At 68.5% G+C, this 86,217-nt stretch carries 79 protein-coding genes and 3 pseudogenes; 30 read left to right on the top strand and 52 right to left on the bottom strand.

All coding sequences use genetic code 11. From position 1 onward, the window contains the following. A partial coding sequence (locus GQ57_RS43865) for a hypothetical protein (RefSeq protein ID WP_235215132.1) occupies positions 1–248 on the top strand: 248 nt, incomplete at its 5' end. A 567-nt stretch (positions 249–815) separates the two neighbouring features. On the opposite strand, the gene GQ57_RS42095 is transcribed toward GQ57_RS43865, so the two are convergent. The 9 genes from GQ57_RS42095 to GQ57_RS25910 form a co-directional block, all read right to left on the bottom strand. After that, entirely contained in the window at positions 816–1,154 is a 339-nt protein-coding gene (locus GQ57_RS42095) for a hypothetical protein (RefSeq protein WP_152603354.1), read from the bottom strand. 260 nt (positions 1,155–1,414) lie between these two features. Further along, positions 1,415–1,849, bottom strand: coding sequence for a lysozyme inhibitor LprI family protein (locus GQ57_RS40205; protein ID WP_081896773.1), 435 nt, complete (start codon positions 1,847–1,849; stop codon positions 1,415–1,417). 169 nt (positions 1,850–2,018) lie between these two features. Further along, complete coding sequence (locus GQ57_RS25940) at positions 2,019–3,464, bottom strand: NAD-dependent succinate-semialdehyde dehydrogenase (protein ID WP_034199419.1); 1,446 nt, start codon at positions 3,462–3,464, stop codon at positions 2,019–2,021. 151 nt (positions 3,465–3,615) lie between these two features. Then, positions 3,616–4,914 (bottom strand): c-type cytochrome, encoded by a 1,299-nt coding sequence (locus GQ57_RS25935; RefSeq protein WP_034199418.1) that lies wholly within the window; start codon positions 4,912–4,914, stop codon positions 3,616–3,618. 14 nt (positions 4,915–4,928) lie between these two features. Continuing rightward, a complete protein-coding gene (locus GQ57_RS25930) occupies positions 4,929–7,148 on the bottom strand; it encodes a xanthine dehydrogenase family protein molybdopterin-binding subunit (protein ID WP_034199417.1) in 2,220 nt (739 codons plus the stop codon). 84 nt (positions 7,149–7,232) lie between these two features. Next, positions 7,233–7,688, bottom strand: coding sequence for a (2Fe-2S)-binding protein (locus GQ57_RS25925; RefSeq protein WP_034199416.1), 456 nt, complete (start codon positions 7,686–7,688; stop codon positions 7,233–7,235). 141 nt (positions 7,689–7,829) lie between these two features. Next, complete coding sequence (locus GQ57_RS25920; RefSeq protein WP_031397475.1) at positions 7,830–8,129, bottom strand: putative quinol monooxygenase; 300 nt, start codon at positions 8,127–8,129, stop codon at positions 7,830–7,832. 98 nt (positions 8,130–8,227) lie between these two features. Further along, positions 8,228–9,271: an NADP-dependent oxidoreductase gene (locus GQ57_RS25915; protein ID WP_034199429.1), complete on the bottom strand. Its 1,044-nt coding sequence runs from the start codon at positions 9,269–9,271 to the stop codon at positions 8,228–8,230. A gap of 231 nt (positions 9,272–9,502) precedes the next feature. Then, on the bottom strand, positions 9,503–10,123 hold the full coding sequence (locus tag GQ57_RS25910) for a TetR/AcrR family transcriptional regulator (RefSeq protein ID WP_031397473.1): 621 nt from the start codon (positions 10,121–10,123) through the stop codon (positions 9,503–9,505). Between the two features lie 308 nt (positions 10,124–10,431). Here GQ57_RS25910 and GQ57_RS25905 point away from each other — a divergent pair, with 308 nt between their 5' ends. Further along, the gene (locus GQ57_RS25905) at positions 10,432–12,003 is read left to right on the top strand and encodes a hypothetical protein (RefSeq protein WP_034199415.1); all 1,572 of its coding nucleotides are present in this window, start codon (positions 10,432–10,434) and stop codon (positions 12,001–12,003) included. Positions 12,004–12,088: 85 nt separating this feature from the next. Here GQ57_RS25905 and GQ57_RS25900 read toward each other — a convergent pair whose 3' ends face one another. The 3 genes from GQ57_RS25900 to GQ57_RS25890 all read right to left on the bottom strand — a co-directional run bounded on the left by GQ57_RS25900 (position 12,089) and on the right by GQ57_RS25890 (position 14,638). Next, complete coding sequence (locus tag GQ57_RS25900) at positions 12,089–13,108, bottom strand: DNA-binding protein (protein ID WP_034199414.1); 1,020 nt, start codon at positions 13,106–13,108, stop codon at positions 12,089–12,091. 388 nt (positions 13,109–13,496) lie between these two features. Next, the gene (locus GQ57_RS44285) at positions 13,497–13,931 is read right to left on the bottom strand and encodes a hypothetical protein (protein WP_326929191.1); all 435 of its coding nucleotides are present in this window, start codon (positions 13,929–13,931) and stop codon (positions 13,497–13,499) included. A gap of 113 nt (positions 13,932–14,044) precedes the next feature. Then, entirely contained in the window at positions 14,045–14,638 is a 594-nt protein-coding gene (locus GQ57_RS25890) for a TetR/AcrR family transcriptional regulator (RefSeq protein WP_031397469.1), read from the bottom strand. Between the two features lie 444 nt (positions 14,639–15,082). Between GQ57_RS25890 and GQ57_RS25885 the strand changes: the two genes are divergently transcribed. Both GQ57_RS25885 and GQ57_RS25880 read left to right on the top strand, forming a co-directional pair. Next, complete coding sequence (locus GQ57_RS25885) at positions 15,083–15,628, top strand: sigma-70 family RNA polymerase sigma factor (protein WP_034199428.1); 546 nt, start codon at positions 15,083–15,085, stop codon at positions 15,626–15,628. Continuing rightward, positions 15,625–16,320 carry a DUF1109 domain-containing protein gene (locus tag GQ57_RS25880; protein ID WP_081896772.1) on the top strand — a complete coding sequence of 232 codons (696 nt, stop codon included), beginning with the start codon at positions 15,625–15,627 and terminating at the stop codon, positions 16,318–16,320. Before GQ57_RS25885 ends, GQ57_RS25880 begins: the two co-directional genes overlap by 4 nt. Here the strand turns inward: GQ57_RS25880 and GQ57_RS25875 are convergent. The 6 genes and pseudogenes from GQ57_RS25875 to GQ57_RS43860 form a co-directional block, all read right to left on the bottom strand. Further along, positions 16,230–16,853: pseudogene (locus GQ57_RS25875) on the bottom strand (DUF1109 domain-containing protein); the annotation flags it as partial. The gene GQ57_RS25880 and the pseudogene GQ57_RS25875 overlap by 91 nt on opposite strands. A 90-nt stretch (positions 16,854–16,943) precedes the next feature. After that, on the bottom strand, positions 16,944–17,447 hold the full coding sequence (locus GQ57_RS25870; protein ID WP_031397465.1) for a DoxX family protein: 504 nt from the start codon (positions 17,445–17,447) through the stop codon (positions 16,944–16,946). Positions 17,448–17,452: 5 nt separating this feature from the next. Further along, a complete protein-coding gene (locus GQ57_RS25865) occupies positions 17,453–18,232 on the bottom strand; it encodes an HvfC/BufC N-terminal domain-containing protein (protein ID WP_034199411.1) in 780 nt (259 codons plus the stop codon). Next, positions 18,222–19,115, bottom strand: coding sequence for an MNIO family bufferin maturase (gene bufB, locus GQ57_RS25860; protein WP_081896771.1), 894 nt, complete (start codon positions 19,113–19,115; stop codon positions 18,222–18,224). The genes GQ57_RS25865 and bufB overlap by 11 nt, the downstream gene beginning before the upstream one ends. A gap of 51 nt (positions 19,116–19,166) precedes the next feature. Then, positions 19,167–19,478, bottom strand: a complete 312-nt coding sequence (locus GQ57_RS25855) for a BufA1 family periplasmic bufferin-type metallophore (RefSeq protein WP_031397462.1) — start codon at positions 19,476–19,478, stop codon at positions 19,167–19,169. 447 nt (positions 19,479–19,925) lie between these two features. Then, positions 19,926–20,594, bottom strand: coding sequence for a hypothetical protein (locus GQ57_RS43860; protein WP_235215131.1), 669 nt, complete (start codon positions 20,592–20,594; stop codon positions 19,926–19,928). 484 nt (positions 20,595–21,078) lie between these two features. On the opposite strand from GQ57_RS43860, the gene GQ57_RS25845 reads away from it, so the two are divergent. The 4 genes from GQ57_RS25845 to GQ57_RS42090 all read left to right on the top strand — a co-directional run bounded on the left by GQ57_RS25845 (position 21,079) and on the right by GQ57_RS42090 (position 24,012). After that, positions 21,079–22,536, top strand: coding sequence for a sensor histidine kinase (locus GQ57_RS25845; protein ID WP_034199425.1), 1,458 nt, complete (start codon positions 21,079–21,081; stop codon positions 22,534–22,536). Continuing rightward, positions 22,533–23,180 carry a response regulator gene (locus GQ57_RS25840; protein ID WP_031397459.1) on the top strand — a complete coding sequence of 216 codons (648 nt, stop codon included), beginning with the start codon at positions 22,533–22,535 and terminating at the stop codon, positions 23,178–23,180. The genes GQ57_RS25845 and GQ57_RS25840 overlap by 4 nt, the downstream gene beginning before the upstream one ends. A gap of 227 nt (positions 23,181–23,407) precedes the next feature. Beyond that, complete coding sequence (locus tag GQ57_RS25835) at positions 23,408–23,779, top strand: DUF4156 domain-containing protein (protein ID WP_031397458.1); 372 nt, start codon at positions 23,408–23,410, stop codon at positions 23,777–23,779. A gap of 2 nt (positions 23,780–23,781) precedes the next feature. Next, a complete protein-coding gene (locus tag GQ57_RS42090; RefSeq protein ID WP_031397457.1) occupies positions 23,782–24,012 on the top strand; it encodes a hypothetical protein in 231 nt (76 codons plus the stop codon). Between the two features lie 16 nt (positions 24,013–24,028). On the opposite strand, the gene GQ57_RS25825 is transcribed toward GQ57_RS42090, so the two are convergent. The 4 genes from GQ57_RS25825 to GQ57_RS25810 form a co-directional block, all read right to left on the bottom strand. Further along, positions 24,029–25,357 carry an MFS transporter gene (locus GQ57_RS25825; protein WP_052001481.1) on the bottom strand — a complete coding sequence of 443 codons (1,329 nt, stop codon included), beginning with the start codon at positions 25,355–25,357 and terminating at the stop codon, positions 24,029–24,031. A gap of 79 nt (positions 25,358–25,436) precedes the next feature. Continuing rightward, a complete protein-coding gene (locus tag GQ57_RS25820; RefSeq protein ID WP_034199408.1) occupies positions 25,437–26,324 on the bottom strand; it encodes an isocitrate lyase/PEP mutase family protein in 888 nt (295 codons plus the stop codon). 8 nt (positions 26,325–26,332) lie between these two features. Further along, entirely contained in the window at positions 26,333–27,223 is an 891-nt protein-coding gene (locus tag GQ57_RS25815) for an amidohydrolase family protein (protein ID WP_034199407.1), read from the bottom strand. Positions 27,224–27,287: 64 nt separating this feature from the next. Next, the gene (locus GQ57_RS25810) at positions 27,288–28,568 is read right to left on the bottom strand and encodes an MFS transporter (RefSeq protein WP_034199406.1); all 1,281 of its coding nucleotides are present in this window, start codon (positions 28,566–28,568) and stop codon (positions 27,288–27,290) included. A gap of 123 nt (positions 28,569–28,691) precedes the next feature. Between GQ57_RS25810 and GQ57_RS25805 the strand changes: the two genes are divergently transcribed. Together GQ57_RS25805 and GQ57_RS25800 are read left to right on the top strand one after the other, a co-directional pair. After that, entirely contained in the window at positions 28,692–29,588 is an 897-nt protein-coding gene (locus GQ57_RS25805) for a LysR family transcriptional regulator (protein ID WP_031397452.1), read from the top strand. A 92-nt stretch (positions 29,589–29,680) separates the two neighbouring features. Next, positions 29,681–30,346 carry a cation diffusion facilitator family transporter gene (locus GQ57_RS25800; RefSeq protein ID WP_034199405.1) on the top strand — a complete coding sequence of 222 codons (666 nt, stop codon included), beginning with the start codon at positions 29,681–29,683 and terminating at the stop codon, positions 30,344–30,346. Between the two features lie 42 nt (positions 30,347–30,388). Here the strand turns inward: GQ57_RS25800 and GQ57_RS43855 are convergent. Beyond that, positions 30,389–31,024: pseudogene (locus GQ57_RS43855) on the bottom strand (helix-turn-helix transcriptional regulator); the annotation flags it as partial. 57 nt (positions 31,025–31,081) lie between these two features. Here GQ57_RS43855 and GQ57_RS25795 point away from each other — a divergent pair. Together GQ57_RS25795 and GQ57_RS25790 are read left to right on the top strand one after the other, a co-directional pair. Beyond that, positions 31,082–31,510 carry a helix-turn-helix domain-containing protein gene (locus tag GQ57_RS25795; protein ID WP_034199404.1) on the top strand — a complete coding sequence of 143 codons (429 nt, stop codon included), beginning with the start codon at positions 31,082–31,084 and terminating at the stop codon, positions 31,508–31,510. A gap of 2 nt (positions 31,511–31,512) precedes the next feature. Next, entirely contained in the window at positions 31,513–32,847 is a 1,335-nt protein-coding gene (locus GQ57_RS25790) for a type II toxin-antitoxin system HipA family toxin (protein ID WP_034199403.1), read from the top strand. A 25-nt stretch (positions 32,848–32,872) separates the two neighbouring features. On the opposite strand, the gene GQ57_RS25785 is transcribed toward GQ57_RS25790, so the two are convergent. After that, on the bottom strand, positions 32,873–34,090 hold the full coding sequence (locus tag GQ57_RS25785) for a DUF2252 family protein (RefSeq protein ID WP_031397448.1): 1,218 nt from the start codon (positions 34,088–34,090) through the stop codon (positions 32,873–32,875). A gap of 213 nt (positions 34,091–34,303) precedes the next feature. Next, entirely contained in the window at positions 34,304–35,431 is a 1,128-nt protein-coding gene (locus GQ57_RS25780) for a 4-hydroxyphenylpyruvate dioxygenase family protein (RefSeq protein ID WP_034199402.1), read from the bottom strand. Between the two features lie 357 nt (positions 35,432–35,788). Between GQ57_RS25780 and shiA the strand changes: the two genes are divergently transcribed. Together shiA and GQ57_RS25770 are read left to right on the top strand one after the other, a co-directional pair. Then, on the top strand, positions 35,789–37,096 hold the full coding sequence (gene shiA, locus GQ57_RS25775; RefSeq protein ID WP_034199401.1) for a shikimate transporter: 1,308 nt from the start codon (positions 35,789–35,791) through the stop codon (positions 37,094–37,096). A gap of 219 nt (positions 37,097–37,315) precedes the next feature. Further along, positions 37,316–38,617, top strand: coding sequence for a UDP-N-acetylglucosamine 1-carboxyvinyltransferase (locus GQ57_RS25770; protein ID WP_031397445.1), 1,302 nt, complete (start codon positions 37,316–37,318; stop codon positions 38,615–38,617). A 78-nt stretch (positions 38,618–38,695) separates the two neighbouring features. Here the strand turns inward: GQ57_RS25770 and GQ57_RS25765 are convergent, their stop codons facing one another. Further along, the gene (locus GQ57_RS25765) at positions 38,696–39,307 is read right to left on the bottom strand and encodes a hypothetical protein (protein WP_034199400.1); all 612 of its coding nucleotides are present in this window, start codon (positions 39,305–39,307) and stop codon (positions 38,696–38,698) included. A gap of 116 nt (positions 39,308–39,423) precedes the next feature. Between GQ57_RS25765 and GQ57_RS25760 the strand changes: the two genes are divergently transcribed. Further along, a complete protein-coding gene (locus tag GQ57_RS25760; RefSeq protein WP_034199399.1) occupies positions 39,424–40,194 on the top strand; it encodes an IclR family transcriptional regulator domain-containing protein in 771 nt (256 codons plus the stop codon). Positions 40,195–40,288: 94 nt separating this feature from the next. Here the strand turns inward: GQ57_RS25760 and GQ57_RS25755 are convergent, their stop codons facing one another. From GQ57_RS25755 to GQ57_RS25745, 3 genes are all read right to left on the bottom strand, one after another. Continuing rightward, on the bottom strand, positions 40,289–42,589 hold the full coding sequence (locus GQ57_RS25755; RefSeq protein ID WP_034199398.1) for an ATP-dependent DNA helicase: 2,301 nt from the start codon (positions 42,587–42,589) through the stop codon (positions 40,289–40,291). Beyond that, on the bottom strand, positions 42,586–44,280 hold the full coding sequence (locus GQ57_RS25750) for a VRR-NUC domain-containing protein (protein ID WP_034199397.1): 1,695 nt from the start codon (positions 44,278–44,280) through the stop codon (positions 42,586–42,588). Before GQ57_RS25750 ends, GQ57_RS25755 begins: the two co-directional genes overlap by 4 nt. 96 nt (positions 44,281–44,376) lie before the next feature. Then, entirely contained in the window at positions 44,377–45,255 is an 879-nt protein-coding gene (locus tag GQ57_RS25745; protein WP_031397440.1) for a MipA/OmpV family protein, read from the bottom strand. A gap of 350 nt (positions 45,256–45,605) precedes the next feature. Between GQ57_RS25745 and GQ57_RS25740 the strand changes: the two genes are divergently transcribed. Further along, a complete protein-coding gene (locus GQ57_RS25740; protein WP_031397439.1) occupies positions 45,606–45,854 on the top strand; it encodes a hypothetical protein in 249 nt (82 codons plus the stop codon). A 64-nt stretch (positions 45,855–45,918) separates the two neighbouring features. Here GQ57_RS25740 and GQ57_RS25735 read toward each other — a convergent pair whose 3' ends face one another. Beyond that, entirely contained in the window at positions 45,919–47,718 is a 1,800-nt protein-coding gene (locus tag GQ57_RS25735) for a methyl-accepting chemotaxis protein (protein WP_031397438.1), read from the bottom strand. A 339-nt stretch (positions 47,719–48,057) separates the two neighbouring features. Next, positions 48,058–48,312: a DUF3562 domain-containing protein gene (locus GQ57_RS25730; protein WP_031397437.1), complete on the bottom strand. Its 255-nt coding sequence runs from the start codon at positions 48,310–48,312 to the stop codon at positions 48,058–48,060. Between GQ57_RS25730 and GQ57_RS42085 the strand changes: the two genes are divergently transcribed. After that, a complete protein-coding gene (locus GQ57_RS42085) occupies positions 48,305–48,577 on the top strand; it encodes a hypothetical protein (protein WP_152603353.1) in 273 nt (90 codons plus the stop codon). The two genes, GQ57_RS25730 and GQ57_RS42085, sit on opposite strands and share 8 nt — an antisense overlap. Before the next feature lie 273 nt (positions 48,578–48,850). Next, entirely contained in the window at positions 48,851–49,285 is a 435-nt protein-coding gene (locus GQ57_RS25725; protein WP_034199423.1) for a hypothetical protein, read from the top strand. Between the two features lie 447 nt (positions 49,286–49,732). Here GQ57_RS25725 and GQ57_RS25720 read toward each other — a convergent pair whose 3' ends face one another. From GQ57_RS25720 to GQ57_RS25695, 6 genes are all read right to left on the bottom strand, one after another. Next, entirely contained in the window at positions 49,733–50,668 is a 936-nt protein-coding gene (locus tag GQ57_RS25720) for a universal stress protein (RefSeq protein WP_031397435.1), read from the bottom strand. 193 nt (positions 50,669–50,861) lie between these two features. After that, positions 50,862–52,244 carry an amino acid permease gene (locus tag GQ57_RS25715; protein ID WP_031397434.1) on the bottom strand — a complete coding sequence of 461 codons (1,383 nt, stop codon included), beginning with the start codon at positions 52,242–52,244 and terminating at the stop codon, positions 50,862–50,864. A 524-nt stretch (positions 52,245–52,768) separates the two neighbouring features. Then, entirely contained in the window at positions 52,769–54,268 is a 1,500-nt protein-coding gene (locus GQ57_RS25710; RefSeq protein WP_034199396.1) for a tetratricopeptide repeat protein, read from the bottom strand. A gap of 673 nt (positions 54,269–54,941) precedes the next feature. Then, the gene (locus tag GQ57_RS25705; protein ID WP_031397432.1) at positions 54,942–55,967 is read right to left on the bottom strand and encodes a DedA family protein/thiosulfate sulfurtransferase GlpE; all 1,026 of its coding nucleotides are present in this window, start codon (positions 55,965–55,967) and stop codon (positions 54,942–54,944) included. Positions 55,968–56,153: 186 nt separating this feature from the next. Further along, positions 56,154–56,660, bottom strand: coding sequence for a cupin domain-containing protein (locus tag GQ57_RS25700; RefSeq protein ID WP_034199395.1), 507 nt, complete (start codon positions 56,658–56,660; stop codon positions 56,154–56,156). A 359-nt stretch (positions 56,661–57,019) separates the two neighbouring features. Next, entirely contained in the window at positions 57,020–57,490 is a 471-nt protein-coding gene (locus tag GQ57_RS25695) for a universal stress protein (protein ID WP_031397430.1), read from the bottom strand. 322 nt (positions 57,491–57,812) lie between these two features. On the opposite strand from GQ57_RS25695, the gene GQ57_RS25690 reads away from it, so the two are divergent. Then, a complete protein-coding gene (locus GQ57_RS25690) occupies positions 57,813–59,924 on the top strand; it encodes a PAS domain S-box protein (RefSeq protein ID WP_034199394.1) in 2,112 nt (703 codons plus the stop codon). Beyond that, entirely contained in the window at positions 59,921–60,568 is a 648-nt protein-coding gene (locus GQ57_RS25685) for a response regulator (protein WP_006483707.1), read from the top strand. Before GQ57_RS25690 ends, GQ57_RS25685 begins: the two co-directional genes overlap by 4 nt. 39 nt (positions 60,569–60,607) lie before the next feature. Here GQ57_RS25685 and GQ57_RS25680 read toward each other — a convergent pair whose 3' ends face one another. Beyond that, on the bottom strand, positions 60,608–61,012 hold the full coding sequence (locus tag GQ57_RS25680; RefSeq protein ID WP_031397428.1) for a lysozyme inhibitor LprI family protein: 405 nt from the start codon (positions 61,010–61,012) through the stop codon (positions 60,608–60,610). Positions 61,013–61,353: 341 nt separating this feature from the next. Between GQ57_RS25680 and GQ57_RS25675 the strand changes: the two genes are divergently transcribed. Genes GQ57_RS25675 through GQ57_RS25665 form a run of 3 tightly spaced genes read left to right on the top strand, consistent with a single transcriptional unit; the run spans position 61,354 to position 63,665 of the window. Then, positions 61,354–61,956, top strand: a complete 603-nt coding sequence (locus tag GQ57_RS25675) for a DUF1326 domain-containing protein (protein WP_031397427.1) — start codon at positions 61,354–61,356, stop codon at positions 61,954–61,956. A gap of 24 nt (positions 61,957–61,980) precedes the next feature. Further along, a complete protein-coding gene (locus GQ57_RS25670; RefSeq protein WP_034199393.1) occupies positions 61,981–62,763 on the top strand; it encodes a DUF2182 domain-containing protein in 783 nt (260 codons plus the stop codon). An 8-nt stretch (positions 62,764–62,771) separates the two neighbouring features. Further along, complete coding sequence (locus tag GQ57_RS25665) at positions 62,772–63,665, top strand: DMT family transporter (RefSeq protein WP_052001480.1); 894 nt, start codon at positions 62,772–62,774, stop codon at positions 63,663–63,665. Between the two features lie 123 nt (positions 63,666–63,788). Here the strand turns inward: GQ57_RS25665 and GQ57_RS25660 are convergent, their stop codons facing one another. The 6 genes from GQ57_RS25660 to GQ57_RS25635 form a co-directional block, all read right to left on the bottom strand. Then, complete coding sequence (locus GQ57_RS25660) at positions 63,789–64,118, bottom strand: DUF4148 domain-containing protein (RefSeq protein ID WP_034199392.1); 330 nt, start codon at positions 64,116–64,118, stop codon at positions 63,789–63,791. Positions 64,119–64,342: 224 nt separating this feature from the next. Then, positions 64,343–65,215, bottom strand: a complete 873-nt coding sequence (locus GQ57_RS25655) for a PilZ domain-containing protein (RefSeq protein ID WP_031397423.1) — start codon at positions 65,213–65,215, stop codon at positions 64,343–64,345. Positions 65,216–65,294: 79 nt separating this feature from the next. After that, a complete protein-coding gene (locus GQ57_RS25650) occupies positions 65,295–67,874 on the bottom strand; it encodes a penicillin-binding protein 1A (RefSeq protein WP_034199391.1) in 2,580 nt (859 codons plus the stop codon). Positions 67,875–68,045: 171 nt separating this feature from the next. Then, the gene (gene lhpH / locus GQ57_RS25645) at positions 68,046–69,053 is read right to left on the bottom strand and encodes a trans-3-hydroxy-L-proline dehydratase (protein ID WP_031397421.1); all 1,008 of its coding nucleotides are present in this window, start codon (positions 69,051–69,053) and stop codon (positions 68,046–68,048) included. 67 nt (positions 69,054–69,120) lie between these two features. Beyond that, positions 69,121–70,242 (bottom strand): branched-chain amino acid ABC transporter substrate-binding protein, encoded by a 1,122-nt coding sequence (locus GQ57_RS25640; RefSeq protein ID WP_031397420.1) that lies wholly within the window; start codon positions 70,240–70,242, stop codon positions 69,121–69,123. 121 nt (positions 70,243–70,363) lie between these two features. Further along, a complete protein-coding gene (locus tag GQ57_RS25635) occupies positions 70,364–71,101 on the bottom strand; it encodes a FadR/GntR family transcriptional regulator (RefSeq protein WP_034199390.1) in 738 nt (245 codons plus the stop codon). Between the two features lie 263 nt (positions 71,102–71,364). On the opposite strand from GQ57_RS25635, the gene lhpI reads away from it, so the two are divergent. The 3 genes from lhpI (at position 71,365) to GQ57_RS25620 (ending at position 73,687) form a co-directional block, all read left to right on the top strand. After that, positions 71,365–72,300, top strand: a complete 936-nt coding sequence (gene lhpI, locus GQ57_RS25630; RefSeq protein ID WP_034199421.1) for a bifunctional Delta(1)-pyrroline-2-carboxylate/Delta(1)-piperideine-2-carboxylate reductase — start codon at positions 71,365–71,367, stop codon at positions 72,298–72,300. 168 nt (positions 72,301–72,468) lie between these two features. Further along, positions 72,469–72,873, top strand: a complete 405-nt coding sequence (locus tag GQ57_RS25625) for a response regulator transcription factor (protein WP_034199389.1) — start codon at positions 72,469–72,471, stop codon at positions 72,871–72,873. A 16-nt stretch (positions 72,874–72,889) separates the two neighbouring features. Next, the gene (locus tag GQ57_RS25620; protein ID WP_034199388.1) at positions 72,890–73,687 is read left to right on the top strand and encodes a helix-turn-helix domain-containing protein; all 798 of its coding nucleotides are present in this window, start codon (positions 72,890–72,892) and stop codon (positions 73,685–73,687) included. A 41-nt stretch (positions 73,688–73,728) separates the two neighbouring features. On the opposite strand, the gene GQ57_RS25615 is transcribed toward GQ57_RS25620, so the two are convergent. The 6 genes from GQ57_RS25615 to GQ57_RS25590 all read right to left on the bottom strand — a co-directional run bounded on the left by GQ57_RS25615 (position 73,729) and on the right by GQ57_RS25590 (position 78,111). After that, positions 73,729–74,079, bottom strand: coding sequence for a hypothetical protein (locus GQ57_RS25615; RefSeq protein WP_031397415.1), 351 nt, complete (start codon positions 74,077–74,079; stop codon positions 73,729–73,731). Positions 74,080–74,234: 155 nt separating this feature from the next. Further along, positions 74,235–74,474, bottom strand: coding sequence for a hypothetical protein (locus GQ57_RS25610; protein ID WP_006479066.1), 240 nt, complete (start codon positions 74,472–74,474; stop codon positions 74,235–74,237). A gap of 16 nt (positions 74,475–74,490) precedes the next feature. Beyond that, entirely contained in the window at positions 74,491–74,781 is a 291-nt protein-coding gene (locus GQ57_RS25605; RefSeq protein WP_031397414.1) for a DUF1488 domain-containing protein, read from the bottom strand. A gap of 136 nt (positions 74,782–74,917) precedes the next feature. Further along, a complete protein-coding gene (locus tag GQ57_RS25600) occupies positions 74,918–75,316 on the bottom strand; it encodes a DUF488 domain-containing protein (protein ID WP_031397413.1) in 399 nt (132 codons plus the stop codon). 161 nt (positions 75,317–75,477) lie between these two features. Beyond that, the gene (locus GQ57_RS25595) at positions 75,478–76,680 is read right to left on the bottom strand and encodes an amino acid aminotransferase (RefSeq protein WP_031397412.1); all 1,203 of its coding nucleotides are present in this window, start codon (positions 76,678–76,680) and stop codon (positions 75,478–75,480) included. A gap of 45 nt (positions 76,681–76,725) precedes the next feature. Continuing rightward, positions 76,726–78,111: an amino acid permease gene (locus GQ57_RS25590; protein ID WP_031397411.1), complete on the bottom strand. Its 1,386-nt coding sequence runs from the start codon at positions 78,109–78,111 to the stop codon at positions 76,726–76,728. A 317-nt stretch (positions 78,112–78,428) separates the two neighbouring features. On the opposite strand from GQ57_RS25590, the gene GQ57_RS25585 reads away from it, so the two are divergent. Further along, positions 78,429–78,902, top strand: coding sequence for an Lrp/AsnC family transcriptional regulator (locus GQ57_RS25585; RefSeq protein ID WP_031397410.1), 474 nt, complete (start codon positions 78,429–78,431; stop codon positions 78,900–78,902). A gap of 33 nt (positions 78,903–78,935) precedes the next feature. On the opposite strand, the gene GQ57_RS25580 is transcribed toward GQ57_RS25585, so the two are convergent. After that, positions 78,936–79,847 (bottom strand): EamA family transporter, encoded by a 912-nt coding sequence (locus GQ57_RS25580; protein ID WP_081896770.1) that lies wholly within the window; start codon positions 79,845–79,847, stop codon positions 78,936–78,938. A 348-nt stretch (positions 79,848–80,195) separates the two neighbouring features. Between GQ57_RS25580 and GQ57_RS25575 the strand changes: the two genes are divergently transcribed. The 3 genes and pseudogenes from GQ57_RS25575 to GQ57_RS25565 all read left to right on the top strand — a co-directional run. Next, positions 80,196–81,875 carry a phospholipase C gene (locus GQ57_RS25575; protein WP_031397408.1) on the top strand — a complete coding sequence of 560 codons (1,680 nt, stop codon included), beginning with the start codon at positions 80,196–80,198 and terminating at the stop codon, positions 81,873–81,875. 93 nt (positions 81,876–81,968) lie between these two features. Next, entirely contained in the window at positions 81,969–83,387 is a 1,419-nt protein-coding gene (locus tag GQ57_RS25570) for a cytochrome-c peroxidase (RefSeq protein WP_031397407.1), read from the top strand. A gap of 309 nt (positions 83,388–83,696) precedes the next feature. Next, positions 83,697–84,335, top strand: a pseudogene (locus GQ57_RS25565) (MFS transporter); the annotation flags it as partial. Between the two features lie 53 nt (positions 84,336–84,388). Here GQ57_RS25565 and GQ57_RS25560 read toward each other — a convergent pair. Beyond that, entirely contained in the window at positions 84,389–85,711 is a 1,323-nt protein-coding gene (locus GQ57_RS25560) for a TIGR00366 family protein (protein WP_034199386.1), read from the bottom strand. Positions 85,712–86,217 lie beyond the last annotated feature (506 nt).

The following is an 86,217-nucleotide window of genomic DNA, read 5'->3' as shown; positions in this document are numbered from 1 at the left end:
CCCTTGCGCCAGCGCTCCCACATGACCGCTTTCTGACTGTCTGTATAGTAGATCCGCCGCCTCTGTTTCATTGCAACACTCCTCGCTGCTATGCAGCTTCAAGTGTGTTGCATCGACGGGTTGAATCCGCACACGAAAGCGGACATTTCTATGTAGCCAAAAGCGGACATTTCAATCTAGCTGCTACAACCAAAATTGTCGATAATTCACGTTATGTCAAATCAAAAAGACAACCTTCGGAAACTTGATCGACGGTCCAGCGGCTACCGAAATCGCCTCCGCTTGCACTGCTGCATTGGTATTGTACGTAACGACCTTGCCGTGAACTCCCCGGCCTTTGGCTGAAATGCTCCGCCTGCTCGCGCTTGAAGTGCTGGATCGACGGCAAACCGACCGCGAACCTCATCTGCGGAATTCGAAGCAAATTCTTTTCGGGAAATCAAACAATGCGTCGCCTGTCAGGAACGATTGGATTTGCTTTCGCTGGGCTTGTCAGCATCGTCGCATGGTCAGCGGTCGATAGTCGTCTATGCACGGTGATCGAGCATTGGTGTACGCCACCGGCCGGAACGTGTGGCGGCGGCGTCGACGCATGCCCTGCAACAACATACGCCACAATCGAGCTGTTCGGATACTTGTTTGGGCCGCCCATCCTGTTCGCCGTGCTCGGATTCTTTTTGTTTTCTCGTCGCAGACCAACCCAAATCGTATTCGCATACCTTGTCGGTGCCGCTGCCGCTCAATGGATTCTCTGGTTTCTCGGGATACGCGTTCTCCACATTTGACGTGTCTAGATCGAAACATGACCGGACATGTCAGCTATCCGCAGACATTTCGAGCAGGGGGTTGAGTATTTGCAGGACCTCGGCAACGCCTACAGTCCTTGAACCCTCGGCTACTTCAACACGTCGACCGATCCAAAACGTGTGTGGATACGCCTCGGGAGACAAAAGCCAGACCTCCGCCTTACGTTGCTGCCCCGTACAGATGCCAGTTGCATCCATGAATTCATGATGTGTGGATGACCAGTAGTCATCACGCACCTTGTAGATTGGGCGATAGCCCGAGATGACCTTTTTCAATGAGCCATCTGATCTACGTGCCTTCAGGGAGAAATTTACGATCAGATCCGGTGGGCTGGACGGACGCGTCATATCGTTACCTGCGGATAGCCGGGTGCCTAGGTTCCCGATTGTCACCAACTTTGCTCGTCGCGTCGAATGTCTGCAACTGGCCGACTCTGTTGCCGCCCTTCTCCGTGCGGCAAGACCAGCGGTCAGGGAGTTTTTCCACACTATCGGCCGCCACCGGCCTCCCGATAACGGGCCGCGTCAAAGACAGAAGCAAGACCCTTCCCGTTCGCAGCGGCCGAAGCTACAAGGTTTCGTAGCATGGCTGGTTGCGAGATACTGCGCTAATCGCGGCCCACTTGCTTAAGCCACGCATTTAATTCACGCGTACGATCACGCGTTCTGTCTGTTTCGCATGTCAGCAGATCAAGATTGCGATCTGCGCCTGCCTCGTTTATCAGATACCAAGCGGTACACTCGTTGACGAGAAAACGGACCCATTGCCGCTGAGCCTCGACAAATTTCACCTTGAGTTCCGGATAGTTGACGTACTCATCTCGTGGCCGAGACATCGACTTCAAAACCTTTTGGTACGTGCGGTTCAATTCGTTGTCTGCTTGCTGATATTCATCCTGGCTACGCTGCAGCAAGCACTCGGGCGCAACGCTGTCAGGTGTGCAACTCTGCGCTTGCGCAGCGGGGAACCACGAAAATGTCAGCGCCATGGCGACGCCGAGCGCTGCGCGACGCGGGCTGGACGTCGACACGTGGATATGCATTCTTGCTCCCGTTCCTGTTTTTTCCGTTCATATGGCGATCCGGGCAAATCCGGTATGCCGTTCGACCACCCGGCAACCTGAAAAAAACAGCACGCACCAGGCAAGCACCCACCCCACCCCCGATCGCGCACGGCACCCCAACCGAGCACCGCGCGCGACCGGTCGACCATCAGACCGCCATCACCGTCACCGACTTCGTGACGAGATACGGCTCGAGCGCTTCCGGCCCGCCTTCCGACCCGTAGCCCGAATCCTTCACGCCGCCGAACGGCATTTCCGGCCACGGCGTCGCCGGCTGGTTGATCCACAGCATCCCGACTTCGAGGCGCTGCGTCAGCAGGTGCACGTTCGCGAACGAGCGCGTGAACGCATAACCGGCCAGACCGAACGGCAGGCGGTTCGCTTCCGCGATCGCCTCCTCGAGCTTGTCGAAGCCCCGAATGGCCGCGACCGGGCCGAACGGTTCGTTGTTGAACACGTCGGCGTCGAGCGGCACGTCCGCGATCACGGTCGGCGCGAAGAAGTTGCCTTCCGAGCCGATCCGCTCGCCGCCCGTCTCGATCCGCGCACCGACCTTGCGTGCGTTGTCGACCACCGACGCCATCGCGGTCAGCCGGCGCGGGTTCGCGAGCGCGCCCAGCGTCGTGCCTTCCTCGAGACCGTTGCCGACCTTCAGCCCCTCCGCATGCTTGACCAGCGCACGCGTGAATTCGTCGCGGATGCTGTTGTGCACGAGGAAGCGCGTCGGCGAAATGCAGACCTGCCCGGCGTTGCGGAACTTCGCACCGCCGGCTGCCTTCACCGCGAGCGCGACGTCGGCATCCTCGGCGACGATCACCGGCGCGTGGCCGCCCAGCTCCATCGTCGCGCGCTTCATGTGCAGGCCGGCCATCGCGGCGAGCTGCTTGCCGACCGGCGTCGAACCGGTAAACGTGACCTTGCGGATCACCGGGTGCGGAATCAGGTACGACGAGATCTCAGCGGGATCGCCGTACACGAGGCCGATCACGCCGGCCGGCACGCCTGCGTCGACGAACGCGCGCAGCAGCGCGGCCGGCGATGCGGGGGTCTCTTCCGGCGCCTTCACGAGGAACGAGCAGCCGGTCGCGAGCGCGGCGCTCAGCTTGCGCACGACCTGGTTGACCGGGAAATTCCACGGCGTGAACGCGGCGACCGGGCCGACCGGCTCTTTCACGACCGTCTGCTGCGCGCCAAGGTTGCGCGGCGGCACGATGCGGCCGTACACGCGGCGGCCTTCGTCCGCGAACCATTCGATGATGTCCGCGGCCGACAGCACTTCGACGCGCGCTTCGGTGAGCGGCTTGCCCTGCTCCTGCGTCATCAGTTGCGCGATCGCGTCGGCGCGTTCGCGCACCAGCGCGGCCGCCTTGCGCATCGTGGCCGCGCGCTCGTGCGCGGGCACCTTGCGCCACGCCTCGAAGCCGCGTTGCGCGGCGGCGAGCGCACGGTCGAGATCGGCGATGCCCGCGTGGGCCACCTTGCCGATCGGCTTGCCGGTCGCCGGGTTCACGACGTCGATCGTCTTGCCGCTCGCGGCGTCGACCCACTCGCCGTCGATCAGCAGTTGCGTATCCGTATAAGTCACGTTAGCCATCCAGACACCCCTACATTGCGTCGATAAAACGCGCGCTGCCGCGAACGGCCGCGCGCGGGTTGACAAAAAACCAGGCCGCCGGGGCAGGCGCGCCCCCGGCGGTACTGACGGCCGGCACACGGGCCTGCCGTCGTTCCGCATGAGGCCGCGCTCAGCGCGCGGCCGCCATCGCCTTGCGGAGTTTCGCGACGTCCGCCGGCTGCACGGCCGGCGCACCGTTGTTCCAGCCGGCGCGCATGAACGTCAGCACGTCGGCGATCTGCCGGTCGTTCAGCTGGTTCGAAAACGCCGGCATCGGATACGCGGACGGCACGCCGTCGATCACGAGCGTGTCGCTGCCGTTCAGCGTCACGTTGATCAGCGACGCGGCATCGGCCTCGAGCACGTTCGGGTTGCCCGCGAGCGGCGCGAGCAGCGGCGCGTAGCCGCGCCCGTCCACGCCATGGCAATGCAGGCAGTAAGCGTTATACACCTTCGCGCCCGGATCGGTTGCCGGCCGGCCCAGCGCAGCCTGCGTCGCCTTCGGATCATAGCGGTAAGGCGGTGCGCCTGTCCCTCCGGCGGCCGGCAGCGTTTTCAGGTAGCGGGAAATCGCCGCCAGATCGTCGTCGGTCAATGCCTGCGTGCTGTGGTTGATCACGCTCACCATCGAGCCGAACGCGGTGGCGTGGCGGTTCGCGCCGGTCTTCAGGAACTGCGAGACGTCGGCCTCGTTCCAGCGGCCGAGCCCCGTGTTGTACTCGCCGGTCAGGTTCGACGCAAACCAGTTGTCGATCGGCGCGCCGGACAGGAACACGCTGCCGCCCTCGTCGAGCGCCTTCTCCTGGAAGCCGACGCCGCGCGGCGTGTGGCACGACCCGCAGTGTCCGAGCCCCTGCACGAGATAGGCGCCGCGATTCCACAACGCGTCCCGGGCCGGCTTGTCGGCATAAGGCGTCGTGTCGAGGAATACCGCATTCCACAACGCGAGCGGCCAGCGCATGTTGAGCGGCCACGGGATGTCGGACGGCCGGTTCGCCTGCTTCACCGGTTCGACGCCGTGCATGAAGTACGCGTACAGCGCCTTCACGTCGTCGTCCTTCAGCTTTGCGTACGACGGATACGGCATCGCCGGATACAGGTGATGGCCGTCCTTCGCGACGCCGGCGCGCAGCGCGCTCGCGAACTCGGCTTCCGTATAGCCGCCGATGCCCGTGTCCGGGTCGGGCGTGATGTTGGTCGTGTAGATCGCGCCCATCGGCGTGACCATCTTCAGGCCGCCGGCGAACGGCGTGCCGCGCGGCGCGGTGTGGCACGCGACGCAGTCGCCGGCTTTCGCGAGATACGCGCCGCGCGCGACGAGCGCGCTGTCGGCCAGCGCCGTTTGCGCGGCATGCGCGGCGGTGCCGGCCGACACCGCCGACAGCGCGAGCAGCGACGCGCCGAGCACGTTCAGGGTGAGGTTTCGCATGATCGTCCCTCCCCTCATGCCGTCTTCAACTGGTCGCCGACCGGCAGCTTGCGCAGCCGTGTGCCGGTGGCCGCGAAGATCGCGTTGGACAGGGCCGCCGCCGTCGCGGCGGTGCCCGGTTCGCCGATTCCGCCCGGTGCCTCGCCGCTCTTCACCAGATGAACCTCGATGGGCGGCGTCTCGTTGATGCGCAGCATCCGGTAGTCGGTGAAATTGGTCTGCACGACGCGGCCGTCCTCGATCGTGATCTCGCCGTACAGCGCGCCCGTGATCCCGAAGATGATGCCGCCCTGCACTTGCGCCTCGATCGTGTCCGGATTGACGACCATCCCGCAATCGACCGCGCAGACGACGCGCTTCACCTGCACCTCGCCGTTGTCCACCGCGACGTCGACGACGATCGAGAAGAAGCTGCCGAACGCGTGCATGACCGATACGCCGCGCCCTTGCCCCTTCGGCAGCGACGGGCCCCAGCCGGCCGCCTTCGTCGCGACGTCGAGCACGTTGAGCGCGCGCGGCGTCTTGCCGAGTAGCGCGCGACGGTATTGCACGGGGTCGGTCCTGGTCTGTGTGGCCAGTTCGTCGATGAAGCTCTCGACGACGAACGTGCTGCGCGTCGGCCCGACGCCGCGCCAGAACGCGGTCGGCACATGGCGCGGCTCCTGCCGCACGTAGTCGATCAGCTGGTTCGGCAGGTCGTACGGCAGATCGGCGGCGACCTCGACCGCGTCGGGATCGACGCCGTCCTTGAACGCCGGCGGGGCGAAGCGCGCGAGGATCGACGAGCCGACGATCCGGTGCTGCCACGCGATCGGCTTGCCGTTCGCGTCGAGGCCGGCCGAGATCCGGTCGTAGTAGTACGGCCGGTACATGTCGTGCTGGATGTCCTCCTCGCGGGTCCACACCACCTTCACGGGCGCGTTGACCTGCTTGGCGATCTTCACGGCCTGCGCGATCATGTCCGTCTCGAGCCGCCGGCCGAAGCCGCCGCCGAGCAGATGGTTGTGCACGACGATCCGCTCCGGCGCGAGGCCCGTAAGCTGTTGCACGGTATCGCGCGCCCGCGTCGGCACCTGCGTGCCGACCCAGATCTCGCAGCCGTCGCTACGCACCTGCACCGTGCAGTTCACCGGCTCCATCGTCGCGTGCGCGAGGAGCGGCTGCTCGTACACGGCGTCGATGCGCGTCTTCGCATTCGAGAAACCCTTGGCGACGTCACCGTCCTTGCGCGCGACCGCGCCCTTGCCGTTTGTCGCGGCCTGCGCGAGATCCGCGACGATGTCCTTCGTCGACACCTTCGCGCCCGCGCCTTCGTTCCACTTCACGACCAGCGCCGACGCGCCCCGCTTCGCGGCCCACGTGTGATCGCCGACCACCGCGACCGCGTTGTCCGCGCGGACGACCTGGCGCACGCCGGGAATCTTCTTCGCGGCGGTGTCGTCGACGCCGGCGACCGTGCCGCCGAACACCGGGCTGTTCACGATCACCGCGTACAGCATGCCGGGCAGCCGCACGTCGAGCCCGAACTGCGCGGTGCCGTCGACCTTCTCCGGCGAATCGAGCCGCTTCGCGGGCGTGCCGATCAGCTTGAAATCCGCGGGTTTCTTCAGCACGACATCCTTCGGCACCGGCAGCTTCGCCGCCGCATCGGCGAGCTGGCCGTACGAGGCGCGCCGGCCGCTCGGCGGATGCTGCACTTCGCCGTTCGCGGCGCGGCAGGCGGCCGGATCGACCTTCCACTGCTTCGCCGCCGCCGCGACCAGCAGCGTGCGCGCCGTCGCACCCGCGCGGCGCAGCGGTTCCCACGCGTAGCGTATCGACGTCGAGCCGCCGGTGAGCTGGCCGCCGAGCAGCGGGTCGAGGAACAGCTTCTCGTTCGGCGGCGCATGGTCGAGCGTCACGCTCGACAGCGGCACTTCGAGTTCCTCGGCGATCAGCATCGGCAGCGCCGTATAGACGCCCTGCCCCATCTCGACCTTCGGCATCACCAGCGTGACCTTGCCGGCGCGATCGATCTGCACGAACGCGTTCGGCGCGAATACGCCGGCCTGCGCGGGTTCGGCCGCGTCGCCGCCGATCACCGAGCGCCGCGCATCGTCCCCCGCCGCCGGCAGGCTGAAGCCGAGCAGCAGGCCGCCGCCGGCCGCCGCGCCGAGCGACATGCCGAGTTTCAGAAACGACCGGCGCGAGACGCCCGCACCGGCCCGACCTGCTTCGATCAGTCCGCGCGACATGTCGGCCTCCGCAACGTGGATTCAACAAGGCTGACCGCTCCCGCGGCGGGCAGCGCACCAGGCGAGCATGAGAACAGGTTCATCTCAGGCCCCCTGCGCGGCTTGCTTGACCGCCGCGCGAATCCGGTTGTACGTGCCGCAGCGGCAGATGTTGCCGGCCATGGCCGCGTCGATGTCGGCGTCGGTCGGGTTCGGGTTCGACGCGATCAGCGCGGTGGCGGCCATCACCTGCCCCGACTGGCAGTAGCCGCACTGGACGACGTCGAGCTCACGCCACGCCTGCTGGACCTTGTGGCCGGCCGGCGTCGCGCCGACGGCCTCGATCGTCGTGATCCTGCGGCCCGCGACGGCCGCGACCGGCAGCACGCACGAGCGTGCGGCGACGCCGTCGAGATGGACGGTGCACGCACCGCATTGCGCGATCCCGCAACCGAACTTCGTGCCGGTGAGGCCGACGACGTCGCGCAGCACCCAGAGCAGGGGCATGTCATCGGGGACGTCGACCGGGTGGGTTGCGCCGTTGATGGTGAGGGTAATCATTCAGCCTCCGGGGCCGGTATTGGGGGAATCGGCGCGATGGACGCGCCGTGCGGTGTTGTCGTTGTTGTTGTCGTCGCGCCGGGCGCGACGGGTGCCGCGCGGCCCCCGGGAGAAGCGGGCCGTCGCGGTGTTCCTGCGCGGTTATCCGGCCACGTCGAGGTTCGACAGCACCCGGATGACCGGCGGCGCGGTGAACCAGTCCGCCGATTTCTCGCTGAATTCGCCGAAGTGCGGGCTCGCGAGATGCGCATCGAAGGCGGCCTGGTCGTCGTAGATCTCGTACAGATGCAGATCAGGCGCACCGTCCTGCGCGCGGAACAGGTCGTAGCGCCGGTTGCCCGGCTCGGCGCGCGTCCTGGCGACCAAGTTGCGCAGTTCGGCCTCGGCGGCCTGTGCATGCTCGGGCTTCACGAACAGGGAAGCAATCACGTGAAGGGCCATCTTGTCACTCCTTTCCGGACGGAATCGGGAAAACCGCCGGCCGGCGTCTGGCGATGCCGGCGGGCGGCCGTTTGTTGCTGCGAACCGTTACCGTCGTGTCAGGCCAGTTCGTCCGGGCCCACGCGCACGACAACCTTGCCGAAGTTCCGGCCGGCGAGCAAGCCGATCAGCGCTTGCGGCGCATCGGCGAGATCGGGGACGACGTCCTCGCGCGTCTTCACCTTGCCCTGCGCGACCCATTCGCGCATGTCCTTCATGAACGATGCAAGGCCGGTGGCATAGTGATCGCGGATGATGAAACCCTGCATGCGGATGCGCTTGCGCAGGATCGTGCCGATCAGCGCCGCCACGCGGTCCTGGCCGGTCGGCAGCGCGGTGTCGTTGTAATGCGCGACGATCCCGCAGACGGGCACCCGCGCGTGATCGTTGAGCAACGGCCACACCGCATCGAACACGGCCCCGCCGACGTTCTCGAAATAGACGTCGATGCCGTTCGGGCATGCGTCCTTCAGCTTCGCGGCCAACGCGGGATCGCGATGGTCGACGCACGCGTCGAAGCCGAGCGTGCCGGTCACGTAGGCGCACTTGTCGGCGCCGCCGGCAATGCCGACCACGCGGCAGCCCTTCAGCTTCGCGATCTGGCCGACCACCGAGCCGACCGCGCCGCTCGCCGCCGCGACGACCACGGTTTCGCCGGCCTTCGGCTCGCCGATCGTCAACAGCCCCGTATAGGCGGTGAAGCCGGGCATGCCGAGCACGCCAAGCGCGTACGACGGATGCGCGAAGTCGCGGCCGAGCGGAATCAGGTCGCGGCCGTCGGACAGCGCGTAGTCCTGCCACCCCGCTCCCGCGACCACCAGGTCGCCTTCGCGGAACGCGGGCAGGTTCGACGCCACGACCTGGCTAACCGTGCCGCCGACCATCACGCCGCCGAGTTCGACCGGTGCCGCATAGGACGGCGCGTCGCTCATCCGGCCGCGCATGTACGGGTCGAGCGACAGCCAGACCGTGCGCAGCAGCACCTGGCCGGCGCCGGGCGTCGGCACGTCAGCGGATTCGGCGCGAAAGTTGCCCGGCGTCGGCGCGCCGACCGGGCGCGAATTCAAAACGATCTGGCGGTTTGCGGTCTTGCTTTGCGGCATGTATGCCTCCGTCAACAGGAATGGGCGTGCCTCGCGGGCACGATCGGATCAGCGGTGTAGCAGCGGAAGGTGCACGCGGGCATCGGCAGCGGCGGCCGCGTCGCGGTTGCTCGGGTGCGGGGGGATCGTCGGAGCAGCGTAACGCGGCACGGTACGTTCGTCATGCAAGAATCAAGTAGACCAGTCGTCTAGAATAAGGGTAAAAACAAGGCGCGCCCATGCGCGCCCGTCTTACGGCTGTCCGTCGTCGAGCGCGGCCGGCGGCAGGTTCAGCATGCGCCGCGTCTCGACCATCGCCCTTTCGAGCGGCTTGCGGTTGCGATGAATCTTCTCCAGCAGCGTCGCGCCCAGCCACAGCTCGTACAGGATCGCGGCCGTGTGCGGCGGATCGTCGACTGCGCTCAGCGAGCCGTCCGCCAGCCCCGCCTCGATGCCGCCGGCGAGCCGCTCGATGATCTGGCTCGTGCCCTGCCGCAGCACCGCGCGCATCGCCTCCGACAGGTCCGACACTTCCGCGCCGAGCTTCACCGCGAGGCACTTGCCTTCCGGATCGTCCGCGCACTGCGTGTGCAGCCAGTTGCCCCAGTACGTCATCAGGCGCTCGGCGCCCGTGCCGGCCTGGCGCTTGAGCAGGTTGTCGAGATGCGCGAGATAGCCTTCGAAATACGACTCGAGCAGCGCCTCGCCAAATGCCTCTTTCGAACCGAAGTAATGGTAGAACGAGCCCTTCGGGATCCCCGCCGCAGCGAGAATCTCGTTCAGGCCGACGGCCGAAAACCCCTTGTGGAGCATGATCGGCTTGGCGATATTCAGGATGTGCTGGCGGACTTCCGCGCCTGAAGATGCATTCATGATGGCGTATGTTAGCAACGATTAGACCGGTCGTCTAGTAACGTCGAACCGGCATGTTGAGCGGCACTTTACCCGATCCCCGCCGGGCGCCCAATGCCCGGCGGCGTCCGTTCCGGCCTGCCCGCGCATGGCGGCGTGCGCGCCGTCACATCAGCGACTTGGTTTCGTCGCGGGCGTTTCATCGATTTCCCGGATAAATACGCGCGGCGCATGTGCCGGCAGGTGCCGTATCCCGGCCGGCATTGCACACGTGTGCAATGCGCCGGATCGTCGTTGCCTCCTCTCGAACCCGTGACCAGGAACGCCCCATGACCGCTTCGAAACCCGAACGCCCGTCCGCGCCGAATCGCCGGCGCTTCATCCAGCGCGGCGCCGCGCTGACCCTGTCGCCGCTCGTTGGCTCGCTGGCTGCCTGCGGCGGCGACGGCAGCCCGGCATCCGCATCGTCGTTCGCCGCCGCCGGCGCGGCCAACGCGTCCACGCGCAGCTACGGCATCGCCGACCGCTCGATCACGATCAACGTCGTCAACGCGATTCCGTCGTCGACGCTCGCCTTCGGCAGCGCGGCGAGCCAGAGCGGTTCGATACCGCAGGCGTCGCAGGCGCAGATCGCGACCGGACAATCGACCGCCGTGAGTGCGTCGAACAGCTGGGGCGACTGCACGGGGTCCTTCGGCCTGGCCGGCGGCGACGCGTCGTTCGCGATCTCGTACACGCACCCGTTCGGATCTCAGCCGACCACCGTCAGCGTCACGCCGTCGGCCGGCTATGTGTCCGGTGCGGACGCCGCCACGTTTCCCGGACACGACTCGGTCGCCAATCTCACGCTGTATCGCGGCGTCCCGACCGCGAACGGCGCCTGGGTCGTTCCGCTTGCGCAGCTCGCGACGCCGCCGGCCAACAACTGCCAGGATTTCGCGAACAGCATGTTCGGCGCCAACGTGCGCACGGCCGCGGCGATCCAGTCCGCTTACCAGGGCACGGGGCCGCTCGGTTACGTGCCGCCCGCCGATTTCACCGGCGGCCAGCTCGCGGGGTTCGTCGCGCAATGGGTGCAGCGCTGGCAGAGCGGCGCCGCGTACGGCGTGCTGCCAGCGACCGACGCGCAGCTCATCGACGCGCTGAAACAATACGTGTCCAGCGCATCGAGCACCGGCCCGCTGACGATGTGGGTGCCGCAGATCGCATGGCAGGCCGGCTCCGATCCGGCCGTCTTCGCGCTGACGGGCTACCGGGCGTTTCCGTTCGTCGATGCGCAGGGCAACTGGATCGCAGGCACGCTGTCCGCGTTCCTGACGCTGCTGGCGGCCGGCTCGCACATCGTCGCGATCAGCGCGACGAGCGACCTCCCCGCAGGCGTCACGATGCAGGCGTTCGACAGCTTCATGGGTGCAAGCGGGCTGACGACGTCGACGGATATCGGCAACTCGCACTACGCATCGGTGCTGAATACGACCGGCCGTTACTACCTGAGCGTCGGCAGCGATTTCGCGCCGGCGAACTGCGGCCTGATCCTGTCGTTCCTGTACGGGCGCACGGTCAACAACCTGCTCGCGGGCGCCGGCACGTACAACACGTTCATTCAGCTCGAAGGCTGGCAGGCCGGCGGCTCGCGCCACAACGCCGACTACGCGACGTATCAGCAGACGCTGTGGAATATCTCGACGTACGGCGCGTCCGCATACAGCGAGAAGCGCGCGACGTCGATCTTCCTCGCGCCGGCGGGCTGGACGCCGCAGGTCTATCAGACGACGCGGATGATGCCGTACGTCGGCGCCTATGCGCAGTCGAACGGCACGCCGCAGAGTTGGCTGAACACGTCGCTCGTCACGATTCCGGCGGATGCGCCGCCGCTGCCTTCCAGGTACGTGCTGAGCTGAGTCGAAGCGGCAGCCGGACAGGCGGTCGGTCGGGCGGGTGGCATCCCGCCGGCTTCGCCCGTTCGGTTGCCGGCCGGCTTCGGCGTCAGCGCGATGCGTCGCCGGCGCGCTGCCTCGTGCGCGCCCGTCGATCGCTCCGTTGCGCGGCCGGAGCCGTCTTGACGCCGCGCGCCGGCGCCCGTCTCGCGAGCACGGCCATCTCCCGTCGCAGATCCTCGAGTTCCTTGCCGCGCGCCGCGTCGGTGGCCAGCGCGCCGTCGAGCTGCCCCTGGAGCACGCCGCATCGATGCAGCGCGTCGCCGAGCTGCGCCTGCAACGCGGCCGTGTCGTTCCGGTTCCGGGCGTCGCGCTGCTCGGCGCGCGATGCCATGGCGTCGAGTTCCTTTTGCAGCCGGGCGGCCGCGAGCCGCTCGCGATCGATCTCCTGAAGCGCCCGCTTCTCCGATGCGCGCAAGCGCTCCTCGGCGCGACCGGCGTCGTCGCGCAGGCGGTCGAGCTGAGTGGTGAAGTCGGCGCGCGCCTGCGCAAGGGCGCGATCGCCTTCCGCGTTGTCGGCCTTCAGGCGCGCCAGATCCGCCTGCAGCGCTTGCCGCGACGCATCGTCCGCCGCCCTCGCCTGCTCCAGTTCCTGGATACGCACCTGTGCGGCCAGCAACGCGGCCGTGCGTTGCTCCAGTGCCGTTTCGGTGCGCGCGAGTTCGGCCCGCAGCTTCGCTACTTCCGCGTGCGCTGCCGTCCGCTCGGCTTCGACGTCCGTACGCAGCGCGTCGAGCGCGGCGGCAGCGTCGGCGCTCGAGCGATTCCATAGCGTCGCGACCAGTTCGCCGGCCGCCGCCTGCAAATCGACCGGCAGATCGGGGTGCTCGATACGCACGCGACTCTTTTCCCGCAGCTCGGCCCAGAACTCGCCGAGGACGGCCGTCGGCGTGCTCATGCTGCCCTTGCGGACGAGCTGATACAGACGGTTCGCGGTGGGCGTGATGCCGAAGCGGAAGAACAGCAGCGCGCAGGCTTCGCGGTACAGCTCGCGGGTTTTGGGGAAGTCGGCCTTGAGGCGCTCGATTTCGGCGGTCAGGCGGGATTCGTCGGCGGCGAGATCGGACATGGTGGGGTTCACGGATGATTTGATGAATAATATAACGTAAACCAGTAAATATCTAATCATTCGCCCTCTGAATTTTGACATTATTTCTATAATGTCGAGATTGTGTGGTTCGGTGCCGTGTATGGAATGCGAGCTGTTTGTTTGTGCCGCTTTGCAGCCCTCGCATCTGCCGTCAGACTGGATTCAGCGCCCCAACCCTTGCCCAGAAGGGTCCGGCAGCTTCGCTGAGATACTCGAAGACGCGTCGCTTGCATCTGGAACATGGCATCGCCTGTTCGGCAACCGGCGCTGCGCTTTGTGGAAATGTATAACCGGACTCGGAGAGTGACGGGATGCCCTGCCCGTGCGGGCGCCGCAGGCACCGAATTCCGTACACCAGGTACGATGCCTACTCACCCTCGGAGAGCATGTGACGCCCTTGCGCTTGTACGTGGACACGGAGTTCACGGATTTTCTGGATTGCGATCTGATCAGCATCGCAATCGTGTCTGCCGACGGGCGGGAGTTTTACGGGGAGCGCTCCGATTTCGATCTCCGGAGCTGCAGCGAATTTGTGCGTGCGGCCATCCTGCCGCAACTGGGACAATTCCCCGACCGAGTGTTCCCTCGAGAGGAATTGCGCGATGCGTTGCTCGCGTGGCTCGATCAGTTCTCGGGCGAATCCAGGCCACGGATGCTGTGCTTTGATTACGGCGGAGACTGGGAACTGCTGGTTGATCTGCTGGAAGACATACCGGTGGGTTGGCAGGCGTGCCATCTCGGTGGCGCAGCGCTGGATCCCCACAAGATGGAAGCGTATTACCGCCAACACGGCGGACGGCATCACGCACTCCATGACGCCCGGGCAAATTGCTGCGCGGCGCTCGTGGATGTCTCCGGCCCGGATACCTGGCAGGCCGGCGCCACCGCCGGGCCTCTCCTTGCCACTACCGCCTGTCAGTCCGCACCGCCGTCGAGCAGCGCGAGCGCCGGCCGCGCCAGCCCTTCGAGCAATGCGCGCTCCGGCCGCGTGCGCGCAAGTACGCGAATGCCCAGGTGCACCCCGAGCAGCAGGTTCGCCAGATCGTCGGCCGAGCGGTCGGCCGGGATGTCCCCCGACAACTGGCCGGCGGCGATCTGGTTCCGGAAGAACGCCTGCACCCTGTCCAGCACGCCGGCGATCATCGTGCGGAATTCCGGGTCGTGCGGCGCGACCTCGAGCGCCGAATTGACCAGCAGGCACCCTTTTCGATCCTCATCGTCGACCGAACGGTCGATGATCTCGCGAAAGAAGCCCTTGATGATCTCGCGCGGCGGCAGCGTCGCCTCGAGCCGCGATTGGCGGTCGCCAAAGCTGCGTTCGACATAGTGCGAAAGCGCGCGCCGAAACAGCGAGCGTTTGTCGCCGAACGCGTTGTAGAGGCTCGCGCCCGTGATGCCCATGTCCTGCGCGAGCTCGCGCACCGACGTCGCCTCGTAGCCGTGGACCCAGAAGCGGTAGACCGCGGCGTCGAGCGCAGCCGATTCGTCGAATTCCCGTGGGCGGGCCATGATCGTGTTCCTCCTTGCCGGGCGCTCGTAACGCCCCGCATTGCAATGGGCCGGGTACCGCGATATTCTAGATCGGTCGATCTAAAATTGCTTGGTGCATCAAGATGGCATACCGGCGGAGCACCGGGCGCCCTGGATTGCGATCGGCCATTTCCCGGCATGGGAGATCGAATGAATCGCGCCGCGCGGTTTCGTCGCCGCAGGCGCTTACGGTATCCGGCCGATGCATCGGCCCGGGCGGAACGTCGAATCGAACAAGGAACCGCGGCATGGACATCGGGAACGGGCGAGTAGCCGGCGCAGACGGATCGAACCAGGTCGATCGCGGGCTTGCGCTCCGGACGCACGCGCCGGCGCAAGCGGCACGCCGCAGAGGCCCCGGCGCGCCAGACGTCGCGCGGCCGCGGCAAGCCGATTCGGCGCGATAGCGCCGGAGGCCCGATCTTGCATTCCGTGGAATCCCGCCTGAGAGCGCTGTTCGTCAGCGGCCTCGCCGGCAATGCGCCGGATTACCGGTCGTTCCTGTCGGAACTGACCCGTCACTTGCGCGGCTTTCTCCGCAAGCGGATCCCGCAATTCGACGCGGACATCGAGGATCTCGTGCAGGAGATCCTGCTCGCCGTTCATAATGCACGTCATACGTATCGCGCGGACGAACCGCTGACCGCATGGGTGCATGCGATCGCGCGCTACAAGCTGATGGATTTCTTCCGGACGCGCGCCCGCCGCGAAGCGCTGCACGATCCGCTCGACGATCACACGGAAATCTTTTCCGAACCCGACGACGAGGCGTCCGACGCGCATCGCGACATCGGCCAGTTGCTCGATCATCTGCCGGACAAGCAGCGGCTGTCGATCCTGCATGTGAAACTGCAGGGATTGTCGGTTGCCGAGGCGGCGCAACTGATCGGCGCGTCCGAATCCGTCGTCAAGGTCAGCATCCACAGGGGACTGAAGGCACTCGCGGCGCGCGTGCGAGGAGTGATATGAAAACGGACGATTTCATCGACATGCTGGCGGCGGGCGTCACCCCCGTCGAGCGCGGCGCACCGGCCAGGCGTCTGGCCGGCGCGCTCGCGATCGCCGCGGCGGGCGCCGTGCTGTTGATGACGATCGCGTTCGGCGTGCGCCCCGACCTGTCGGCCGTGATGCGCACCCCGCTCTTCTGGGCGAAGCTCGCATTCCCGCTGTGCGTGGCCGCGGGCGCGATCGTGGCGGCCGTGCGGCTCGCCCGCCCCGGCGCGGCCGTCGGCGCCGGCTGGCCGATCGTCGGCGCCGGCATCGCGGCGGTCTGGATCGCGGGCCTTTATGTGGTCGCGACGGCGGAACCCGGCGACCGGCTCGCGGTCGTGCTCGGTCAGACGTGGCGCGTATGCCCGTTCAACATCGTTTTGCTGTCGGTGCCCGGTTTCGTCGCGATGTTCGTCGCGATCCGCGGGCTGGCGCCGACGCGGCTGCGTTCCGCCGGCGCCGCGGCGGGACTCGCCACGAGCGCGATCGCGACGATCGCCTACTCCTTCCACTGCCCGGAAATGAGCCCGGCATTCTGGAGCGTCTGGTATCTGCTCGGGATGGTGTTGCCGGCTGCGTTCGGCGCACTCGTCGCGCCGAGGGCCACCGTCAACATGAGCGACAGCACGTACCAGACACCCCAGAACGGTATCGACATCTCGGCGCAATAGAGCGAATAGACGATCAGCGCCTGTGCGCCCGCCAGGAGGCCGGCGCCCGCGCCAGCGAGCACGAGACGCGTCGGCGCGAGCCGCTTCATCGCATGCAGCGCGGCGGCGAGCGGCGGCAATGACAGCAGCACGACGTCCGCGACGGTGGTCCGCCATGTCGTGCCGAGTACCAGTTGCAGCCGGTAGCCGGACGGCGTCGCGATCAGCACGCCGCCCGTGGCGAGCAGCATCGCGGCCACCGGCAGCGCGGTCGCGAGCCCGGCGGGGCTCAGTTGCGCGCCGGGGCGGCCGAGGCGTTCGGCGAGCCGCGTCGCCGAGAAGACGACGGCGAGCGGGAACGCGAGCCGTGCCCAGAACATCGTCGTCAGGATCAGTTGCGGCATGTCGCTGCGGATGCCGTACAGCGCAACGAGCAGCGCGGTGCTGCCGGAGAAGCCGACAACCAGCGCGCGGTAAAGCCGCTGCGAAACCGCGCCGGGTTCGACCGGCTTCAGATCCGCTGCCAGCCGCGTGACCAGGTCTCGGGTTTTCATCGTGAAGAGGCGAAGATCGGGCTGCGTTCCGGGCCGGCGCGGCGGCGCGTGAATCCGCCGCGCTCCGCCGGGTCGCGAAGCCCCGCCGGCTCAATCGCGCGGTGCGCGATCGCCGAGCAGATGGTCGATCGAGAGGCGGCCCGGGCCCCACGCCGCGATGCCGAGCGCCATCGCGGCCCACGTCAGGTGGATCGGCCAGCCGTCCGGCACCGTCAGTTCGACGACGCAGGTCATCACGAACAGGCCGGCCGCCGCGAATCGCGTCCCGAGGCCGAGCACCAGCAGCACCGGGAACAGCACTTCCCCGCAGCCGGACAGGAAGGCGAACACGGCCGGTGCGGGGAACGGGTACGGGCCGCCCGGCAGATGCAGCTGGAATTCGCTCGTGAACAAATCGATCGCGGTGTCGTTGAGGCGCAGGAAACCGTCCCACTTGAGGATGCCGGATTTCCAGAACGGCACCGCGAGCGCAAGCCGCAGCGCGAGTTGCGCGAGCCACGGGCGGGCAAGCCACTGGATGCCGTGCCGCGCGCGGCTGACGAGCATTGCGAGCGCCTGCAGCGGCGAGCGTTCGGCGGTATGTAGATCGGACATGGCGGTCAGGCTCCGGAATGGACGGTGGTAAACACGCCGGCTTCGATCATGCCGTGCAAGCCGGCCGCGAGATCGAAGGCGGGATTGTCTTCGAGGGCGATCGCGACCGCGTCGCCGAGCGAGGCGCCGTCGATCAGGCTGATCAGGAATGCCGCGCCGCCGGGCGGGAGCCGGGACACGATCACGTCATGCGCCGGGCGCGTGACGAGTGCGTCCTCGGCTTCGCTGGAACACAGCGGCGTGACGGGGCCGTCGGCCCGGTTCATCGCGAAGATCGCGACGGCCGGATACGGCGAGCGCACGATGCGGGTGGCCGGATGGGGAACGAGACGCACCGCAGCCAGCGCATCCGGCGCGATCGCCGCGAACGCATCGGCGGTGAGTATCGGCAGATCGGCCGCGTGATACGCGTCGAGCCACGCGCGCTCGATACGGGCGGTATCCGCGAGCCACGGCATCGAGCGCGCATAGTCGTATTTGGCGATGAAGTCCGGGAAATCGCGCCCGTATTCGAACAGCAGCGGCGACACGGGCGGCGTTTCGCGCACGTGGAAGCGCGCCATCGCGCGAAAAAACTCCACGCCGACGATACGCTGCACCGACGGATACACCGCGGCGAGCGCGTCGATCAGGCTGACCGTCACGTTGTTGCGGTAGACGTCGTAGCGGCGGGTGACGCGCTTGCCCCCGTAGGCGATCGCGTCGTCCGGCGCGTCGATCGCCGGATTCGTGAGGCCCGGCGCGAACGCGCACGCGTAATCGGTCGGGTTGGCATCAGCACGCATGATCGGCCATCTCCTCGGACGATGCGGCGGAAGCGGCCATGATCCGGCGGGCCTCGAGCGCCTGCTCGCGCAACACGGGCCAGTCGGGAAGCTGGCTGTCCCATTCGACGAGCGTCGGCACCGGGCCGGTACGCGCGATCACGCCTGCGTACAGCGCCCACACCGGGCCGGCGACCGGGCGATCGTGGCTGTCGATGAGGAGCGGTTCGTCCTCGTCGTCGCGTTGTTCGCTGTGTCCGGCCAGATGGATCTCGCCGACCCGTTCGAGCGGCAGGGCCGCGAGATAGTCGGCGGCGGAGCCCCCGTGATTGGTCGCCGACACGAACGCATTGTTGATGTCGAGCAGCAATCCGCACCCGGTACGCCGGACGACCGCCGAGATGAAGTCGGTTTCGCTCATCGTGGACGACGCGAATCCGACGTAGGTCGACGGATTCTCGAGCAGCAGCGGGCGCCCGATCGCCGCCTGAACCTCGTCGACGTGCGCGCAGACCCGATCGAGCGTCGAACGCGTGTACGGCAGCGGCAGCAAGTCGTTGTAGAAGGCGCCCCCGTGCGACGACCACGCGAGATGCTCGGAAACGAGCACGGGCTCGTAACGCGCGACCACGTCGCGGAAGCGCGCGAGGTGATGCGGATCGAGCGGCGACGGCCCGCCGATCGACAGGCACACGCCGTGCACGGAAACCGGGTAGGTTTCGCGCAACGCGCGCAGCGCCCGGTGCGGCGGCCCGCCCTCGCCCATGTAGTTTTCCGCATGCACCTCGAAGAAACCGTCCTGAAGCCCGTCGCGAAGGATGTCCTCGAGGTGGCGAGGCTTGAAGCTCGTGCCGACGAGCGGCGGCACGCGGCGGAGGCGGTCATGGCCGGATTGCTTCGTCATGCTGATTGAATGGTTCACGATCGCCTCCCGATTTCCTCTTGCCGACGTGCGTTACGACTTGATCGGCGTGAGCGAGCCGTGATTGCCACCCGGCACCTGGATGCTGGTGCACGTGCCGCCCTGAACGAACTTCCACGAGTTGCCCTGGAAGTCGACGGTCGAGGTGCCCTGGCAGGTGGTGCCGGGGCCGGCCGCGCAGTCGTTCTGTCCCTTCAGCGCGACGCCGAAACACTTCTCCTTGTGGGCGGCGACGGCGGCGTCGGCCTCGGCTTTCGTGAGCGGTGCGGCATGCGCAACCGAGGCGACGAGGCTGGCGACGGCGCCGACGAGCAGCGCGGTTTGGAGCGAGAGTTTTGCCGACATGGTGTTCTCCGATGATTGAGCTGGAAGGTACCCGTCGTGGGTACGCAAGTTAATTCGTGCGATCGGCGCGGCCGGTTACAGCGGGTGAAAAATATTTTCTTGCCGGTGGGTCCGGGCGGCCGAAGCCCGCTACAAGCGACAGCGCCGCCGGCGAGTCGCCGAGATGCGGGCCGTGCGCTCCTTCGCGGCTACCCGTCGCTGCGTCGGCGGCTTGATCGGAGGTCAATCGGGGGCACGGAGAGGCCGCGTGCGCGGGCGAAGCCGGCACCCGGCAGGTTCATTGATCCATTGAAGTCGGCATCGCGATTGTCCGGGCGGACGTTTTCACGCGAAAACTGCGCGATGCGTTGCGCGACGGGGCTTCGTCGGCGTTCCTGCGGGCGTGGCCATGGACGCGGCGTCTCGATGACGCCGGAGACTGCGGTGGAACCTCGACGGGCATCGCCCTCAGGGCATTGCGCCCTGAAGTACCGCCTGGAACAGCGCGTCGTCGCGCGTGACCAGGAACAAATGCGGCGTGCCTGCTCCAAGCACGTGCAGCGGCGCCAGCTTGACGACCTGTTCCCAGAATGCATCCGTGTCCCTGTCATCGACGTCGAGCGGACTGAAGCCGACGCGATTCACGAAGTTGGCGTGCGGCTCGCCCCTGCCCGGCGTGTCGTACACGTACCACTCGTCAAAACCGGGCATCGGAAGCCGCGACGGCGTTTCGACCGGGGGACTCAACGCGAGACTGCCGATTCTTGACCAACCCGCCGCGAATTCCCCGTCGGTTGGCGTGTACGAGCCGCTGTCGCAACTCGCGATTGCCACATACCGTCCGACGACGAGTTCGGGGCAGCGCAGAACCAGGTTCTCGAGATCCCCGTCCGTTCCGTCGTTCCATTCGACGATCCGATAGCCGGCGCGTTCGCCTGTTCGCATGCCGCTGTCCCAGCCGTTCGAGTCCGGCAGGTTGTCGATGACCCATTCCAGATAGGTGCGCGCGAATGCTTCCGCTTCTTCGCGCGTGCCCTCGAAGTCCAGCCGGTAGGCCCCGTTTCCGAATCGGAGTTGGCTTGCCTGTTGCACGACTTCGTAGCCGAGTATGAATGTCCCGTCGTGACGCTGATACACGTGAAACCCGACATCGTACGCAAGGCCTTCCGCATGCCGTCGGACATGCCGAAACGTCAGGTCGTAGCCGGCTTGAAGCTTCATCCGATGTTCTCCATTCGACTGCGACCGGGACCAGGACCGGCAATCCGGGGCATTGGGGCGCTTCCGTGCCGAAGACGCAGGACACGGCAAGGACGATCCACGCGCCGCCGGGCCGCATGCCCCTGACCGAGAGCCGCATGGAACGCGTCATCATACGGCGCGGTTCATTGGCGCACAAACGAACCCGGCGTCGCGCCGTCGACCCGCCCGCACGCATTCCCGCCGGCATGCCGGCTGCCGGTTCCTCCGCCCGGGCCATCCCGCCCGTCCGAACGAAACGCCTCTGCAACCGCCGCAAAAAACCGTCAAGATGGCGCGACCGAAGCCTGCCGCCCTGCTTCGCCACGCCGTCGGCGCCCATCCGGCGCGCCGGTGGAAAACGAAAAACCAGGAGCCCGCGTTGCGCCTGTTCCGGATCCGCTTCCGTGGCCTGTTCGTCAAGCTCGTGCCGACCTTCATCGTCGTGGGGTTCGTGGCGATGGTGCTGTCGTCGGTGCTGACGAGCGTGCTGTGGCGCACCCACGCCGAAAGCGACATCCGCCGTTTTCTCGGCAACCTCGACCGCCCCGCACTGGCCGCATCGGCCGGCGCCGTCGACCTGCGCGAGCCAGTCGCATGCCGTGCCGCGGCCGACGCGATGTTCTGGCAAATCGCACGGGACGGCACGCGCGACGTGATGGATTTCGCGCCGATGATGAGCTTCTTCGGCACCGGCCGGTTGCAGGTGCGCATTGCGCGCCCGGATGGCGGCGGATGCGCCACCGCGCCGGCCGCGTCGCCGCTGCTGTCCGACGCGTTCGCATCCGCAGCGGTCGCGCCGGCCGCGTCCGACCCGATGCTGCGCCGCGACGGAGACTGGGCCATCGTCACGCGCGTCCCGCTGGCCGGCGGCGCGATCGCGTGGATCGGCGTCCATTACTGGCCGGGCTGGCAGCTTCACTACGAAATCGCGGACGATGCATCGGCGTACGACCTGATGCGCACCGTGCTCTATCTCGGCGCGATGGGCGCAAGCTTCGCGGGGCTGCTGGTCTGGTTGCTGGTGCGGCGCGTGCGGCGGATGACGGCCGCGGCCGACCGCTGGGCGGCCGGCGATCTGTCGGCCCGGATCGCCGATGCGTCGGGCGACGAACTCGGCGCGCTGGCCGCGCATTTCAACCGGATGGCCGATGCGCTCGCGCGTGCGTTCGGGATGCAGAAAGCGCTCGCCGTATCGGTCGAACGCACGCGGATCGCGCGCGACCTGCACGACACCGCGAAGCAGCGCAGCTTCGTGCTCGGCCTCAAGCTGACCGAGCTGGAATACGAGGCGCAACGGCATCCGGACCTGTTGCCGACCGTTGGTGCGGCGCGACGCCTCGCCGATCATCTCCAGCAGGATCTCGACAACGTGGTGACCGGCTTCAGCCTGCCGGCCATCGCAGAGGACGGCCTGCGCGCGGCCGTGTCGCATGCGGTGCGCGACCTGCTGGCCGGCTCGGGCATCGACTGGTCGCTCGACCTGCCCGAAGGCGCGGCGTACGCGCTCGATGCGCATCCGGCGGCCGCGCACGAACTGCTGATGATCACCCACGAGGCGGCGGCGAATGCGCTGCGCCACAGCGGCTGCCGCCGGATCGGCATCGCATGCGAAACGGACGGCGCCGGACACGCGCCGCCCGGTGCGCCGCCGTCGCGCTGGCGCTGGATCGTGCGCGACGACGGCAGCGGCTTCGATCCGGCGGCGGTGCCGGTCGGCATGGGGCTCGCCAACCTGCGCTGGCGCGCCGACGCGCTGCCCGGCGGCATGCTCGACATCGCGTCGGGCGCGGACGGCACGCGCGTGACCGTCCATTTCGACCCAATGGAGACGGCATGACCACCATTCTCATCGCCGACGACCACGCGGTCGTGCGCGAAGGCATCCGCGGGCTGTTGCGGCTCGATACGTCGTTCACGATCGTCGCGGAAACCGACGACGGCGACTCGACGATCGAGCAGGTGCGCGCGCATCGTCCCGACGTGCTGCTGCTCGACCTGATGATGCCCGGCATGGGGCACGCCGGCGTGCCCGCCGCGATCCGCGCGATTCGGGACGCCAGTCGCGCCACACACATCATGGTGCTGACGTCGTCGGACAGCGATGCGCTCGCACTCGCCGCGCTCGATGCCGGCGCCGATTCGTTCCTGCTGAAATCGATACGCGGCGAGCGGCTGCTGCAGGCGATCCATGCAGCCGTCCACGGCGAGCCGACCCTGCATCCCGGCATCGCGCAGCGCATGATCGGCGCATTGCGCAAGCCGCCGCACAGCCCGTTCGCCGCGTTGACCACGCGTGAACTGGAAGTGCTGCGCTGCCTGGCCGAAGGCGGCAGCAATGCACGCATCGCCGCGACGCTCGGCATCACGGAAAAGACCGTCAAGACGCATCTCGGCAACGTGATGTCGAAGCTGCACCTGTCGGATCGCACGCAGGCCGTCGCGCTCGCCTGGCGGGAAGGCCTGATGGCGCCGAAGCCCTGAGCACCGGGCTCGGCCGCTCGCGGCCAGCGTACCGGCCGCCCGTCCGGCGCCCTGCCCCGCAAGCCGCAGCGCGCGCCCATCCGCCTGCTCGGCGGGTTGCGTCTGCGACTTTGGTCGTACGCTTTTCCGCCCGGGCGCACAACCTTCGCCCGATGTGCCGTTTGGCCGCCGTCCGTAGAGTGACGCTGTCGCGCGATCACGCGCATTCCATTCGATACGGCGGAAACATGAGACCTGTCTGGCTGCTGTTCCTCCCTGCCGCGCTGGCGGCATGCGCGCCGCTCGCGCTGTCTTCCGCGGGCCGCGAAGTGCGCGTCGTCACGACCGACCCGGGTGCCGCGTGCCGCTATCTCGGCGACGTGACCGGCAGCCAGGGCAATTTCCTGACCGGCGGCTTCATCCCGGACACGTCGCTCGAGACGGGAGCGCGTCACGACCTGAAGAACCGCGCCGCCGCGCTGGGCGGCAACCTGGTGGTGCTGTTGACGCAGCGCGCCGCGCAGAGCGGCAGTTTCGACGGCACCGACGGCGGTTTCCTGCGACAGACCGGCGTCACGTTGACCGGCAGCGTGTACCGCTGCCCGGGCAACGGAGCGTGACGATGCGGCTGTTCGCGACCCTGATATGGAGCCTCGGCGTGTCCGGCTGGCTGCCGGGCTGCGGCCGTGACCGCGCCGAACCCGTGATGACGGGCGGCTTGCCGGCGCCGCCGCCCGGGATGCAGTGCGCCGCGTCGTGGCCGGGCGTCGCGCCGCGAGACGGCGCGGCCCGCAGCGCGACGCCCGTGACGCCACTCGCGGCGCAGCAGGCGCAACAGAAACAGACCCGGTAACGCCGCCGGCGCCGGTTCAGCGCGGCGCCGGCGCCCCGACCGGAGCCACGGCCTCGGGCTCGCGCTTCGCCGGGTGCGTCTCCGGCATCCGCCAGTACACGAACAGCGAAATCGCCGCGCAGGCCGCGACGTACCAGAAGAACATCGTCTCGTTGCCGCCCGCCTTCAGCCGCAGCGCGACGAATTCGGTCGTGCCGCCGAGGATTGCCGTCGTCAGCGCGTAAGGCAGCCCGACGGCCAGCGCGCGGATCTGCGGCGGAAACAGCTCGGCCTTGACCAGCATGTGCACCGACGTGAACCCGCTCAGCACGACGAGCCCCGCGAACACCAGCGCGAACGCGGCAAGCGGATCGTGCACGTGACCGAGCGCCGTGAAGATCGGCACGGACAGCAGCGTGCCGCCGATCCCGAACCACAGCAGCACCGGCCGGCGGCCGACGCGGTCCGACACGAGGCCGAACAGCGGCTGCAGCGGCATGTACAGCAGCAGCGCGACGGTACAGATCCAGGTCGCCGTTTCCTTGTGCAGCCCGACCGAGTTGACCAGGTATTTCTGCATGTAGACGGTGTACGTGTAGAACGCGACGGTGCCGCCGATCGTGATGCCGATCGCGAGCAGCAGTTCGCGCCAGTGAGCGGCGAGATCGGCCGTCACGCGGGTCTTCGCCGCGCGCGCCCGGCTCGCGACGAACGCGTCGCTCTCGACGACGTTGCGGCGCATGTAGAGCGCGAACAGCGCGAGCATGCCGCCGACGAAGAAAGGAATCCGCCAGCCCCAGCGTTCGAGGTCGTGCGTGCCGGCGAAGATCCGCTGCATCGCCAGCATCAGCCCGAGCGCGACCAGCTGGCCGGCGACCACGCTCACCTGCAGGAAGCCGACGTAGAAGCCGCGCCGGTTCGCCGGCGCGATCTCGCTCAGGTAGGTCGCGCTGGTGCCGTATTCGCCGCCCATGCTGAGCCCCTGCAGCAGCCGCGCGGCGACGAGCAGCGCCGGTGCGAGCACGCCGATCGTCGAATAGCCGGGCGTGACGGCGATCAGCAGCGACCCGGCGCACATCGCGAGCACCGATTTCGTCAGCGCGGCCTTGCGCCCGCGCCGGTCCGCATACAGGCCGACGAGCCAGCTTCCCGCCGGCCGCGCGACGTACCCGACGGCCGCGATCGCCGCGGTGTTCATCAGTTGCACGGTCGGCCGGTCGGCCGGAAAGAACGCCGGCGCGAAGTAGATCGAGAAGATGCTGTACGCGAGAAAGTCGTACCACTCGATCAGGTTGCCGGCCAGCCCGCCGACGATCGAACCGATGCGCGGCGGCTCGCCGGCCGCTTCGGTGGGGGAAATTGCCACGGAGGTCTCCTGTCCTGTGTTCTTGTGCTCGTGTGTTCGTGTCCGTCGGGCGGCAGCCGGTGCCGCCCGTGCCCGCGGCCTACGCGCGGTCGGCCGCGTAGCGGGCGTCGAGCGCGTCGAAGCGCGGCTTGTCGACGAGCCTTTGCCGTTCGGCGAACGGCGCGACCAGCGCGGGATCCTCGTCGAGCCGGCCGGTGTCGCGCAGCGCGGTCAGCGCGGCCTGCATCCCGCGCACCGCGCCCTGCAGCGCCGCGTTCGCATACAGCACCACGCCGTAGCCGAGGCGCGCCAGTTCGTCGCGCGAGCGCGTCGGCGTCTTGCCGCCGATCACGATGTTGATGAGCTGCGGCGTGTCGAACAGCGCCGGCAGCCGCTCGACGTCCTGCGGCGTATCCATGGCCTCGATGAACAGCACGTCGGCGCCCGCTTCCGCATAACGGTGGGCGCGCTCGATCGCGTCGTCGATGCCGTGAACCGCGGCCGCATCGGTGCGCGCGACGATCAGCAGGTTCGGGTCCACGCGCGCGTCGACGGCAGCCTTCAGCTTGCCGACCATCTCGCCGGCCGAAATTACTTCCTTGCCCGCGAAATGACCGCATTTCTTCGGCAGCACCTGGTCCTCGAGCTGGATCGCGTCGGCGCCGCTGCGCTCCAGCGTGCGCACCGTGTGCAGCACGTTCAGCGCGTTGCCGAACCCCGTGTCGGCATCCACCATCAGCGGCAGTTCGACCGCGTCGCGCACGCGCGCGGTGTGTTCGGCCAGCTCGCCCAGGCCGACGAAGCCGAGATCGGGCAGGCCGAGCGACATGTTGGTGACGCCGGCGCCGCTCAGGTACAGCGCGCCGAAGCCGAGATCGGCCGCGACCCGGGCGCTGAGCGCGTTGAACGTACCGGCGACGAGCAGCCCCTGGCGGGCGGCGATGCTGCGCCGGAACCCGGCGCGACGAACTGCGGTGTGATCGGACATGGATAGCCTCATTGGTCGAAACGAAACAGGATGCGGGGCGAGTCGCGCAGCACGCGCAGGCGCTCGCCGGGGTCGGGCAGCCAGCGCACCAGCGCGGCATAGGCGGCGTCGAAACCGACGCGCTCGCGATGCTGCGTGTGCGGCCAGTCGCTGCCCCACACCAGCCGCTCGGCCGTAAACGCGGTGCGCAGCGCGCGCGCGGCGCCGAACGCGTCGATCGCGCCGTCGCCGGCCACGCTGTTGCGATACGCCGCGGACAGCTTGACCCACACGCGGCCGGTATCCGCGAGCAACAGCATGCGGCGGAAGCTGGGTGCACGCTCGCCGAGCGCGGGCGACGGGCGGCCGAAATGGTCGATCACGAGCGTGCACGACTGCGCGAGCAACGGCGCGGTGATCGCGTGCAGATCCTCGATGCCGCGATGGATCTCGACGTGCCAGCCGAGCGCGTTGATGCGAGCGAACAGCGCGCGCCATGCGGGCGCGCCGAAATCCGGGATCGGCAGCCCGACGAGGTTCAGCCGCATCCCGACCACGCCCGCGCGGTCGAGCGCGAGGAGATCGTCGTCCGGAATGGCCGGATCGACCACGGCGACGCCGCGAAAGCGGCGCGGGTAACGGCGCAGCACGTCGACGAAGAACGTGTTGTCGGTGCCGAGGAAACTCGGCTGGACCAGCACCGCGTGCGTGATGTCGTGCGCGGCGAGGTGCGCGACGTACGCCTCGAGCGGCGCGTCGTAGTCAGGCGCATGGCGGACCACCGGCGCGAGCGGCAGGCCGCGCGCGAACACGTGCGCATGGGCATCGACGGCGGCAACGGCGGGGTTCGCTGCGTACCACGCGTCCAGCGACGGCGCGGCCTGATCCGGTTCGACGAAGTGATTCACGGGGCGATCCATGACGAGTCTGCAAGAGGCGCCCGGCCGGGGTGCCGGGCGATGCGATGACGGGAAGCGGCGCAACCTACAGCGACGCCCCGGCGCGCGGCTGGCGTTCGGCCGGTGCGTCGTCGCCCGGCGCCGCGCCGGACAGCCCGCGGCTGCGCGTTTCGGGCAGGAACCACACCGCGATCACGACCAGCCCGTACGCGATGCCGGCGTCGATGCCGAGCGCGGTGCCGAGCGGCAGCGACTCGCCCATGCGCCCGACCAGCACCGGAAAGCCGGCGGACACGATGCGGCCGAAGTTGTAGCAGAAGCCGACCCCGCGGCCGCGTACGTTGCGCGGGTAAAGCTCGTTGAACAGCGTGCCGAGCGTCGCCGGGATGCCGGCCGAGAACAGGCCGAGCGGAAAGCCGAGCAGCAGCATCGCGACGTCGTTCAGCGGCAGGAACACGTACAGGTTTACCGTCACCGCGCAGCACGCGGCGAACAGCATCACGTTGCGGCGGCGGCCGATCCGGTCCTGCAGGTACGCGCTGACGAAGCAGCCGCAGATGAACGCGACGATCACGACCGCGAGATACGCGCCGGTGCCGAGCACCGACAGGTGCCGTTCGGTCTTCAGGTAGGTCGGCAGCCAGATCGTGATCGCGTGATAGCCGCCGTGCGCGCCGACGCCGATCAGCCCGCCGACCACCGTCGCGCGCAGCACGGAGCGGTCGAAGATGCCGACCGTCGGCCCTTCGCCTTCGCTCGCCGCCGCTGCCGGCGTCGCGCGCGGCGGCTCGGGAATCGCGCGGCGGATGTACAGCACCAGCAGCGCGGGCAGCGCGCCGATCGCGAACAGCATGCGCCACGCCCATTCGGCCGGCAGCCACGCGAACACCAGCATGTACAGCAGCACGGCGCCGCCCCAGCCGAAGCCCCATGCGCTCTGAACGACGCCCATTGCCTTGCCGCGATGGCGCGCGCCGACCGTTTCGGCCAGCAGCACCGCGCCCGCCGTCCATTCGCCGCCGAATCCGAGCCCTTGCAGCGCCTTCAGCACCAGCAATTGTTCGAAGCTTTGCGCGAACGCGCTGAGGAAGGTGAACAGCGAAAACCAGCACACGGTGATCTGCAGCGCCCGCACGCGGCCGTAGCGGTCGGCGATCACGCCGGCCAGCAGCCCGCCGAGCGCGCCCGACACGAGCGTCGCGCCGCCGATCAGCCCGGCCTGCCCCTTGCCGATTCCCCAGGTCGCGAGCAGCGCGGGGATCACGAGGCTGAACATCTGCGTGTCGAGGCCGTCGAGCGCCCAGCCGGCAAAGCAGCCGCGCAACGTGCGCCGTTCGGTCGTCGATAGCTCGCGGGTCCAGTTCAATGCAGGTCTCCTCGTGTCGTCGTTCCGCCGCCGGGTGCGGGATGTTGTGGCCCGATGTGCATCCTATGAAGCATGGGGATAATTCGCTACTATGTTTTGAATAATTATTCATAACGCGAGCTTATGGAAATCAGGCACGTCCGCTACTTCCTCGCGATCGTCGATACGGGCAGCTTCACGCGCGCGGCCAGCGAGTTGGGCATTGCGCAGCCGGCGCTCAGCCAGGCGCTGAACCGGATGGAGAAGGAACTCGGGGTCCGGCTGTTCGACCGTTCGCGGCGCGGGGCGACGCTGACGGCGGCCGGTCTCGCGATGGTCGACGATCTGCGCCTGAGTCTCGCGCGGCTCGACGCGGCGGCGCACCGGGCCGGCGAGATCGGCGCCCAGCGCGCCGGGCGCCTGACGATCGGGTTCGTCAGCGCCGCGCTGTTCGACACGCTGCCGCGCGCGATCCGCGCGCTGCGCGAAAGCGCGCCCGACGTCGAGCTCGTGATGCGCGAGATGAGCAATGCCGAGCAGGCGATCGCCCTCGAGCGCGGCGAGATCGACATCGGCCTGCTGCACACGCCGGTCGCGGTCAACGGCCGGATGCGCGAGAAGCTGATCCGGCGCGACCCGCTCGTCGCCGTGCTGCCGAAGGAGTTCCGGCGCCAGCCCGACGGCACGGTGACGCTGCAGGATCTCGCCGCCGTCGGCCTCGTCTGGTTTCCGCACGACCAGTTGCCGCTGATTCGCGCGGGCATCCTGAGCGCGTTCCGGCAGGCCGGGCATCCGGTCGACATCGTGCTCGACGTGAACCGCACCCTGACCGTGATCTCGTGCGTGGCCGCCGGGTGCGGCGTGTCGCTGCTGCCGCATTCGATCCATACGTTTGCATTCGAAGGCGTCGACTACAGCGCCGTCCGCGACGGCGGCGCGCTGCCGCTGTTCGAACTCGGCGCGATCTGGCCCGCGCGGTCGCGCCCGACGCTCGCGGATCGCTTCGCCGCGCTGCTGCCGTCGGCGGACGTGCCGCGCTGACCGGCCGCGCCGCGCGCGGCATCGTCATCGATCTGCCACCGTTGACCGGTAGCGTTCGGGTCTGACCCACGCTATCGACAGACAAAAACACCATGCAGCGCTCGTCGCGCGCCACGCCCCACATCTATGCGGCCACGTCCCGCGCCCTTGCCGCCAGCCTGGCGATCAACCTGTTGCTGCTCGTCGCGGAGACGGCCGCGGCGTTGTCCGCGCATTCGTCGGGGCTTCTCGCCGACGTTGCGCACGCCGCGATCGACCTCGCGGCCGATGTGCTGATCCTCGTCGCGTGCCGGCTCGACGCCCGCCTGCCGCCGGAGCGGCGCCCGACCTACGAACCGCTCGCGCTCGCGGGCCTCGGCGCGCTGCTCGCCGCCACCGGCGCGCAAATGATCTGGCACGCCGCCAGCCGGTTCGCGGCGCCTCCCGTCGTACAGCCGGGCACGGTGACGCTCGCGCTGGTCGCCGTCACGCTCGCCGGCAAGGCCGTGCTGTCGCAATGGATGCTGCGCAAGGCGCGCGAGACGGGCTCCACGCTGCTGGAGGCGAGCGCCTGGCACGTTCGGACCGATGCGCTGTCGTCGCTGCTGGCGGCGCTCGCGATGAGCGCGGCATGGGTCGGCCTCGGCCGTCTCGACGATCTGGCCGCCCTCGCGATCGGCGCACTCGTGATCCGGACCGGCGTCGGCTTCATCCGGCGCGGCTGCGCGCAATGGCCGGCGCTGGCGGCCTGGGCGGGCCGGTCGACGCGCGGGTTGTGAGCGCCGGCGGCATCGCCTTACCGGAAGCGTCCGGGCGCGGCGATCGGGCGTGATCGTGCCGATCTGCATCCGGTTGATCGCGTTCGCATAGATCGAGCGCTCGACCTCGGCCGTGTCGAGCCGCGAATGCAGTTCGACCGCGCGCTTCAGGTGCGGCAGCAGCAGCGCGCAGATCGCCTTGTCGCGCGCGGAGAACTGCTTCGACGCGTGGTTGCGGCACACGCGGAACCGGCATTCGACGCCCGACGGCGCACGCAGGTCCGCGCCGAGGATGTAGCGCACGTCCTGCGGCTTCAGGAGCTGCTTGTACAGCTCGCTCGACAGCCAGCCCGTGTCGCCGAAGACGTCGTCGACCGTCACCACGCGGTCGGCCGGCAGGCCGACGAACGGGTCGAGCGAATAGTAATAGTTGTTGTACGACGCCTCGCCGTCGCCCGGCACGACCGGGCCGAATTCCGATGCGTGCACGGACAGCGGCGCGCGGCGGTCGCTCGCGGCCGCACGCAGGATCAGCGTCACGTAGTTCGCCTGCAGCCAGCGACGGACCCGTTCGAGCGCGCCGGCCCACGGCGGCGTCTCCAGCGGCCCCTGATAAATGCGCACCATCAGCTCGCTGAACAACAGGCTATCGTTTGTTTTTGTTGAATACAGTCCCAGGTTTGTATTTTGACGATACATGCCATAGACTGTATTTTTCGAATACAAGCGATCGCCTGTCATCCAGCGGAGCGCCCGATGGCCTTTCCTGTCCAGACCTTGACCCAGTTGCGCCCGATCCTCATCGGCTTCCGGAAATCGGCGGGGCTCACCCAGGCGCAACTGGCCGCCCGCTTGGGTGTCACGCAGCAATCCTACGCGCAGCTCGAGGCCAACCCGTCGGCGGTCAGCATCGAACGGCTTTTCAAGGTGCTGAACACGCTGGGGGTCCGCATGACGCTCGCCCTCGGCACGCAGGACGCGTCCGCGCCATCGGCCGAACCCGAACCGACACCCGATGCCGCGCCGGCGGTTCGCAAGCCGGCCGAGCGCAAACGCGCCCCCGATCCGGCGCGCGCCGCGACGGCCGCGAAAATCCCGGCCGGAAACCCGGCCGGCGCCGCGCGCAAGCAGCCGGCAGCAGCCACCCCGGGCAAGCCGCGGGTGTCGAAACGGGAGGACTGGTGACGATGGCCGCGCGTGCCCGCCACGACCGGCTCGACCTGTGGATGAACGGCATTCCGGTCGGCTGCTGGGAAGTCCGGCGCGGCGTCGAGCGTCTCGTCTACCTGCCGGGCTGGCTCGACGATCCGCAGGGGCGGCCGCTGTCGCTGTCGCTGCCCTTCACGCCCGGCAACCAGCCGCACCAGGGCGCGATCGTCGCCGATTACTTCGACAACCTGCTGCCCGACAGCGAGCCGATCCGCCGCCGTATCGCGCAGCGTTACCGGCTCGGCTCGACGGCGCCGTTCGAACTGCTCGCGTCGATCGGCCGCGATTGCGTCGGCGCGATCCAGATGCTGCCGCCCGGCGAAACGCCCGTCGATCTCGAGGCGATCGACGGCGTGACGCTCGACGACGCAGCCGTTGCCGACGTGCTGCGCCACACGACCGCCGCGCCGCTGCCCGGCGACGCCGGGCCGGACGGCGACCTGCGCCTGTCGATCGCCGGCGCGCAGGAAAAGACCGCGTTGCTGCGCCACGGAAAGCGCTGGCTGCGGCCGTCGGGCAGCACGCCGACGACGCACATCTTCAAGCTGCCGCTCGGGCGTGTCGGGAACATGCAGGCCGACATGCGGACGTCCGTCGAGAACGAATGGCTGTGCTCGAAGCTCGTCGCCGCATACGGCCTGCCGGTCGCGCCGTGCGAGATCGGCATGTTCGACGACCAGAAGGCGCTGATCGTCGAGCGCTTCGACCGCCGTCCGTCGCGCGACGGCTCGTGGATCCTGAGGTTGCCGCAGGAGGACATGTGCCAGGCCACCGGCACGCCGTCGGGCGCGAAATACGAGTCCGACGGCGGCCCGGGCATCGAAACGATCATGGGCATCCTCGCGAATTCGGCCGGCGCCGCGCACGACCGGACGAATTTCTTCGTCGCGCAGCTCGTGTTCTGGGTGCTGGCGGCGATCGACGGCCACGCGAAGAACTTCAGCATCGCGCACCTGCCCGGCAACACGTATCGCAGCACGCCGCTGTACGACGTGCTGTCCGCGCATCCGATCATCGGCACGCGCCGCAACCAGTTGCCGCCGCGCCGCGCGCGGCTCGCGATGGCCGTGTGCGGGAAGAACCGCCACTACGTGATCGGCGAGATCCAGCCGCGCCACTGGATCGCGCAGGGCCGGCGCGTCGGCCTGACCGAAGACGACGTGCGCGCCGCGATGGCGGCCGTCGCCGCGCGCACGGAGGCCGCGATCGCGGCAGCCGCCGCGCAGATCCCGGCGGATTTTCCGGCGGACGTCGCGGACGCGATCTTCGACGGCATGCGCAGCCAGAGCCGCAAACTGGGCGCCGCCGGGTAGCGCCGACGCCGCTCGCGGCGCCCCGCTACTCGCCGGCGGCAAAGCGCCGGCAATGCTCCAGGTACCCCGCTTCGTGGCTGCTCACGAGCTGCACGATGCTGTTCCACAGCCACATCGGCGCATCGATCGTCTTTGCGCGGTTGCGCCCGAGCTCTGCCCGCCATGCCTCGCGCGTAGGCTTGTCCATCTGCCGTGCGTGAGCGACGCCGACCACCATGCCGAGATAGCGGGCGACGTCGCATGCGTCGCCCTCGGCGAGTCGATCGATGTCGAGCTTCAGATCCTGCGGCAGCAGTTCGCGGATCACGACCGCGCGATCGAGCAGGCGCGCGGCACGCATCCGCTCGCCGAGGGCGGGCGACAGGTGCCGCGCCCCTTCCACGACCCGCTCCGCGTTGTCGCGCGGCATCGCGGCCGTTTCATCGCGCGGCGCGGCGGCCGTCACGCCTTCCTTGATGTCCATCAGGCACAGGTCGTCGCCATCGCTCACCTCGCCGTCGATGTCGAGCAGCACCGCGTACCGCAGCCGGCCGAGCGAGCTGCAGCCTTTCACCCAGTACGCCGCGTCGAGCACGTCGACCTTGCCCGCGTCGTTGCGGCCCTTGAGGCCGGTGGCGAGCGCCGCGATCGCCTCGTCGCCGAACAGCGCGCCGATCGCGCGCGACTCCGGCGCACTCAGCGGCCAGAAACGGCGGCCGAGCGGGATCGTCGGTGCCGGCCCGTCGATGCGTTCGGCGGCAAGCTGCCGCCACGAACGGCGCACGGCGCGCTTCATCACGACGTGGACCGGATCGGGGCGCTCGGGCCGCTTTGCCTTGCGGCTGCCGAAAGCGGACGCGTAGCCGGCCGTCATCGACTCCATCATGTGCACGATCGTCAGGCCCGCCAGCGCGGACCCGCGCGCGGCCGTCGCGAGCGAAAGCCCGAGGCGGATCAGGTCGTGAACGGGATTGCCGACGACCGTCTGGTCGAGATCGCGGATCTGCACGTCGACCTTCCCTTCGCTGTTCGCGACCGGGCCGAGATTGCCGGTATGACAATCGCCGCAGATCCAGATCGACGGCCCGTGCGGCAGCGCGCTGCCGTTGGTTTCGACGAGCCATTCGTAGAAGCGCGCCGTGTTGCCGCGCACGTACGCGTGCGGCGAGCGCGCCATCTTCCGGCGGCGCTCCCCGGTCAGGATCGCCTGGCGCTCGGCGGGTTTCGGAAGACGTTTGTGCTTCGGCGGCGACTGGCTGGCCATGCGGTTCTCCTGATGGACGCGTGGTGGGCGGCCTGCCGCTTCGGCACGACGCCGTTCATCGACATGTTCCTGCAAACAGTTTGACCGATGCACGCCGGGCGGCACCGCATGCGCTCCGCGCGAACTGGACGCCCCCGCACGCGCCGAACCGCGTGCCGGCCACGCGTGCGTGCGTGAACCATCCGGGCCGCGCGCCGCGGCCGCCGTGCCCGTTCAGCCCGCGTCGCGGGCGCGGGCAAGCGCCGCGAGATTCCCTTCCCCAAACCCGTGGTGCCCCTTGCGCTGCACGATCTCGAAGAATATCTCGCCTGGCCGGCGCTTGACGAAGGTCTGGAAGAACAGGCGCGGCACGCCGTCGCTGCCGATCTCGCCGTCGACCAGCACCGCGCGGCGGCGCAGCGCGTCGAGATCGACGCCGTGCCCCGGCAACCGCGCATCGACGTCGTCGTAGTAGCGGGCGGGCGGCTCGACGAACTCGACGCCGTTCGCACGCAGCGCGTCGACGCTGGCAAGGATGTCGTCGGTCGCCAGCGCGACGTGCTGCACGCCCTCGCCCGGATGGTCGGGCAGATACGCGTGCATCAGCTCCGTGCGCCGCGTGCCTTCCTCGTAGACCGGAATCCGCACCGCGCCGCACGGCGACACCATCACGCGCGACTCCTCCGACACATGCCAGTGCGCGTCGATTTCGTGGATCTCGCGAAAATGCAACAGGTCGTGGTAGAAATCCAGCCACTCCCGCATGCGCCCCGCGCCGACGGTCTGCGTGAAATGATCGACCTGCTGCAGGCCGACGCCCGCGCAGTCGAGATCGGTATGCGCGGTCGCGATGTCGATCGGCCGGAAATCGATGTCGAAGATCGAGATGTCGCCGACGCCGCCGCGCTGGCCGTCGCGCCCGCGCCAGCGGTCGACGAAATAGAGGTGCGAATCGCCGATGCCCTGGATCGCCGGGATCTTCAGCTCGCCGACACCGACCCGCTCGCCCTCGAACGCCCACGCGCCGAGCGCGATCGCCCGCTCGAACGCGCGCCGGGCGCTGGCCACGCGCAACCCGATCGCGCAAACGCCCATCCCGTACTCCTCCGCATAGCGCGCGGCGAACGACTCGGGCTCGGCGTTGATCAGGAAATGCATCTGCCCTTGCCGGTACAGCGTGACGTTCTTGCTGACATGCCGCGCGATCGCCTTGAACCCGAGCTGCCCGAAGCGCCGGGCAAGCGCATCCGGCACGGGCGCCGCGAATTCGACGAATTCGAGGCCGGCCATCCCGAGCGGATTGGCGGCCGGATCGGTGACGGGCGGCGTATCGCCGGACAGCGTGTGGGAATTGCCGGGCATTCCAGTCTCCGGGGGCATGCGGTCGATGGGGATCGGGCCTGTCGCGTGCGGCATGCGCGGCCGGGGTGGCGGCCGGGCATCCCCGCCGGACGGGCGAGTATTCGATGCTGCAGATTTTAACCAGATCGTTCACGGCGGCACACCCCGGCCGAACGGGATATCGTCGCGCCGCCTAGTGCAAACCCGGAAAGCGTTCGATAATCGCACGAGCTTGAACGATAATCGCGCACGTTGTCCGGGTGGCCGATTGCCGCCGTGCGGCGCGGGCCCTATTCTCCGTTCACTCATCGACTTCAATGCAGCATCGGACGCGGCGCCGCCACGATTCCACGATGCGCCAAGCCAGGAGACACCGCCATGACCCCTACCTTCGACACCCTCGACCCGGCCGCGGGTGCCCGCGTGCGCAGCCAGGCCCGCAAGGCGGCGATCGGCAGCTTCGTCGGCGCCGTCGTCGACTGGTACGACTTCCTGCTGTACGGGATCGTCGCCGCGCTGGTCTTCAACTCCGCGTTCTTCCCGAAGGTCAGCCCGACGATGGGCACGCTCGCGGCGTTCGCGACCTTCGGCGTCGGTTTCCTGTTCCGGCCGCTCGGTGGCGTCGTGTTCGGCCACTATGGCGACCGGCTCGGCCGCAAGCGGATGCTGGTGCTGACCGTGATGCTGATGGGGCTGTCGACGGTCGCGATCGGCCTGCTGCCGACCTTCGCGACGATCGGCTGGTGGGCGCCCGTGCTGCTGGTGCTGATGCGTGCGATCCAGGGCTTCGCGGTCGGCGGCGAATGGGGCGGCGCGGCGCTGATGGCCGTCGAGAGCGCGCCGAAACAAAGGAAGGCGTTCTACAGCAGCGGCGTGCAGGTCGGCTATGGCGTCGGCCTCGTGCTGGCCACCGGCATCGTGTCGCTGCTGAGCCACGTGCTCGGCGAAGCCGCGTTCAAGTCGTGGGCCTGGCGCCTGCCGTTCGTGTTCAGCATCGTGCTCGTGCTGATCGGGCTGTGGGTGCGCAAGAACATGGACGAATCGCAGGAGTTCGTCGAGAAGGTCGAACACGGCAACCGCAAGCTGCGCCTGCCGGTGCTGGAAGCGCTGACGCGCCATCCGAAGGCGTTCCTGCTGATCGTCGCGCTGCGGCTCGCCGAACTCTTCACGATGTACATCGTCACCGCGTTCGCACTCAGCTATTCGACGACGAACCTCGGCATGTCGCGCGACCTGTTCCTCAATATCGGCCTGCTGGTCGGCGCGGTGAGCTGCATCACGATCCCGTGTTTCGCGTGGCTGGCCGACCGTTACGGCCTGCGCCGCATCTATCTGATCGGCGCGCTGATCGGCGTGGCGTCCGCGGTGCCGTTCTTCGTTGCGCTGGAGGCGCGGTCGATCGCGTGGATCGTGATTTTTGCGATCCTGCTGGCGAACGCCGCGCACGACATGGTCGTGAGCGTCCAGCAACCGCTGTTCACCGAGCTGTTCGGCGCGGAATACCGCTATAGCGGCGCGGGCGTCGGCTACCAGTTCGCGAGCGTGGTCGGCGGCGGGTTCACGCCCTTCATCGCCGTCGGCCTCGTCAGCCTCGCCGGCGGTTCGTGGCATCTCGTGGCCGGCTATCTCGCGGTGGGCTGCCTGATCTCGCTGGTGGTCGCCGCGCGGATGCGGGCCGCGCAGTGACGATGCCGACAGGACGACCGGCCGCACCTGCGGCCGGCCGTCACTCACCGCCCGCGACGTGACGCGTGCAGGCTGCTTCCCGGCCGCATCGCGAGGGTGACGTCAAACACTGTCAGTTGCACGCAGCAATCCCCCCATTTCCCCTCCGAACATCCCACGCCGCCGGCCGACCAATGGCATCATATGGGCCTACGTCAGTCACCGATACGCCCCCATATCATGTCGAATCTCATCGTCCACGGCGGCACTCCGCTGCGCGGGGACATCAAGCCGTCCGCGAACAAGAACGCCGTCCTGCCGATTCTGTGCGCCACCCTGTTGACCGATCAACCGCTGCGCCTCGTCGGCGTGCCGGACATCACCGACGTCCGCAAGATCCTCGACATCTTCCGCACGCTGGGCAGCGACGTGTCGGTCGACTTCACGACCGGTCTGCTCGACCTCCACCATCGCGACACGAAGTTCGATCCGGCCGTCCACCGGCTGCCGGAGGCGATGCGCTCGTCGATCATGCTGATTCCGCCGTTGCTCGCGCGCTTCGGCGTCGCGCGCCTCGAGAACGACGTGAAGGGCTGCACGCTCGGCGTGCGCGAGATCGATCCGCACGTCGAGGTGTTCGAGCGTTTCGGCGCGCATATCGAGCGCACGCCCGATTCGCTGATCGTGCGCACCGACGGCCCGCTCACGGCCAACGATCACTGGCTCGACTACGCGTCGGTGACGACCACCGAGAACTTCGCGCTGTGCGCGACGGCCGCGAGCGGCACGTCGACCCTGATGAACGCCGCCTCCGAACCGCACGTGCAGGAGTTCTGCCAGTTCCTCGCGATGATCGGCGTCGCGATCGAGGGCATCGGCACGTCGCGGCTCTGCGTGACGGGCGGCGGCAAGCTGGGCGGCGGCGAGTTCCGCTTCGCCGAGGATTTCCACGAAATCGCGACGTTCCTCGCGCTCGGCGCGATCACGGGCGGCGACATCACGGTGCGCAACTCGTCGCCCGAGCATTTCCCGCTGATCGACCGCACGTTCGCGAAGTTCGGCGTCAACGTCACGCACCGCGACGGGTGGTCGCGCGCGGAGCGCGACGGCCCGCTGCGCGTGCGCCGGCCGTTCACGCAAAACATCCTGACCAAGGTGGAAGCCGCGCCGTGGCCGTACCTGCCGGTCGACCTGCTGCCGATCTTCATCGCACTCGGCGTGCGCGCGGAAGGCAGCGCGATGTTCTGGAACAAGGTGTACGACGGCGCGCTCGGCTGGTCCGGCGAACTGTCGAAGTTCGGCGCGCACGTGCTGCTCTCCGATCCGCACCGGCTGATCACGTTCGGCGGGCTGCAGCTGACGCCGGCACGCGTCGAGAGCCCGTACATCATCCGTGTCGCGATCGCGCTGCTGATGGTGGCCGCGAGCATCGAAGGCCGCTCGGAAATCATGAACGCGCTGCCGATCCGCCGCGCGCACCCGCATTTCGTCGAGAACCTGCGCTCGGTCGGCGCAAACGTCGAGTGGACGAGCAGCGAGTAATGCCCTGACGGGTGCGACGCGCGCGACACGGGCGCCGCATTCCCCACCGGCTTCGACGGGCCGCCGGCTGCTTCCGCGTTACTCGCCTTCCCCGCACCCGGCGTCGCCGGCGCCCATGTGGTCGAACCCGTAAAGCATCACGGCCGTCGTGCCGCGCGCGGGGTCGCTCGGGCGTTTCGCGACGCGCTCGTCGAGCGCGTCCGACGGATACTGGATGCTCGTGTTCATCAGGTTGTCCGGCTGCGACCGCAGTTCCGCTTCGGTCAGCCTGCTTCCCTCCGCGCGCGGCAACCCGAAGGCGCGGCGCACCTCCGCCTCGTTCCACGTGCCCTTCAGCGTGACCGTGACCATCTGCAGCGCGCCATGCTCCCAGTCCAGTTCGACCTTCGTCGCGAGCGGGTGCACGCCGGCCGCGAGCCGGTCGGGGAACGCGGGGCCCTCGTAGTACGCCTTCGTATTCCTGCACGCGTCGCCGGTGTTCCGGTACTTCTTCAGCGAGCAATTGAAGCGCTTGTCGCGATAGCCGAACGACGTTTCGACATAGCAGCCGAATTCGGGCGACGTCATGCGCGGCCACGCGCGGATGTCGACGATCGGCTTCTGGAGTGTCGCGGCGGTCGCGGGATTCGCCACGGCAAGCAGCGACGCGGCCGCGACGAGCACGGCCAATGCGGATTCTCGGAGTTTCATCGTTTTCTGTTCCAGTCTGGCCGGCGATTCTAGCGCGGCTGCGCCTGCGCGGCCGATTCGCGCGATAATCGCCCGCACCCGCGCGATCTCCGCGCACCCAAGCGCCGATTCCGACGATGAAAAAGCCCGAACTCGACCGACGCGACTGGATTGCCGGCCTCGAAAAAGGCCTGATGATCCTCGAGGCCTTCGACAGCCAGCACGCACGCATGACGCCCACGCAGGCCGCCGCGCGCACCGGCCTCACGCGCACGGCCGCGCGGCGCTACCTGCTGACGCTCGAATCGCTCGGCTACGTCTACACCGACGGCAAGCTGTACGGCCTGACGCCGCGGGTGCTGCGGGTCGGCTGGTCGTACTTCGATTCGGCGCGGCTGCCGCGCACGGTACAGCCCTATCTGCAGCAACTGAGCGCGTCGCTGAACGAGTCGGCATATGTGAGCGTGCTCGACGGCTGGGAACTCGTGTTCATCGCGCGCAATGGCGTGTCGCGCGTGATGACGACCGGCTTCGTGCTCGGCGCGCGCGTGCCGGCGCCGCTGACGTCGCCGGGCGTCGTGCTGCTCGCCCATCATCCCGATCGCGAAGCCGTGCGCGCGTGGCTCGACGACACCGAACTGCCGCCGTTCACGCCGCACACGATCACCAACAAGGCGCGCCTGCTCGAACAGGTCGACCGGGCACGCGACGCCGGTTTCGCGGCGATCGAGCAGCAATTGCAGGTTGGCGTGCGCGGAATCGCGGTGCCGTTGAAGAACCGCCACGGCGAAGTGGTCGCCGCGTTGAGCACGAACATGCCGATCGGCGCGGAAACAACCGACGCCGCGCTACGGCGCGTGCTGCCGCACCTGCAGGAAGCCGCGCTCGCGATGCTGAACGTGCTGTAGCGAAAGCGACAGCGGCGGCCCTAACCGCGACCGTGCCGTCCAGTCCCTCGCCGTCCCGCATCCCCTTGCGGGAACCGGCGGCCCGCCGCCCGTCTCACCCGATCCGCCACCATCGCGGCAGCAGCTCGCGCACTTCGCGCCGCCGGTAACGGTCGTCGATCAGATGCACGACGCCTTCGTCGTGCTCGGTACGGATCACGCGCCCGGCCGCCTGCACGACCTTCTGCAGCCCCGGATACAGGTACATGTAGTCGTAGCCGTTGCCGAAACGGGCCTCCATCGCGCGCCGCATCTGCTCGTTGACGTCGTTGACCTGCGGCAGCCCGAGCGTCGCGATGAACGCCCCGATCAGCCGTTCGCCGACCAGATCCACGCCCTCCGAGAACGCGCCGCCCAGCACCGCGAAGCCGACGCCGCGCCCGCCTGCGTCGAAGCGCGCGAGAAACGCATCGCGCTCGCTTTCGGCCATGCCGGGCGCCTGCGCCCACACGGGCACGTCCGGATGGCGCGTCTGCATCAGCGCGACCACACGCCCCAGGTAGTCGAAGCTGCTCAGGAACCCGAGGTAGTTGCCGGGCCGCGTCGCGTATTGCGCGGCGATCAGGTCGGCGATCGGTTCGAGCGACCGGTCGCGGTCGCGCCAGCGCGTCGACACGTGGCTCGCGACGCGCACCGTCAGTTGCTCGGCGCGGAACGGCCCGTCGACGTCGAGCCAGCCGGTATCGGCAGGCAAGCCGAGCGTGTCGCGGTAGAAGTGGAACGGGCTCAGCGTGCCCGAGAACAGCACGGTCGCATGCGCGGCCTCATGGCGCTGCGCGAGAAAGCCGGCCGGGATCACGTTGCGCACGCACAGCGTCGACTGGACGCGGCGCCGGCGGCCGGCCGGCCCGACGCCGTCGAGCGCCGGCTGGCGCGGCGCCGGTTCGCCGTGCAGCGTCGCATCGAAGATCGACGCGCTGTCGAACGCTTCCGCGAGCACGCCGAACTGGATCGCCTCGAAATGAAAACGCAGCAGCGCGTCGCCGTTCGCACGCGGCGCGTCGGTCAGGTGTTCGCCGATCGTCGCGACGAGGTTCTGCACGGCCGAGATGATCGGGCCCGGCACGTCGGGATAGGCGGCGTAGCGCTCGGCCTGCGCGCGACCGAGCGTGCCCCAGGCGCGCGCGAGCCGGTCGAACGCCTTGCGCAGCGGCGCGGGCGCGGCTTCGCGCGCGGCCGCGAACGCGTGCGGGTCGAGCGAGGCGCTGTACATCTTGCGCGCGCGGTCGAGCAGGTTGTGCGCTTCGTCGACGAGCACCCCGACGCGCCACTGGTTCTGCTGCGCGAGCGTGTGCAGCATCGCGCTGCCGTCGTAGTAATAGTTGTAGTCGCCGATCATCATGTCCGACCAGCGCGCCAGCTCCTGGGCCAGGTAATACGGGCAGACCTCGTGCGCGAGCGCGGCCGCGCGCACGGTATCGCGATCGAGCAGGCCGGCCTCGATCGCCGCATCGCGCGCGGCCGGCAGCCGGTCGTAGAAGCCCTTCGCGAGCGGGCACGATTCGCCGTGGCACGCGCTGTCGGGATGCTCGCACGCCTTGTCGCGCGCGACGAGTTCCAGCACGCGCAGCGGCAGCGCGGGCGTGCCGGCGCCGAGCGTCGCGGCCGCCTCGAGCGCGAGCGCGCGGCCGGGCGTTTTCGCGGTGAGGAAGAACACGTGGTCGAGCTCGCCCGCGCCGCACGCTTTCAGCAGCGGGAACACGGTGCCGACCGTCTTGCCGATGCCGGTCGGCGCCTGCGCCATCAGGCAGCGTTCGTCGCGCGCCGCGCGATAGACCGCCACCGCCAGCTCGCGCTGGCCGCTGCGGAACTGCCCGTGCGGAAACGCGAGGGCGCGCAGCGCCGCGTCGCGCGCCGCGCGATGGGCCGTCTCGCGCTCGGCCCAGCCGACGAAGCACGCGCATTGTTCCGCGAAGAACGCCGCGAGCGCGCCCGCGTCCAGCGTTTCGGTCAATACGGTCTCGCGCTCCGACACGATGTCGAAATACACGAGCGCGACGTCGATTTCCGCGAGGCCGCGCGCCTCGCACATCAGGTGCGCATAGACCTTCGCCTGCGCCCAGTGCAGCGCGCGATGGTTGGCCGGCATCGCATCGAGGCTGCCGCGATAAGTCTTGATTTCCTCGATGCGATTCGCGACGGGATCGTAGCCGTCTGCGCGGCCCCGCACGGCAAGCGTGCCCCAGGTGCCGGCGAGCGCGATTTCGGTCTCGTAGCGCGCGCCGCGCTTCGACGTGACCGCGCCGTGGCCGGCAATGCCTTCGAGCGCGGTCGGCGCGGGCGTGAAGCGCAGGTCGAGATCGCCGCGTCGCGCGGTGAATTCGCACATCGCCCGCACCGCGACGACGTAGCTCATGCGGACAGCCCCGCCGCTTCGGCGTGCGCGACGCCCTCGCCGGCCCACTCGACATCGACCACGCGCACCGGAATGCCGTGCGCGACGCAGTACGCGAGCCAGCGCGTCTGGTTGTCCTGCAGCCGGTCGCCGGGGCCTTTCACCTCGATCAGCTCGTAGCGGCGTTCGCCGGGCCAGAAGCGAACCAGGTCGGGCAGCCCCGAGCGGTTGGCGCGGATATCCGCGAGCAGGCGCGTGAACCACAGCCGCAAGTGCTCGGGCGGCAGGCACGCGAGCGCCTCGTCGAGCAAGGCGTCGGTCAGCACGCCCCAGAACACGAACGGCGACTGCAACCCCGCCTTCGTCGCGAAATGCCGGCGGATCGTGTCGCGATACGCGCCCGAATCGAGCTGCGCGAAGCATGCGGCGAACGCGTCCGCACGGCGCGCGACGAAATCCGGCGCGTGCAGGTCGGCCGGGCCGCGCTGGAACGGGTGAAAGAACGCCCCCGGCACGGCCGTGAACACGGGCTCCCAGCACAGCAGCCCGAACAGCGAATTGATCAGCGTGTTCTCGACGTAATGCACCGGCGAGGCCGGCTGCGCGAGATGGTCGCGCACCGCGAATTCGACGCTGACGAACGCATCGGGACGCGCGAGCACCAGCGTCTCGCGCGGCACGTCGGCCGCGGCCGCCGCCCGTTCGACGCGCCGGCCGAGGCGGCGCTGCAGGCGCGGCAGCATGCGCTCGACGCGCTGCCGCTCCTCGTCGCTCTCGAAGCCGCCGCGCGCATCGAGCGCCAGCGCGAGTGCATCGTCGTCGCGCCCGCAGCGTTCGAGCACGCGGATGCGCCGGTGGCGGCTGCCGGGCCACGCGCTGCGCGCATATGCGTCGAGCGCGGCGGCCCAGTCGGCGCGGCGTTCGGCCGCCTGCCCCAGCGCGAACAGCAGCTTCGCGCGGCGCGTCGCGAGCCACGGCTGCGCGCAGCCGACCGCGTCGACCGCTCGCAGCAGGTCGTCGAACGGCAGGTCGTCGGGCCACGCGTCGAGTGCGTCGCGGCACACCTGCAGCGCGAGATACGCGTCGACGTCGCCGCGCTGCTGGAACGCCCGGGACGACGGCGCGATCGGCACGCTCTCGTACTGGAACACGCCGAGATCGGCGAGCACGAACTCGCTCCAGTCCTGATGGAGATTGCCGAAGAACATCAGGCGCAGCCGCTCGCACAGCGGGCCGATCGTCACGCGCAACACGCGGTCGACGGCCTGCACGAACCACGCGTCGAGCGGCTTCGCGGCGTCGTGCGCGGGCCGCAGCCGTTCGAGCCATTCGGGCTTGCGCTCGCCGGCATGCGCGGCGAGCGACGGGAAGATGCGCAGCAGATCGGCCTTGGTCGACAGCGTGAACAGGTCGTCGAGCGTCAGCGCGGGCGCCGGGTCGACCCAGCCGAGATCGACGAGCGGCGCGGCCGCGTCGAGCGCGCAGCCAATTTCGTCGTACACGAGCTTGCTGGCGCGGAAGTCGGACCCGTTGCGCATCAGCATCCGCACGAGCAGCGCGCGCGACGCCTGCGGCAACGTGGCGAACTGCCGGACGAACGCGCGCTCGTGCGCGTCGAACAGGTCGTCGTAACGCTCGCCGAGCCAGGCCAGCGCGCGTTCGAAATTGGTCAGGTAGTAAAACGCCGGGGGTGTCGGCGAAGCAGGCGTCACGGGATTTGATCACTGTACGTTTGTACAGGTCGGAATCATAGCAAATATGACGCGACATGCCGCACGCCGTGCGGCCTCCCGCCTGCCCGGCCGCCGTCAGAACTCGTAGTTCACCGACATGTCGAACACGCCGTTGGTCGATTGCTGCGTGATCGGGCTGCGCGCGGCGCGGCCGACGAGCTGTTCGAGCGCGCCGTCGATCGTGACGAACCAGTGCTTGTTCACGAACCACGCCATCGTCACGCCCGCACCGACCGACTTGAGCCCCGCGCCGGACGAATAGGCCGGCAGCCCGGAGCGCGCGGCGGCGTCCGCGTTCACGCCGAACCAGCTGTTCATGTAGCGCGAGTCGGCGAACGACACGGTCGGCCCCGCGAACCAGAAGAAGTGCTCGTTGCTGCCCGGCAGCGGCATGTAGGCGGAGAAATCGCCGACCCAGCCGTTCGAGCCGCCGACGCTGCGCCGGACATCCGCGCGCAGCACCAGCGGAAACTCCTTCGAGATCACGTAGTCGGCCGACAGTTTCATCACCGGCGCCGCATTGATGTTGTCGAGCCCGTTCAGGTGCTCGGCATCGTCGGCCGAGCGGCGCCCGAGGTCGTAGCCGACGGACAGGCTCACGCGCCAGTTCGGCCCGCGCAGCACGTTCGCGCCGAGCCCCTCGCCGGTCGACAGGAAGAACAGGTCGCGGTAGCGGATGTCGACATTCGGGCCGCCCATCACGCGGTAGCGATCGGAGCCGGGATAGCGCGGCTGCAGGGTCATCGCGGCGCCCAGGCTGACATCCCAGACGGGGACGTTCGGATCGTACAGTTTCTCGAGCGGCACGCCCGCCGAATATTGCCATTCGCCGAGCGGCGAAGGCGTCTGGGCCGCCGCGTCGCGGGCGCCGGCCGCGGCGAGCGCCGCGCATGCCGACAGGCCGGAGAAGAACCGGCGTGCGCCGGGAGAGAGCAACGGACGAGCATCAATCATCAAGGCGGCCCCTGTCGGTTGCGAGTAACGAACCCGAAGAAAAGCGCATCGCATCGGCCGCCTCGGCGGGCCTGCGACGCGAACGTAGTGTGCGCTGAATTAACGGACATCCTACGCGACGTGCACGCGGACGCAAAGCGCCTGCTGCGCGCGGGCACCTTGCCGCATGCGTCGACGAGCCGGCGAGGTGCGGGCTGCGACGCCAATCGCCGTCGCAGCAGACACGCGCGTCGTCACGTATCCTGTCCGGGCGGCCTGCACGACGACGGCGTACCGCCGCCGCCCCGCGCAGCCGCCGGGTACGCAGCCATGTCGCGTGCGCCCGGACCCACGACCCAGGAGGTTCGACCATGACCGTTCACGCCACCGGCCGCCACGACGCCGTACCGCCGGCTGCCGGACCGTTCCGGTTCGGCACGTCACGCCCGCCGTCCGACGACAGGACGGAGGAGCGCATCGACGAGGGGCTCGAAGAGACGTTTCCGGCCAGCGACCCGCCGGCCGTCGGCGGCGCGACCCGTATCGACCCGGCGAAGCCGACCGGCGAGACCGGGCATCGGGCGCCGCACACGCCCTCGCCGCCCCCCGAGCGCGGCTGACGGCGGCCCCCGGTGTCGCGCCGCGCGACGCGGCCGTTACCGGGGGCGACCGCCGGGTGACGCGTTACGCGACCTTGAACCGCCCGACCGTCGTCGCCAGCGCATTCGCCTGCGACTGCAGCGCGGTCGCGGCGGCGGTCGACTGTTCGACCAGCGCCGCGTTCTGCTGCACCATCTCGTCGAGCTGCGTGACCGCGCGATTCACTTCCTGGATGCCGCGGGTCTGCTCGTTTGCCGCGTGCGTGATCTCGGAGATGATCGTCGTCACGTTCGACACGTTGGAGACGATCTCGCGCATCGTGTCGCCGGCCTGACGCACCTGCCCGGAGCCGGCCGACACGCTCGCGACCGTCGATTCGACCAGCACCTTCACTTCGCGCGCGGCCTGCGCGCTGCGTTGCGCGAGGCTGCGCACTTCCTGTGCGACGACCGCGAAGCCGCGGCCCTGCTCGCCCGCGCGCGCCGCCTCGACAGCCGCGTTCAGCGCGAGGATGTTGGTCTGGAACGCAATCCCGTCGATCACGCCGATGATGTCGCCGATCCGGCCCGATGCTTCCTCGATCTTCTCCATCGTCGCGACCACGTCCGACACGACCACGCCGCCATGCGAAGCGATCCGCGATGCGGCCGCCGCCCGTTCGTCGGCCTGGCCGGCCGCCGCGGCCGACTGGCCGACGGTCGCTGTGATTTCTTCCATCGATGCGGCCGTTTCCTCGAGGCTCGCCGCCGCCGATTCGGTGCGCGACGACAGATCCTGGTTGCCCGCCGCGATTTCGTTCGCGGCCGTGCGCACCGATTCGCTTGCATCGCGGATCTGGCGCATCACATCGTTCAGCTTGTCGACGAAACTGTTGAACGAACGCGCGATGTCCGAGACTTCGTCGCTGCCGTCGGCCGGCAGGCGCTGCGTCAGGTCGCCGGCGCCCGAGCCGATCGCGGACATCGCCTGGCGCACTTGCGACAGGCGGCGGAACGCGGTCGCGGTAATCGCGCCGATGATCAGCGACGCGACGCCGACGATCACGACCAGCGTGATCAGCGACGCGGTCAGCAGCGAGTGCATCCCCGCCGTCGCGTCGGACTTGTCGAGCAGGACCAGCGCGTACCAGTCGGTGCCCGGCACCGGCCGCGCGCGGACCAGCTTCGCGTCGCCGCCCACGCTCACCTCGACGGGCGCGGTGGCGGCCGCGATCGTCGCACCGTTCGTCGCACCGAGTTCGGGCGACACGTCGGCGACTGCCTTCAGCGTGAGTTTCGGGTCCGGATGCGCGACCACGTGGCCGTTGCTGTCGATCAACATCCCGAAGCTCGCGGGCGTCGGGTGGATCGACTTCACGTTCGCGATCACGGTGTCCATCGCGACGTCGGCGGCGACCACGCCCTTCAGCCCGCCGTCACGCAGGATCGGCACGGCGAAGGTGACGACGAGGTTGCCGGTGCCGGCATCGACGTACGGCGGCGTGACGACCGGCTTGCCGGCCTGCGCGGCCTGCTTGTACCACGGCCGGCCGGTCGGGTCGTAATCGGGCGGAATCCCGGTCGGGTCGGAGAAGTGGAACGTCTTGTCGGCATAACCCGCGTAGACGTTCGTGAAACCGCCGGCCGCGGCCATCTGCTTGAACACCGGCAGCGGATCGGGCGTCAGCGCCGCATCCTGCAGCGACGCGATCATCCGGCTCCGGGTGGCGACCCAGTCGGCGATCCCGACCACGTGGCCGCTTGCGACTGAGGTCAGGTTGCGGTCGATCGCGTCGTCGTTGTACGAGCGCGCGATGAAGTAGTTGATCAGCGTGGTCGCGACAAGCGCGAATACAACGATGGCAACGCTGGCGGCAAGAATGCGAGCGCGGATGGACGAGAGCATGGCAACGACTCGGTAAGGGAGCGCGAACGCCCGGTGGACGAATTCCACGGGTAAACGGCAATCGCGTCGCTTACTTGAGGCCGCTGTGACATTTATGTGAAAGGTATGACGAAACGCATGGTCGCGGATCGCAGGATTGACGGGATGGCCGTACCCGCCCGGCGCCGTCCGCGCAGGCCGCCGCGCGCGGCGACCACGGTGGCGGTCTAGCGCACGGGAATCAAGAGCCGAGCCACGCCGGCCGGTCGCCCCGGGAGGATGCGTGCCGCGCGACCGGGAGCCGGCCGGAGCGCTGCGAGGGATTACGTGACTCGCGGCGTCAGCCGCAGCGCGCGAGCGTTACAGGCGATGGCTCGGGCGCGGATCGGATTCCGAAGGCGGCGTACCGGCCCGCGTATCGCCGCCGAGATCGTCCTGCTGCCGCATCCGCTCGCGCAGGTGGCGAATCGCGAACACGTGGATGTAGTCGTGCACGCGCGCACCGGACGACAGCACGCGCACTTCGTCGTCGAGCATCGCACGCAACTGATCCGAACCGATCGCGCGCTGCGCGGCGGCTTCCTTGAGTGAATCGAGCAAACTGTCCTTGGACATCGACAGACTCCTGACGGTCGAGGAACGAAAAGAAGACGTTACCGGAAGCTTAAAGACTGGACGGACGCGCGGCGTGCGATGCGCCGGCGCGTGTTTGCGCGCGATCAACGGCACATTGCATGCCGCTTTCCGGTTCGTCGCCGAACCGGCCGCGCAAAGCCCGCGAACGGGCCTGGAAACCCTGCCACACCACCCCGGGGGCGCGGCACCGGCCGCCGGGCAGACGATGGAACGCCGCGCGACGTCGATGCAGTCGGCAACTTAGACCGGCCGAAATCATGCGTCAAGGGATGCTTGCCGCGCGCGGCGCATTCGTCCGAACGAACGGGCGCAACCGTCGCCGAACCGGCCGATCGGCCGCGGCGCGTGTCAGCGAATTCCGATACGCACCGCGCAATACCTGACAGCGACTTCAGCGCGCGCTGCTTGGCGGCGCGCGATCGCCACACGATACTGGTGCCATGGACGTAACGTTCATACAGGCCATCGCCCAGCCGGCCGCCGAGCCGGCATGCGGGGTCTGGCGCAGGAGACCATCATGGCACATCGCAACTTCCCGGCCCGGGACGGCCAGCGGCGCGCGGCGGACAACGCGCGCGCCCTGCCCGTCCGGGTCGTAACGGCCGGCAACGGCCCGTCGGACAACCTCGACGCCTTGCTCGCCCTTGCACGCGAGGCCGGGCTGCTGGTGACGCTCGACGGGCAGATCGGCCGCGAGAAATACCAGAGCGTCGCGGGCTCGGTGCTCGCGCTGCAACGGTTCGCCGCGGCGCTCTGCGCCCGTACCGCGCCCGACGCGCCGGCCGCGTCGGAGCCTCGCCGCAAGGCACGCCCGGGCTGGCCGCACGCGAACCGTCTGCGCAACCGCACGTGCAGCATCTGCGCGCCGTTGCATGTCGCGCGGCAGCGCCCGCAGGTACGACGCGGCGCGGTGCGCCGGCATGACTCGCGCTCGATGCCTCGCACGCCTTGAGCGCGCGGGCAGCCGGCGCGGTACGGGGCCGCGCCAGGGCTGCACGCCACACACAACCGCGGTAGCGCATGTCGCGCACGAACGGCGGCATCGACAATGCTTCCTGCGGGGATGGAAATCCAGACGGGGCCAACGACACACAAGCGGAAAGCGGACGGGGTGACATGCACCCCGCCCGTCCTCCAAGGCAGCCGTGGCTGCCTACCCTCGTGCCAGAGAGTTTCTGACCGGATCGCGCACCGTGCCGTGCAGCGGCGACGATCCTGAATGATGCGACGGCGGGGAATGCACCGTCGGGCGTCGCCCTGGACGAGCGGCTTCGACCCGTCCGGGCACGCATGACAGACCGCATGCATGACCGGATGTTCCGTCAATGTCTCACGCGATATGTGCGCCGTTTCTGATGCAGGTCAATCGAAGCCCGCTTTGATCGTGACAACGCGCGCCTCATTCGGTAGCGCGCACGAGCAGCACCGGGACCTGTGCAAGGTGCGCCACGCGGCGCGCGACGCTGCCGACCAGCCACGCGGCAATGCCGCGCCGGCCATGCGTGCCGACCACCAGCAATTCCGCGCGCCAGTGCACGGCGTCGCGCATCAGCGCATGGGCCACGTCGTCGCTGGTCGGACGGGTCTCGACGATGCCGCGCTTGGTCGGATTCCCGGTTGCGTGGAACAGCGGCCCGATCTTCGCGAGCGCTTCCTCGCCCTCCGCGCGGTACGCATCCTCGAGTGCGCGCACGGGGACGATATCCGTCAGACGAACCGCGCGATCGATCACGTACGCCGCGTACAGCAACGTCGTCGGCGCCGCGAAGCCGAGCCCGACATGCGCCGCGTGCAGCGACGGCTCGCTGCCGTCTACCGCGAACATCAGCCGTTGCAGATCGCCGTCCGACGGCCGTGCATAGGCGGCCGGCACGATCAGCAGCGCGCAGCGTGCGCGCGTCGTCAGCGAGTCGGACGTCGCGCCTTCGACGAGCCGCAGCAGCCCGTGATGCGGATTCGCGCCGACCACCAGCACATCCGCGCGCCACGCCGACGTGTCGCCCACCAGTGCATCGGCAACCGTGCCGCCTGTCGTCGACGTATCGACGATGACCTGCTCGACCTCGATGCCCGCACCGTCGAACAGCGCCGCGATCCGCGCGCAGGTGGCGTGCGCTTCGCGCAGCATGTCGTCGCGCGCGGACGTCAGCAGCGCGTCGATGCGCGGGATGTCGGGGAGCGCGAGGCGCGGGTTGTCGATTGCGCAGACGATGCGCAACCGCATGCCGGGACGCAGCAGCGTGCGTGCGTAGCGCGCGGCGGACAGCGATTCGGGCGTCGAATCGACGGCCAGCGCGATTCGCTCGAGCGTCGGGATGGACTGGGCAGGCTGCATGGCGAAGGCCTCCGTGCGAAAGACGACGGGCGCTTCGTGCGCAGGCGACGCGCAGCGGCCGGATGGCCGCCGCGGTCGCGGGGATCGGCGGGGTGACGCGCGAAACGCGGACAATCGATGCGTTCAGCATAGGACGTCCGGCCCGTACGTGCATGATCGCGATCAACGGTCGCGCGGCCCCTGCCCGTGCCGGTTACGATTTCGTCGGCACCGAGGCGGCCGGACGGTTCGCGTAGAACACCGCGTACGCGATGCCGAGCAGCACGATCCATACCGGCCCGATCACGAGCGCGACGCGCGTGTCGGGCGTGAACGCCATCAGCACGACGACCAGCACGAGAAACCCGAGCGCAACGAACGAACCGAGCGGATAGAACGGCACGCGGATCGGCAGGCGCGCGATCCGGTCGGCCGACAGCGTGCGGCGAAAACGCATCTGCGCGATCAGGATCACGCACCACGTCCAGATCGCGCCGAACGTCGACACCGACGTGAGCCACGTGAACACGTGCTGCGGCGCGAGATAGTTGAGCAGCACGCCGATCAGCAGCAGCGCGACCGACACGATCACGCCGTACACCGGCACGCCGTTGCGGTTGAGCCGGCCGAGCTTGCGCGGCGCCTGGCCCTGCTGCGCGAGGTTGTAGAGCATCCGCGCGGTACTGAACAGGCCGCTGTTGCACGACGACAGCGCCGCCGTGAGCACGACGAAGTTGATGATGCCCGCGGCCGCCGGGATGCCGAGCCGCGAGAACGTCATCACGAACGGGCTGCCCTGCGTGCCGATCTGGTCCCACGGATAGAGCGACATGATCACGAACAGCGCGCCGATATAGAAAATCAGCACGCGCCAGAACACCGAGTTCACCGCCTTCGTCAGCGACTTCTCCGGGTTGCGCGCCTCGCCGGCCGTGAGGCCGAGCATCTCGACGCCGAGGTACGCGAACATCACGATCGGCAGTGCGCCGATCACGCCGTCGATCCCGTTCGGCATGAAGCCGCCGTGCGCCCACAGGTTGGACAGGCCGATCGCGACCCCGCCGTTGCCGATGCCGAACGCGATCATCAGCCCGCCGCCGATGATCATCAGCACGATCGTGACGATCTTGATCAGCGCGAACCAGAACTCGAATTCGCCGTACAGCTTGACCGCGACGAAGTTCACCGAGCCCATCGCCATCAGTGCCGCGAGCGCCCAGATCCAGTTCGGCACGCCGGGAAACCACATGTGCATGTAGACGCCGACCGCCGTGATTTCCGCCATGCAGGTGACGATCCACACGAACCAGTAGGTCCAGCCGGTCAGGTAGCCGGCGAGCGGCCCGAGATAGTCGCGTGCGTAGCGGCTGAATGCGCCGGCGACCGGATTGGCGATCGCCATCTCGCCGAGTGCGCGCATGATCAGGAAAATCGCGATGCCGCCCAGCAGGTAGGTCAGCAGGATGGCCGGGCCGGCCACGCGGATCGCGCTGGCCGAGCCGAGGAACAGGCCGACGCCGATCGTCGCGCCGAGCGCCATCAGGTTGATGTGCCGCTCTTCCAGCCCGCGGTGCAACTGGTCTTCTGGTTGTTTCAAGTCCGTCTCCTGGCGGCCGCGAGCGGGCCGCCGTCATTGTCGATGTCAATGCGCGCCCGTTCATGCCGATTTCGGCAGCCGAAAACGAAATAATCCACGCCGTCGTTTTCCGAATGGAAAACGACACGGATACTGCGTCAATCCGATGGGAATCGCCGCGAATTATCCGTATTTTCCGGAACAATCCGGAAAACGGATCGGGCCTTTCACGGAATACGCCCGACCGGCCCGTGTGGCGCGGCTGTGCGCGAGGCGGGCAAGTGCGGGATCAATCGTTTTCGGCGTGAACGAACACGCGTCGAATGTGCGGGATCATGCGCACGCAATATGCAGGCGGGATTATAGAGATAATCGGACGCATCGCGCCAGACGATTTTCTCGGGAATCGGGCGAGATAATCTGGCGACGTCCGAGGGCTCCGAAACGGCAACGATCGACTGCACGCCTTCCGGCAGCCGCGGCCCGGTTTGAATCGGATCGCCCAGGGACAGAGGGACGATATCGGTATCGCCCCCCGTTTCGGGCTACTCGTGCAGCGCCCTCGCCGATAATGCGTCGGCCACTCGACTGGCTAGGCCTGACCAGTCCATTTCATCGACTTCCTGCCGAAAGAGCGTCACGGTATCGGGATACCACTCCGAGGTCGAGCCCGAGCACTTCCAGCGCCAGTCAGTCGCCACGCTGGACAGCATGATCCATGTGGGCTTGCCGAGTGCGGCTGCCAGATGCGTTACTGCTGTATCCACGCCGATCACCAGATCGAGTCGCGAAATAATTGCTGCGACATCCGAGAAGTCGGCGGCACGGCTTCCCAGGTTCACAATGAATCGATCGCCCAGTTCTGCCTGGAGACTGGCGGCGCTCGCCTCCCTTTGCAGGCTGACGAAAGTAACTCCACTTGTCTGCCACAGGGATTCGAGCGTTTTCAGATCGGGGAGGGATCGGACAACATCGTTCGGATTTCCCGGGTTTCCCTTCCACACCAACCCGATTCGAAAACGCCCTTTGGGTATGAGCCGCTCCCAGCTCGATATCGAATTCCTCGGCGCGTACAGGTACGGTACACGGGACGGAATTGCGTCCACGCCCTCATTCAAATTGAGCGGAATACTCCATATATGCGTCCAATAATCGTGTGGCGGGCACATCGACGAGTCGAATTGACTTTGAGCGATGACCAAATCGACTTCACGCAAAGTTGAAAACAACGAGTGCGTCGCGTCGGAGCAAACCAACGTAACGTAGCTTGCCCCAAGCTCTTTTATTTTATTTACGTAGCGCACAAGTTGAATCTGGTCGCCATGACCTTGCTCCGGCCAGATCAGCAACGACGCACCCTCCAGCGATTCCCCCGACCACCTGGGGAATGGGACTGGCGCCGCACTTGAGAAGACGGCCCCTAGCCCCGAATCGTGCCGTGCCTCGAAGAGCGGCAAGCCCTCGCCCCACATATTCTGCGACAACAGCAATATGCCGAGATTAACTTTGTAGAGGGCACTATGCGGGTTGAGTGAAAGTGCCTGCCGATAAGCCGCTTCGGCTTCACCATGACGGCGCAAATCCCTTAAAACCAGCCCAAGCACGTTGAGCGCTTCGTGGCTGTCACGCGCGATGTCGATTGCCCGCCGTACCGTCGATTCGGCATCTTTCAAGCGCAGTCTCGACCGCAATAGCAGGCCGAGATTCAACAGTGCGCGGTAATGTTCGGGAGCAATCGAAACGGCAAGCCGAAACCAATGTTCAGCTTCATCCAGTCGACCGGTCGATTGATACAGAACACCCAGATTGTTGCAATTGTCCGCCGACAGCGGCCCCAGCATGGCGGCTTGCCTTAAACGAGATTCCGCTTTATGCGTGTCACCCAGATTCAAATGACAAGCGCCAAGCAAATTCAACAGCTCGGAACTCGCTCCATTGCGCTCCATGAGCCACTCCCCGACCTGGATCGCAGCCTCGAATTTACCTTGGAGATACAACTCCTCCGGAGAGCTGGGGTTTTCGTCGCGAGGTGTCGGGACATTCATTGGATTGCTGGATTCGACCGACTAGTGATATAGCCGCAATGAGGGAAAGATGAGGTTATCACAAGACGGCGCAGCATAAATTGGCCACATTGACGAGACGACGGTCGATTTATGAAGCAGAGGCGTGGCTACGTGCGCTCAGACAAGTTCTCATGTCTTCGCACGGAAGTACGATGCAGTCGTTCTGCTAGTTACATCGTCGACGTCGTCGCGAAGCGTGACCGGAGGCACGCAGAAAGAGCACAGTGCGTGACTTAACCGACGCGCTCCTTTTCCGGTAGACCTTTTCGTGCTTTGGAGAAAACTACGGATTCGCATGCGAGGCCGGTCAAAACCCCGATTCTGACGCCGAAACGCCTCTGGTAAAGCAGTGCGAATCGCGTCATCGCGCTTGTCCACGCGTGCCCGGAAACGATATTGCGTGCATCAGGCGCCGCGGCTGCCTTCGGTGCCGCAGGGTGTCATCGGAATGGCTCGCAACCCGTCGGCTTGGCGTCTTCCTTGCCGCGACTGCGTTGGTGAGTCGGATCGCCGCCCGGCGTGTGTCCGAAGATAGTCGTCGTGAGCACAGTCAGTTTGTTCGTTGAGCGACGCTCGCTCCGACTGCGTGATCGGTGCCGGAGCCGGCCCAGACCCTTGGCCCGTCAACTACCTGACACCGCCCCTCCAAACCTCACTTCGACAACGTCGCCCGCACCGTATATTCACCCGCGAGCGCGCCATGTTCCGGCCGCACGAAATACCGCGACGAATCGAGATCGCTCGGCAGCGGTTCGACCGGGAAGCCATGCTTTTCCCATGCATCGAGCCCGCCCTTCAGCGCGCGGATGTTGTGGATCATCTTCTTGCGCTGCATCTTCGCGATCAGACGCTTCGCGGTCGCCTCGTTCGGGCACACGCAATAGACGACGATCGGCCGTTTCAGCATTTCCGGGTCGAGCAGGTCCGGCGAATCGAGATCGACCGGCACCGCGCCTGCGATCCGGTACGGCTCGCGCTCGCGAATCGCTTTCGGCCGCGCGTCGAAGATCAGCGGCGGCTCGTCCGACGTCATCATCTCGACGAGCTGGGGCGGCGAGATGCGCACCTGGGCGAGATAGCGGCGGAACTGCACGCGGCGTACCCAGCGGTACAGCAGGAATGTGATGAAAATCGCGAGGAACGCATCGAGGATCGTGCCGCCGCTCGCCCGCACCCACAGCACGAACTGGACGATCTGGTCGTGAATGGCCGCCCCGCCGATCAGCCAGAACGCGGCCCACAGCGACGCGCCGGCCAGATCCCAGAACAGGAACACGCCGACGCCAATCGCAGTCGTGCCGAGCAGCGGCGCCGACACAAGCCCGAGGCCGGGCAGGAATTTGGACAGCACGAGCAGCGGCGCGCCGTATCTTTCGAATACGTTACGCGCGAAACGCAGCGTCGTGTCGAGCGACAGCGAGAAGCGCACGAGGCCGTTCAGCAGCCGCCGGCCGCGCGTGCGGCCCATGAAGAACCACAGCGAATCGGCGAGCATCGTCGCGCCGATCGCCGCCGCGAACATGCTGACCCATGACGCCTGCCCCATGGCCGCCATCGTGCCGCCGAGGATCAGCATCGGCACGGCCGGCACCGGCACGCCGAGCTGCGTGATCAACACGCTCGCGAACACGGCCCATGGGCCGAGCGACGAGGGAATAGCGATGGGAAAGTGCCACACGGCGGCGCTCCTGGAAGACATGCGGGCCGGGCGACGGGGGCCGTCGGTACGGCTGTGCAACGACCGCCACGGCACGTCCGCAGCCGACGAGTGCATCACGCGCATTCTAAACGGGTTTGGCCGCGCTCGCGCGGAACACATGCCGTCGGCGCACGTCGCGAGCCCAGCCCCGCAGCGCCTGCGCGCTCAAGCGCGGAGACGTCGCGCGAGTTGCGCGACGTGGTCCGCGTAGTCGGGAAACGCGGCCGCCAGCGCGGCGGCGTCCGCCAGATCGAATTCGGCAAACTCGAACCCCGGCGCAACCGTGCAGCCGACGAACGCGACGTGCTCCGGCGACGCGCAACGCGCGCCGAGCCAGCCCCCGGCCCGCACGGTCGCCTGGAACACGCTGCCCGGATGCGTGAGCGGGTTGCCGAGCCGATGGATCGTCAGCCCGTCGCGCTCGTCCAGCACCCAGACTTCGAGCGGATCGCCGGCATAGAAATGCCACACCTCGTCCGAGCGGCTCCGGTGCCACGACGAACACGCGCCGTCGCACAACAGGTAGTAGATCGCCGTCGACGCGGCGCGAGGGGCGCCATCGGCCGAACGCACGACCGAATCGGTCGAGCGGTAGGTTTCGCGGAAATAACCGCCTTCGGGATGCGGCTGCAGGTCGAACCGGCGAATCAGGTCGGCGGCGGATATCGGCATGGCGGGTAGCTTCGGCAAGGGAGAAACCGGGCATCCGGCATGCAGCGCCGTCCCTCGCGGAGGCGACTGCGAACCGCCGGATGCCGACACGCCGATCGCCGCGGCCATGCGCACTGCGACAAAGCGGACACCGTCCGATGCTGCCAGACCTGCGTGACAGGATGCAACGGCAGGCCTGCCATCGCACCCTTGGCGCGTATCCGGCGTGGCTGTCACCCGGCCGACACGACGGCAGCGCAAGCGTCGGTCATGTGCTCATGCGCAATGGGCGCCGCCGTTTCGTCGGACCGTTACCCGGCACATGCGCGCGGCAATCGCCAGCCCTCTGCCGCACACGCGTCAGCACCGCGCCGCACGCTTCACGCGGCCGCCGGCGCCCCCGGCTCGCCGTGCCGCACCAGCAACACGGGCCGGTCGGCCGCGCGCAGCAGCGATTCGGCGACGCTGCCGAGCAGCAGCCGGCGCAGCCCGTGCCGCCCGCTCGTGCCCATCACGATCAGGTCGGCATCGGCTTCGGCCGCCGTGCGCATCAGCACCGCGGCAACCTCCTCGCCGTACGCGTCGAGCGCGCGTACGGTGCCCTGCACGTGCTCCCGCGCGAGCGCCGCCTTTGCATCGTCGAGCACCGGCGTCGCGGCATCGGTCGCGGCCGCGTCGGCGTCGCGCTCGCCCGCGAAACCGGCGTCGACGTCGACGAGCTGCGGCCGATGCTCGACGACGTATGCGCAGGTGACTTCGCCGCCCGACGCCGCCGCGATCCGGATCGCCTCGTTCAGCGCGAGACGCGCACTCGGGCTGCCGTCGAGCCCCACGAAAATCCGCTTGTACATGGTCCGTTCCTCCGACCGGGCACGCGTCGCGCCTTGCGCGACGGTGGCCCGTGATCGCCGTCCGGCACCGCGCCGGCCAGCCTGTCGAACAGTCTGCCCCACGCGCCGGCGCGCCGGTTGATGCGCGTCAAGCGCGGCCGGCGTGCCCGCTGCGCGCGCCGTTTCGCGCATTTTCGGGTGACCCCATTACAAAAAACGTGTAAAACGCGCACAATTTCATCTTGAAAATAGACGTTGCGTGCAGCCGGTGCGAGTTTTGCCCGGTTTTGCCGCGCCGCCCCCGGTGCCGTGGGGCGGCCCCCGACACCCGAATGGCCATTGAATGACCGCAAGTGGAACCCCGACGCGTGACGCCCGAGGGCCCACGCGCCTCCAGACCATGTTACGCCAGCCGCTCGCGGCCGGCGTCGTTGCGCTGTGCGCCGGCGCGACGCTGTCGCTCGGCGTCGCGCTGCTGGTGCGCGAGCAGTGGCAAGGCGCCGTCCATACGCGCTTCGAACGCCGCACGACGCACGTGACGGCGATGCTTCGCCACGAGCTGCAGTCCGGCGTCGCCGTGCTCGAAGGCGCGCGCGGCGCGTTCGGCCTCGTCCCGGACATGACGCCCGAGCAGTGGCGCCGCTATGCTGAGTCGCTCGACCTCGACAGCGGCCGCTCGCCGGTTCGCCAGATCGGCTACGCGCCGCTGCCGCCCGCGACGCGCGGCGCCCTCGCCGGCACGAAGCCGATGCCGGCCGGCACGCTCGCGTCCGCGACGCGCAGCGCACCGGCGTCGAGTTCGCCCGTGGTCCGCTTCGGCGTGTCCGATGCGGCGCCGCTGGCGCGCGCGCTGCAGACCGGCGACATCGCGCTCGGCGTGCATCCGGCCGACGACGACGCGTCCCGCGACGCCCGCACCCTCACGCTGTTCCTGCCCGTGACCGCCTCGCCGCACGCGGCCGCCACACCGTCCGGCACGCGCGAAGCCGGCGCCGACGGGATGCTGTTCGCGGCGCTGAGCCCGCGGCGCCTGGTCGAGCGCGCGCTCGACGCGGAACGCGGGATCGACGTGTGGCTGACCGCCGGCGGCGATCGGCGCACGATCGTCGGGGTCGAGACGACGACCGACGAGGCGTCCGCATCGCCCGACCTGATGCGGCGCACCGACGAGCTGAATTTCGGCGGCACCGTGCTGACGCTCGCCTATTCCGCGGACGGCCGCCCGAGCGCGACCGGCGCGCAACGCGCGGCCGGCACCGTGCTCGCGGCGGGGCTGCTCGCGTCGTTCGTGTTCGCGGCGCTCGTCCATGCGCTGCTGCGCGGCCGGTCCGGCGCGGCCGATTCCGGTGCGAGCAGCCGCGGCATCCTCAACGAGGCGAGGATGATGGGCATCATCCGTTCGTCGATGGAGGCGATCATCACGATCGACGAAAAGCAGACCGTCGTGATCTTCAATCCGATGGCCGAGCAGGTGTTCGGCGTGTCCGCGATGGAGGCGATCGGTGCGCCGCTGTCACGCTTCATCCCCGAACGCTTTCGCGCCGCGCACGCGAAGCACGTCGACCAGTTCGGCGTGACGGGCGTGTCCGAGCGGCAGATGGGCCGCCAGCGGGTGCTGTTCGGGCTGCGCGCGAACGGCGACGAGTTCCCGATCGAGGCATCGATCTCGCAGATCCGCGATGCATCGGGCAAGCTCTATACGGTGATGCTGCGCGACATCACCGAGCGGCTGCGCGCCGAGAACGCGCTGAAGCAGTCGCGCGAGGAATTGCGCGAACTGTCGGCGAACCTGCAGAACGTGCGCGAAGAGGAAAAGACCCGGATCGCGCGCGAACTGCACGACGACCTCGGCCAGCAGCTCACCGCGCTGAAGATGGATCTGTCGGTCGTCGAGCAGCAACTGCGCGGGCCCGACCACGCTCCGCCCGACGAGGGCGTGCTCGGGCATCTGCGGGGCATGCGCCGGCTGATCGATGCGACGGTCGCGTCGGTGCGGCGCATCGCGGCCGACCTGCGGCCCGTGATGCTCGACGATCTCGGCCTCGTGCCCGCGATCGAATGGCTCGCGAACGATTTCACGAACCGCTACGGAATCGATGTCGAGCGTCACATCGAAACGGGCGGCCTCACCTTCACCAGCGCGGGTGCAACCACGCTGTTCCGCATCGTCCAGGAAGCGCTGACGAACGTGGCGCGCCATGCGGACGCCACGCGCGTCGCGCTCCGGCTCGATGTCGAGGATGGCTTCTGCGTGTTGCGGGTCGCGGACAACGGCCGCGGCTCGATGCCCGGCGGCACGGCCCACGAGGACAAATCGTTCGGCCTGATCGGGATTCGCGAACGCGCGCACATGCTGGGCGGCACCGTGACGATCGACACTGCGCTCGCGCGCGGTTTCTCGATTACCGTCGCGCTCCCGCTCGCCACCGTTCAACAGGAAACGCTCATCACATGATCAAGGTGCTCATTGCCGACGACCATACGCTCGTGCGCGACGGTCTGCGGCACATTCTCCAGAACGCCACCGGATTCGAGGTGGCCGGCGAAGCCTGCGACGGACCGTCGACGATCGCGCTCGTGCGGGCCACGCCCGCGCAGGTGCTCGTGCTCGACCTGTCGATGCCGGGCCGCAACGGCGTCGAACTGATCAAGCAGATCAAGGACGAGAAGCCCGCGCTGCGCGTCCTCGTGCTGACCATGCACGCGGAGCAGCAGTACGCGGTGCGCGCGTTCCGCGCGGGCGCGTCCGGCTATCTGACGAAGGAAAGCGCGAGCGCCGAACTCGTCGGCGCGGTCACGAAGGTGGCGTCGGGCGGCGTATACGTGAGCCTCGCGATGGCCGAACAGTTCGCGCAGAGCCTGAACGAGCCGGCCGAGACGCTGCCGCACCAGCGGCTGTCCGACCGGGAATTCGACGTGTTCCGTCGGATCGCGGCCGGCCAGACGCTGACCGAGATCGCGAACGCGCTGTGCGTGAGCGCGAAGACGGTCAGCACGTACAAGACGCGGATCCTGGAAAAGATGCAGATGCCGCACGAAGCGGCGCTGGTGCGTTACGCGATGCGGCACAAGCTGCTCGACGAAACGGACGACGTGTAACGGACGGCATGTCGCGCCGGCCGCGCCGGCGCACGGGTTTTACCGGGCGGGCACCGGGCACGCGAGATCGCCTTCCTCGCAGGACAGGTAGCCCTTCAGCGTCTCGGTGCGCGCTTTCGTCAGATCGTCGAGGCAGGTCGACATGACCATCGGGAATACGCTGCCGCCTTCGGCATTCGCGCTGGAGAAACCGCATTCGGCGTCTCGGTAGGCAATCCACGCGCGCTGCGCGTTCACGAGCTTGTCGGCGAGCGGCCGGGCGTCGTGCAGGCGCGCGGTGACGGCCTGGTACGTGCGGTTCAGTTCGGCGTCGGATTTCCTGTATGCGCGATCGGCGCATGCCGTCATCGTCGCCTGATCCGTCGCATCCGCACAATTCGCCTGTGCATGGGCGACGTTCGCCGTCAGCGCCAGCGCACACAGCAGACCGGTCAAGACACGCATGGAAGCTCCTTGTCGTTCGTTGCAATCGTGGAAGCCGGGGCGGAGCCTGACGCCCCGGCCGCCCCTCGGCGCGCGGCAATACCGTCCGCGATGCTAGCGCACACCCGTGTAATTGTCAGCCTGCACCGTCGCCGCGCGCGGTCTTGCATATCGTCCGCATGCACCTACACTGAAAAACTGATACGCCGCTTCAGGCCCGCGCTATCGCCCCCATCCCGTCTCCGCTTTCGCGCAATCATCAGCGCATTTCGCGTTCGCGCCGCCGAGCGGGCCCGACCTTTCGTCAGCCGGTTTCCCCAGCCCCGCGCACGCGCCATCGCTGCCGCTCTCTGGAGGAAATCATGAGCTATCACCTCGAAGGACGCCTGCTCGAAGTCTGCAATTGCCGCGTGCTGTGCCCGTGCTGGATCGGCGAGGATCCGGATTTCGACGTGTGCGACACCATCGTCGCGTGGCATGTCGACAAGGGCACGGTCGACGGCGTCGACGTCGGCGGCAACACCATCGCCGCGGTGTGCCGCGTGCCGGGCAATATCCTGCAGGGTCACTGGACGGCCGCGATCTACGTCAGCGACACGGCGTCCGACGAACAGGAGAAGGCGCTGCTCAAGGTGTACACGGGACAGGCCGGCGGCCCGATCGCCGAACTCGCGAAACTGATCGGCACCGTCGTGTCGGTCGAGCGCGCACCGATCCGGTTCGACGTCGTCGGCGCGCGCGGCACGCTGTCGATCGGCACCGACTATTACGCGGAACTCGAACCGTGCCTGGGCCCGAGCGGCGGGCAGACGACGCTGGCCGATACCGTGTTCTCGACGGTGCCCGGCGCGCCGGTGTACGTCGGCAAGGCGCCGGTCTACCGGTCGAAGAACGCGGCGATCGGCATCGACGTCGATCTGAAGAATCACAACGCGTTGCAGAGCACGTTCCAGTTCGACGCGTGACGCGCCGCCGCACGGAGCCGTGCCATGGCCGCGTCGCTGCATCGGCGCCTGTTTCCGTTCGTGCTCGCGAGCCTCGCTGCATTCGCGTGGATCACGCTGTGGGCGTGGACGCGCAGTCCTTACGGGCGTTTTCTCGAGCACGGCGGCGGGGCCGAACCGTTCGGCACGCTCTGCCGCGCGCTGCCGGGCGGGACGCTATGGCTGCCGGCCGTGCTCGACGCGGCCGCGTGGACGTTGATGATCCTCGCGATGATGCTGCCGACGACCCTGTCGCTGTTCGGCGCGTTCGCGCGCGTCGTCGCGAGCCGCCCCGACCAGACGCGCCTGCTTGCACTCGTCGGCGCCGGCTACGTCGTCGTATGGAGCGGATTCGGGCTCGTCGCGCACGGCCTGCATGCGCTGGTACTGACCGGCGTCGCGCATGTGCCGGCGCTCGCATGGCGCGGCTGGCTGATCGGCGCGGCCGTGTTCGCGCTCGCCGGCGCATTCCAGTTCAGCGGGCTGAAGGAGCGCTGCCTGGACCGTTGCCGCACCCCTTTCAGTTTCGTGATCAGCCGCTGGCGCGGCCGCGCGCCGTCGCGGCACGCGTTCGCCCTGGGCGCAAGCCACGGGCTCTTCTGCGTCGGGTGCTGCTGGGCGCTGATGCTGCTGATGTTCGTCGTCGGCGCCGGCAGTCTCGGCTGGATGCTGTCGCTCGCCGTGCTGATGGCCGTCGAAAAGAACGTCACGTGGGGACGGCAACTCACCGCGCCGCTCGGCACCGCGCTGTTCGGCGTGGCCGTGCTGATCGTCGCGAACCACGCGTGAGGCCCGCGATGCATCCGCCCGTCCCCACCGGCGCGCCGCACGTGCGGCCCGGCATGCGGGCCGCTGCGCTGACGTCGGTCGCGATGCTCGCATTCGCGTCGAATTCGCTGCTGTGCCGGCTCGCGCTGCAGGCCGGGCGGATCGACGCGGCCAGCTTCGGCAGCCTGCGCCTCGTGTCGGGTGCGCTGATGCTCGCGATCGTGGCGCGGGCGGGGGCGCGCCGGCCTGCCCCGCCCGCGGACTGGCCGGCGGCGGCGATGCTGTTTGCCTATGTCGCGTGCTTTTCGTTCGCGTACCTCACCGTCAGTGCCGCCACCGGCGCGCTGATCCTGTTCGGCGCGGTGCAACTGACGATGTTCGCGGCGGGATGGCGCGCCGGCGAACGGTTCGCGCCGGCGGGCTGGGCCGGCTTCGGCGTCGCATCCGGCGGGCTGCTGTACCTCGTGTCGCCGGGGCTCGCGGCGCCGACGCCGCAAGGCGCCGCGCTGATGACGGCCGCCGGCGTCGCGTGGGGCCTCTATTCGATCCGCGGCCGCAAGCCCGCCGATCCGGTGGCCGCGACCGCCGGCAACTTCCGGCGTGCCGCGCCGCTGGCGCTCGCCCTGAGCGTCGCGCTTGCCGCCCGCCTGCACGTGACGCCTGCCGGCGCCGCGCTCGCCGTGCTGTCCGGCGCGCTGACGTCGGGGCTCGGCTACGTCGTCTGGTATGCCGCGCTGCCGCACCTCACGGCCATGCGCGCCGCGGCCGTCCAGTTGTCCGTGCCGCCGGTCGCCGCGTGCGGCGCGGCGCTGTTCCTGTCGGAACAGCCGACCTGGCGGCTCGCACTTGCATCGTCCGCCATCCTCGGCGGCGTCGCGGCCGTGCTCGCGACGCGCGCCCGGCACGCGGGTGCCGCACGGTGAGCCGGGCGGGCGCGCCGCCGCGCGTTCATGGCTGCCGGTACAAAAGAAAAACCCGCGCACGACTGCCGTGCACGGGTTTCGGGGGGGGCGGCAAACCGGGCGCCGTCACAGGCGCCGGCCGGCTTAGTGGCCGAAGTACACCGACGTACGATCGGCTGCGGCCGGCACGGCCACGCGCTGGCCCGACTGCGACGTCGCGGCGGCGTTCGCGCCGTAGCCCGTCGTGTCGGCTTGCGCGCCGGCGTTCTGCGCAGCGGCGATCTTCGCCTGGGCGGCCTGGATGTTGTCCGGGTAGTTCATCCAGTCGTTCGGGTTGTAGCCGGCCTTTTCGAGCTGGACGAGTTCGGCACGCACTTGCGCGCGCGTCAGCGGCTGCTGGTTCGATTGGGCGAACGAGACGACCGGTGCGGCCACCAGGGCGGCCAGTGCAACTGCCTTGATCAGCGATTTCATGATGCGTTACCTCCAGGATTGTTTTGTCAGGCGCTTCGGACTCGAGGTCGTTGCGCATGAGTGAAAGTCTAGGAGGCACGGCTATCAGGGTAAATACTTAAATCGCAAATTCACTGTTGACGGATTACATACAATCGCCGTCGAATCGATCGAATCGTCAGATGATTATCGGCGCATGCGCACCGAATGCCGCCATCCGGCACCCGGCGCCCCGCCGCCGCACGTCAGCGCCCGCGAGCGCTGTCCGCCGCCATCAGCCTGTCGAACAGCAGCGCCTTGAGGCGCACCAGGGCGTCGGCGCCGGTCTCGCCGAATGCCGCGTGATGCAGCGTCAGCGCGGGCGCCGCCGGATCCGCGTGCGTGGCGCGCACCGTGCCGTCGAGCGCCAGCGACTCGATGCGGCCGTCCGCCACGTACGGCAACAGCACACGCAACGGCTCGCCGGTCGCGGCGATCGTCCGGTCGGCCGCGATCGACAGCCCGCTCAGGCTGATGTCGTGCACCATCCCGATCCCTTCCGTCGCGCCCGCGCCGCCCGCGTAGCAGGCCGCGATCCGCACCGGCACGCGCGGCTCCCCGCGCGTGCGCAGCCGGTCGACGAAGCCCGGCGGCGACAGGATCATGAACGGCGCGGCACCCGACGTCTGCACCGATTCGACCGTCGCGCCGAACCGCGACACGGCGGCACGGCCGATCGCCACGGCCTCGATGTCGTCGCCGCGCGCGAAGTCGAGTCCGGCCGCCGGCTGCGGTTCGACGAACAGCGCGCCGGACGCGGCGACGCCGATCAGCCGGCAGCGCTGCAGCGCACGCGCCGTGCCGACCCGGCGGCGAATCCCGATCGCCGCGCCGGCCGACAGCCCCATGCGCGTGACACGCGGCATCGCACCGGATGCGTGCGCCCCGGCTTCGGCGTCGTCGCGCAAGCGCACCGGCCGGAAATGGTCGAACAGGAAAGCATGCTGCGCGTCGTCGCGCAGCGTCGTGCCGGCCGGCAGCAGCGCAGCGCCGTCGGCATCGTAGAGATCGAAGCCGAGCGGAACGCCGGCGGAGAGGTCGTCGCGCGCGAGCGCGACGTAGTCGGTGGGAAGCCGCATCGGTAAGGCGCGGAGCGACCGCGCGAACTGTCATGACAACATGATTACGGCAGCATCGCGCGAATTCTGAACGGGTGGGTTATTGCGACCCGCCCGTCGCGTCCGGCGCAGCCTGCGCGGGCGGCTGCGCCGGCATGGACGACGGGGCGACCGGCGCGGTGCCGGCGCCTGCGCCGCCCCCGCCGCCGCCCGTGGCCGGCGGCGGTGCGGGCTGCGGTTGCGATGCGCCTGTGGCGAGCGCGGCGGCCGATGCGGCCACCTCGGACGCCGGCACCCATTCCTCGACGACCCCGTCGGACGCCGCCTCGGGCGCCGAGGCGGCAGAGGCGGCCGACGCCGCGTCCGGGCCGCCGTCGGGCTGGCGTTCCACCCGCTGCGTCCTGACCGGCGCGGGCGCCTTCTTCGACTCGGGCGGGAACCAGGTGTCGAACAGGTCCGTCACGCGCTCGCGCAGCGACGCGAACCAGCCGGGCGACGGCTCGGTGTCGAATTTCGCCTTCGTATCGACGATCCGCGCGCGCTGCGCGCGCTGAAAGAAATCGCCGACGATCGGCAGCGCGCTGTGTGCGCCCTGCCCCCAGTAATCGCTGCGCAGCGTCACGCGGCCGTCGTCGAAACCGACCCACGCGCCGGCGACGAGCCCCGGCTGCATCAGGATGAACCAGCCGTCCGCGTTGTCCTGCGTCGTGCCGGTCTTGCCGGCCACGTCGCCGCGAATGCCGAAGCGCGTGCGGATGCTGCCGCCCGTGCCGCGCGTCACGACATCGCGCATCACGCCGAGCAGCGTCTTGTCGGTTTCCGCGTCGAGCGCGCGCTCGGGCGGCGCCGGCGCGTACTCGGCGAGCACCTCGCCCTGACGGTTCTCGATGCGCGTGACCATCTGCGGCTCGACGTACAGCCCGCCGTTCGCGATCGTCGCGTACGACGCGACCATTTCCTTCAGCGTGACCGGGCTCGTGCCGAGCGCGAGCGACGGCACGCGCTCGAGCGGGCTTTCGCGTACGCCCATGTCGCGCGCGAGCCGCGCGACGGCGGCCGGCCCGACCTTGTCCATCACCTGCGCGGTGATCCGGTTGCGCGACAGCGCGAGCGCGTCGCGCAGCGTCATCGGCTTGCCGCTCGGCGGCACGTCGTCGTTCGGGCGCCAGATCTCGCCGCCCTTCAGCGGGATCTCGACCGGCTGGTCGATGAACGTGTCGTCCGGCTTCATCCCGTTCGCGAAGGCAACGCCATAGACGAACGGCTTGAACGTCGAGCCCGGCTGGCGCCGCGCCTGCGCGACGTGATCGAACGGCTCGCTGGCGAAATCGCGGCTGCCGACCCACGCGCGAATCTGCCCGTTGCGCGGATCGATCGCGAGGAAGCCGGCCTGCACGTCGGTCTTCGTCCGGCACAGCGCGCGCATGAAGCCGCGGTCGGCCGCGAGCAGCTTCATCGCCGCCGCATCGTCCTTGCCTGCGTCCTGCGCGGCCTTGTATTCGGGCGACTCGCGCATGAAGGCGCGGAATACCTCGTTGTCGGTGCCGCAACCGTCGCGCCCGCTCCATGCGCCGTTCGCGATGCCCTGCAGCTGATTGCCCTGCAGCGTGAGCGCCTGCGTCGCCATCTGCTGCAGCCGCGAGTCGATCGTCGTGCGCACGATCAGCCCGTCCGAATAGATGTTGTAGTCGTTGCGGTCGGCCCAAGCGATCAGCCATTTGCGCAACTGCTGCGCGAAATGCGGTGCCGGCCCCGGCGGCTCCTTCTGCCGCTCGAAATCGATCCGCAGCGGCCGGCGCTGCAATTGCGCGAACTGGGCCGGCGACAGCTTGCCGTACTTCACCATCTGGCCGAGCACCGTGTTGCGGCGCTGCAGCGCGCGCTCGGGATTCAGCACCGGGTTGTAGTAGCTGTTGCCCTTCAGCATCCCGACGAGCGTCGCGCTGTCGAGCACGTCGAGCTCGTCGGCCGACTTGTCGAAATAGGTGCGCGCGGCCATCTCGACGCCGTACGCGTTGTACAGGAACGGCACCGTGTTCAGGTAGGTCTCGAGGATCTGGTCCTTGCTGTAGACGGCCTCGATCTTCAGCGCGGTGATCGCCTCCTTGACCTTGCGCGTGAGCGTCGGCGCGCGGCCGATCTCGTCCGGATACAGGTTGCGCGCGAGCTGCTGGGTGATCGTCGAGCCGCCCTGGCGGCTGCCCGAAAACGTATGGAGCGCGGCCGACGCCGTGCGCTTCCAGTCGAGGCCGTGGTGTTCGTAGAAACGGTGATCCTCGGTGGCGATCAGCGCGTCGACCATGTGCGGCGAGATCTGCCCGAGCGGCACCCACTCGCGATTCGACGGCTTGAATTCGGCCAGCAGCTTGCCGTCGGCGGACAGCACCTGCGCCGGCTGGTCGACGCGCGCCTTGCGGATGTCGCCGATGCCCGGCGTGAACGGGATGAGCACGACGACGTACACCGCGAACAGCGCCGGCACGGCGGCGGCGGCGAGCAGCACGCCGCGGCGCGTCGGATGACGGAGATGGCGCCACGCGGCGGCGGCGAGAGGCTTGACCCTCGCGACGGCGGCGGCCGCGACGGGTTGGGCGCGCGCGACCCATCTGGCACAGAAGTCACGCACTGACGACACGTTTCGGCGATTCACGCGGGTGGAGCTCGGCTGAAAAGGGTGCATCGTACCAAACTCGCGCGGCCTGCCGGCCCGCTGCGGCACCGCGCCGGCGACACCGGGCGGCCGCGCGGCGGCTCGCACGCAAAAAAGGCGCGTGCCCCGCAACGGGAACGACGCGCCAAACCTGGTACGACAACGGTAAGCCGCGCGAGGGCGGCCTGACGGCGCCGGGGCTCAGCGCACGAGAAAACCGTAGGTCAGCGGATCGCGCTCGTCGACGATCCAGTTCGCGAACCCGCAGATATGCGCGCTGCCCTCCACTTCCGGGATCACGGCCGGGATGTCGCCGACCATCGTCTCGCGCAGCACGCGGCCCTTGAAGACCGTGCCGACGATCGATTCGTTGACGAGCGTATCGCCGGCCGCGAGCAACCCGCGCTGATGGAGCTGCGCGACGCGGCCGCCGGTGCCGGAACCCGTCGGCGAGCGGTCGACCTCGCGATCGGCGAACACGCAGCAGTTCGCTTGGGTCGAGCCCGGATGGCGCGGCGCATTCGCGATGATCGTGCCGTAGATATGGTTGATTTCCGGAATCTCCGGATGCACGACCGGATACTTCGCGTTCGCGGCGGCCTTCACCTCCGCGCCGAAACGGATCAGCCTTTCCACCGCCGCCTCACGCACCGGCAGGTCGAACGGCGCGCCGTCGACATAGAAGTAGAACGCGCCGCCGTACGCGATATCGCCGGTCACGGTGCCGAACGACGGCGTCTCGACCGACACGTCGCGCCGCCAGATGAACGACGGCACGTTGACGAACCGCACCGGCCCCGCGTGCTCGCCGTCCCACCGGACGAAGGCCTCGATGAAGCCGCACGGCGCATCGATGCCGACCCGCGTCTCGGGTACCGTGCGCTGCACCCAGCCGAGTTCGACCGCCGCGGTCGACAGCGCGATCACGCCGTGCCCGCAATGGTCGCTGTAGCCTTCGTTGTGCACGAAGATCACGCCGAAATCGGCCGTCGGCGACACGGGCTCGGTCAGGTAGCCGCCGTACATGTCGGCGTGGCCGCGCGGTTCGAACATCAGCGCGCGGCGAATCTCGTCGGCGTTCTCCTTGAGCCACGCGCGGCGCTGGACGATCGTATCGCCGGGCAGGCGCGGCAGCCCGCTCGTGACGATGCGGAACGCTTCGCCGCCCGTATGGACTTCGACGGTGGAAAGGGATCGGGAAATTTTCATGACGAATCGGATGCGTTGAAGCGAAGGACGGCGGCCGGGCCGCCGTCCGGTGACGGGCGGCGGGACGTTACTTCGCGTACGGCTCGGGCAGGCCGTTGCGGATCACGTAGACGGTCGTCGGCGCGCCCTTCAGGTCGCCGTTCGCGTCGAACGAATAGGTGCCCGCGACGCCCGCGTAATCCGACTTCGCGAGCTGGGCGGCCAGCTTCGCCTTGTCGGTGGTCGTGCCGGCCTTGACCATCGCGTCGGCGAGCAGCTTCATGCCGTCGTAGTAGTTGACGCCGTAGACCTGCGTATCGGTGTGATACGTGTCGTGGTATTTCTTCAGGAATTCGCGGCCGGCCGCCGTCTTTTCGAGCGCGACGCCGCCCTGCGCGCAGTAGACGATCGACGCCGCATCGCCCGCGACCTTGCCCATGTCGGCCGAACAGATGCCGTCGCCGCCGAGCAGCTTCGCGCGCAGCCCGCGCTGCTTCATCTGCTTGGCCATCGGCGCGCCCTGCGCCGCATAGCCGCCGAAGAAGATCACGTCGGGGTTGCCGGCCTTGATCTTGGTGAGAATGCCGAGGAAATCGGTGGCCGACGAATTCGTGTATTCCTGGTCGACGATCCTGATCCCGTTCGCCTTCGCGACGTTCATGAACTGTTCGGCGACACCCTGCCCGTATGCGGTGCGATCGTCGATCACGGCGGCGGTCTTCGCGTTCAGCGTTTTCGCGGCGAAGGTGGCCATCGTGCCGCCGAGCTGCTCGTCGCTCGCGCCGATCCGGAAGATGTTCCTGAAACCCTGTTTCGTCAGCGCCGGGTTCGACGCGACCGGCAGGATCGGCACGCCGGCATTCGAATACACGCGCGACGCGGGAATCGCGACGCCCGAGTTGTACGGCCCGAGCACCGCGACGACGCCCTTGTCGACCAGGTTCTGCGCGACCTGCACGCCGGCTTTCGGGTCGGCCTGGTCGTCTTCGGAAACCAGTTTGAACGTGACGGTCTTGCCGGCGACCTTCACGCCGGCCTTGTTGAGCTCGTCCACGGCGAGGCGCGCGCCGTTTTCATTGTCCTTGCCGTTCGCGGCCTGCGGGCCGGTGAGCGGCGCCGAATGACCGATCATCACGACTTCCTGCGCATGCGCGGAAGTCAGCGCGCCGGCGGCGACGGCCACCGAGAGCACGGTAACGAGGTGTCGCATGATGTCTCCTGACTGGTTTTGTGTGAAACCAATGTAGGACACGCGTGGTCACCGCGCAAGCAATATCAAAATAAATTCTGCCGTTCTGGTCATTTTTCAGACCAGAACGACGCCGACGCCGTCACCGGGGCGTGATGTCGCGCCGCACGCGGCGGATGTGCTGCTCGACGTAGAACGCCGCCGCATCGGCGTCGCCGGACACGATCGCCTCGTAGATCAGCCGGTGTTCCGACACGTACAGCCGGATCCGGCCCGCGTCGTAGATGCCGTCGTCCTTCAGGCGCTTCCACAGCGGCTGGTCCATCGTCTTCGCGACCTCGTCCGCGATCTTCACGATCAGCGCGTCGCCGGTCATCAGCGCGAGCTGCCGGTGGAACAGCCGGTCGCTCTCGTTCCACAGCGCGCGCTGATGCGGATCGTCGACGTCGGTGATGGTCTCCATCTGCGCCAGATAGCGTTCGGCGCCGGGGTCGGCGCAGCCATGCGCGGCCGCCAGGCGCGCGATCGCGGGTTCGAGGATCAGCCGCACGTCGAGCGTCGACGTCGGGCTGAAGTCGGCTTCGGACTCGGCGCGCGTGTCGCCGCGCTGCGCGAGCACGTCGAGCGGCGATGCCACGACGTAAGTCCCCGAATTGCGCTTCGTGAACACGAGCCCTTCGTTCTGCAACGCGCCCAGCGCCTCGCGCACGGCCGGCCGGCCGACCTGGAACAGCCCCGCGAGCTCGCGCTCGGACGGCAGCCGCGACTCGGCCGCGTAGCGCCCGGCGCGAATCTCGTCGCGGATCTTCTCGGCCACCTGCTCGTAGATCTGCAGCGGCCTGAAACCGCCTTCGAGTGAGTCGGGACGCGCGGACATCATCGTGTGGCTCCTGCCCGGTCGCGGGCGTGAATCGGGAATGGGTTCGCACTATACCGGAGCGGGCCGGCATCGAGGCTACGGCGCCCCTTCTGGACAGATATTAGAACCAAAATCGGCGGCGCGCTTTATTTTCCGGCTTGCAGGCGCACCAGCAGCTGGTATAGATTCGATCCACACTGCCCTGTGTCACGGTATCCGGCAGCCCCGTGGCGGGCGCGGCATGCGCCCGTCGTCCACGCTCACCGATGCATGCGACGTACACGATGACCGCTCCTTCCCCGATTCCCGTTTTCGATGCGGCCGACACGGCCGCGCTGCTGGATTACCCGGCGCTGCTCGCCGCGCTCAGGCAGGCCGTCGCCGACTATGCGGCCGGCGAGATCGTCAGCCCCGAACGCCTGGTCGTGCCGCTGCAGGCCGGCGGCGTGATGCTGTCGATGCCGTCGAGCGCACGCGACCTCGCGACCCACAAGCTCGTGAACGTGTGTCCGGGCAACGGCGCGCGCGGGCTGCCGACGATCGTCGGCCAGGTGAGCGCGTACGACGCGACCACCGGCGAGCTGCGCTTCGCGCTCGACGGCCCGACCGTCACCGGCCGCCGCACGGCGGCCGTCACCGCGCTCGGCATCCAGGCGCTGCAGGGCGCCGCGCCGCGCGACATCCTGCTGATCGGCACCGGCAAGCAGGCGGCCAATCACGCGGAAGCGCTGGCCGCGATCTTTCCCGATGCGCGCCTTCACGTGCGCGGCAACCGCGCCGACAGCGCCGCCGCGTTCTGCGCCGCGCACCGCGCGCATGCGCCGCGGCTCACGCCGCTCGAGGGGGACGCGATTCCCGACGCGATCGACGTGGTCGTCACGCTGACGACGAGCCGCACTCCCGTCTATCGCGAAGCCGCGCGCGAGGGCCGGCTGGTGGTCGGCGTCGGCGCGTTCACCGCGGACGCGGCGGAAATCGACGCGCACACGGTGCGCGGCAGCCGGCTGGTGGTCGACGATCTCGCCGGCGCGCGCCACGAGGCCGGCGACCTGATCGTCGCGCAGGTGGACTGGCGGCAGGTGGCGTCGCTCGCCGACGTGCTGGACGGCACGTTCGCCGCGGGCGGGCCGCTGCTGTTCAAGAGCGTCGGCTGCGCCGCATGGGATCTGGCCGCGTGCCGCGCCGCGCGCGACGCGCTGGCCGCGCGCCGGGCCGGCTGATCCGGCCCCGCCGCCCTCCGGCCACGCACGCGGCATCGGCCCGCCAGGGCCGCGCCGGCGGTTTCCCGGACGCGTTGTAGGAATTCCCCTACAACGCGTCGCCGCGGCCTACACGAAGTTCCAATTCGGCCGATTTCATTTTTGGCGACGCAACACGATACTGCCGCCATGAATGCCAGCCTGTCACCCGCCGCGCTCAGGGTGTTTCTCGTCGATCACGCCGTCACCGTCCGGCGCCGGATCGCGCTGCTCGTCAGCGCGATTCGCGGCGTCGTCGTCGTGGGCGAAGCGGAAGACGGCCAGGAAGCGTGGGTACATATCCGCAGCAGCCACGCGGACGTGGTGATCGTCGACCTGCGGCTCGCGGACGGCAGCGGCCTCGACCTGATCGGGACGCTGTCGAAGGCGGCGCCGCGCATCGTCACGATCGTACTGACGAACCACTCGGCGCCGGCATTCAGGGAGGCATGCGCGACGGCCGGAGCCGACTACTTCTTCGACAAGACCGTCGAATTCGACGCCGCATGCCATGTCATCGAATCCCTGGTGCACGCTCACGCGCACCAACCCTGACGAGCCGGAGTGACTCATGTCCACAGCCACCGCCTGCGCCGCCACCGTACCCGCTGTACCTGCCGTACCTGCCGTGCCCCGGCCGACGATTCCGCTTCGCGCGGTCACGCGCGCCGACGCCGCCAAACACCCCGCCGCGCGCTGCTCGATCTGCGCAATGCGCTCGATGTGCCTGCCGCCGCACCTGACGGCCGCCGAATACAGCCGCCTCGACGCGATCATCTGCTCGACCCGGCAGGTGCGCCAGGGCGACGCGCTGTTCCGCATCGACGATCCGTTCCAGAGTATCTACGCGGTGCGCGCGGGTTCGTTCAAGACGGTGATGATGCATCGCGACGGACGCGAGCACGTGACGGGCTTCCAGATCGCCGGCGAGACGCTCGGGATGGACGGCATCGGCAGCGGCCAGCACTGCTGCGATGCGATCGCGCTCGAGGACAGCGTCGTGTGCATCATCCCGTTCGGCGCGCTCGAGGCGGCCTGCCGAGAGATCAAGCCGATGCAGCATTTCCTCTACCAGATGCTGAGCAGCGAGATCGTCCGCGAATCGAGCCAGATGCTGTTGCTGGGCACGATGTCGGCCGAACAGCGCGTCGCGCATTTCCTGCTGAACCTGTCGTCGCGCTTCGAGGCGCGCGGCTATTCGGCGACGGAGTTCAACCTGCGGATGACCCGCGAAGAGATCGGCTGCTATCTCGGGATGAAGCTCGAAACCGTCAGCCGGATGTTCTCGCGGTTCCATCGCGACGCACTGGTCGAAACGCGCGGCAAGCGCGTGCGCATCATCGATTCGCAAGCGCTCGCGCGGGTCTGACGCGCGCCACGCCACCGCCCGGGGGCCAGGCCCGCGTTGCATCACCGCACCGCGCCGCCGGCCGCCGCGTCGCGCAACGCCACCCTTGCACTGCCCGCCTGCCACGCGATCAGCGCCCGTTCGGCCTGCGCGAACGCGCGGTGCAGCGCATCATCCACCTCGCCGCCGACGCACGGCGGCAGCGGCACGAGCGCCGCATCGTGCATCACGAGGTCGAGCCGCACGTCGTACAGCCGTGCGCCATCGGCAGCGGCACGCAATTCGATCGCGAGGTGGCAACCGCCGATCAGCGCGCGAAACCGTTCGAGCCGCACCAGCTGCGCGCCGGCTTCGGCTTCGACCGCGGCGGAACCCGCGAATCCGAGGCAGGCGATCTGCATGCCCACGCCCATGTCGTGTCTCCTGACGGGGCCGCCCGCTCGTCGACCGCCTTGCCTGCGCCCGCCGCACCGGAATGCGGCGGCACGTGTTTCCCCCGGCGCGGCGCGGATGCTTCGATCCCTGCCCGGCCGGTCGTTCACCCGCGCCTTCGCAGGCGCGGGACCGTTCATACGTTGAAGGTCTGCGACGCCTTCATCTCGATCCACGTCATGCCCGCCCGCAGCCCTTCGATCATCGCTTCGCGCTCGGTCGGATACGCATGGCTGTGCTCGAACGTGTGATGAAAGCGCGCGGCGCCGGCGCCGTGCTCGACCGACACGCGGCAGCGGAACTCGCCCGATTCGCACGGGCGCGTCTCCACCTCGACGGACCAGTCGCGTTCGTGAATGTTGCCCTGCAGTGTCATGCCCCCTCCTGCGATATCAGTCTTCGAGCCGGAAGTGGCCGCTGTGCAGCAGCACCGGCCGGCCGCCGATTTCCTCGAGCATCCGGCGCGCCATCGTCTCGATCGCCGGCCGGTGCGCATCGAACGCACTCAGCAGATCGCGCTCGAGCAGCGACCGCGCACCGAAATGATCCTCCAGCGCCTCGGCCGTGACCGCGCACTGTACGCAACGCCCGTCGACCAGCGCCGAAAACGCCACGACCAGATCGCGTGCGCAATATTCGGCCGGATCCGGCGGGAAGGCGATCTGCATCTGTCCGCCCGTGATCATCGTGATGCCTCCATGACGAGAGCATAGTGGTGCGCGCGCCCGCACGCTTGACCCACGTCAACCGGTTCGCTGCACTGCATGACGGCCGCGCGGCAACGGGCCGTCGCGGCCGGGCGACGCGCGTCGCCCGGCGTCAGTCCGCGCCGGGCTCGATCGCCGCGCCGCGCTCCGCGAGCAGCTCGCGCAGCACGCTGCGGTGGCAATGGCGCTCGTCGTCGCAGTAGCAGCCGATCGAGAACGCGGTGGTCGCCGACAGCGCCGCCAGCAGGTCCAGCACCTTCGCCGCATCGCCGTGCGCCATCTCCGCGCGGAAGCTGCGCTTGAACGCGCGCCATTCGGCGTCGCTCCCGGCGGCATGCGCCCGGGCGACGAGCTCGGGGCTCGGAGACAGCGTCGGCAACCATACATCATAGTAGTTGCGCGACGCGAATTCCGCCTTCGGCACGCCGCGCGGCGGCCGCCGCACCGTCCCGATCCGCAGGCCCTCGCCGGCCGCGCGCGGCGTGCCGAGCTGGATGATCCGGATACCCATGCCGCTCCTTTCCGTCGTGCGATTCCGTGATCCTACCGCCGCGCCCGCCCCCGTGTCTGCCGGATGGCGTACACAGCGGCCGCGCAATGAAAAACCGGCTGCCACCCCGAAGGGCGACAGCCGGTTCGTCACGCCACGTGGCGCGCCCGGGCGTGCGACGCTCAGACCCCGCTCTTCAGCACCTTGCCGATCGCGTCCGCAACGATGGCGACGTTCGAGTCGTTCAGGCCCGCCACGCACATCCGGCCCGAGCGCAGGATATACACCCCGTGCACTTCGCGCAGCGCGTCGACCTGGGATTCGGTCAGGCCCGTGTACGTGAACATCCCGCGCTGCTTCACGTAGCGCGTGAGCGCTTCGCCGCTGACGTGGTCGCGCAAGCCGTCGTGGATCGACTGGCGCATCCGCGCAATGCGGCGACACATCGCCGACAGTTCCTCTTCCCACTGCTTGCGCAGCGCGGGCGTGCCGAGCACGGCCGCCACGACCTTCGCGCCGTAGGTTTGCGGGTTGCTGTAGTTCGAGCGCACGGCGCCGGCCAGCTGGCCGAGCACGCGGTCGGCCGCGGCCGCATCCTCGCAGACGACGCTCAGGCCGCCCACGCGCTCGCCGTACAGCGAGAAGTTCTTCGAGAACGAGTTCGCGACCAGCGCCGGCACGCCGCGGCGGGCCAGCTCGCGCACCGCGAACGCGTCCGCGTCGAGGCCCGCGCCGAAGCCCTGGTACGCCATGTCGACGAACGGCAGCAGCCCGCGCGCCTCGATCACGTCGATCAGCTTCTCCCACTGGCCTTCGTCGAGGTCGACGCCGGTCGGGTTATGGCAGCACGCATGCAGCAGCACGATGCTGCGCGCCGGCAGCGCGTCGATCGCCGCGAGCATCGCGTCGAACTTCAAGCCGCCCGTCGCTGCGTCGTAGTACGGATACGTGTTCACCGTGAAGCCGGCGCGCTCGAAGATGAAGCGGTGGTTTTCCCAGCTCGGATCGCTGAGCCAGACCTGCGCGTCCGGGAAGTAGCGCTTCAGGAAATCGGCGCCGACCTTCAGCGCGCCCGAGCCGCCGAGCGTCTGCAGGGTGGCGATGCGGCCGGCCGCGCGCGCCGGATGATCCGCGCCGAACACGAGCGCCTGCACCGCGTCGCGATACGCGGCCAGGCCGACCATCGGCAGGTATGGCTTCGCGCCGCTCTCGCGCTGCAGCGCGGTTTCGGCCTCGCGTACGGCGCCCATCACCGGAATCCGGCCTTCGGCGTCGAAGTAGATGCCGATGCTCAGGTTGACCTTCTGGTCGCGCGGATCCTTCTGGAAGTTCTCGTTGAGCGTCAGGATCGGATCGCCCGGGTACGCGTCGATGTGTTCGAACATGGCTATGTCGGTCTCGTTTGGAAGAATGATCGGTCGTGCCCTGGGTCAGCGTGCGGACGCGCGGTCGTGCATCGCATAGCCTGCATTCTTCTGACGGAAGCGATACCCGATCGCGAGCACCGCGAGCCAAACCGGGATCAGGTACACCGACAGGCGCAGATCCGGCGTCAGGTACATCACGACGAGAATGCCGGCCATGAATGCCAGGCACAGGTAATTCGTGAAAGGATAGCCCAGACTGCGGAAGGAAGTCTCCTCCCCGGCCGCGCGCTTCGCCGCGCGGAACTTCAGGTGGATCAGGCTGATCATCGCCCAGTTGATGATCAGCGCCGACACGACGAGGCCCATGAGCACCTCGAACGCCTTGCCCGGCATGAAGTAGTTCACCAGCACGCACAGGCCGGTCGCGAGCGCCGATGCGCCGAGGGCGGCGAGCGGAATGCCGCGCTTGTTCACCGAGCACAGCACCTTCGGCGCGTTGCCCTGCTGCGCGAGGCCGAACAGCATCCGGCTGTTGCAGTACACGCCGCTGTTGTAGACCGACAGCGCGGCCGTCAGCACGACCACGTTCAACACGTTCGCGACCAGGTTGCTGCTCAGCGCATGGAAGATCAGCACGAACGGGCTGCCGCCGCTGACGACCTTTTCCCACGGATACAGCGACAGCAGCACGGCGAGCGCGCCGATGTAGAAAATCAGGATGCGGTAGATGACCTGGTTGGTCGCGCGCGGGATGCTGCGCTTCGGATCGTCCGCCTCGGCCGCCGTGATGCCGACGAGCTCGAGCCCGCCGAACGAGAACATGATCGCGGCCATCGACATCACGAGGCCCGACACGCCGTTCGGGAAGAACCCGCCGTGCTGCCACAGGTTGCGCACGGAGGCTTCCGGCCCCGCGTGGCCGCTCGCGAGCAGCCAGCCGCCGAAGCCGATCATGCCGACGATCGCCGCGACCTTGATGATCGAGAACCAGAATTCCGTCTCGCCGTACGACTTCACGCTGGTCAGGTTGATCAGGTTGATGACGACGAAGAACACCAGCGCCGAGACCCAGGTCGGCACGCCCGGCCACCAGTACTGCACGTAGATCCCGACGGCCGACAGCTCGGCCATGCTGACGAGGATGTACAGCACCCAGTAGTTCCAGCCGGACAGGAAGCCCGTGAAATGGCCGAAATACTTGTTGGCGAAGTAGCTGAACGAGCCCGCGACGGGCTCGTCGACCACCATCTCGCCGAGCTGGCGCATGATGAAGAACGCAACGATGCCGGCTACCGCATAGCCGAGCAGCACGGACGGGCCCGCCATCTTGATCGTCTGCGCGATGCCGAGGAACAGCCCCGTGCCGAGCGCGCCGCCGAGCGCAATCAGCTGGATGTGCCGGTTCTTCAGCCCGCGCTTCAGGCCGTCGCTCTCGTTTCCAGAAACCATGTCTTCTCCACTTTGTCCGCCTCCGCCTGAAGCGGTGCGGCGCGCCTCGGTGTGCCGGGCGCTGTTTTGCTGTGCCGGGGCCGTTCGTGGAGCCGCCGGGTTGGGGACTGCAATCTTCGTGTGGCGGCGCCCGATTCGCGTCGGCGTGCCCGCCAGACCGGCCGCCGACCGTCGCCGCGCCCGCATTGCTGTGATCGCGCACGAAAATCCGGCGTCAGTTTAGCGTCGCGACGGCGAAATCGGGTTTCGTAACCCGTTCATGCAAACCCTACATTATGAGATAAGATTGCATCCAGGAGACAAACGAGGAAACAAAAATGCCTGACCTGGTTCTCGACCGCATCGACCGGCACTTGCTTTCGATCCTGCAGGAGAACGGCCGTGCGTCGAACCTCGATCTGGCGAAGGCCGTCGGCCTGTCGCCCGCGCAGACGCTGCGCCGCCACCGGCGGCTCGAGGAAATCGGCGCGATCCGCCGCTACGAAACCCGCCTCTGCCCCGACACGCTCGGCTTCGGCGTCACCGCGTTCGTGCACGTGACGATGGAGCGCGGGCATATCCGCGACCTGTCGAAGTTCCAGAAACTGGTGTCCGATCTCGCGCAGATCCAGGAGTGTTTTTCGGTGACGGGCGACATCGACTACGTGCTGAAGGTCGTCGCGCACGATCTGAAGGGGTTGTCGCGGTTCCTGCTCGAGACGCTGATGCGGATTCCGGGCGTGAGCGGCGTGCATTCGAGCGTCTGTCTCGACGAAATCAAATGCACGAGCGCGATGCCGGTGGAAGGATGATGCGGCGGGCCGCCCGCCCGGCCCGAGGCAGGTTCACCGCACCGCTTCGAACGCGCTGATCAGCAGCGCCCCCGCGGCGATCACCACGCAACCGGCCGCCCGGCGCGGCGTCAGCCGTTCGCCGAGATACACGCGCGCGATCAGCGCCGCGAACACCACGCTCGTCTCGCGCAGCGCCGACACCGGCCCCATCGGCGCGCGATCCATCGCCCAGATCACGATGCCGTACGCGAGCGCCGCGAATACGCCGCCACATGCCGCCTTCGCCGTTTCGCCGACGTCCCGCGTCAGCCGCAGCGGCCCCGCGCGCAGCCGGTAGTACGCGGCCATCATCGCGGCGGTCAGCACGAACATCCACGCGGTATAGCCCACCGTGCTGCCGCTTTCCCGCACGCCGATCCCATCGACCACGCTGTACGCCGCGATCGACACGCCGGTCGCGAACGCGGTCGGCAGCACCTGCGCCATCCGGTGCCCCGCGCCGCGCCCGCGTTCCAGGCCGATCGCCAGGATGCCCGCGCAAATCAGCACGAGCCCGCATTGCGCGCCGGCATTCAGGTGCTCGCCCGCGAACGCGGCCGCGCCGAGCGTGACGAGCAGCGGCGCGGTGCCGCGCGCGACCGGATACGCGACGGTCAGGTCGCCGTGCTCGTACGCGCGCACGAGCAGCAGCGTATAGACGACGTGGAGCACGGCCGACGCGACCACGCAGAGCCAGCTCGCGGGCGCGATCGGCGGGGCTGCCGGCAGGAACAGCAGCGCGAACAGGCCGATCGCGATCTGCAGCACGGTGGCCGATCGCAGCCGGTCGCCGCTGCTGCGTACGAGCGCGTTCCATGACGCGTGCAGGAACGCCGCGCACAGAACGGCAAACAAAACGGGAATCGGCACGCTGAAAGCTCCCTGACGGTCGGCAACGTGACCTCGTCGCCGGAAGGCGCTCATCGTATGAATATGTCATCCGATTGTCAAAAAGCAGCGGCGCGCGACACCCCGCACGAACCGGGCGACCGCGCGCCTTCGCCCGCCCCGCGCGGGATCCGCGCCGCTACCCCGGCAGGCCGCGAAATGTGTCACGGACGGGGCATCCGGTCCGTCCCTTTCCGTTCTCTTTCGCGCCGTATTACCCCGTAATGAAATCGATACCGGAGCGCAATCGATGCGAAATCACTCCGTCCCCATATCTTCATATGGAACTGTTTCAATGCGCCTGCTCTCTCGCGAGCTCCGCGCCGAACCCACACGGCGACGGGGCCGCTCCCCACCATCGAAGACCTTAACCGGAGTTTCCCGATGTTCCGTCAAGCCTTGCTTGTCACCGCCTGCGCTGCCGCGGCGCTGGCACTGTTCGCCTGCGGCGGCAGCGATCCCACCTCGACGCCGGCGGCACCCGTCGTGTCGTCGCAGGATGCGCTGCAGACCACCACGCCGATCAAGCACGTCGTCGTGATCTATGGCGAAAACATCTCGTTCGACCACTACTTCGGCACCTACCCGAACGCGACGAACCCGTCGGGCGAACCGGCCTTCACCGCGAAGGCCGGCACGCCGACGCCGAACGGCCTGACGGGCACGCTGCTCACCGCGAACCCGAACTTCACGAACACGGCCAACGGCACCGACGCGGCGAACCCGTTCCGCCTCGACCGCACGCAGGCCGCGACCGCCGACCAGAACCACGCGTACACGGCCGAGCAGCAGGCAGAAGATCTCGGCGGCGCCGACCTGTTCCCGAAATACACCGGCAAGGGCTCGTCCGGCGGCGCCGGCGCGTTCGGCACGAAGGGCCAGGTGATGGGCTACTTCGACGGCAACACCGTGACCGCCCTGTGGAACTACGCGCAGCGCTTCGCGATGAGCGACAACATGTACACGACGTCGTACGGCCCGTCGACGCCGGGCGCGCTGAACGTCGTGTCGGGCCAGACCAACGGGATGCAGATCGTCAAGACGTCCGCGCAGCCGTCGACGCTCGCGAAGAGCTCGTACTACATCAATGACGGCCAGAGCGGCTACACGATGATCAACGACGTCGACCCGGGCTACGACGTGTGCTCGAGCACGACCGACCAGGCGATGATGTCCGGCAAGAACATCGGCGACCTGCTGAACGGCGCGAAGATCACGTGGGGCGGCTTCATGGGCGGCTTCAACCTGTCGACGACGAACGGCAACGGCACGACGGGCTGCTCCCGCAGCACGGTCGCCACCGCCGTGAACGCCGCGACGTCCGACTACATCCCGCACCACAACTGGTTCCAGTACTACGCGTCGACGTCGAACCCGCAGCACACGCGCCCGAGCTCGGTCGCTGCGATCGGCTCGAGCCTGCAGACCGACGGCAAGACCGCCGAGCCCGCGAACCACCAGTACGACACGGACGACTTCTTCGCCGCCGTGAAGGCCGGCAACTTCCCGTCGGTCAGCTACCTGAAGGCCCCGGCCGCGCAGGACGGGCACGCGGGCTATTCGGATCCGCTCGACGAGCAGGCGTTCGTGACGAAGGTCGTGAACTTCCTGCAGCAGCAGCCGGACTGGCAGAACACGGCCGTGATCGTCACCTATGACGACTCGGACGGCTGGTACGACCACGTGTATACGCCGCCGACGCGCGGCTCGTCCGATCCGGTCGACCAGGTGAGCGGCAACGGCAAGTGCGGCACGGGCGGCACCACCGGCGTGAGCGGCTCGACCGTGAACGGCCGCTGCGGCCCGGGCGTGCGCATTCCGCTGATGGTGATCTCGCCGTATGCGAAGCAGAACTACGTCGACCACACGATGATCGACCAGTCGTCCGTGGTGCGCTTCATCGAGGACAACTGGCTCGGCGGCCAGCGCATCGGCGGCGGTTCGTTCGATGCGACGGCGGGCGACCTGCGCGCGCTGTTCGACTTCACGTCGAAGCCGAACACGACGCCGCTGTATCTCGACCCGACGCTCGGCACCGCATTGAGCGCCGCGCCGTCGATCTGACCGGTACTTCATGACCGCATGGCCGGCGCATCACGCGCCGGCCGTTTCCGTTTAACGCGCCGTTTCGTGCGGCCCCGATTTCCGACCGACAGCATGACAGCTCGCCCTGCGTTTCCGTCTCCCGACACCTCCGGCACGCCCGCGCCGCGCGCCCCTTCCCGCCCGCTGCGCCGCGCGGCGTGCGTGCTCGGCGCCGCCGTGCTCGGCTACGGCGCGTTCGCGATCGCGTTCCCCGCGCAGGTGCCCGCGGCGATCGGCACCGTCGTCGCCGACTGGACGGGCGCGAACCCGCATCCGGTCGTGCTGCAGCGGCCCGCCGCGCAGCCGCTGTCGGCGGTCGCGCAGCTCGGACGCGCGCTGTTCGTCGATCCGTCGCTGTCCGCGTCGGGCAAGCAGTCGTGCGCGTCGTGCCACAGCCCCGATCACGCGTACGGCCCGCCGAACGGGCTCGACGTGCAGCCCGGCGGCCTCGCGATGACGCAGCAGGGATATCGCCCGCCGCCGTCGCTGATGTACCTGTACCGCCAGCCGAACTTCAGCATCGGCCCCGACGCCGGGGAAAACGATGCCGCGCCGACCGTTGCGCAGCAGGCCGCGTCGGCGGCCGGCGTCGTCAAGGCGCAGAAGGTGGCCGGCACGTCGGCCGCGCCGCAACTCGTGCCGCAGGGCGGGATGTTCTGGGACGGCCGCGCCGACACGCTGCAGCAGCAGGCGTTCGGCCCGCTGCTGAATCCGGTCGAGATGGCGAACACGAGCATCGACGACGTCGCGCGCAAGCTCGCGCAGTCGTCGCACCGCGCGCAGCTCGAGCAGCTGTTCGGCGCGCGCGTGTTCGACAGCCCGCAGCTCGCGGTGTCGGAGGCGATGTTCGCGATCGCGCGGTATCAGGTCGAGGACCCGTCGTTCCACCCGTACAACAGCAAGTACGACCGCTGGCTCGAAGGCCGTGCGCGTCTGTCGCGGGCCGAACTGCGCGGGCTTCGCCTGTTCAACGATCCGGACAAGGCGAATTGCGCGGGCTGCCACCTGTCGAAGCCCGGCAAGGACGGGCTGCCGCCGATGTTTACCGACTACCAGTACGAGGCGCTCGGCGCGCCGCGCAACCGGGCGCTGGCGCAGAACCACAACCCGGCGTTCTACGATCTCGGCGTGTGCGGGCCGTTCCGCGACGACCTGAAGGACCAGACGCAGTATTGCGCGATGTTCCTGACGCCGACGCTGCGCAACTCGGCGACGCGCCACGTGTTCTTCCACAACGGCGTGTTCCACACGCTCGACCAGGTGATGGCGTTCTACAACGAGCGCAGCATCTCGCCGCAGAAGTTCTATTCGCGCGGCGCGGACGGCAAGGTTGACGAGTACGACGATATTCCGCCGAAGTATCGCGCGAACGTCGACGTGACCGATGCGCCGTTCGATCGCAAGCAGGGCGACACGCCCGCGATGACGGCGCAGGATATCAAGGATATCGAAGCGTTTCTCGGCACGCTGAACGACGAGCCTGCGCACTGAGGGGCGGGCTATCGTTGCGGTGCGCGCCGTGTTGGTCAGCGGCGCGCACGGATGCACTGGAAGGCAGGCGCCATTGGCAGCTCCGCATGGAGCCGCTCCGATACGGCCTTCATGCTTGATCCGGACGCTCGAGTAGTGTTCGCGAGGCGGGAGACCGTGCGCAACGGCGATCGATCGCTACTGCGGCTTCCGCGAAGTCTCGCTCCGACAAGTCCGGTTCGGGTGCGACACGGACTGGCGTTCGTCAGCGGCGAGACGTCGTTCTACGTGATGCGCCTGCTGCTCGGCGCCGAACAGGATGAGGGTGTCACCGCGCACGGCGGCCGTGCATTCGGCGCCGCGCTGCGCGATCCGCAGATCTGGCTCGCGATCTTCGTGTACTTCTGCCACCAGCTGACGATCTACACCGTGATCTTCTTCCTGCCGGGCATCATCGGCGCGTCGGGCCGCGTGTCTCCGTTCGCGGTCGGCTTGCTGACCGCGCTGCCGTGGCTCGCCGCCGCGCTCGGCGTCGCGACGCTGCCACGCTTCGCGCGCGAGTCGCATCATTCGCGCCGGATGCCGTGCGCGGGGCTGATCGTGATGGCGGCGGGGATGGCGGGCGCCGCGCATGCGTCGCCGGTCGCCGGCCTCGCCTGCGTATGCGTATGCGTATGCGTGGCCGCGTCGATGTTCTTTGTCGTGCAATCGATCGCGTTCACGTTTCCTGCGTCGCGGCTCGCCGGCAACGCGCTGGCCGGCGGGCTCGGGCTCGTGAATACGTGCGGGTTGCTCGGCGGCTTCGTCGGGCCGACCGTCGTCGGTGCGCTCGGACCGACGACCGGCAACGCGAAGAACGGGTTGGCGCTGCTCGCGGCCGCGCTGGTCGTCGCGGCGTTCGCGAGTCTCGCTTTGCGTCACGGGCACGAGCAGGTCGGCGTGCGGTCGCACGATTCACAACCGGCGTAATTCGCGCCGGCGCGATGCGGGCGTCTTGCCCGCCTGCATCGCGCCCCGCTTCATCAGAACAGATACATCCCCGCGACGAACACGACACCCGAGAACAGCAGCGTCGTCACGCAGTACCCCATGATGTCGCGCACGCCGAGCCCGGCGATCGCGAGCGCGGGCAGCGCCCAGAACGGCTGCGCCATGTTGGTCCACGCCTCGCCGTACGCGATCGCCATCGCGGCCTTGCCGAGATCGGCGCCGAGCGCCTGCGCGGCCGGCATCACGAACGGCCCCTGCACGACCCAGTGACCGCCGCCCGACGGCACCGCGAAATTGATCACGGCCGAGCTCAGGAACGCGAGCAGCGGGAAGGTATGTACGTTCGCGATATCGACGAACCACTTCGTGATCACGCCCGCGAGCCCCGAGTGATCCATCAGCGCCTGGATGCCCGCGTAGAACGGGAACTGGATCATGATCCCCGACGCGCCGCGCGCCGCGCCGGCCACCGCGCGCGCATACGCCATCGGCGTGCGGTGCAGCAGGATGCCGGCCGCGAGGAACGCGAGGTTCACCGTGTCGATGTCGAGCGCGAAACCCTTCTGCACGAACTTCAGCACGAGGAACGCCGTGCACAGCGCCGCCACGAGGACCGACAGCGCGCGGCTCTCCTCGAGCCGCTCCGCGAACGTCGCGTCGGGCCCGAGCGTGCGCTCGACGCTCGGCGGCTCGGCGAGCAGCGCCGGATCGACGCTGACGACGTCGCCGGGCTTCGGCATCATCATCCGCGCGAGAAACGGCAGCATCACGATCAGCCCGATCGTGATGAACGCGTTGTAGCCGGTGAAGATCGTGTGCGACACGGGAATCAGCCCGATGGTCTTCTCCATCGGGTTGCCCTTCGTGGCCGCGACGAGCGGGACCGAACCCGACAGCCCGCCGTGCCAGCTCAGGAAGCCCATGTACGCGGACGCGACGAGTAGCCGGTAGTCGCTGCCGGCCACGCGGCGCGCCACCTCGCGTGCGAGCATCGCACCGAGCACGAGGCCGAAGCCCCAGTTGATCGCGCACGCGAGCGCGCCGACGAACGCGACGAGCATCACGCCCTGGCCCGGCGTGCGCGCGGTGCTTGCCAGCGCGACGAGCATGCGCTTGACGGGCGGCGAGCTGGCGAGCGCGTGGCCGGTGACGAGGATCATCACCATCTGCATCGAGAACGCGAGCAGGTTCCAGAAGCCCGAACCCCACATCGTCGTGAGTTGCACCGGCGTATTCGGTGTGAGGCCGAACGCGAGCGCAAACGTGACGATCGTCAGCAGGATTGCGAAAATCAACGGGTCGGGCAGCACGCGGTGGACCACCTGCGTGAAAAAGCGGGAAATTCGTTGAATCAAGGTGTGCTCCTCGTTTCCTGACAGGGACGCCCGCGCGTGTCGTTGTTGGTTGAGACGCGGGTCGCGCGGATTCTTGCACAGAACCGGAGAACGCGCTTTGGTCGACGTGGAGCCGCGATCGCGCGGTCGTGCAGATCGGGAAACGGGGATGTACGCGGGCACGCGTTGCGTCGGTTCGCCACCTCGCCCGGTCAGCGCACGATGCTTGTCATGCCGCCCGGCGCCCGCGTTCCGTCGCCGCTTGCATCAAGCCGGGCGTCGGCGCCCGGCGTTTCGCGCGCCGTATTGCTGAATGGCGACCCGACGACCGCCGCAAGGAACGAACCAGTGCCGAGCTTCACCGGCGGGCAGTCAATCGGCGATATCTCTGTTGCCGGGCGTACCCAACCTGCTCCGGGCATTGCGCGTCCGGCACCGCGAAGGTCATTTGCCTCCGGGCAGCCTGCGGCGCATCAACGCGTCGCCACCGCCCGCTCCCCCGCCGCCTGCGCCGCCTTCTCCCGCCC

The sequence above is a fragment of the Burkholderia sp. MSh2 genome (assembly GCF_000731655.1).
Taxonomy (GTDB): Bacteria; Pseudomonadota; Gammaproteobacteria; order Burkholderiales; family Burkholderiaceae; genus Burkholderia; species Burkholderia paludis.
The sequence above is the reverse complement of the archived record's forward strand: the minus strand, read 5'-3'. Positions and strand labels throughout refer to the sequence as shown.

What these genes read in the sequence shown, in the direction of transcription:
- GQ57_RS25855 (WP_031397462.1), bottom strand. Translation starts at nt 19,478, where the DNA reads ATGTCGGCAAAACTCTCGCTCCAAACCGCGCTGCTCGTCGGCGCCGTC.
- GQ57_RS25685 (WP_006483707.1), top strand. Translation starts at nt 59,921, where the DNA reads ATGATCAAGGTGCTCATTGCCGACGACCATACGCTCGTGCGCGACGGT.
- GQ57_RS25925 (WP_034199416.1), bottom strand. Translation starts at nt 7,688, where the DNA reads ATGATTACCCTCACCATCAACGGCGCAACCCACCCGGTCGACGTCCCC.
- GQ57_RS25805 (WP_031397452.1), top strand. Translation starts at nt 28,692, where the DNA reads ATGGAAATCAGGCACGTCCGCTACTTCCTCGCGATCGTCGATACGGGC.
- GQ57_RS25725 (WP_034199423.1), top strand. Translation starts at nt 48,851, where the DNA reads ATGGCACATCGCAACTTCCCGGCCCGGGACGGCCAGCGGCGCGCGGCG.
- GQ57_RS25815 (WP_034199407.1), bottom strand. Translation starts at nt 27,223, where the DNA reads ATGGATCGCCCCGTGAATCACTTCGTCGAACCGGATCAGGCCGCGCCG.
- GQ57_RS25590 (WP_031397411.1), bottom strand. Translation starts at nt 78,111, where the DNA reads ATGGTTTCTGGAAACGAGAGCGACGGCCTGAAGCGCGGGCTGAAGAAC.
- GQ57_RS25765 (WP_034199400.1), bottom strand. Translation starts at nt 39,307, where the DNA reads ATGAAACTCCGAGAATCCGCATTGGCCGTGCTCGTCGCGGCCGCGTCG.
- GQ57_RS25780 (WP_034199402.1), bottom strand. Translation starts at nt 35,431, where the DNA reads ATGCCCGGCAATTCCCACACGCTGTCCGGCGATACGCCGCCCGTCACC.
- bufB (WP_081896771.1), bottom strand. Translation starts at nt 19,115, where the DNA reads ATGACGAAGCAATCCGGCCATGACCGCCTCCGCCGCGTGCCGCCGCTC.
- GQ57_RS25690 (WP_034199394.1), top strand. Translation starts at nt 57,813, where the DNA reads ATGACCGCAAGTGGAACCCCGACGCGTGACGCCCGAGGGCCCACGCGC.
- GQ57_RS25655 (WP_031397423.1), bottom strand. Translation starts at nt 65,215, where the DNA reads ATGCGGCTTCCCACCGACTACGTCGCGCTCGCGCGCGACGACCTCTCC.
- GQ57_RS25760 (WP_034199399.1), top strand. Translation starts at nt 39,424, where the DNA reads ATGAAAAAGCCCGAACTCGACCGACGCGACTGGATTGCCGGCCTCGAA.
- GQ57_RS25625 (WP_034199389.1), top strand. Translation starts at nt 72,469, where the DNA reads ATGAATGCCAGCCTGTCACCCGCCGCGCTCAGGGTGTTTCTCGTCGAT.
- GQ57_RS25585 (WP_031397410.1), top strand. Translation starts at nt 78,429, where the DNA reads ATGCCTGACCTGGTTCTCGACCGCATCGACCGGCACTTGCTTTCGATC.
- GQ57_RS25595 (WP_031397412.1), bottom strand. Translation starts at nt 76,680, where the DNA reads ATGTTCGAACACATCGACGCGTACCCGGGCGATCCGATCCTGACGCTC.
- GQ57_RS25890 (WP_031397469.1), bottom strand. Translation starts at nt 14,638, where the DNA reads ATGGCCCGCCCACGGGAATTCGACGAATCGGCTGCGCTCGACGCCGCG.
- GQ57_RS25670 (WP_034199393.1), top strand. Translation starts at nt 61,981, where the DNA reads ATGGCCGCGTCGCTGCATCGGCGCCTGTTTCCGTTCGTGCTCGCGAGC.
- GQ57_RS25800 (WP_034199405.1), top strand. Translation starts at nt 29,681, where the DNA reads ATGCAGCGCTCGTCGCGCGCCACGCCCCACATCTATGCGGCCACGTCC.
- GQ57_RS25915 (WP_034199429.1), bottom strand. Translation starts at nt 9,271, where the DNA reads ATGCCGCAAAGCAAGACCGCAAACCGCCAGATCGTTTTGAATTCGCGC.
- GQ57_RS25900 (WP_034199414.1), bottom strand. Translation starts at nt 13,108, where the DNA reads ATGTCCGATCTCGCCGCCGACGAATCCCGCCTGACCGCCGAAATCGAG.
- GQ57_RS25635 (WP_034199390.1), bottom strand. Translation starts at nt 71,101, where the DNA reads ATGATGTCCGCGCGTCCCGACTCACTCGAAGGCGGTTTCAGGCCGCTG.
- GQ57_RS25835 (WP_031397458.1), top strand. Translation starts at nt 23,408, where the DNA reads ATGAGACCTGTCTGGCTGCTGTTCCTCCCTGCCGCGCTGGCGGCATGC.
- GQ57_RS25615 (WP_031397415.1), bottom strand. Translation starts at nt 74,079, where the DNA reads ATGGGCGTGGGCATGCAGATCGCCTGCCTCGGATTCGCGGGTTCCGCC.
- GQ57_RS40205 (WP_081896773.1), bottom strand. Translation starts at nt 1,849, where the DNA reads ATGCATATCCACGTGTCGACGTCCAGCCCGCGTCGCGCAGCGCTCGGC.
- shiA (WP_034199401.1), top strand. Translation starts at nt 35,789, where the DNA reads ATGACCCCTACCTTCGACACCCTCGACCCGGCCGCGGGTGCCCGCGTG.
- GQ57_RS25720 (WP_031397435.1), bottom strand. Translation starts at nt 50,668, where the DNA reads ATGCAGCCTGCCCAGTCCATCCCGACGCTCGAGCGAATCGCGCTGGCC.
- GQ57_RS25650 (WP_034199391.1), bottom strand. Translation starts at nt 67,874, where the DNA reads ATGCACCCTTTTCAGCCGAGCTCCACCCGCGTGAATCGCCGAAACGTG.
- GQ57_RS25865 (WP_034199411.1), bottom strand. Translation starts at nt 18,232, where the DNA reads ATGCGTGCTGATGCCAACCCGACCGATTACGCGTGCGCGTTCGCGCCG.
- GQ57_RS25930 (WP_034199417.1), bottom strand. Translation starts at nt 7,148, where the DNA reads ATGTCGCGCGGACTGATCGAAGCAGGTCGGGCCGGTGCGGGCGTCTCG.
- GQ57_RS25620 (WP_034199388.1), top strand. Translation starts at nt 72,890, where the DNA reads ATGTCCACAGCCACCGCCTGCGCCGCCACCGTACCCGCTGTACCTGCC.
- GQ57_RS25680 (WP_031397428.1), bottom strand. Translation starts at nt 61,012, where the DNA reads ATGCGTGTCTTGACCGGTCTGCTGTGTGCGCTGGCGCTGACGGCGAAC.
- GQ57_RS25695 (WP_031397430.1), bottom strand. Translation starts at nt 57,490, where the DNA reads ATGTACAAGCGGATTTTCGTGGGGCTCGACGGCAGCCCGAGTGCGCGT.
- GQ57_RS25730 (WP_031397437.1), bottom strand. Translation starts at nt 48,312, where the DNA reads ATGTCCAAGGACAGTTTGCTCGATTCACTCAAGGAAGCCGCCGCGCAG.
- GQ57_RS25785 (WP_031397448.1), bottom strand. Translation starts at nt 34,090, where the DNA reads ATGGCCAGCCAGTCGCCGCCGAAGCACAAACGTCTTCCGAAACCCGCC.
- GQ57_RS25700 (WP_034199395.1), bottom strand. Translation starts at nt 56,660, where the DNA reads ATGCCGATATCCGCCGCCGACCTGATTCGCCGGTTCGACCTGCAGCCG.
- GQ57_RS25840 (WP_031397459.1), top strand. Translation starts at nt 22,533, where the DNA reads ATGACCACCATTCTCATCGCCGACGACCACGCGGTCGTGCGCGAAGGC.
- GQ57_RS25920 (WP_031397475.1), bottom strand. Translation starts at nt 8,129, where the DNA reads ATGGCCCTTCACGTGATTGCTTCCCTGTTCGTGAAGCCCGAGCATGCA.
- GQ57_RS25710 (WP_034199396.1), bottom strand. Translation starts at nt 54,268, where the DNA reads ATGAATGTCCCGACACCTCGCGACGAAAACCCCAGCTCTCCGGAGGAG.
- GQ57_RS25575 (WP_031397408.1), top strand. Translation starts at nt 80,196, where the DNA reads ATGTTCCGTCAAGCCTTGCTTGTCACCGCCTGCGCTGCCGCGGCGCTG.
- GQ57_RS25755 (WP_034199398.1), bottom strand. Translation starts at nt 42,589, where the DNA reads ATGAGCTACGTCGTCGCGGTGCGGGCGATGTGCGAATTCACCGCGCGA.
- GQ57_RS25640 (WP_031397420.1), bottom strand. Translation starts at nt 70,242, where the DNA reads ATGCGACACCTCGTTACCGTGCTCTCGGTGGCCGTCGCCGCCGGCGCG.
- GQ57_RS25660 (WP_034199392.1), bottom strand. Translation starts at nt 64,118, where the DNA reads ATGAAATCGCTGATCAAGGCAGTTGCACTGGCCGCCCTGGTGGCCGCA.
- GQ57_RS25935 (WP_034199418.1), bottom strand. Translation starts at nt 4,914, where the DNA reads ATGCGAAACCTCACCCTGAACGTGCTCGGCGCGTCGCTGCTCGCGCTG.
- lhpI (WP_034199421.1), top strand. Translation starts at nt 71,365, where the DNA reads ATGACCGCTCCTTCCCCGATTCCCGTTTTCGATGCGGCCGACACGGCC.
- lhpH (WP_031397421.1), bottom strand. Translation starts at nt 69,053, where the DNA reads ATGAAAATTTCCCGATCCCTTTCCACCGTCGAAGTCCATACGGGCGGC.
- GQ57_RS25740 (WP_031397439.1), top strand. Translation starts at nt 45,606, where the DNA reads ATGACCGTTCACGCCACCGGCCGCCACGACGCCGTACCGCCGGCTGCC.
- GQ57_RS25610 (WP_006479066.1), bottom strand. Translation starts at nt 74,474, where the DNA reads ATGACACTGCAGGGCAACATTCACGAACGCGACTGGTCCGTCGAGGTG.
- GQ57_RS42090 (WP_031397457.1), top strand. Translation starts at nt 23,782, where the DNA reads ATGCGGCTGTTCGCGACCCTGATATGGAGCCTCGGCGTGTCCGGCTGG.
- GQ57_RS25570 (WP_031397407.1), top strand. Translation starts at nt 81,969, where the DNA reads ATGACAGCTCGCCCTGCGTTTCCGTCTCCCGACACCTCCGGCACGCCC.
- GQ57_RS44285 (WP_326929191.1), bottom strand. Translation starts at nt 13,931, where the DNA reads ATGCCGTCCGCCGTGTTGGCGGTAATACGCTTCCATCTTGTGGGGATC.
- GQ57_RS25820 (WP_034199408.1), bottom strand. Translation starts at nt 26,324, where the DNA reads ATGTCCGATCACACCGCAGTTCGTCGCGCCGGGTTCCGGCGCAGCATC.
- GQ57_RS25770 (WP_031397445.1), top strand. Translation starts at nt 37,316, where the DNA reads ATGTCGAATCTCATCGTCCACGGCGGCACTCCGCTGCGCGGGGACATC.
- GQ57_RS25905 (WP_034199415.1), top strand. Translation starts at nt 10,432, where the DNA reads ATGACCGCTTCGAAACCCGAACGCCCGTCCGCGCCGAATCGCCGGCGC.
- GQ57_RS25870 (WP_031397465.1), bottom strand. Translation starts at nt 17,447, where the DNA reads ATGTCCGATCTACATACCGCCGAACGCTCGCCGCTGCAGGCGCTCGCA.
- GQ57_RS25790 (WP_034199403.1), top strand. Translation starts at nt 31,513, where the DNA reads ATGGCCGCGCGTGCCCGCCACGACCGGCTCGACCTGTGGATGAACGGC.
- GQ57_RS25940 (WP_034199419.1), bottom strand. Translation starts at nt 3,464, where the DNA reads ATGGCTAACGTGACTTATACGGATACGCAACTGCTGATCGACGGCGAG.
- GQ57_RS25580 (WP_081896770.1), bottom strand. Translation starts at nt 79,847, where the DNA reads ATGAGCGCCTTCCGGCGACGAGGTCACGTTGCCGACCGTCAGGGAGCT.
- GQ57_RS25600 (WP_031397413.1), bottom strand. Translation starts at nt 75,316, where the DNA reads ATGGGTATCCGGATCATCCAGCTCGGCACGCCGCGCGCGGCCGGCGAG.
- GQ57_RS25665 (WP_052001480.1), top strand. Translation starts at nt 62,772, where the DNA reads ATGCATCCGCCCGTCCCCACCGGCGCGCCGCACGTGCGGCCCGGCATG.
- GQ57_RS25795 (WP_034199404.1), top strand. Translation starts at nt 31,082, where the DNA reads ATGGCCTTTCCTGTCCAGACCTTGACCCAGTTGCGCCCGATCCTCATC.
- GQ57_RS25675 (WP_031397427.1), top strand. Translation starts at nt 61,354, where the DNA reads ATGAGCTATCACCTCGAAGGACGCCTGCTCGAAGTCTGCAATTGCCGC.
- GQ57_RS25745 (WP_031397440.1), bottom strand. Translation starts at nt 45,255, where the DNA reads ATGATTGATGCTCGTCCGTTGCTCTCTCCCGGCGCACGCCGGTTCTTC.
- GQ57_RS25735 (WP_031397438.1), bottom strand. Translation starts at nt 47,718, where the DNA reads ATGCTCTCGTCCATCCGCGCTCGCATTCTTGCCGCCAGCGTTGCCATC.
- GQ57_RS25880 (WP_081896772.1), top strand. Translation starts at nt 15,625, where the DNA reads ATGAAAACGGACGATTTCATCGACATGCTGGCGGCGGGCGTCACCCCC.
- GQ57_RS42095 (WP_152603354.1), bottom strand. Translation starts at nt 1,154, where the DNA reads ATGACGCGTCCGTCCAGCCCACCGGATCTGATCGTAAATTTCTCCCTG.
- GQ57_RS25910 (WP_031397473.1), bottom strand. Translation starts at nt 10,123, where the DNA reads ATGAATGCATCTTCAGGCGCGGAAGTCCGCCAGCACATCCTGAATATC.